The organism is Burkholderia sp. RF2-non_BP3, from assembly GCF_001522185.1.
GTDB classification, from domain to species: Bacteria; Pseudomonadota; Gammaproteobacteria; order Burkholderiales; family Burkholderiaceae; genus Burkholderia; species Burkholderia diffusa.
Genome location: NZ_LOSU01000036.1, coordinates 56978 through 172320, shown reverse-complemented (window position 1 = coordinate 172320; position 115343 = coordinate 56978). Strand labels below are relative to the sequence as shown.

Sequence of the window (115343 nt, the reverse complement as noted above, 5' to 3'; positions counted from 1 at the left end):
GCAGTATCCGGACATCGCGCCACCCGTCGTCAGCATTTATGCGACGTACCCGGGCGCGTCCGCGCAGGTCGTCGAGGAATCGGTGACCGCGCTGATCGAGCGCGAGATGAACGGCGCGCCGGGGCTGCTGTATACGTCCGCGACGAGCAGCGCCGGCGCGGCGTCGCTGTACCTGACGTTCAAGCAGGGCGTCAATGCCGATCTCGCGGCCGTCGAGGTGCAGAACCGGCTGAAGACGGTCGAGGCGCGGCTGCCCGAACCCGTGCGGCGCGACGGCATCCAGGTCGAGAAGGCCGCCGACAACATCCAGCTCGTCGTATCGCTGACGTCGGACGACGGCCGGATGACCGACGTGCAGCTCGGCGAATACGCGTCGGCGAACGTCGTGCAGGCGCTGCGCCGCGTCGACGGCGTCGGCCGCGTGCAGTTCTGGGGCGCCGAATATGCGATGCGGATCTGGCCCGACCCGGTGAAGATGGCCGGGCACGGCCTCACCGCGTCGGATATCTCGTCGGCCGTGCGCGCGCACAACGCGCGCGTGACGATCGGCGACATCGGCCGCAGCGCGGTGCCGAACAGCGCACCGATCGCCGCGACGGTGTTCGCCGACGCGCCGCTGAAGACGCCGGCCGACTTCGGCGCGATCGCGCTGCGCACGCTGCCGGACGGCGCCGCGCTCTACCTGCGCGACGTCGCGCGCATCGAATTCGGCGGCAACGACTACAACTATCCGTCGTACGTGAACGGCAAGGTCGCGACCGGGATGGGCATCAAGCTCGCGCCGGGCTCGAACGCGGTGGCCACCGAGAAGCGCGTGCGCGCGACGATGGACGCGCTGTCCGCGTACTTCCCGCCGGGCGTGAAATACCAGATTCCGTACGAGACGTCGTCGTTCGTGCGCGTGTCGATGAACAAGGTCGTCACGACGCTGATCGAGGCCGGCGTGCTGGTGTTCCTGGTGATGTTCCTGTTCATGCAGAACCTGCGCGCGACGCTGATTCCGACGCTCGTCGTGCCGGTCGCGCTCGCGGGCACGTTCGGCGCGATGTATGCGGCCGGTTTCTCGATCAACGTGCTGACGATGTTCGGGATGGTGCTCGCGATCGGCATTCTCGTCGACGATGCGATCGTCGTCGTCGAGAACGTCGAGCGGCTGATGGTCGAGGAGGGGCTCGGGCCGTACGATGCGACCGTCAAGGCGATGACGCAGATCAGCGGCGCGATCGTCGGCATCACGGTCGTGCTGACGTCGGTGTTCGTGCCGATGGCGTTCTTCGGCGGCGCGGTGGGCAACATCTATCGGCAGTTCGCGCTCGCGCTCGCGGTATCGATCGGCTTCTCGGCGTTCCTCGCGCTGTCGCTGACACCCGCGTTGTGCGCGACGCTGCTCAAGCCGGTGTCCGGCGACCATCACGAGAAGCGCGGCTTCTTCGGCTGGTTCAACCGCTTGGTCGCACGTGCGACGCAGCGTTATGCGGCACGCGTCGGCACGATGCTGAAGAAGCCGGTGCGCTGGCTCGTCGTGTACGGCGCGCTGACGGCGGCCGCCGCGCTGATGCTCACGCAATTGCCGACCGCGTTCCTGCCCGACGAGGACCAGGGCAACTTCATGGTGATGGTGATCCGGCCGCAGGGCACGCCGCTCGCGGAAACCATGCAGAGCGTGCGCGAGGTCGAGTCGTATGTTCGCCACAACGAGCCGGCCGCGTACACGTTCGCGCTCGGCGGCTTCAACCTGTACGGCGAAGGGCCGAACGGCGGGATGATCTTCGTCACGCTGAAGAACTGGAAGGAACGCAAGGCCGGGCGCGATCACGTGCAGGCGATCGTCGCGCGCATCAACGAGCGCTTCGCGGGTGCGGCGAATACCACGGTGTTCGCGATGAACTCGCCGGCGCTGCCCGATCTCGGTTCGACGAGCGGCTTCGACTTCCGGCTGCAGAATCGCAGCGGGCTCGACTACGCGACGTTCAGTGCCGCGCGCGAGCAACTGCTCGCGGCGGGCGGCAAGGATCCGGCGCTCGCCGACCTGATGTTCGCCGGCACGCAGGACGCGCCGCAGCTCAAACTCGACATCGATCGCGCGAAGGCGTCGGCGCTCGGCGTGTCGATGGAAGAGATCAACACGACGCTCGCGGTGATGTTCGGCTCCGACTACATCGGCGACTTCATGCACGGCACGCAGGTGCGCCGCGTGATCGTGCAGGCCGACGGGCTGCACCGGCTCGATCCGGACGACGTGAAGAAGCTGCGCGTGCGCAACGCGCGCGGCGAGATGGTGCCGCTCGCGGCGTTCGCGACGCTGCACTGGACGCTCGGGCCGCCGCAGCTCACGCGCTACAACGGCTATCCGTCGTTCACGATCAACGGTTCGGCCGCGCCGGGGCACAGCAGCGGCGAGGCGATGGCCGCGATCGAACGGCTCGCCGCGAAGCTGCCGGCCGGCATCGGCCACGCGTGGTCGGGGCAGTCGTTCGAGGAGCGGCTGTCGGGCACGCAGGCGCCGATGCTGTTCGCGCTGTCGGTGCTCGTCGTGTTCCTCGCGCTTGCCGCGCTGTACGAAAGCTGGTCGATCCCGTTCGCGGTGATGCTGGTCGTGCCGCTCGGCGTGATCGGCGCGGTGCTCGGCGTCACGCTGCGCGCGATGCCGAACGACATCTATTTCAAGGTGGGACTGATCGCGACGATCGGGTTGTCCGCGAAGAACGCGATCCTGATCGTCGAAGTCGCGAAGGATCTGGTCGCGCAGCGCATGTCGCTCGTCGACGCCGCGCTCGAGGCCGCGCGCCTGCGGCTGCGGCCGATCGTGATGACGTCGCTCGCGTTCGGCGTCGGCGTGCTGCCGCTCGCGTTCGCATCGGGCGCCGCGTCCGGCGCGCAGATGGCGATCGGCACCGGCGTGCTCGGCGGCGTGATCACGGCGACGGTGCTCGCGGTGTTTCTCGTCCCGCTGTTTTTCGTGAGCGTCGGTCGCCTGTTCGACGTCGGCCCGCGCCGGCGCGGCGGATCGCAACCGGCGACGATGGAGGGTTCGCAATGACGTTTTACCTGAAGGCGTGCGCGACGCCGCGGGCTCGGGTCGCGCTGGCCGCGGCACTCGCGTTCGCGCTTGCCGGCTGCTCGCTCGCGCCGCGCTACGAGCGGCCGGCGGCGCCGGTGCCGGCCAGCTATACGCCGGTCGATGGCGACACGCCGCAGGCGGTCGAGGCGGCTGCGTCCGCCGATGCCGCGCTGCTCGACGACTGGCGCGCATATTTCACCGATCCTGCGCTGCAGGCGTGGATCGACGCGGCGCTCGCGAACAACCGCGACCTGCGGATCGCGGCCGGCCGGCTCGACGAAGCGCGCGCGCTGTACGGCGTGCAGCGCGCGGACCTGATGCCGTCGGTCGACGCGAACCTCGGCTACGAACGTACGCGCCAGTACGACCCGGTCGTGCGCGAGAGCGCGGTGAGCGGGCTGTATCGTGCGGGCGTGGGCGTCAGCGCGTACGAGCTCGACCTGTTCGGCCGCGTGCGCAACCTGTCCGACGCGGCGCTCGACGAATATTTCGCGACGGCCGACGCGCAGCGCACGGTGCGTATCGGCGTGATTGCCGAAGTCGCCGGCGCGTATGTTTCCGAACGGTCGTTGCGCGAGCAACTGGCGCTGGCGCAGCGCACGCTCGACGCGCGCGAGCGCATCGCCGCGCTCACGCAGCGCCGCTACGCGGCCGGCACGAGCGACGCGATCGAGTTGCGCTCGGCCGAGATGCTGGTCGCGTCCGCGCGTGCGTCGCAGGCCGCGCTGCAGCGCGAACACGCGCAGTCGGTGCGCGCGCTGCAATTGCTCGCCGGCGATTTTGCACGCACCGTGCCGGCCGACGGCTCCGCGTTCGACACGCTCGCGATCGCGCCGGTGGCGCCCGGCGCGCCGAGCGCGCTGCTCGAACGGCGGCCGGACATCCGGCAGGCCGAGTCGCGGCTCAAGGCCGCGAACGCGCAGATCGGCGCCGCGCGCGCGGCGTTCTTCCCGCGCATCGCGCTGACGACCGATTACGGTTCGGTCAGCGATGCGTTCTCGAGCCTGTTCGCGGGCGGCACGAGCGTGTGGACGTTCGCGCCGCGCATCACGCTGCCGATCTTCGCGGGCGGTCGCAATCGCGCGAATCTCGACGTCGCGAACGCACGCAAGCACATCGCGGTCGCCGAATACGAGAAGACCGTGCAGACCGCATTCCGCGAAGTGGCCGACGCGTTCGCCGCGCGCGACTGGATCGATCGCCAGCTCGCCGCGCAGCAGGACGTCTATGCGGCCGACGGCGCGCGGCTGAAGCTCGCCGAGCGCCGCTACGCGGGCGGCGTCGCGACGTATCTCGAACTGCTCGACGCGCAGCGCAGCACGTACGAGTCGGGGCAGGAGCTGATCCGGCTCAAGGAGCGCAGGCTCGCGAATGCGATCGCGTTGTATCGCGCATTGGGCGGCGGATGGGCGCCGGCATCTGCCGGGGCGGCTGCCGTGTGATGCTCCGCCCGGGCCGGGCGGCGATGGCGCATCGCGAGATGCCGTCGCCCCCGGTTGGCATCGCCTTTGTCGGGGTACCGGCAGAGATCGCCGACGCGTGACATCCGCGCTTCGTCTTCCACGTTTTTCTCCTGGCTGTCGAGCCGAAGGCCCGCCTTCGACTCGACACGCATCCCGGCCCGAGCATGCCGGACTTCCTTCTTTCCGATCCCGACCAATCCGCTGAAACGTCGTCCGCGCATCGTCGCGCACGTGCGCCGAATGTCGTGGCGGCGCACGACACGACACGTGGCTTTTAATCCGGGATTGACGATTCGATTAATTCAGGTATTGCGAATAATGCGGGGCGGCAAAGTGTCGCGGTAAAACGTTTGTGCGAATTGCGCAATCGTTTGCGCGAAAATTGCAGCTGACGAAAATCACTCGTTAATTTCCTGTCAGTTGAAAATCGACGATTGCTATCGTTGCGGTCGAACAACGATGGCGGGATTGGACAGAATTTTGTCTTTCAAGGCTGGTGATATTGGAAAGCCTTGCCCGGAAAGGCGGAGTGGGGCATCCGCATTCGAGAAAAAGAAATGCCGTTAATTTTCAGTAGGTTCTGGGAAATTAAAAAGGACTTCGGACGAAAATATCGGAATTGTGAATTTCAGGGAAAGAGTGCGTTTGAAGATGGGGGAATTGAAGATTGTCATGGGCGATTTGACAATCATTTACAGAATTCTTTCATTCCTATCTCGATAATTCCGCCTCGTGACGGACGGGAGCCAACCACACGCTGCCTTTTGTATCCGCCACGTCGTCCATTCCCTTTGCAATTCACACGGAAAACGTCATGAAAAAATCCCTCCTGACCGCTGTCGCACTCGCAGCCCTGTCCACCTCGGCCTTCGCAGAGGGCACCGGCACGATCAACTTCACGGGCGAGATCGTCGCGGGCGCATGCGGCATCGATTCGGGTTCGGTCAACCAGACCGTGAACCTCGGCAAGGTGCCGACCCACACGTTCAAGCAGGCCGGCGACAAGTCCACGCCGACCAACTTCGACATCAAGCTGACCGACTGCGACACGAGCATCGCGCAGAACGCGTACTTCACGTTCACGGGCACGTCGAGCGCGGGTCAGCCGAAGCTGCTCGCCACGATCGGCTCGGCGACCAACGTCGGCATCCGCCTGCAGTCTGCGTCGGGTGAATACCTCGACAACGGCGCGGAGCAAAAGGCGCCGACCGTGCTGCAGAACGGCACGAACGTCGCACGCTTCGCGGCGATGTACGAAGCGACGGCAGCCGGCGTGACGCCGGGTACCGCCGACGGCGTCGCGAACTTCACGGTTCGCTACCAGTAAGCGTCCGTACCGGAGAAGGGGTGCGCGCACCCTTTCTCCGTCCTCGTTTCCTTCCCGCTTCCTTTTCCTCGGACTTCCGGTAGCGCCGCGTGCGAATCAGACATTCCTTCCTTTGCGTCTCCGTGCTGGTGGTCGGCAGCCAGAGCCATGCGACGGAATTCAATTCGTCGTTCCTCGACATCGACGGCACGAACAATGTCGACCTGTCGCAGTTCTCCCAGGCCGACTTCACGCTGCCGGGCGAATACATGCTCGACGTGCAGGTCAACGACCTGTTCTACGGGTTGCAGGCGATCCAGTTCATCGCGCTCGATGCGTCCGGCGCCGGCAAGCCGTGCCTGCCGCCGGAACTCGTCGCGCAGTTCGGACTGAAGCCGTCGCTCGCGAAGGACCTGCCGCGCTTCCAGGGCGGCCGTTGCGTCGATCTCGGCGCGATCGAGGGAGCAACCGTGCGCTACCTGAAGAGCGACGGACGCCTCAAGATCACGATTCCGCAGGCCGCGCTCGAGTTCACCGATTCGACCTATCTGCCGCCGGAGCGCTGGTCCGAGGGGATTCCTGGCGCGATGCTCGACTATCGCGTGATCGCGAACACGAACCGCAGCTTCGGTGCCGGCGGCGCGCAGACGAATTCGATCCAGGCCTACGGCACAATCGGCGCGAACTGGGATGCATGGCGTTTTCGCGGCGACTACCAGGCGCAGTCGAACGTGGGCAACACGGCGTACGCGGACCGCACGTTCCGCTTCAGCCGGCTTTACGCATTTCGCGCGCTGCCGTCGATCCAGTCGACGGTGACGTTCGGCGACGACTACCTGAGCTCGGACATTTTCGACACGTTCGCGCTGACCGGCGCGTCGATCCGCAGCGACGACCGCATGCTGCCACCTTCGCTGCGCGGCTATGCGCCGCTGATCTCGGGTGTCGCGCGCACCAATGCGACCGTGACCGTGTCGCAGGCGGGGCGCGTGCTGTACGTGACGCGCGTGTCGCCGGGCGCGTTCGCGCTGCAGAACATCAACACGAGCGTGCAGGGCACGCTCGACGTCGCGGTCGAGGAAGAGGACGGCAGCGTGCAGCGCTTCCAGGTGACGACGGCCGCCGTGCCGTTCCTCGCGCGCACCGGACAACTGCGCTACAAGGCCGCCGTCGGCAAGCCGCGGCAGTTCGGCGGCGCAGGCATCACGCCGTTTTTCGGCTTCGGCGAAATCGCATACGGCCTGCCGCTCGACGTCACGGTGTACGGCGGCTTCATCGCGGCATCGGGCTATACGTCGATCGCGCTCGGCGTCGGCCGCGATTTCGGCACGTTCGGTGCGGTATCGGCCGACGTCACGCATGCGCGCGCGCGGCTGTGGTGGAACGGCGCGACACGCAACGGCAACTCGTACCGCATCAACTATTCGAAGCACTTCGACGGGCTCGACGCGGACGTGCGCTTCTTCGGCTATCGCTTTTCCGAACGCGAGTACACCAACTTCGCGCAGTTCTCCGGCGACCCGACCGCGTACGGCCTCGCGAACAGCAAGCAGCGCTACTCGGCGACGATGTCGAAGCGCTTCGGCGACACGTCGACCTATTTCTCGTACGACCAGACGACCTACTGGGCGCGCTCGTCCGAGCAGCGCGTGGGCCTCACGCTGACGCGCGCGTTCTCGATCGGCGCGCTGCGCAACCTGAACGTCAGCGTGTCGGCGTTCCGCACGCAGAGCGCGGGCGCGAGCGGCAATCAGTTTTCGGTGACGGCGACGCTGCCGATCGGTGGCCGCCACACCGTCACGTCGAACCTGACGACGGGCAGCGGCAGCACGAGCGTGAACGCGGGTTACATCTACGACGACCCGGACGGTCGCACCTACCAGGTCAACGCGGGCGCGACCGACGGCCGCGCGGCGGCGAACGCGAGCTTCCGCCAGCGCACGTCGACGTATCAGCTGACCGCGCAGGCGTCGACGCTCGCCAACGCGTATGCGGCCGCGTCGCTCGAAGTCGACGGCTCGTTCGTCGCGACCCAATATGGCGTGTCCGCGCACGCGAACGGCAACGCCGGCGATACGCGCCTCCTGGTCTCGACCGACGGCGTACCCGACGTGCCGCTGTCCGGCACGCTCACGCATACCGACTCGCGCGGCTATGCGGTGCTCGACGGGATCTCGCCGTACAACGTGTACGACGCGACCGTCAACGTCGAGAAGCTTCCGCTCGAAGTGCAGGTGTCGAACCCGATCCAGCGCATGGTGCTGACCGACGGCGCGATCGGCTTTGCGAAGTTCAACGTCGCGCGCGGCAGCAACCTGTACCTGACGCTGACCGACGCGGCCGGCAAGCCGCTGCCGTTCGGCGCGTCGGTGCAGGACGCGGCGAACGGCAAGGAGCTCGGCATCGTCGGCGAGGGCGGTGCGGCGTTCCTGACGCAGGTTCAGCCGAAATCCGCGCTCGCGGTGCGCGCGGGCGAGCGCACGCTGTGCACGGTGGACGCACTGCCCAATCAGCTTCAACTCGAAGGCACGCCGATTCCGGTGACGTGCCAGACGCCCGGCGAGTCGCATGCAGCGGCCGCACGGGCCGAACGATGATTTCACGGATCCAGCGATGAACCCAGCTTTCTCTCTTTCCTTCCTGCGACGCGCGTCGTGCATGCTGGCCGCGGCCGGCGCGCTGGCGGCCGGTGTCGTGCACGCGGCGATCGTGCCGGACCGCACACGCGTGATCTTCAACGAAGGCGAACAGGCCGCGATCGTCACCATCACGAACAAGAGCACGACGTATCCGTATCTCGTGCAGTCGTGGCTGGAGGACGCGAAGGGCAACAAGATCACGTCGCCGCTGATGGTCGTGCCGCCGCTGCAGCGCGTCGAGGCGAACGAGCGCAACGTGCTGCGGATCGCCAGGCTGCCGGGCGCCGCGCTGCCGGCCGATCGCGAATCGGTCTTCTACCTGAACATCCGCGAAGTGCCGCCGAAGTCCGATACGCCGAACACGCTGCAGATCGCGCTGCATACGCAGATGAAGCTGTTCTACCGGCCGAAGGCCGTGCAGCCGGCGCGCGACGAGGACTGGACACTGCCGATGACGCTGCGCGTCGACGCGGGGGCGCACAGGCTCGTGTTCGACAACCCGACGCCGTACCACGTGACGGTGATCGAGGTGACGGCGGGCGCGCAGAAGACGCCGGTGCCGATCGAGCCGGTGATGGTGAGCCCGATGAGCACGGCCGACGTGCCGTTCAAGGCGGCGACGCCGTCGACGCTGTTCGTCACGCACATCGACGATTACGGCGGCCAGGTGGCGGTCGAGTATGCGTGCGACGCGGGTGCGTGCAAGAGCGTGAAGAAATGAGCGGCATGCGACGAAACAGGATCGAGTCGAGAATGCGGGCGTGGCTCAGGTGGTGTGTGATCGGGCTGTTCTTTGCGTTGGCGCAGCCGGCGTGGGCTGTGCGCTGCATCGCAAACAACGGCGGTGTGTCGCTGACGGAAGCGATCGGCAATGTTGCGTCGTATCCGACCGATGCACCGGATGGGTACGTGATCTGGGTGTCGCCGCCGCGCACGACGACGGGATACTGCTACAAGGATCTCGGCGGCAGGGAGAAGACGTACGGTGAATGGATCTATTTCTATGCGAACCCTGAAAAGCAGACCCCGGCTGCGTGGGGTCTCGAAATCGGCATTCGCTATCTTGGTGAAGATTACTTCGGCCGCAGCAGTCAGCCCGGCGATGGCGTACAGACGAAAACCTATGTGGAGGAATGCAAGCTGAGCGACGCGGAGGTCAAGGCAGGGCGTTGCGAAAAGTTTCCGCTGAGCATCACCTATCAGATCGTGGTGCGCAAGCGCGGCAACTGGTCGCAGCCGCCATCCGACATCTATGCGGTGTTCCAGTTCGACGGCAGGGGCGGTCTGAACTACATCAATCCGAGCTTTCGCTACAAGCTGAGCGGCCTGCAGAAACTGAAACCGACGCCTTGTCTCGTCGATGTGAAGGTCACGCCTGAACCCGGCATCGTGAAGTTCGGCCAGGTTCAGGCCACGGGCAACGGCTTCTTGCCAGCGGTGCCGCGCAAGTCGTTCAGTCTCGCGCTGACCAAGCAATGCAACGTGGCGGTGCGCGTGGACGGCTACTTCGAGACATCGCAGACGGTGCAGAACGGGCTGCTCGTGCCGGACCCGAAGAGCAATTTCGGCATCGGCATCGAGGACAGAAACGGCAAGGCGATTGCGTTCAACCAACAGTTCGTGCTCGCCCAGATGCCGGGAAGTGTGAACTACCAGAGCGTGACGCTTGATGCCGTTCTGAAGGCGTTCGGACCGCCGAAGATCGGTCCGTTCAACGGCACGGCGACGATCCGGTTGTTTATCTACTGACGCGATCGGCGCGAGCGCGGCTCGACGCACGGCACCCACATCATGAAAAACGCCGGCATGCCGGCGTTTTTTTTCAGACTCGCGGCGCGCAGCTCGAAGCGTTCGGCGACACATTTCGTGGTGTGCAATGCGCTTCGGCGGCGGCCGGAGCATTCCGGTGGTGTCTTCGCCGAGATCCTGTCGTTCGGCCTGTCCAGTTCGCCAAAACACGGAATCCGCCAATTGATCAGACAAATCCAGATAATCGGAAGGGATATTCGGTAATCGGATTGAGAATGATTTGCGTTTACGTTAAATTGCGCTATCTCGAAATCTGACGGAGCAGATCGATGGCTATGGCGGAAGTGCTCGAACGACCGGCAGCGGCAACGGCGAACCCGTTCCTCGGCAGTTATCCGGACCGGCCGTCGCGCCCCGCGCCGCGTGCGCGCCGCACCGCCGAGCCGCATGCGCAGGGCGCGCTGCTCGACGTGCTGATTTCCCATCGCGCGATGCTCGTCAACGTCGCGCGCGGCTTCGTCGGTTGTGCGAGCCGCGCCGAGGACGTCGTGCACGATGTATTCGTGAAGCTCGTCGAATTCCCGAACCAGGACGCGGTGCGCCAGCCGGTCGCGTACGTGACGCGGATGGTGCGCAACGCATCGATCGACGCGTGCCGCCGGCAGAGCCTCGAGAACGTCTATCACACGGAAGAGGACGACGGCTTCGACGTGCCGTCGCCGGAACCGACGCCCGAAGCCGCGCTGATGACGCGCGACACGCTGCGCCGCGTGTGGGCCGCGCTCGACGACCTGCCGGCGCGCAGCCGCGCGGCGTTCGAGATGGTACGGCTGCGCGAGGAGACGCTGCAGACCGCGGCGCGCGCGCTGAACGTGTCGCAAACGCTCGTGCATTTCATGGTGCGCGACGCGGAGCGGCACTGCGCGGAATGCCTCGACGCATGCCATCGCGGCGACGCGTGCCCGGCGTTCCTCGGCGGCCGCGCGCGGCGGCGGTAAAAAAACGCGCCGGCCAATCGTCTTCAAGACAGGAGCGGCCGATCCGACGATTCGCCGCTTCGCCTCCCTCAACCGCCTCCCGCTTTTTTCGATCATGACGCAAGCCACGACGCCTTCCGCCGACACCGACGACCTCGTCTACACGGTCGTCATCAACGACGAAGAACAGTATTCGATCTGGCCGACGTTCCGGCCCGTGCCGGCCGGCTGGCGCGAGGTCGGCGTGCGCGGCCCGAAGGCCGACTGCCTCGCGCACATCGAGACCGTCTGGGCCGACATGCGCCCCGCGAGCCTGCGCCGCGCGATGGACGGCGATCGCGCGACGCGCGCGTCGTGACCCGCTGCGCCGCGTGCGCGGCGCGCCACCTGAAGAGGACGTTGCATGACCTTGCTTTCGTTGCCGACGCTCGACGACCTGCGTATCGAGCCGGGGCTGCCCACCGTCGTGTCGCCGCGCGGCGCCGACGGCATGTCGATCGACGAGATCGCGCCGCTCGCGCATGCGATCGCGGCCGACACGCTCGAACGGGCGGGCGGTGTGCTGTTCACGGGCTTTCACGTGCCGTCGATCGATGCGTTCCAGCAGTTCGCGGCGTCGTTCGGCGATCCGCTGATCGGCTACGAATACGCGTCGACGCCGCGCAGCCAGGTCGAAGGCGCCGTCTACACGTCGACCGAATACCCGCCGCATCGCGCGATTCCGCTGCACAACGAGCAGTCGTACACGCGCGAGTGGCCGCTGCGGATCTGGTTCCATTGCGCGCTCGCGGCGCCGACGGGCGGTGCGACGCCGATCGCGGACAGCCGCGCCGTCTATCGCGCGCTCGATCCGGCGCTGGTCGCGCGCTTCGAGCAGCGCGAGCTGCTGTACGTGCGCAATTTCGGCCAGGGGCTCGACCTGCCTTGGCAGCAGTCGTTCGGCACGGACGAGCCGGCCGAGGTCGAGCGGATGTGCGCGGCGCGCGGAATCGAATGCGCATGGCGCACCGATGACGACGGCGAACTGCTGTTGCGCACGCGCGAACGCTGCCAGGCCGTCGCGCGCCATCCGCGCACCGGCGAGCGCGTGTGGTTCAACCAGGCGAACCTGTTTCACCTGTCCGCGCTCGACGACGACATGCAGGAAGCGCTCGTCGACGCGGTCGGGCTCGAGAACGTGCCGCGCAACGTGTATTACGGCGACGGCGCGCCGCTCGAGGCCGACGCGCTCGCGGAAATCCGCGACGTGCTCGATCGCCGGCGCATCGTGTTCCCGTGGCGGACGGGCGACGTGCTGATGCTCGACAACATGCTGACCGCGCACGCACGCGACCCGTTCGACGGGCCGCGCAAGGTGGTCGTCGCGATGGCGCAAAGTTACACGGTCCCGCGCGCGGCCGAACGGAGGACCGATGACGCGTAGTCCCGCCGCGCTCGCCGCGCGCGGATTGACGGTGGGTTATCGCGACCATGTCGTGATCGACGGGCTGGACCTGTCGATCGCGGCCGGCCGCGTGACGGCGCTGTGCGGTCCGAACGGCTGCGGCAAGAGCACGCTGCTGCGCACGCTCGCGGGCCTGCAGCCCGCGCGTGCGGGCCACATCGACGTGAACGGCAGGCCGCTCGCGTCGTTCCGCCGTCGCGCGCTCGCGCGCGAGCTGACGATGCTCGCGCAGTTCAACCAGATTCCGTCGGGGCTGACCGTGCGCGAGCTGGTCGCGTACGGCCGCTACGCGTATGGCGGTTTCCTGCGCGGGCTGTCGCGCGCCGACCATGCGGCGATCGACGAGGCGCTCGTCACGAGCGGCCTCGCCCGCGACGCCGAGCGTGACGTCGGCGCGCTGTCGGGCGGCGAGCGGCAACGCGCGTGGATCGCGATGGCGCTCGCGCAGCAGGCGCCGATCGTGCTGCTCGACGAGCCGACGACCTATCTCGACATCCATCACCAGCTCGACATCCTCGACGCGCTGCGCGCGCTGAACCACGCGCGCGGGCTGACGATCGTGTGGGTCCTGCACGACCTCAACCAGGCGGCCGCATACAGCGACGACATCGTGCTGATGCGCGCCGGCCGCCTCGTCGCGCAGGGCTCGCCCGACGCGATGCTGGAACCGGCGCGGCTGCGCGCGGCGTTCGGCGTCGACATGCTGAAGCTCGCGCATCCGCAAACGGGCGCGCCGATGTGCGTGCCGGCCTACGGACCGCCGGCATCCGGCACGGCGGGCGCGTTCGATCGTGCTGTTCAACGGGATATCGCCGTATGACGACGTTCGCGATGCGCAAGCGGCTCGCGGCGAGCGGGCAGGGCGCGGCATCCGGCCGCCGTGCCGGCGCGCTCGCGTTCGGCCTCGTCGCGTTGATCGCGGCGCTGGCCGTGCTGCGCGTTGCACCGGACCTGCGCGTGTGGTGGAACGCGGTACCGGGCAGCGACGCGGCCGCGCTCGCGGGCGTGTTCCTGTTCGACCTCAACCTGCCGCGTGTCGCGGCCGCGCTCGTCGCGGGCGGCTGCCTCGGCATCGCGGGCGCGTTGTTTCAGTCGCTCACGCGCAACCCGCTCGCGTCGCCCGACCTGCTCGGCGTGACGGGCGGCGCCCAGCTCGGCCTGCTCGCGGCGATGCTGGTGCCGGCGCTCGCCGGTGTCGCGTCGGTGCCGCTGCTGTTCGTGTGCGGGCTGATCGCCGCCGCGTGCGCGATCGTCGCGGCGGGCGGCTGGCGCGCGACACCGCTGCGGCTCGTGCTCGCGGGCAGCGTCTGCATGCTGCTGTTCGCGGCGCTGTCGACGCTCGTGCTCGCGTTTTTCGAGCAGAACATCGCGGGCGCGGCGCTGTGGACCAACGGCAGTCTCTATCAACCCGGCGCGACCGGGCTCGCGCTCGCCATGCGCTGGCTCGTCGCGCCGCTGCTGGCGCTGCCGTTCGTGATCCGGCCGCTGAATCCGCTCGCGCTCGGCGACGAGGCGGCGGCCGCGGCCGGCGTGCGCGTCGACGCGGCGCGGCTCGCCGCGACGATCGTCGCGGTCGCGTTCACGAGCGTGGCCGTCAGCATCGCCGGCCCGCTGTCGTACGTCGGGCTCGTCGCGCCGAATCTGCTGCGCCAGGTGCGCGGCGCACGCGCGGCCCGGCTCGGCGTGCTGGCGCCGCTGTCGGCGCTCGCGGGCGGCGCGCTCGTGCTCGTCACCGACAGCGCGGTGCTCGCGTCGGGCCTCGACGCGACGCTGTCGACCGGCGTCGCGATCGCGCTCGTCGGCACGCCGCTGATGCTCGCGATGATCCGGCGCGGCGCCGCATGGTCGGGCGTGCTGCACGCACAAGCCGAACGCGCGGCCGGCAGCGGGTCGACGCGGATGGTCGCCTGGCTCGAGCGGCTCGGCTGGCCGCTGCGCGCCGCGCTGTTCGTCGCGGCCGGCGGGGTCGTCGTGTGCGTCGGCGTGTCGGCCGGTCCCGAATGGCTGTCGCCGGCACGCTGGTCCGCCGCGCTGGCGGGTCACGATGCCGTCGCGCGGATGCTGATCGACCTGCGCCTGCCGCGGCTGCTGTGCGCGCTTCTCGCGGGTGCGTTGCTGGCCGCGAGCGGGGTCGCGATGCAGAGCGTCGTGCGCAACCCGCTCGCGGGGCCCGAAGTGCTCGGCGTCACGCAGGGCGCGGGGCTCGTCACGCTGTTCGCGCTGTCGACGTGGCCGCTGATGGGGCACGTGACGCTCGCCGTGGCCGCGTTGACCGGCGGTGCGGTGTCGCTCGCGATCACGCTCGTGCTGAATCACCGGCATCGTTACGCACCGCTCGCGGTCGCGCTGACCGGCATCGTGATCGGCGCGTTGTGGACCACGCTCGCGCAATGGCTGATCACGCAGGAAAGCGTGCAGCCCGCGCGCTTCGTCGTGTGGCTCGTCGGCGGCACCTATGGCCGCGGGTGGGGCGAGGTGTCGATGCTGCTGCCGTGGTGCGTGCTCGCCGTCCCCGTATTCGCATGGCTCGCGCGGCCGCTCGACATGCTCGCGCTCGGCGACGACCAGGCGGCCGCGCTTGGCCTGCCGGTCGCCGCGTTGCGGCCCCTCGCGCTGACGGTCGCGACGCTCGCCGCGTGCGCGGCCGTCGCTGCGGTCGGGCCGGTCGGCTTCATCGGGCTGATGGCGCCGCACGTCGCGACGATGCTCGGCGCGCGCCGGCACCGCACGCGGCTGTGGCTTGCGGCCGCATGCGGCGCGTTGATCCTCGGGTGCGCCGACCTGGCCGCCCGCATGGTCGTCGCGCCGCGCGAAGTGCCCGCCGGCGTGCTGACCGCGCTGATCGGCGCGCCGTATCTGCTCGGGCTGCTGATCCTCGAGGGGCGCCGCGCCCGGCGCGCGGGGCGATGACGCCGGCGCTCGACGGCGCACGCGCCACGTGCTTTTCCGCGTTCGCGCCCGAACCGTTCGCGGAGCATCTCGACGCGGCGTGGCTCGGGATGCCCGACGACGCGCATGCGCCGGGCCGGATCGTCGTGCCCGTCGGCGCGCTGCCCGATCATCGCGATGCGCTGCTCGACGCGATGGTCCGTCACTACGGCGGCGATCCGGCGCAGCACGCGCGCGCGCTGATGTCGCAATGGAGCAAGTACTACTTCGGCCGCGCGGCGCCTGCCGGCGTGGTCGCCGCGCTGACGCTGGGCCGGCCGCTCGACATGGCGCCGGAGCGCACGTTCGTCGCGCTCGACGACGGGATGCCGGCCGCGCTGTATTTCGCGCCGGACGCGCTCGGCGCGCCGTGCGTCGCGCCCGCGCCGCGCTACGCGGGGCTCGTCGCGCATCTCGGCGCGGTGATCGATCTGCTCGCGGCGATGGGCCGCGTCACGCCGCGCGTGCTGTGGAGCAACGCGGGCAACCTGCTCGACTATCTGCTCGACACGTACCGTTCGCTGCCATGCGCGGCCGATCCCGCTCGCGATGCCGACTGGCTGTTCGGCGCGTCCTGCGTCGACGGCGAGCCGAATCCGCTGCGCCTGCCGGTGCGCGACGCCGTGCCGCGCTCGCCGCTGCTGCCGACGCCGTTTCGCGCGCGCCGCGTGTGCTGCCTGCGCTATGAAATTCCTGGAGAAACGCAACTGTGTGGAAGCTGCCCGCTGCTATTGACGATGGACGACGCGGCGCTGGCCGAGCAGGACGCGATCCGGTGACGCCGGCGCCGCATGCCGGCCGTCGCCATGCGCTCGGCGCACTGGCCGCGCTCGGCGCCGCATGCTGCGGCGCGCTGGCCGCGCCGGCCGCCGCCGCGGTCGCGAACGACGCACGCGGCGGGCAGGGCGGCATGTCTTCTCAACCGGGCCGCTCGCTCGCCGGCAACCCCGTCGTATCGCAGGCGAGCGCGACGATGCCCGTGCGGCCGCAACGCGTGGTCGCGCTCGATTTCATGTTCGCCGAAAGCGTGATCGCGCTCGACATCGTGCCGGTCGGCATGGCCGATACCGCGTTCTATCCGGGTTGGCTCGGCTACGAGAGCGACCGGCTCGCGCACGTGACCGACATCGGCTCGCGTCAGGAGCCGGGGCTCGAGGCGATCGCCGCGGTGAAGCCCGACCTCATCATCGGCGTCGGCTTCCGGCATGCGCCGATCTTCGCCGCGCTCGACCGGATCGCGCCGACGATCCTGTTCCAGTTCAGCCCGAACGTGTCGGAAGACGGCGTGCCCGTCACGCAGCTCGACTGGATGCGCCAGATCTTCCGGACGATCGGCACCGTGACCGGGCGCGATGCGCGCGCGAAGGCGGTCGAAGCACAGCTCGACGCGGGGATCGCGCGCAACGCATTGCGGCTCAGGGCGGCGGGACGCGGCGGCGAACGCATCGCACTGCTGCAGGATCTCGGGTTGCCCGATCGCTACTGGGCGTATACCGGCAACAGCACGTCGGCGGGCCTCGCGCGCGCGCTCGGACTCGACCCGTGGCCGAAGAAGCCGACGCGGGAAGGCACGCTTTACGTGACGTCCGCCGATCTGCTCCGGCAACGCGATCTCGCCGTGCTGTTCGTCACCGCGACGGGGATGGACGTGCCGCTGTCGTCGAAACTCGATTCGCCGGTGTGGCGTTTCGTGCCTGCGCTGCGTGAACGCAGGATCGCGCTCGTCGAACGGAACATCTGGGGGTTCGGCGGCCCGATGTCGGCGCTGAAGCTGGCCGACGTGATGACCAATACGCTGCTGAAGCTGCCGGCCGTGCGCTGAACGCGCGGCTTGTCGTTCGCGGGCAGGGCAGCGCGTGAACGAAAGTCGCGCAGGCATTCGCTTGTCGCGGCATCCCGACGGCGGCAAGCATAGTCCAGTACACCGAACGATAATTCCTTTCGCCTTTTCCGATTTCTTTCGATCCGCCGAGCCGAGCACCAGCCGCCTGCGCGCGCGGCAATTGCGGCACGCAGGAAGCCGGTGCTCACGCATGCTTACGCGCTGAGCGCATCGGCGCCATCCCGTGCGCGCGACCGCGCGGGCGTCGTGTCGCTGACGATCTGTCCGTTGTCGAGCTTCAGCAGGCGGTCGGCGAGATCGAAATAGCGATCGTCGTGCGTGATCACGATCACGGCCTTGCCGCGCGCGCGCAGTTCGGGCAGCAGCTGCTCGTAGAACACCGCCTTGAACGACGGATCCTGGTCCGCCGCCCATTCGTCGAACAGGTAGAACGGCCTGTCTTCCAGATACGCGACGACGAGCGCGAGCCGCTTGCGCTGCCCGGTCGACAGCGCGCGGTTCGAGAACGCGCCGTCGACGACCTTCACCTTGTGATCGAGCGCGAGCTTTGCGACCAGCGCGTTCGCGCGCGCATCGGCCTGCGCACGCGCCGGATCGTCGGGATCGACGATGCCGAGCAGCGCGTCGAACAGGTGGAAGTCGTTGAACACCGCGCTGAAGCGCTGCCGGTACGCGGCGCGCTCGCGCCAGCCGATCGTCCGGCCGTCGACCTCGATCGCGCCTTCCTCCGGCTCGTAGAGCCCCGTCAGGACCTTCGCGAGCGTCGTCTTGCCGCTGCCGTTGCCGCCGACGATGAACACGAGCTCACCCGGCCGGATCGTCAGGTCGATCGGCCCGATCCGGAACATCCGTTCGTCGCGCTCGTGGAAATACGCGTGCGTGACGCCGCGCAGCGTGACGGCGCCGGCCGGCGGCACGTCGGGGGCGTCGCTGGCGGGCGGCACCGTGCGCAGCGCGCCGAATTCGGCCATCACGCTCTCGATGCGCCCGAGCGACACGCGCGCCGCATTGACGGTCGGCAGGTTGTTCAGCAGGCCGTCGAGCGGCACCAGCATGAACAGGAACACGACGACGTAGCCGGCCGCCGTGCCCGCATCGGCATGCACGCCGAGCTGCGGCCAGAACGCGGCCGCGCCGAGGAACACGTAGAACAGGAAGATGATCCAGCCGACGCCGACCGCATACGCGCTGAACGCGCGGCGGCGATGGTCGCGCACCTCGCCGATCGCCGCGCCGAGTTGGCCGTCGACGAACTGGCGCGCGCGCGCGTCGTGCAGCTTCAGTTCCTTCGCGCCGGAGAACAGCGAGCCGAGATAGCCGAACAGGCGATCCTGCGCCTGGCCGGCCGCCTCGAGCGACGCGATCGCGCGGCGGTCGCCGGTGTGATAGCCGAGCGAGCCCGCGACGATCGCGGTCAGCGCGAGCAGGCACACGGGCCACGACAGCCACGCGAGATAGCCGAGGCAGCCGAACACGATCGAGCCGTGCATCACCAGGTTCGGCAGCGCGAAGAACAGCATCGACACGTTGGTCGCGTCGTCGGTCAGCACCGACTGCACGGGCGCCGCGCCGATCCGCTCGATGTCGCGCAGCTCGGCCGCGCCGACGCGCCGCGCGAGATGCACGCGCAGCCGCGCCATCGTGTCCTGCGACAGCCGGGCGAACAGCGTGCCCGACACGATGCGCGTGACGAGCGCGATCACCGCGCACAGCGCGAAACGCCACGCGAGTGACGCGTCGGCCGCGCCGGGCGTCGCGAGCGCACGGTTCAGCGTCGCGACGAGCAGCACGCTCGCGACGCCGTTGAGCACGCAGGCGACGAGCGCCAGCGCGAGCGACGCGCGGCTTTCGCGCAGCAGCGCGAGGATCAGGCGGGCCGCGGGGCGGCCGGGGGAGGCGTCGAGGGACGGCGGGGGAGCGGGCTCGTGGGCGGCGGTCATCGGCAACGTCGGTAAATGAAGGGCAGGCAAATGTGCGGAAACGGCGAGATTGATGCGAAAGCAGCACACCGGACGGGCCCGGTCGCGGCTTTCCTCCCTGATAGACGAACGGGCCGCGCAAATATTTAGCGGTGCCTTCAAAAAATGCATCCGTTCTGGCTTTGCGCGCAAAACGGTAAAAAATCGGCCGCGCCGTTCGTCACACCAGTGAAGCCGCCCCATGCGGCCCCGAGACTTGGCCGAAGCGGCCGGACCGAAGGACTTCACGCACATGACGAGTTTCCCGACTGCGCTGCATCACCGAATTCGCGAACTGGCGCGCCGCGCGCCCGACGCGCCCGCGCTCGCCGCGCCTTTCCAGAACGACCTGCGCCTGTCGCGCGGCGCGCTCGATGCGCGTGCGTCGCACCTTGCACGCCAGTTGCGCGCGGCCGGTGTCGGCGCGGAAGTGCGGGTGGGCGTCTGCGTCGAACGCTCGTGCGAGCTGTTCGTCGCGCTGCTTGCCGTGCTGAAGGCGGGCGGCGTATTCGTGCCGCTCGACCCGCGTCATCCGGCCGCGCGTCTGGACTGGATCGTCCGCGATGCGCAACTGCGCCACGGGATCGTCGACGCGGCCGGCCGCGCGGCGCTCGGCGCGCCGTTCGAATACGCGTTCGACGCGATGTCCGCGGATGCGGCGGCCGCCGCCTTCGTCGACGACGAGGACGTGCCGGTGCATCCGCGCTCGGCGGCCTACATGATCTATACGTCGGGCTCGACCGGTACGCCGAAGGCGGTGGTCGTCGAGCACGGGCCGCTCGCCGCGCATTGCGACGCGCTCGCGGCCGCGCTGCCGATCGAGGGCGGCGACCGCCTGCTGCATTTCGCGTCGGTCAATTTCGATGCCGCGCACGAATGCTGGCTCGCGCCGCTCGCCGTCGGCGCGAGCGTGACGATTGCTCCGCCGCAGCCGTTCGCGCCGGACGCCGCCCATGCGCTGATGGTGAGTGAGTCCATCGGCGTCGCCGCGTTTCCGCCCGCGTATCTGCGCGAATTCGCGGCCGTCGCCGCGCGCGACGGCGTGCCGCCGGCATTGCGCGTGCTCGCGTTCGGCGGCGAGGCGCTGCCGCAACAGGCGTTCGAATTCGTGCGCCGCACGTTCCCGTCGGTTCGCCTGATCAACGGCTACGGGCCGACCGAGGCCGTGATCTCCCCGATGCTGTGGCCGGTCGAGCCGGGCGAAATGCCGGTGCTGGCCGATGACGATGCGTATGCGTCGCTGCCGATCGGTCGCGCGATCGGCCCGCGCGTCGCGCGCATCGATGGCGGCGAGTTCGGCGAACCGGGCGAGGGCGGCGAGCTGCTGCTCGGCGGCGTATGTCTCGCGCGCGGCTATCACGGCCGCCCGGCGCTGACGGCCGAACGCTTCGTTCCCGATGCGCACGGCGAACCGGGTGCGCGCGTGTACCGCACCGGCGACCTCGCACGTCTGCGTGCCGACGGCGCGTTCGATTATCTCGGCCGTCTCGACGACCAGGTCCAGGTGCGCGGCGTGCGTGTGGAGCCCGCGGAAATCGCCGCGTGCCTGCGCGCGCATCCGGCGGTGGCCGACGCGGCCGTGATCGCCGAAACCGGCAACGGGCCGACGCGGCTGATCGCGTGCGTCGCGCTGCGCGCGACCGCCGACGATGCCGCGCTGAAGGCGCACGTGGGCGCGCAGTTGCCCGCCGCGTGGCAGCCGCACCGGTTCGTGCGCTGCGACGCGCTGCCGTACACGCTGAACGGCAAGATCGACCGTGCCGCGCTACGCGAGCGCATCGCCACCGCCCGCGACACCGAACGGCCCGCGGGCGACGCCCCGCGCACGCCGACCGAGCAGCAGATCGCCGGTCTCTGGCAAACGCTGCTCGGCCGCGACGCAACGCCGTCGCGCGACGCTCGCTTCTTCGCGCTGGGCGCCGATTCGCTCGCCGCGATGCAACTGCAGGCCGCGATCCGCGCCGCGTTGCGCGTGAACCTGCGGCTCGACACGCTGTTCGCCGATCCGGCGCTGGCGGAGCTGGCCGCGCACGTCGATCGCGCGGAACGCGAAACGGGCGCGCCGCTGACCGCGATTGCCGCGCGCCGCGCGCCGGCCGATGCCGCCGCATCGGGCGCCCCGTACGTCGATCGCGCCGCATCGCTCGCACAGCAGCGCTTCTGGGTGCTCGCGCAAACGCGCGACGCCAGCGCCGCGTACCACATCGCCGCGCACTGGACGATCGACGGCGTGCTCGACCGCGCCGCATTGCAGCGCGCGCTCGATCACGTGATCGAGCGGCACGACGCATGGCGCACGACCCTCGTCGACAACGACGACGGCATCGTGATGCAGCGCATCCATGCCCGCTTGCCGGTCACGATCGCGACGCTCGACTTGCGCGGCCAGCCGCCGGCCGCGCGCGACGCGCAAGCTGCGCGCCTCGCCGAGCGGGACGCCGGCACGCCGTTCGATCTGTCGAACGGGCCGCTGCTGCGCGCGACGCTCGTCGCGCTCGCCGACGACCGCCACCGGCTGCTGCTGACCGCCCACCATGCGATCACCGACGGCTGGAGCTCGCGCTGCGCATTCGACGAGCTGTCGGCCGCGTACCGCGCGTATGCGCAAGGCCGCGAACCGTCGTTGCCGGCACTGCCGATCCAGTACGCCGACTACGCGGACTGGCAGCGCGACATGCTCGCCGGCGGCGAAGGCGAGCGTCAGCTCGACTACTGGCGCGGCGCGTTGCGCGACGTGCCGGGCCCGCTCGCGCTGCCGGTCGACCGCCAGCCGGGCGCGACGCGCACGCTGCAGGGCGCACGCGTGTCGGTCCGCCTGCCCGACGCGGTCGCTGCCGACGTCCGGCGTCTCGCTCGCGACGCGCAGGCCACGGTCTTCACGGTGCTGCTGGCGGCGCTCGACGCATGGCTGTCGCGCGTGACCGGCGAGACCGACGTGGTCGTCGCGGTGCCGGTCGCGCATCGCCAGCGCCCGGAAACGCGCGCGCTGCTCGGGCTGTTCCTGAATACGGTCGCGCTGCGCGTGCGGGTGGCGCCGACGCTGCCGTTCCGCGCGCTGGTCGACGCGGCACGCGCGGCGGCGCTCGATGCGGTCGCGCACCAGGACGTGCCGTTCGAGCGCGTCGTCGATGCGGTGAAGCCGCCCGTCAAGCGCGGCGACGAATGGCTGCGCGTGAAATTCGCGCAGCAGTTCGATGCGCGGCACGACAGCGTGCTGCCGGGCGCGACCGCGGTTGCGACGCCGGGGCCCGATCTCGCCGCGCGCTTCGACTTCGCGCTGGATTTCACCGACGACGCGCACGGCATCGACCTGGTCGCCGCCTATGCAACCGACTGCATCGATGCCGACACCGCGCGCGCGTGGCTCGACAGCTATGCGGCGCTCGTCGCGTCCGCCGCGCATGAACCGCACCGCACGACGGCCGCGCTGCCGTGCGATGCGTCGCCGGTGTCGCGCCAGCCGCGCGACGGCCGTGCGCTGAACGTCGAACACGCCGACGTCGTCGCCGCCTTCGCGCGGCAGGCTGCCGCGTATCCGCATCGCGTCGCGCTCGCCGATGCGTCGGCGTCGCTGACGTTCGCCGAACTCGACGATGCGTCGAACCGCATCGCGCATGCGCTGACGCTGCGCGGCGCGACGGCCGAAGCCCCCGTCATCGTCTGCATCGAGCGTTCCGTCCGCTTCGTCGTCGGTCTGCTCGGCGCACTGAAGGCCGGCGCGCTGGCCGTGCTGCTCGACCCGGCCCAGCCGGCTGCACGCGTCGCAGCCGCGGCCGCCGATTGCGGTGCACGCTGGGCGCTCGTCGCGCAGGGGCGGGATGTCGCCGCGTGGCCGGCTGGCAACGACGCGCAGCCGCTCGATGTCGACGCGCTCGCACAGGACGCGACGCTCGCGCATGCGGCCGGCGTACGCGTCGCGCCGCATCCCGGGCAGGGCGCCTATCTGATCTATACGTCGGGTTCGACCGGCACGCCGAAGGGCGTCGTCGTGTCGCACGGCGCACTGGCCGACTACGTGCAGGGGATGCTCGACGAACTCGCGTTCGCACCGGACGCGTCGTTCGCGATGGTGTCGACCGTCGCCGCCGACCTCGGCCACACGACGCTGTTCGGCGCGCTGTGCGCGGGCCGCACGCTGCACCTGCTGCCGGCCGCGTGCGCGTTCGATCCGGACCTGTTCGCACACGAGATGCGCCGCCGCGACGTCGGCGTGCTGAAGATCGTGCCGAGCCACCTGCAGGCGCTGCTCGATGCGCGCGTGCCGGCCGACGTGCTGCCGCGCCACGCGCTCGTGACCGGCGGCGAAACGCTGACGTGGGCGCTCGTCGCGCGCCTGGCCGCGCTCGCGCCGGCTTGCCGCGTGATCAACCATTACGGGCCGACCGAAGCGACCGTCGGCGCGATCGCGTGCGACACCGCGTCGATCGGCGCCGAAGCGCGCGATCCCGCAAGCGGCGTGCCGCTGGGCCTGCCGCTGCCGAATGCGCGCGCGCTGGTGCTCGACGCGTTCGGCGCGTGCGTGCCGGCCGGTGCGACGGGCGAGCTGTATCTGGGCGGGCCGGGCGTGGCGCGCGGCTACCTGAACCGACCGGCGCAGACCGCCGAGCGCTTCGTGCCCGATCCGTTCACGCCCGGTGCGCGCCTGTATCGCACCGGCGACCGCGTGCGCCTGCGCGCGGACGGCCGTCTCGCGTTCCTCGGCCGCATCGACGATCAGGTGAAGATTCGCGGTTATCGCGTGGAGCCGGGCGAGGTGAGCGCGGCGGTACGCGCGGCCGGTCCGATCGCGCAGGCCGAGACGCTCGCGATCGAGCACGACGCCCGCCTGCGGCTCGCGACGTTCGTCGTGATGCGCGACGGCGCGGCATTCGACGAGCCCGCCCTGCGCGCGGCACTCGGCGCGACGCTGCCCGATTACATGGTGCCCGCGCAGTTCGTCGCGCTCGCGCGCCTGCCGGTGACGGCGAACGGCAAGATCGATCGCGCGGCACTGCGCGAACTGGCCGCCGCGCCGGTGGCGGTTGCCGCCGGCGACGCGCCGCAGGGCCCGGTCGAAACGGCGCTCGCCGAAGTCTGGCAGGCGGTGCTGAAGGCGCCGCACGTCGGCCGCGACGATAACTTCTTCGAGCTCGGCGGCGATTCGATTCTGGTGCTGCAGGTGATCGCACGCGCCCGCAAACGCGGCGTGCGCTTCACGCCGAAGCAGTTGTTCGACGGCCCGACGGTCGCCGAACTCGCGCGCATCGCGAAAACCGGGGACGTTGCCGCCGCACCGTCGGCATCGACATCGGCGCCGGCTCGGGCCGCAACGGCTGCCGCAGCGGCGATCCTGACGCCGGCACAGCAACGCTTCTTCGCGCTCGGCGTACCGCATCCGGGCCACTGGAACCAGTCGGTCGCCTTCGACGTGCGCGGCCCGTTCGACGCCGATGCGTTCGCACGTGCATTCGACGCGCTGCTGACGCATCACGACGCGTTCCGCCAGCGCTTCGCACGCGGCGCGGACGGCCACTGGCACGCGAGCGATGCGGCGAAACCGTACGACGCGCTTCCGTTCGTCGAGGTCTCCGCGCGCGACGAAGCCGACGCGCTGGCGCGCTTCGACGCCTTGCAGCGCCGCCTCGATCTCGGCCGCGGGCCGCTCGCATGCGCATGTGCGGCGCGGCTGCCGGACGGCGCGACGCGGCTGTATCTGGCGATTCATCACGCGATCGTCGACGGCGTGTCGTGGCGCATCCTGCTCGACGACCTGGACGCCGCGTATCGCGCCGCATGCGAGCGCACGCCGGTTCGCCTGTCCCAGCCGGGCTTGCGTGCGGATGCCTGGGCCGCGCGCCTCTCGCGTGCCGCGACGGATCCGGCATCGCCGTTCGCCGCCGAAACGGCTTACTGGGCCGGCATGGCGGAGGGCGACGATCTCGTGCCGGATCATCCCGACGCACCGGCGACGAACGCCGACGCGGCCGTCGTCGTGCAGACGATCGACGCGGCGTTGACCCGCGCCGCGCTGACCGACGCGCACGCCGCGTATCGCACGCAGACGATCGAACTGCTGGGCGCGGCGCTCGCGCTGGCGCTGGCCGGCGCCAGCGGCGCTGCGTCGTGCCGCGTCGAACTCGAGGGGCATGGCCGCGAGGCGCTGTTCGACGACGCGGACGCGAGCCGCACGATCGGCTGGCTGACGAGCCACTATCCGGTCACGCTGCCCGTCGAAGCCACCGCGCGCGACACGCTGTGCGCCGTCAAGGACACGCTGCGCGCGGTGCCGCACAAGGGGCTCGGCTTCGGCGTGCTCGCGCACTACGGCGACGCGGCGACGCGTGCGGCGCTGGCCGCCGTGCCGCGTCCGCGCGTCACGTTCAACTATCTCGGCCAGTTCGACGCACCGCGCGACGCGACGCTCGTGCCGCGCTTCGGCGGCACCGGTATCGAGCGCGACCCGCAAGGGCCGCTCGGCAACACGCTCGCGATTCACGCCTACCTCGATACCGACCGAGACGGCGCACGCACGCTGAAAGTTCACTGGGTCTACGGTGCGCCGCAGTTCGCGCGCGCGACGATCGATGCATTCGCGGATCGCTTTGCCGCCGCGCTGCGCGAACTCGCCGACGCATGCGCAGCGCGTGTCGCGCATCGCGGCGGCGGTGCGACGCCGGGCGATTTTCCGCTCGCCCGGGCCGCCGGCCTCACGCAGGCCGCGATCGAGCGCGCGCCGCTCGACTGGCGCACGATCGACGACGTGTATCCGCTGTCGCCGATGCAGCAGGGGATCCTGTTCCATGCGCTGTTCGCGCCGGGTCATGCAAGCTACGTGAACCAGCTCGTCGCGACCGCGACGGCGCTCGATGCCGACCGGCTCGCGGCCGCGTTCGCCGCGTCCATCGCACGCCACGACATCCTGCGCACCAGCGTGATGCCCGACGAGGCCGCACCGCTGCAATGCGTGCATCGCCATGCGCGGATGCCGGTCGAACAGCTCGACTGGCGCATGCGCGGCGACACGCTGGACACCGATTTCGACGCGTGGCTCGCGGCCGACCGCGCCCGCGGCTTCGACTGGCGCGAGCCGCCGCTGATGCGGCTCACGTTGATCCGCGTGACGGACGACGCGTGGCGCGTCGTGTGGACGCGCCATCACGTGCTGCTCGACGGATGGAGCACGGCGCGCCTGCTTGCCGACGTGCTGCGCGACTATCGCGCCCCCGACGCGGTGTCGCCGTTCGCGAGCCGCCCGGCGCTGCGCTATCGCGACTTCATCGCGTGGCTCGGCACGCGCGACCGCGAGGCCGACGAGCGCTTCTGGACCGGGCGCCTCGCGCGTCTCGACGCACCGACGCTGATCGCCGAGCGCGTGGCCGACCGCGCGGATGCGCAGATGGTCACGTGGCGCGCGACGATCGACGCGGCTGCGACGACGCGTGTCGCGCAAACGGCGCGTGCGCTGAAGCTGACCGTCAACACGCTGGTGCAGGGCGCCTGGGCGCTCGCGCTGCAACGCATGACGCATCAGCCGGCCGTCGCGTTCGGCGCGACCGTCGCAGGCCGTCCCGATGCGCTCGCGGACGTCGACACGGTGCTCGGTCTCTTCATCAACACGCTGCCCGTCATCACGGCACCCGCGCCGCACCAACGCGCGGCCGACTGGCTGCAGGCGCTGCAGCGCGAAAACGCGGCCGCGGCCGAGCATGCGCACACGCCGCTCGCCGACATCCAGCGCTGGGCACGCGGCGCCGGCGGCGCACTGTTCGACACGCTGGTCGTGTTCGAGAACTATCCCGTCGACGACACGGCGCGCGACGCCGATCCGCGCGCGCTCGCACTGAGCGGCGTGCGCAGCATCGAGTCGACCGACTTCGCGCTGACGCTCGTGATCGAGAGCGGCGCCGAACTGACGATCGACTACGGCTACGACACCGCGCGCGTGGATACGCACCAGGTCGAACGCTGGCACCGCGCGTTCGCGTGCGCGCTCGATGCGCTGGCCCGCTCGCCGGACGCGCTGCTCGGCACGCTGTCGATCGCCGACGACGCGACGCGCGACGCACTGGCGCGCGCGCAGGACACCGCGCGGACGTGGCCGGACGCGCAACGCCAACCGCTGCATCTGCAATTCGCGGCCGCCGCGCGGGCGACGCCCGACGCGATCGCGCTCGAATACGCGGATCCCGACGGTGACGTGCAGCGCGCGACCTATCGCGAGCTCGACCTGAACACGACGCGCGTCGCCGCCGCATTGCGCCGGCGCGGCGTGCGGCCCGACACGCCGGTTGCGCTGTGCGTCGAGCGTTCGTTCGACATGGTGACGGCGCTCGTCGGCGTGCTGAAGGCCGGCGCCGCGTACCTGCCGGTCGATCCCGACTATCCGGCCGAGCGCATCGCGTACCTGCTGCGCGACGCGCGGCCCGCGGTCGCGATCACGCAGGCGCATCTGCGCGAGCAGGTCGAGGCCGCGCTCGGCGACGACGCGACGACCCAACTGCTGACGGTGACCGATCTGCTCGCGGACGAGGCGGGCGAAATGGACGCCGCCGCCGCCGACTGTGCAACCGACATCGACGATGCACAGCTCGCCTACCTGATCTATACGTCCGGCTCGACCGGCAAGCCGAAGGGCGCCGGCAACTCGCACGGCGCGCTCGCGAACCGCATCGCGTGGATGCAGCACGCGTACCGGCTGACGCGCGACGACGTCGTGCTGCACAAGACGCCGTTCGGCTTCGACGTGTCGGTGTGGGAATTCGTGTGGCCGCTCGCGACCGGCGCGAAGCTCGCGATCGCCGCGCCCGGCGACCACCGCGATCCGGCCCGCCTCGCGGCGGCGATCCATGCGCACGGCGTGACGGTGCTGCACTTCGTGCCGTCGATGCTGGCCGCGTTCGCCGCGTATCTCGACGACTTTTCGGCCGCCGCGCAATGCGACAGCGTGCGCCTGATCGTCGCGAGCGGCGAGGCGCTCGCGCCCGAACTCGTCGCGAAGGTCGCGCGCCTCGTGCCGAACGCGACGCTCGTGAACCTGTACGGGCCGACGGAAGCCGCCATCGACGTGTCGCACTGGACCTGCGGCCCCGACGACGCCGGCGCCGTCGCGGTGCCGATCGGCCATCCGATCGCGAACCTGCAGCTGCACGTGCTCGATGCGGCCTGGCAGCCCGTGCCGGCCGGCGCGACCGGCGAACTGTATCTGGCGGGCGCGGGCCTCGCGCGCGGCTATCTCGGCCGCCCGGGGCTGACGGCCGAGCGTTTCGTGCCCGATCCGTTCGTGCCGGGCGCCCGGATGTATCGCACCGGCGACCTCGCACGGCGTCGCGCCGATGGCGCGCTCGATTACCTCGGCCGCGTCGATACGCAGGTGAAGCTGCGCGGCCAGCGGATCGAGCCGGGCGAGATCGAGGCGCTGCTGCGCGCGGCGCCCGGCGTGCACGACGCGGTCGTGATCGTGCGCGACGCGCAGCTGATCGGCTATGTCGCACGTGGCGACGCGGGGCCGCTCGACCGTGCCGCCTTGCTGGATTCGCTGCGCGCACAGTTGCCGGCCTACATGGTGCCGTCGCAGCTGATCGAACTCGACGCGCTGCCGGTCACGCCGAACGGCAAGTGCGACCGCCATGCGCTGCCCGCGCCGGTGCGCGAAGCGGCCGCGGCCGTCGAACTCGCGACCGACACGCAGCGCGCGCTCGCGGCGATCTGGCAGCGCGTGCTGCACGTGGACGCGATCGGCCGCGACGACGATTTCTTCCAGCTCGGCGGCCACTCGCTGCTCGCGACGCAAGCGCATGCGCAGGCGAACCTGCACTGGGGCCTCGCGCTGCCGCTGCGCACGCTGTTCGACACCCGCACGCTCGCGCGCTGCGCGGACGCGATCGACGCGGCCTGCGCGGCACGCGGCGAGACCGACGCGGCGAGCGCGATCGATGCGCTGCTCGGCGAACTGGAAACCCAATAAGGACGACGGATGACGAAGGCTCAACCCGACTGGCTCGCGCTCGCGACGCGCTTCGCGCAATTGCCCGACGCGCAGCGCGCGGTGTTCATCGACAAGCTCGGCGCGGCCGGCATCGATTTCCGCATGCTGCCGATCCCGCCGCGCACGCCGCGCTCCGAGCGCGTGCCGGCATCGTTCGCGCAGACGCGGCTGTGGCTGCACGCGCGCTTGATCGACGCGCCGGACGCCTATCACATCACCGAACGGCTCGCGCTGACGGGCCCGCTCGACGCGCATGCGCTGCGGCTCGCGTGCGATGCGCTGATCGCGCGCCATGAAGCCCTGCGCACGACCTTCGACGAAACGGAGGACGGCGTCGCGCAGACGATCCATCCGCCGCTGCGCTGCCCGTGGCGCGAGACCGATCTCGAAGCGTTGCCCGACGCGCAGCGCGTCGCGCGCGCCGAAAGCGTCGCGATGGCCGATGAAGCCGCCGCGTTCGATCTCGGCGCGGCACCGCTCGTGCGCGCACACCTGATCCGCTTCGACGCGACGCATCACTGGCTCGCGCTGACCGTTCATCACATCGTGTCGGATGGCTGGTCGTCGGACGTGATGCTGTTCGAACTCGCGGCGTTCTATCGCGCGTATACGTCGGGAGAGCCGGTGCCGCTCGGGCCGCTGCCGATCCAGTACGCGGACTATGCGTTGTGGCAGCGCCGCTGGCTCGATGCGGGCGAGCGCGACCGGCAGCTGGCGTTCTGGCGCGAGCGGCTCGACCCGCAGCGCGGCGTGCTGACGCTGCCCGGCGCGGCCGCGCGGCCCGCGCGCCGCAGCGCGCGCGGTGCACGTCACGTGTTTTCGCTCGACGCGCGCATCGGTGCGCGGCTGCGCGCGTTCGCGGCCGCGTCGGGCGCGACGCCGTTCGCGGTGCTGCTCGCGGCGCTCGATGCGCTGCTCGCGCGTGCGACCGGCGATGCGCGGATCTGCGTCGGCGTGCCGGCCGCGAACCGCGAACGCGCGGAAACGACCGGCCTGATCGGCTTCTTCGTCAACACGCTCGCGATCGATGTCGACGTGCCCGCGCACGGCGATTTCTCGTCGCTGGTCGCACGCACGCAGCGCGCGCTCGTCGATGCGCAGATGCACCAGGACGTGCCGTTCGAGCAGGTCGTCGACGCGCTCGGCGTGCCGCGCAGCGCGAGCCACCATCCGCTGTTCCAGGTGATGGCCGCATATGGCGAGCGCCGCGCGCTGCCGGCGCTAGGCGCGGCATCGGCAACGTTGCTGCCGTCCGGCACGCCGTCCGCGAAATTCGACCTGACGCTTTCCGTCGAGGCGACGCCCGACGGCACGTTCGACGCCGCGTTCATCCACGCGCTCGACCTGTTCGACGGCGACGCGATCGCGCGGCTGGCCGCGCGCTTCGTCACGCTGCTCGCCGATGCGCTCGCGCGCCCCGACGTGCCGGTCGGCGATCTCGACTGGCTGCCGGCCGACGAGCGCGCGCAACTGTTCGCGTGGAATGCGCCGGCGGGTGCGGCCGAAGCCGAACCGTTCGTCCCCGTGCACGCGCGCATCGCCGCGCATGCGCGGGCACGGCCCGACGCACGCGGTGTCGCCGACGTCGATCGCGCGCTGACGCGCGGTGAGGTCGACGCGCGCGCGGCACGCATCGCGCGCAACCTCGTCGCGGCCGGCGTGCGGCCTGAAATGCGCGTCGGCGTCGCGCTGCAGCGCTCGGTCGACCTGCTGGTCGCGCTGATCGCGGTGCTGAAGTCGGGCGCCGCGTTCGTGCCGCTCGATCCGGCCCATCCGCGCGAACGCCTCGCGCAGATCGTCGGCGATGCGGGCATCGCGCACGTGCTGACCGACGGCGCGAGCGCCGCATCGCTGCCGGAGCTGCCGGCGCTGCGCGTCTGGCGCGCGGACGAAGTCGACGCGCTCGACGAAGCCGCGGACGTCGCGCTGCCGGACGTGCTGCCCGGCCATGCGGCCTACGCGATCTACACGTCGGGCTCGACCGGCAAGCCGAAGGGCGTGATCGTCGATCACGCGGCGTTCGCGCGGCATTGCGTGGCGATCGCCGAGCGCTACGGCGCGGGCGAGAACGACGTGTTCCTGCTGTTCCAGTCGGTCAACTTCGACGGCGCGCACGAAGGCTGGTTTTCGCAATACCTGTCGGGCGCCGCCGTGTCGGTGACGGCCGATGTGCTGTGGCCGCCCGCGCAGACCTGCGCGATGATGATCCGCGACGGCGTGACGATGACCTACGTGCCGCCCGGCTGCGCCGCGCAGCTCGCCGAATGGGCGCTCGCGCACGGCGCGCCGCCGACGCTGCGCTCGCTGACCGTCGGCGGCGAAGCCACGTCGCGCGAAGCGTTCGCGATGCTGCGCCGCGCGATGCCGAACGTGCGCGTGGTCAACGGCTACGGCCCGACCGAAACCGTGATCACGCCGACGCTGTGGATGTTCCGCCCGGGCGACGATCTCGCGAAGCTGGGCGACGCCGCGTATCTGCCGATCGGCACGCTGGTCGGCGCGCGCACCGCACACGTGCTCGACGCGCGGCTGCATCCGCTGCCGGTCGGCGTGATCGGCGAGCTGTACCTGGGCGGCGAGGGGATCGGCGTCGCGCGCGGCTATCTCGATCGTCCCGCGCTGACGGCCGAGCGCTTCGTGCCCGATCCGTACGGCGCGCCGGGCGCGCGCCTGTACCGCACGGGCGACCTCGTGCGGCGTCGCGCGGACGGCGTGTTCGACTTCATCGGCCGCGTCGATCATCAAGTGAAGCTGCGCGGGCTGCGCATCGAGCTCGGCGAGATCGAGGCGCAGCTGGCCGCACACGATGCGGTGCGCGAAGCGTGCGCGGTCGTGCACGGGCAGGGCGCGCAGGCGCAGCTCGTCGCCTACGTCGAACTGACCGCCGACGCGCAGGCGGCCGCGCAACCGGTCGAGGCCGCGACGCTCGACGCGCATCTGCGCCGCACGCTGCCGGACTACATGGTGCCCGCGCAACTGATCGTGCTCGACGCGCTGCCGCGCAACGCGAACAGCAAGGTCGACCGTGCACGGTTGCCGGCGCCGGTGCGCGTCGAACGCGCATACGAAGCGCCGCACGACGGCGACGAAACCGCGCTCGCGGCGATCTGGCGCGACGTGCTGAACGTCGAGCGCGTCGGTCGCGGCGATCATTTCTTCGAACTCGGCGGCCATTCGCTGGCGGCGGTGCGCGTCGCGACGCGCGTCGCCGAGCGGCTCGGCCGCGACGTGCCGGTGCGCGCGCTGTTCGAAGCGCCGGTGCTCGCGCAATACGCGCGCCAGGTGGCCGACGCGCCGCGCGCCGCGCATGCCGGTGCCGCGGCGCCGGGTGTCGCGGTGGTCAAACCCGATGCGCACGGCGTATGGCCGCTGTCGCCCGCGCAGCTCGGTCTGTGGTTCCTGTGGCGCGCGCAGCCGGACAGCGCCGCGTACAACATTCCGGTCGCGCTGCGCGTGTGCGGTCCGCTCGACGTCGAAGCACTGCACGCGGCGTTCTCGGCCGCGGCGGCCGCGCACCCGGCGCTGCGCACGCGGCTCGTCGCGCGCGACGGCATGCTGCCGGGCCAGCGGATCGAAGCAGACGTTTCCGTCGAAATGCCGGTCATCGATCTGTCGGCGCAATCCGACGCGCTCGCCCGCGCGGCGGCGCTGACCGATGCCGACGCGCTCGCACCGTTCGATCTCGCGGCCGATGCACCGCTGTGGCGCGCACGCGTGCTGCGGCTCGGCGCGGACGATCACGTACTGTCGGTGACGATCCATCACATCGTTTCGGATGGCGAATCGATCGAGCTGTGGCTCGACGCGGTGCGCGCAGGCTATGTCGCGTTCGTGCGCGGCGAAGCGGAATCGGTATCGACACCGCCTCACGACATGTCGCTCGCGCTGCCCGCGCCGTGCCACCCGGCCCGCGTCGCGTACTGGCGCGACGCGCTGGCCGATCTGCCGCCGTCCATACTGCCGCAGCGCGCAAACGCGCCGGCCGTCCCGCAATGGCGTGCGGCGCGCGTCGCGTTCGAATTCGACGCATCGCTGATCCGTGCCGCGCGCGCCGCCGCGTCCGCCGCGCACGCGACGCTGCCGATGCTGCTGCACGCGGCGCTCAACACCGCGCTGTTCCGCGTGACCGGTGCGGCCGATCAGCCGGTCGGCGTGCTGGCGTCGACGCGCGAGCTGACGGGCGACGCCGCGCGCCATGCGCTCGGTCTCTTCATCAATTCCGTGGTCGTGCGCACGCGGCTCGACACGTCAGCCTGCCGCTCGGACGTGCTCGCGCAGGTGCGCGATACGGCGCTCGCCGCGTATGCGCATGCCGACGTGCCGTTCGCCGACGTCGTCGCCGCGCTGCGCGCGCCGCGTGCCGCAAACGCCAATCCGCTGTTCCAGGTGATGTTCAACTACCTGCGTCCGACCGGCACCGCCGCGCGCGACTGGGCCGGCCTGGCGCTCGCCGGGTTCGACGACGTGCGTCATCGCGTCGTGTTCACGCTCGAGCTGGACGTCGTCGAGCATCCGGACGGCCGCGTGAGCGCCGCGTTCTCGTATGCGGACGAACTGCTCGACGGCGCTTTCGTCGATGCGCTCGTCGACCTCTATCACGACGAAGTCGCGCGTTTCGCCGGTGCGCCGGAAGCGGCGCTCGGCGCGCCCGACGCGTTGTTCGCCGCGTCGACGGCGGTTGCTGTCGCACGGGCCGGCAGCGCGGCGACGCGCGTCACGGCGGCATCGCGCGCGCCGGACGCCGCAGCCGCGCTCGCCGCGCTGTGGTCGGACACGTTCGCGACGGCCGCGCCCGCGCCCGATGCCGATCTGTTCGAAGCCGGCGCGACGTCGTTGGACGTCGTGCGCTTCGTCGACGCGGCCGGCCGCGCCGGGCACGCGCTGACGGTGGCCGACGTATTCGCGTCGCCGACGCTCGCGGCGCTCGGCGCGCATCTCGATGCGTCGGCCGGAACGGAGCAGGAGGTGCGCGATGCTGGCTGAAGTGCGTCCGGACGGATTCACGATGCCGGACACGTGCCGCCTCGCGTTCGCGGACGGCCTGTTCGCCGCGCGCGACGACGCGGAGATCCGCGTCGCGCACGGCGACGGCATCGGCGCGCAGTTGCTGCGCGCGCAGCTCGCGGACGACGGCACGCTGCGCCTCGTCGCGTACAACCATCGCGCGGCGCCGGGCGACCAGCGGCGCGCGTTGCTGGCCGCGCTCGCCGCCGCATTTTCCGACGACGCGCGTCGTGCAGCGATCCGGCTCGACCCGGCCGCGTGGCCGGCGGTCGCGCTCGACGCGCTGCGCGCGAGCGGCGTGCTCGCCGACGGCGGCCTGTGCATGCGCGAAGGCTGGGCGCAGCAGGCCGATCTGTGGCGCGTCGGCACGCCGCTGCCATGCGCGACGCTGCCGATGCTGACCGACGGCCGGCGGCATCCGCGCCGGCCGCCCGCGCCGCGCGGCGACGTGTATGCGCGCGACCTGCCTGCACTCGGCGTGCGCTTCACGCTGCGCGGCTGGCAGCCGGGCGAGGACGCCGCGCGCCTGGCGCACTGGTTCGACGAGCCGCGCGTGCGCGACGGCTGGCCGGGCACGCAACCCGGCGTGGACGGCACGGCGCCCGATGCCGATCCGCACGTGAGCCCGCTCGTCTGCTGCTTCGACGGCGAACCGTTCGCGTACGTCGAGGCGTTCTGGCTGAAGGAAGACCCGCTCGCGCCGCACGTCGGCGCGCGCGATTACGACCGCGGGCTGCGGATGCTGGTTGGCGCATCGCGCTGGCGCGGCCCGCATTGCGTGGCGGGCTGGCTGCCGTCGGTCGTGCATTACCTGTTTCTCGACGATCCGCGCACCGAAGCGGTCGGCTGCGCGGTCCCGGCCGGCCGCGCGCGGGTCGTCGACACCCTCGCGCGGCACGGCTTCGCGCGGCAGCGCCGCCTGGCGCTCGCCGACGGGCAGCCGCTGTGGATGCGCACGCTGCGCGAAACGTTCTTCTCCGGCCGTCACGTCTGACGGGCCGGATTCACCGACAAGGGAGCTGAGAGACATGCAGAGAGAAACCGTATTCGACCTGATCGGCGTCGGCTTCGGGCCGTCGAACCTGGCGCTGGCCGTGCGCCTCGCGGAACGCAACGGCACGCGTCCGTTCGCGCATTGCTTCGTCGAACGCCAGCCGGAATTCGGCTGGCATCGCGGCATGCTGCTCGACGACTGCCGGATGCAGATCTCGTTTCTGAAGGATCTCGTCACGATGCGCGATCCGAAAAGCCGCTACACGTTCATCAACTACCTGTTCGAACGCGGCCGGCTGAACGAATTCGTCAACCTGAAGAACTTCTATCCGACCCGCGTCGAATTCCACGACTACCTGAGCTGGGTCGCCGACGCCTTCGACGAGCACGTCCATTACAGCGAAACCGTCACGGCGATCGAGCCCGTGCGCGGCGACGGCGCGCGGATCGACGCGCTGCGCGTGCTGTCGCGCGACGCGGCCGGCCGCGAGCGCCAGCGCGTGACGCGTGCGCTGTCGGTCGGCGTCGGCGGCACGCCGGCGGTGCCGGACGCGTTCGCCGCGCTCGGCCGCGATCGCGTGATCCATTCGTCGTCGTACCTGACCGACATCGACCGGCTGGTTGCCGCGCCGGACGGCGAGCGCCGCCGCGTCGCGGTGATCGGCGCGGGGCAGAGCGCGGCCGAGGTGTTCATCGACCTCGCACGCCGTTTCCCGCACGTCGACGCGAGCCTCGTGATGCGCGCGGGCGCATTGAAACCGGCCGACGACAGCCCGTTCGTCAACGAGATCTTCAGCCCCGAATTCACCGACGTCGTCTACGCGCAGCCGCACGACGCGCGCCGCGCGCTGCTCGAGCGCTATCGCGACACCAACTACGCGGTGGTCGATCGGCCGCTGATCGAGCAGATCTACGAAATGCTGTACCTGCAGCGCATCGACGGCACGCCGCGCCATGCGCTGCTCGCGAACAGCGCGATCGAGGCCGCGGTGCGCGCCGGCGACGGCCGCATCGAGCTGACGCTGCGCGACCGGATGAACGGCGCGACGCGCGTCGAACGGTTCGACGCGCTCGTGCTCGCGACCGGCTACCGGCGCGACACGCATTCGGCGCTGCTCGAAGGGCTCGCACCGCATCTGGGCGATGCGCTCACGCGCGGCGACGTCACGCGCGACTACCTGCTCGCGACGCCCGCGCACTTCGCGCCGCGCATCTACCTGCAAGGCTGCTGCGAAGACAGCCACGGCCTGTCCGACACGCTGCTGTCGGTCCTGGCGCGCCGCGCGGACGAGATCTGCGCGTCGCTCGAGGAAGGGATCGCGCCCGCCCATGACGATGGCGCGGCCCGGGCACTGCATGAACAACGACATCAAGACGGGGCGAGCGCGGGCCGCATGGCTTTCGCTCTTTGACAAAGGCGCGGTCGGAGACCGCATCAAGAAAGTGGAGCAGAGAAAGATGGAGTGGGCAACAGGCACGCGTGTGCGTGCGATCGCAGCCGCGGCGAGCGTGGCGTTCGGGATGGCGGCAGGGCACGCATATGCCCAGACGGCGCCGGCCGTGAACGCAGGCGCCGCGGCGTCGGGCGGCAATGCGCAGAACGGTGCGGCGGTCGGCGCATCGGTCGGCGCGCAGAACGGCTCGACATCCGGCACGCTGCCGGCGATCAACGTCAACGCGGGCTCGGAGGGCGACGGCACGGTCGGGCTCGTCGCGAAGCGCAGCAGGACCGGCACCAAGACCGATACCGCGCTGAACGAGATTCCGCAGACGATCAACGTCGTCACCGCGCAGCAGATCGAGATGACCGGCGCGACCGACGTGAACGCGGCGCTGCGCTACGTGCCGGGCTTCTCGTCATACGGCTCGGACAACCGCTCCGACTGGTACGCGGCGCTGCGCGGCTTCACGCCGACCGCGTACGTGAACGGCCTGCAGGTGCCGAACACGCTGAACCTGTCGAGCTGGCGCGTCGATCCGTACATGATCGACAGCATCACCGTGCTGCGCGGGCCGACGTCGGTGCTGTACGGCGCCGGCGACCCGGGCGCGATCATCGACGTGCAGACCAAGACGGCCGACGGCGAGCGCGTGCGCGAAGCCGGCGTGCAGTTCGGCAACTACGCGCGCAAGCAGTTCATGATCGACGTCGGCGACAAGCTCGACGCGGACGGCAAGTACGCGTACCGGTTCGTCGGCGTCGCCCGCGACGGCAACGCGCTGACCGGCCCGAACAACGACCAGCGCGTCGCGCTCGCGCCGTCGTTCCGCTGGCGCCCGGACGCGGATACGTCGCTGACGCTGTCCGCCACGTACCTGCAGGACTGGGGCGACATCTCGTCGAACTTCCTGCCGGCGCAAGGCACGGTGCTGCCGAACCCGAACGGGCAGCTCGACAAGGACGTCTACGGTGGCGACCCGAATTTCAACTACTACCGCAAGAAGCAGTGGTCGCTCGGCTACCAGTTCGAGCGGAACCTGAATCCGATGTGGACGTTCCGCCAGAACGTGCGCTGGATGCACCTGTCGCTCGACAACGGCTCGGTGTTCGGCGCGGGCTTCGCCGACGGCAGCCTGACCGACATCAACCGCTGGGCCGGCGTGTTCCAGACGAACTACAGCCGCTTCGACATCGACAACAACCTGCAGGGCCGCTTCGGCACGGGGCCGCTCGAGCACACGCTGCTGCTCGGCTTCCAGTACAACCGGCAGACCGCGACCGACAGCGAATGGCTGGCCGCCGCGCCGACGCTGAACATCTACAACCCGGTCTACACGCCGGTGACGCTGTCCGTGTTCTCGCCGCCGAACACCACGTATCGCACCAACACGTACACGACGATGAACACGTTCGGGCTGTACGTGCAGGACCAGGTCAAGTGGAACCGCTGGACGCTGACGCTCGGCGGCCGCGAGGACTGGGTCAACCAGCGGATGGACGACCGCGCGGGCGGCACGCAGTCGAAGGCCGACATCACGGCGTTCACCGGCCGCGTGGGCCTCACGTACCAGGGCGACTACGGGCTGTCGCCGTACGTCAGCTACGCGACGTCGTTCAACCCGCTGATCGGCGTGAACCTGTATGGCGGCGGGCTGCCGCAGCCGACGCGCGGCAAGCAGATCGAGGCCGGCCTGCGCTGGCAGCCGCCCGGCAAGAACCTGATGCTGAGCGCGGCGATCTACCAGATCAACCAGACCAACGTGCTCACGTCGACGCCGCTCAATCTCGATCCGTCCGGCACGACGTCGGTCCAGACCGGTGAAGTGCGTTCGCGCGGGATCGAGCTGAACGCGACCGGCAAGCTCACGCGGAACCTGTCGCTGATCGCGTCCTACGTCTACCAGGACGTGAAGAACGTGAAGGCCAACGACGCGTCGCTGAACAACTGGCCGGTCGACATTCCGCGGCCGCGCCAGATGGCGTCGCTGTGGGCGGACTGGACGTGGCACACGGGGCCGCTCACGGGCTTCGGCCTGGGCGGCGGCGTGCGCTACCAGAGTGCGTCGGCCGGTGCGGCGGACAACTCGCTGACGGTATCGAGCTACACGCTGTTCGACGCGGGCGTGCATTACGACACGCGCAACTGGCGCTTTGCCGTGAACGGGACGAACCTGTTCAACCGCCATTACATCAGCGGTTGCCAGTCGACGAGCGTCTGCGTTTTCGGGACCGACCGCACGGTGATCGCCACCGCGAAATACAACTGGTGACGCCGCGCGCCGTGGCGCGCCGGCCGGCCTTCGGGCCGGCGCGGGCGGGCCGCGGCGCCGTCGTCCGCTTTTTCCACGACGCCTCCATGCCGAAGAAAAATCTCGTCTACATCCAGTCGCTGCGCAACGGCGCGGCCGATCGCGCCGGCCAGCCGGTCGCTTACCAGGGCGGCACGCGCTACATGAAGGCGCCGCTCGAATTCCTCGTCGAGCGTCTGAACGACTCGCCGCTCGGCGAACGCTATGCACTCCAGGGCGTGATCGTCGACGACGACGAGGGCTCGCCGGCCGACCGCGCGAAGGTCGCCGACTACGGCTTCGCACGCACGCCCGGCCGCCCGTGGATCCTGCCCGACGGGCTGACCGTGCAGGGCAGGCCGGTCGACGAACTGTTCTGCACGATTGCGTCGACGTACCGCCGGCTGCCGCGCGATGCGCGCGAGCGCGTGACGGGCAAGCAGGCGTTCGAGCGGCGCCTGCTCGAACGCCTGCTCGAACTCGACGCCGACGTGGTCGTGCTCGACGGGCTGCTCGTGATCCTCGACGAGCTCGTGCGTCCCGGCGCGCGCTTTCATCGCCGCATCGCGAACATCCACCCCGGCATCACGGCCGACGATTCGCCGTACCAGCGGCGCGGCGCGTGGGCGACGCTCGACGCGCTGCACGGCGCGCGCGGCGAACGGGTCGACTGGGCGAGCGGCGCGACCTCGCGCGTCGAACCCGTGACGATGACGGGCGCATCGTTTCACTACGTCGACAACGGCATCGATTCCGGTGAAGTGATCTGCGACGTGCTCGACACGCCGATCGCGCCGGACGACACGATTCTCGAACTGCGCTGGAACAACTTCCAGCGCAGCCTGTTTCCGGCGCTCGAGCGGGGGCTGCACATCCTCGCCGATCGCCACGACGCGGGAGCACTGTGATGGAAGACACGCTGACGAAACCGGCCGACAAGGAAGCGGACGCCGTCGAAGGCGAGGTGGCCGCGGCGCTCGACGGCGCCGCGCACGGGCAGGAGCCGCCCGCCGCCGAGCGCACGCTCGACGCTTGGCGGCCCGACGATGCGCCGGCCGCGCTGCTCGCGGAGTTCGTCGCGCTGTTCAATACGGACACGCGGCACGATGCGGCGACGGTGTCGGTGCCGCACGGCGGCGCCGATCCGGCGGCTATCGCGTCGTACGTCGCGCGCGCGGTGCGCGACGGCGTGATCGACGACGCACGGATCGTGGGCGACCGCCTGCGCCTCACCGCATCGCGCGCGACGTTCTGGCAGAACCCGCGGCCGTGGCTGAAGGCGCCCGCGTCGGGCGGGATGCCGCTGCGCTACACGATCACGAACGGCCACCGGCATCCGGTGCGGCCGCCGTCGCCGGCCGGCGAGATCTATGCGCGCCACATGCCGCAGGTCGGGATGACGTTCAGCCTGCGCACCGTCGACATCGATGCGCATGCGCAGCTGTTCAGCGACTGGATGAACCTCGATCGTGTCGCGCATTTCTGGGACCAGCGCGGCACGCTCGACGAGCACGCCGCCTATCTCGCGGAGCGGCTCGCCGATCCGCACATGCATCCGATGATCGGCTATTTCGACGATACGCCGTTCGGCTATTTCGAGTTCTACTGGGCGAAGGAGGACCGCCTCGCGCCGTTCTACGACGCGCATGACTTCGATCGCGGGCTGCATCTGCTGATCGGCGATTCACGCTTCCAGAGCGCGGGCAAGCTGCATGCGTGGTGGAGCGGGGTGCTGCACTACATGTTCGTCGACGAACCGCGCACGCAGCGGCTCGTCGGCGAGCCGCGCGTCGATCACGTGCGGCATATCGCGTACATGCACCGGCTCGGGTTCTACACGCTGAAGGAGTTCGACTTCCCGCACAAGCGCGCGGCGCTCACCGTGATGGAGCGCGATACATTCTTCGACACGTTCCGGTTGCCGTGACGAAGCATGCGGAACGCGTGACGGCGTTTGTCGCGCGGCCGCACGTCACGTCCGGGGAACGGGCGAATCGGCGAGAAAAGCGTCGCGGAACGCGTCGAGATAGCGGTCGGCGTCATCGTTGAATTCGCCCGGCAGCAGCGCGAACGCGCGGGCCTGCAGATCCTGCCGGAGCGTCGCGTAGATCGCCGCGTCGGATAACAGCGCGCGGATCGCATCGTGCGTGTGCGGCGAAGCAATCCGCCTTGCGTCGCGCGCCAGCAGCGCGGCCGCGGCCAGCTCAGGCTGGAAACCGTGCTGCTCGAGCAGGTCGGGCGCGACGTCCCAGATGCGCTCGCGATTACCCGCGTCGTGAAAATGCGTGAGCAGGAACAGCAGGTCGTACGCGTCGCTGTTCTGGCGTGCGCGCCGGTCCTTCCACGCGAGCAGCTTCAACAGCGCCAGGGCCGGCAGGCTCGCCACCGGCACCGCGATGTCGGCCGCGATCGACACGACCAGCGCCGTATCGACCGCTTCCTGGAAGCCCAGCACGTTCAGCACGAAGTCGCCGCCCGGTGGCCATGCGATTTCGCCGGGGGGCGCCTCGAGCGGCCCGAACGGCACGAGATCGAGCTCCGTGCGAAAGCCTTGCGTCCCGCTGTCGAACAGCAGTTTCTGCTGATGCTTCGGCGCGCGTGCGAATTGCTCCGTCGCGACGAGGGCATCGACGAGCCGTTCGTGAAACGGCCAGCTCACCGCGCACACGGCGACGTCGACGTCCCGCGTCGCACGCACCGGCCGGATGCCGTGGACATGCCACATCAGGATGTCGCGCGCGGTTGCGCCGGCGACGACGAATGCCGCGTCGAGCTGCGCGCAAGCCGTACGGACCGCCTGCAGCAACGCGACCGCCGCCGGTTCGAGCGGTCGGCGCGCGTCGACTTCAAGCGGGCGGGTGGGCGAGGTATCGGTCATGGATGTGTTCGGCGGCGGCAAGATTGCGGCTGTCTCCGGACGAGACGAGATCCGCGTAGATCAGCAGCGGCGGCACGAGCGGCACGTCCTGCTCGCGCCAGTCGAGCGCCGGCGACGGCGGCCAGAATGCTTCGAGCAGCTCGACGTCGCCGCGCTCGTCCGGGCGCAGGCGCGCCTGGAGCAGCAGGCGGTTCGACACCGCGCCGTGCGTATAGACGGTGACGGCGGCCGGCTTCAGGTCGTGCGTCAGCAGGTCGGCCGCGGGTTCGCCGCCGAGCCGCGCGTCGAATGCCGCGAAATCGAAACCGCGCCACCAGTCGGGCGCGAGCGCGGCAAACCGCCGGCTCGGCAATTTCGCGCGCAGGCGGCTCGGGTACAGCGCGACCCATTCCTGCACGAAGCGCGGCCAGTCGGTAAACGCGCGTTCGCCGTTGCGCCGCTGCGCGATGAGGCCGCGTGCGATCAGATCGTCCATCGCGAGATTGACCGTGCCGAGCGCGACGCCCGACGCGGCGGCGATCGCGCGGAGCGGTTGCGTGACGAGGCCCGGCTGCGTCGCGAGCGCGAACATCACGGCGAGCCCCTTGGGCGTCGTCGCGCGCGATGCCTGCCGGCGTGGCGTGCGTGCAGGTTTCGGCCGGCCGGAGATCATCACGGTCGCCTCCGGCTGGATCAGGCATGCGTTGCCGGCGGTATCGATGAACGGGATGTCGTGCTCGATCAGGCGGGCGGCCAGGTCGGCCGAAAAATACGGCGCGACCAGCATCAGCGGCCGCTCGGCGGACGCTGGAGGCGCGCGGCGGCGTAACGCGGCGAGCGCGCCGGGCAGCGATTCGACGCCGACGCTCACCGCCACCGGCATCTCGAATGTTTGCCCGGCAATGCCGAAGCGGATCATCGCGTCGGCATGCGCGTTGTATGTGGCCGGCACGCGCACGGGCCGGGCGTCGAAGCGCCGGGTCGCGCGTCCGAACGCGGCACAGGCTTCATCGAGCACGTGCTGTTCCGAGATCGGCAGGGTGGCGTTCTTGGGCATCGGGGTGGATCGCCTGTTCACTTTTTCACGAGCGTACACAAAAAATGTACGGCCGTCAAAAAATGAACAAAGATGCTCAACCCGTTGATGTGACGGAATTATTCCGGAATGACGAACGGCAACCAACACGCCCTCCCACCTGAAAAATCGAGACGGAACACGCAGTGTCGCGAACCCCGACCGCAGGCGGCAGTCGCCCGAATGGCCGGTTTCCTTCCGCCGTACGATCCGTCGCGCATTCGTCGCGCGCCGCGACGATCGACAGGCAACCCCTGGTTGCCGCCGTGACGACTTTCTGTCTGTCCGGTTGCCGTTCAACCGACTATCCTTGCCTGCACCTTCCCCACGAAACCCAGGAGACGACACCGTGACGCACAGCGTGATCCCCGCAGGCCTCGCCGACGAAATGATCGAGATCCGGCACCGCATTCATGCCCACCCCGAGCTGGGTTTCGAGGAATTCGCGACGAGCGACCTCGTCGCCGGGCAGTTGCAGGCGTGGGGCTATACGGTGCATCGCGGGCTCGGCGGCACGGGCGTCGTCGCGCAGCTGAAGGTCGGCAACGGCACGCAGCGCCTCGGCCTGCGCGCCGACATGGACGCGCTGCCGATCCACGAATCGACCGGCCTGCCGTACCAGAGCACGATCCCCGGCAAGATGCACGCGTGCGGTCACGACGGCCACACGGCGATGCTGCTCGCGGCCGCGAAGCACCTGGCGCGCGAGCGCCGCTTTTCCGGCACGCTGAACCTGATTTTCCAGCCGGCCGAGGAAGGACTCGGCGGCGCGAAGAAAATGCTCGACGACGGGCTGTTCGAGCAGTTTCCGTGCGACGCGATCTTCGCGATGCACAACATGCCGGGCTTCCCGACGGGCAAGTTCGGCTTCCTGCCGGGGCCGTTCATGGCGTCGTCGGATACCGTGATCGTCGACGTGCAGGGGCGCGGCGGCCACGGCGCGGTGCCGCACAGGGCGATCGACCCGGTCGTGGTGTGCGCGCAGATCGTCGTCGCGCTGCAGACGATCGTGTCGCGCAACGTGTCGCCGCTCGACATGGCGATCGTCACGGTGGGCGCGATCCATGCGGGCGAGGCGCCGAACGTGATTCCCGACCGCGCGCAGATGCGCCTGTCCGTGCGCGCGCTGAAGCCGGAAGTGCGCGACCTGCTCGAGGCGCGCATCAAGGAAGTCGTTCATGCGCAGGCTGCGGTGTTCGGCGCGACCGCGACGATCGACTACCAGCGCCGCTACCCGGTGCTCGTCAACGACGCGCAGATGACCGCGTTCGCACGCGGCGTCGCGCGCGAGTGGGTCGGCGAGGCGAACCTGATCGACGGAATGGTGCCGCTCACCGGCAGCGAGGATTTCGCGTTCCTGCTCGAGAAGCGGCCGGGCTGCTACCTGATCATCGGCAACGGCGACGGGGAGGGCGGCTGCATGGTGCACAACCCCGGTTACGACTTCAACGACGCCGCGCTGCCGACCGGCGCATCGTACTGGGTCAAGCTGGCCGAGACGTTCCTGGCGTGACGCCGCGGCGCATCGACGCGGGCGCCACCGCCCGGCACGCGCCAACACGGCCGTGAAACCGGGCGCGCGGGATGCGCGCGAATTTGACGCTCCTTGACATCGACGTGACGGGCCGCGTGCTACGCTGCGCGCGACGCCGGATCGGCTCGATGAATACAGGTGTGGATGACATGCGAAAACAGTTTCTGACCGTGCTGACGGCCTGCGCGGTCGGCGTTCTGGCGGCCGGTTGCGACGACCAGAAGGTGGCTGACGCGGTGAATGCGATCAAGCCCGATCCGATGGCGTTCGGCAATCTGCAGCCGGGCGTCTCGACGACCGAGGACGTGCTGCGCCAGGCCGGCAAGCCCGAGATGGTGAGGCAGGGCGAGGACGGCTCGCAGCGCTTCGAGTATCCGCGCGGCCCGTACGGCACGAGCACGTACATGCTCGATTTCGGGCCGGACGGCCGGCTCGTGTCGATCACGCAGGCCCTGACGGCGGCAAACATCGCGAAGGTCGTGCCGGGGATGTCGAAGGACGACGTACGGCAACTGCTCGGCAAGCCGACCGAGGTCGCGCAATACGCGTTGAGCCATGAAGAAGTGTGGAGCTGGCACTGGGCCGAGGGCGGCGTATCGGGCGACGCGATGTTCAACGCGCATTTCTCGCCCGACGGCACCGTGATCCGTACTTCACGCTCGGAAGCGCCGGGCCGCGAAAAGCACTGACATCGCGACCTTCCACGGTTTGCGTCAGAATGCCGTGCCGCCGAACAGCGCGGCCGCCATTTCCGGATTCGACGGCCAGTACATGTGCATGTACGTCGCGACGATCGGGCCCGCGCGATAAACGGCTTCGCCGCTGCCGGGCGCGCCGTCGGGCCGCGCAGCGGTCGCCACCGGCGCCAGCGGCGTATCGAGCCGCGAATAATGAAACGTATGACCGCGCATCGGCCCGGTGCGCGTGTCCAGCTGCTGCATCCCGAGCGCCGCGAACCGGCGTTGCATCGTCGCATGGCCCGCCAGCAGCCCGAGCATCGGCGTCGTCGCGCCGTCCACGTCGGTCAGCGATTCGCACAGATACACCATCCCGCCGCATTCCGCGACGATCGGCCGGCCGGCCGCCGCGTGCGCGCGAATCGTCCGCGCGGTCACGCCATTCGCCGCAAGCGTCGCCGCATGCAGTTCCGGATAGCCGCCCGGGAGGAACAGCGCATCGCAATCGGCGGGCACGGGTTCGTCGGCCAGCGGCGAAAAGAACCGAAGCTGCGCGCCGAGCGCATCGAGCAGCGCCAGATTCGCCGGATAAATGAACGAGAACGCCGCATCGCGCGCGATCGCGATCCGCGTGCCGGCGAGCGCACGCGGCAGCGGGGCGCGGACGTCCGGCGCCGCGAACGAAACGGCGGGCGGCAATTCGGCGAGCGCCGTCTGCGCGAGCACGTCGGCCGCGCGCTCGAGCCGCGCATCGAGGTCGTCGATGTCGGCCGGCTGGTGCAGGCCGAGATGCCGCTCCGGCAGCGCGATGCCCGCATCGGCCGGCACGTGGCCGAGCCAGCGCAAGTCGTCGGGTAACGCCTGCCGCAGCAGTTCCGCGTGCCGCGGCGACCCGACGCGGTTCGCCAGCACGCCGTGAAACGGCACCTCGGGGCGGAACCGCGCGAGCCCGAACGCGATCGCCGCGAACGTCTGCGCCATCGACTTCGCGGCAATCACCGCGACGACCGGCACGCCGAACGCAACCGCGAGATCGGCGCTGCTCGGCGTGCCGTCGAACAATCCCATCACGCCTTCGATCAGGATCAGGTCCGCGTCGCGTGCGGCATCGGCGAGCAGCGCACGGCAGCCGGCTTCCCCGACCATGCCGAGGTCGAGCGCATGCACGGGGGCGCCGCTCGCGCGTTCGAGCAACATCGGATCGAGAAAATCCGGCCCGGTCTTGAACACGCGCACGCGCCGGCCGAGCCGCCGGTGCAGCCGCGCGAGGCCGGCCGTCACCGACGTCTTGCCCTGGCCGGACGCGGGCGCGCTGACGAACAGCGCGGGGCAGGCCGGCATCGCTCAGAACTCCACGCCGGGCTGCGCCTTCACGCCTTGCTCCTTGTACGGATGCTTGACGAGCCGCATTTCGGTGACGAGGTCGGCCGCATCGATCAGTGCATCGGGCGCATGCCGGCCCGTGACGACGACGTGCACCGAATCCGGCCGCCCGACGAGCGTCGCGAGCACTTCGTCGAGCGGCAGATATTCGTACTTCAGCACGGTGTTCAGCTCGTCGAGGATCACCATCCGGTACTCGCCGCTTTCGATCATCCGGCGCGCCTCGTCCCAGCCCTTGCGCGCGGTCGCGATGTCGGCGTCGCGATTCTGCGTGTTCCACGTATAGCCGTCGCCCATCGTCACGAAGTCGCATTGCGCGACCGCGCCGAGGAAGTCGCGCTCGGACGTGTGCAGCGCGCCCTTGATGAACTGCACGACGCCGAGCCGCATGCCGTGGCCGAGCACGCGCACGGCCATGCCGAACGCGGCCGTGCTCTTGCCCTTGCCGTTGCCGGTGTTGACGATCAGCAGGCCCTTTTCCTGGGTGGCGGCGGCCTGCTTCTTTTCATGGCCGGCGCGGCGGCGTTCGGTCATCCGCTGATGGGATTCGGCATCGGTCTTCATCGGGAATCGTCCTGTCGAAAGCGAAACAAAGGGTTCAGAGCGGGCCGGCGAGCGCGACCGTCACGCCGCCCAGGATGGATTTGGGGCCGAGCAGCCGGCCCCGCGGCGCCGCGAGCCGCGCGCACGGCTCGGCCACGCCCGCGACGCCGAAACGTGCGAGCGCGGCAGCCGACGGGCCGCTCAATGGCGGTTCGGGGCACTGCGCGAGCTGCGCCGCGTCGAACGCGACGAGCGGCCAGCCGCGGCGTGCGCACAGCATGCGCAGCGGCCGAGCGTGCGCCTTGTCGGCGAGCGTCGCGACGACGGCCGGCACGGCATCGGGGTAGTGCTTCAGCGCCGCGCGGATCGCGGCATCGAGTTGCACGGCCGTCACGTCCGCGCGAAACCCGACGCCGAGCGCGACGCGCATCATGCGCGGCCGCCGAGCGCCGCGCGCACGGCCGGATCGTCGGCAAGCGCCGCGACGCGGCCGATCACGACGATCGCGGGCGAACCGATACCGGTCGCGCCCACGCGTTCGACGACGGTGTCGAGCGTCGCGAGCACGTGCCGCTGTCCGTCGCGCGTCGCGTTCTCGATCGCCGCGCACGGCATGTCGCCGGGCACGCCGCTGTCGCGCAGCGCGGCCACGATCGCGTCGAGCCGGCGTATGCCCATGTAGATCACGATCGTCATGCGCGTCGCGGCCAGCGCGCGCCAGTCGGGCTCGTCGGCACCCGCGCCGTGGCCCGTGACGAAGATCACGCCCTGCGCGTCGCCACGATGCGTGACCGGAATGCCGAGCGCGGCCGGGGCCGCGATACCGGCCGTGATGCCGTTCACGACTTCGACCGGGAAACCCGCCGCGCCGAGCGCGAGCAGCTCCTCGCCGCCGCGGCCGAACACGAACGGATCGCCGCCCTTGAGCCGCGCGACGCTGCGGCCTGCGCGCAGGTGCGCGAGCATCGCGGCGACGATCGCCTCCTGCGGCGTCGACGCATGGCCGCCGCGCTTGCCGACGTGCTCGATGCGCGCGTCGGCGCGTGCATGGCGCAATACGTCGGGGTTCACGAGGTCGTCGACGAGCAGCACGTCGGCCGCGGCGATCGCGCGCACGGCCTTCAGCGTCAGCAGATCGGCGTCGCCGGGGCCGGCGCCGACGAGCCAGGCGCGGCTCATCGGACGCGGCACGGCGCACACCGTGTCGTGGCAGTGGAAAGGGGACGGCGAGCGGCACATCGGCGGCCGGCGGACAGGCAAGGCATGATGGATCGGGCGAAGCCCGCGCGAACGCGGGCGGGAAGCGCACCCCATCCGTCCCCCGCGGATCGGGCGTTCGGCGAGCAGCGGGCTCGCCCCTTGCGTCGGCCGGTATCCGGGCTGGCCGCTTGCCAGGCCGCAGCCTTCCCGCCCGCTGAAGGGCAGTGGCATCGCGGGCGGCCTGGGCGCGTGCGGGGGGAACCGCGGCGCGCGGGCGGCGTACCGTTGCGGGGACAGCACAGGCCGGGCGGACTTCCGCCTCCTGTTTCCCGTTTAACTGCGTGCGCGGAATGCGCATGCGAGCACCGAACGCGGCGCATACGATAGCACAGCGGTCGGCCCGCGCGAACCCGCCCCGCGGGCGCCGCGAGCGCCTCCGGCACGATGCCGCGGCCATGCCGAACGCACCGCGGCGGCCCGTTCCGCCTTGACGCTCCCCGCACCGCCGCCTACACTCGCACGCGTTTTGGTGCTCGCGCGCGCTCCTCCGGCGCGCGCAGTTAAACGGGAAACAGGGAGCCTGGCTGCACCGCAGTCGAGCCAACCTGTGCTGCCCCCGCAACGGTAAGCGAACGCATCGCGCCCAGCGCGATGCAGCGCCGCTTCGCCGCATGCCTGCCGCATGCGGACGACCGCCACTGGATGCCGCGCATCCGGGAAGGCGAAGCGGCGTGTTCGTCAGCCCGGATACCGGCCAGAACGTGGGGTTCAGCGCCGCGGGGAGGCGGCGCATCGTCCACGGCCGCAGCACGCCCGACGCCCGAACGCTGCCCGCTTCCTTTGCCGACCCGTCAGCCGCAGCACGCGCGGGCCGGGGCGAAGAACGGCCGGCGGCGCGGGCGGGGCCGACGACGGCCGTGTTGGCATTCATCATGTCGACCGTTCGCAAAGGAGCATCATGCTCGACTCGTTCTTCCGTCTGTTCAACGACAGCTCATCCGGGCTGCGCGGCAAAATCGTCGCGATCTATTCATTGCTCGTCGCCTTCAACGTCGGCGCGTGGATCTGGGCCTTCGTCGCGTTTCGCGACCAGCCCGTGCTGCTGGGCACCGCGCTGCTCGCCTACGTGTTCGGGTTGCGCCACGCGGTCGACGCCGACCATATCGCCGCGATCGACAACGTCACGCGCAAGCTGATGCAGGAGGGCCGCAGCCCGCTCGGCGCGGGCCTGTTCTTCTCGCTCGGCCATTCGACGGTGGTGATCGTGATGTCGGTCGCGGTCGCGCTGACCGCGGCGTCGCTCGCGCGTTTCGAGAGCATGAAGACCTGGGGCGGCGTGATCAGCACGAGCGTGTCGGCGTTCTTCCTGCTGGTGCTCGCGGCCGCCAACCTGCTGATCCTGATCTCCGTCTACCGGACGTTTCGCGCGGCCCGCCGCGGCGAGACGATCGTCGACGCCGACCTCGACATGCTGATGAACCAGCGCGGCGTGCTGGCCCGCCTGTTCCGGCCGCTGTTCCGCCTCGTGTCGCGCAGCTGGCACCTGTATCCGGTCGGCTTCCTGTTCGGCTTCGGCTTCGACACCGCGACCGAAATCGCGCTGTTCGGCATTTCGGCCACGCAGGTGCAGGGCGGCCTGTCGTTCTGGTCGGTGATGGTGCTGCCGGTGCTGTTCACCGCGGGCATGACGCTCGTCGACACGACCGACGGCATCCTGATGATGGGCGCGTACCGCTGGGCGTACGTGCGGCCGATCCGCAAGATCTACTACAACATGACGATCACGTTCGTGTCGGTGCTGGTCGCCGCGCTGATCGGCGGCATCGAGGTGCTCGCGCTGCTCGCGGATAAACTGTCGCTGCAGGGGCCCGTGTGGAATTTCTCGACGATGGTCGCATCGCATTTCGGGATGCTCGGCTACGTCGTGATCGGCCTGTTCCTCGCGTGCTGGATCGTGTCGGCCGCGATCTACCGCCTCAAACGCTACGACGAGATCGACGTGACGCTCTCGGCCTGACTTCCTTTTCCACACAGGATCCACCATGACCTTACGCAAGCTTCCCGTCACGATCGTCACGGGCTTTCTCGGCAGCGGCAAGACCACGCTGATGCGCCACATCCTGCAGCACGCCGAAGGCCGCCGCATCGCGGTGATCGTCAACGAATTCGGCGAGCTCGGCATCGACGGCGAAATCCTCAAGGGCTGCGGCATCGGCTGCGAGGACGCGGACGGCGCGCAGGGCGAAGCGTCGGGCCAGCTGTACGAACTCGCGAACGGCTGCCTGTGCTGCACCGTGCAGGAGGAGTTCTATCCGGTGATGGAAGCGCTCGTCGAGCGCCGCGCCGACATCGATCACGTGCTGATCGAGACGTCGGGCCTCGCGCTGCCGAAGCCGCTCGTGCAGGCCTTCAACTGGCCGACGATCCGCAACAGCTTCACGGTTGACGCGGTCGTGACCGTCGTCGACGGTCCGGCCGCCGCGAGCGGCCAGTTCGCCGAGAACCCGCAGGCCGTCGACGCGCAGCGCCGCGCCGATCCGAACCTCGATCACGAATCGCCGCTGCACGAACTGTTCGCCGATCAGCTGTCGTCCGCCGACCTCGTGATCGTGAACAAGGCCGACCTCGTCGCCGACGCGCGGTTCGCCGAGGTCGAAGCCGCGATCCGCGAGGAAATCCCGCCGCAGGTGAAGATCGTGCGCGCGACGCGTGGCGAACTGGACGTCGCGATGCTGCTCGGGCTCGAATCGGCGTCGGAGGAAACGATCCACCTGCGGCACGACCATCACGGCTCGGCCGACGACGGCGATCACGACCATCATCACGACGATTTCGATTCGGTGGTGGTGTCGGGCGATGCGGGCACGCGCGAGGCGACGATCGCCGCGCTGCAGCGTGTCGTCGAGACGCACACGATCTACCGCGCGAAAGGCTTTGCCGCGCTGCCCGATGCACCGATGCGGCTCGTGATCCAGGGCGTCGGCCGCCGCTTCGACAGCTACTTCGACCGTCGCTGGCAGGACGGCGAAACGCGGGCGAGCCGCTTCGTGCTGATCGGCGAGGATCTCGACGCGGCCGCGCTGCAGCGCGCGTTCGACGCCGCGTGCGCGGCCGACCTGCAACAGGCGTAACGCGCGATGCATCTGCTGCGCACCACGCCGGGCGGCTTCGTCGACGATACGCAGGGCGTCGTCCGGATCGACCAGCAGCCGGCCGACATCGTGATCCTGAGCTCGGCCGACACGACGCTGTCGCTGCTGGCCAGCGTCGTGCCGAAACTGCCCGCCGGCTTTCCGAGCGTGCGGCTCGCGAACGTCACGTTCCTGCGGCAGCCGGCGTCGGTCGATTTCTATGTCGACGACGTGCTGCGTCACGCGAAGACGGTCGTGATCGATCATCTGGGCGGCGAAGCATACTGGCCGTACGGGATCGAGCAGGCCGTGTCGCTCGCGTCGAAACGCAAGCAGCAGCTCGCGATGTTCTCGGGCGACCTGCAGGAAGACCCGAACCTCGTCGCGAAGAGCACGGTCGCGCCCGACCTGTGCCGGATGTGGTGGCGCTATCTGCGCGAAGGCGGCATGCACAACGCCGAAGCGTTGCTGCGCAGCATCGCGTTCCATACGCTCGGTTTCGGCGACGAACCCGAACTGCCGCGCCCGCTGCCGGCCGCCGCGCTGTATCACCCGGCGCGCGACCCGGCGAGCGTCGACGACTGGCGTGCGCGCTGGACGCCCGGCGCGCCCGTCGTCGCGATCCTGTTTTATCGCGCGCACTGGCAGGCCGCGAACACCGCCGTGTTCGACGCGCTGGCCGATGCGCTCGTGCGCGAGGGGCTCAATCCGCTGCCGATCGCGGTCACGTCATTGAAGGATGCGGTGAGCCGCGAGGTCATCACGCAGCTGTGCGACACGCACGGCGTCGCGCTCGTGCTGAACACCACCGCCTTCGCGGCCGGGGCGATCGACAGCCCCGAGCCCGACGTGCTCGCCGGCGATGCGCCGGTGCTGCAGGTGATCCTGTCCGGCGGCAACCGCGACGCGTGGGTGGCCGACAACCAGGGGCTGCATGCGCGCGACATCGCGATGCACATTGCGTTGCCCGAGGTCGACGGGCGCATCGTCACGCGCGCGGTGAGCTTCAAGGGGCTGGCGTATCGTTGTCCGCACACCGAAGTCGACGTCGTGCGCTATCAGCCGGACGCCGAACGCGTCGCGTTCGTCTCGGCGCTCGCGCGGGGCTGGTGCCGGCTGCGCACGCTCGACAACGCCGACAAGCGCATCGCGCTGATCCTCGCGAACTATCCGCAAAGCGAAGGGCGGATCGGCAACGGCGTCGGGCTCGACACGCCGGCGTCCGCACTGCGCGTGCTGGCGGTGCTGCGCGATGCGGGCTATGCCGTGGCCGACCTGCCGGCCGATGGCGACGCGCTGATCGCGCGACTCACCGAAGGCGTGACCAACGACCCGGCCGTGCGCGCCTTGCGCCCCGCGTTCCAGAGCTTCGCGCTGGCCGATTACGTCGCGCATTTCGCGCGGCTGCCGGCCGCGGTGCGCGACGCGCTGAACGCGCGCTGGGGCCCGCCCGAAGCGGACCCGACGCTGCGGCAGGGGCGCTTCACGATCGCCGGCTGGCGCGCGGGCAACGTGTTCGTCGGCATCCAGCCGTCGCGCTCGCGCGGCGAGAACGACTATGCGAGCTACCACGATGCGGACCTCGTGCCGCCGCACGCGTATCTCGCGTTCTATTTCTGGCTGCGCGATGCGTTCGGCATCGACGCGGTCATCCACCTCGGCAAGCACGGCAACCTCGAATGGCTGCCGGGCAAGAGCGTCGCGCTGTCCGACGCGTGCTGGCCCGACTTGACGCTCGGGCCGCTGCCGCATCTGTATCCGTTCATCGTCAACGATCCGGGCGAGGGCAGCCAGGCGAAGCGCCGCGCGCAGGCGGTGATCGTCGATCACCTGATGCCGCCGCTCACGCGCGCGGAAAACTACGGCCCGCTGCAGGATCTCGAACGGCAGGTCGATGAATACTACGAAGCGCTGATGGTCGATGCGCGGCGCGCGAAGCTGCTGCGCAAGACGATTCTCGCGACGATCGCCGAACACCGTCTGCACGACGAACTGAGCGTGTCGCCGCCGCGCGATGCGGGCGACGAGGATGCGCTGCTGACGCGCGTCGACGCGTGGCTGTGCGAATTGAAGGAAGCGCAGATTCGCGACGGGCTGCATGTGTTCGGCGTGTCGCCCGCCGACCGTCAGCGCCGCGACACGCTGCTCGCGCTCGCGCGTTTTCCGGTCGGCGACGGCAAGGGCGAACGCGCGGGGCTGATCGGCGCGCTCGCGCGCGATCTCGCGCTCGGCGACGATTTCGATCCGCTCGCGGCCGACTGGGCCGCGCCGTGGACGGGCCCGCGGCCGGCCGTTCTGCAAGCGCTCGACGCATCGCCGTGGCGCCATGCCGGCGACACGCGCGAGCGGCTCGAACGGCTCGCGCAGCATTGGCTCGACGGGCTGTGCGCGGCCGTTTCCGGCGAGACCGGCGCCGATGCCGCCCCCACGCCGCCCGGCGACTGGCCGAGCACGCTCGCCGTGCTCGAGCGCGTGCGCTCGACGCTGCTGCCCGCCCTCGACGCATGCGGCGGCGAGGAACTGCGCCAGCTGCTGCGCGGGCTCGACGGCCGCTTCGTGCCGCCGGGGCCGAGCGGCTCGCCGTCGCGCGGCCGGCCCGACGTGCTGCCGACGGGCCGCAACTTCTATTCGGTCGATACGCGCGCGGTGCCGACGCAGGCCGCGTGGTCGCTCGGGCTGAAGTCCGCGCAGCAGCTGATCGAACGCCATCTGCAGGACCACGGCGACTATCCGCGCGCGATCGGCCTGTCGGTCTGGGGGACGGCCACGATGCGCACCGGCGGCGACGACGTCGCGCAGGCGTTCGCGCTCCTCGGCGTGCGGCCGAAATGGGCGCACGGCAGCCATCGCGTGACCGACTTCGAGATCCTGCCGATCGAGATCTTCGACCGGCCGCGCATCGACGTGACGCTGCGCGTGTCGGGCTTCTTCCGCGACGCGTTCCCGAACCTGATGCACCTGTTCGACGCGGCCGTGCAGGCCGTTGCCGCGCTCGACGAGCCCGAGGCACTGAACCCGATCCGCGCGCGCGTCGAGCGCGAACGCGCGAAATGGATCGAGCAGGGCGTGGCGCCGGACGAAGCGCGGCGGCGTGCCGGCTGGCGCGTGTTCGGCGCGCGGCCGGGCAGCTACGGCGCGGGCCTGCAGGACCTGATCGACCAGCGCCGCTGGCAGACCGATGCCGATCTCGCCGATGCGTACCGCCAGTGGGGCGGCCATGCATACGCGCAGAACAGCGCCGGCGACGCCGCGCCGGACGTGTTCGGCGAACGGCTCGCGACGATCGACGTCGTCGTGCAGAACCAGGACAGCCGCGAACACGACATCCTCGATTCGAACGACTACTACCAGTTCCAGGGCGGGATGACGGCGGCCGTGCGGCACCTGTCCGGGCGGCAGCCGAGCATCTACCACGGCGACCATGCGAACCCGGTCGCGCCGAAGATGCGCACGCTGCGCGAGGAAATCGCGCGCGTGATCCGTTCGCGCGTCGTCAATCCGAAATGGCTCGACGGCGTGAAGCGCCACGGCTACAAGGGCGCGGCCGAAATGGCCGCGACCGTCGATTACCTGTACGGCTATGACGCGACCGCGCGCGTGCTGTCGGACCACCAGTACGCGCTCGTCGCCGACGCGTACCTGTTCGACGACGACACGCGCGCGTTCCTCGAACGCCACAACCCGAAGGCGCTGCACGGCATTTGCGAACGCTTCGTCGAAGCGATGCAGCGCGGGCTGTGGCAGGAGCCGGGCGATTATCGCGAGCGGATCGAAGCGGTCTGGCTCGACAGCGAACAATGTCAGGAAGGAGGACGGCGATGACCGATTCGACGACGCATCGCGCCCGCGCGGTATTTCCGTTCGCGGCGCTGGTCGCGCAGCAACCGCTGCAGCAGGCGCTGCTGCTCGCGGCGATCGACCCGTCGCTCGGCGGCGTGCTCGTCAGCGGGCCGCGCGGCACCGCGAAATCGACCGCCGCACGCGCGCTCGCCGAACTGCTGCCCGAAGGGGCATTCGTCACGCTGCCGCTGTCGGCGAGCGACGAACAGGTCACGGGCACGCTCGATCTCGCCCATGCGCTCGCCGAAAACGGCGTGCGCTTCCGGCCGGGCCTGCTCGCGCGCGCGCATCGCGGCGTGCTGTACGTCGACGAGGTGAACCTGCTCGCCGACGGGCTCGTCGATACGCTGCTCGACGTCGCCGCGAGCGGCGTGAACGTGGTCGAGCGCGATGGCGTGTCGCATGCGCACGACGCACGCTTCGTGCTGGTCGGCACGATGAATCCCGAAGAAGGCGAACTGCGCCCGCAACTGCTCGACCGCTTCGGGCTGATGGTCGAACTCGAGAACTGCTTCGACGCCGCGCAGCGCGAGCAGATCGTGAAGGCGCGCCTCGCGTTCGATCTCGACCCGGACGCGTTTCGCGCATGTCACGCGGCCGCGCAGCGCGAACTCGGCGACCGGATCCGCGCGGCGCGGGCAAGGTTGCCGGCGCTGGATTTCGACGATGCGGTGCATGCGCGCGTCAGCGCGCTGTGCATCGATGCGGCCGTCGACGGCCTGCGCGCCGACCTCGTGATGCTGCGCGCCGCGCGCGCGCTCGCGGCGCTGGAGCAGGCCGACGCGGTGACGGTGACGCACGTCGAACGCGTGGCCGACGCGGTACTGCGGCATCGACGCCATGCGGGTACGCCGCCGTCGTCGGCCGCGACGCAGTCGCATGCGGAGGCCGGCGGCGACCGCGACGATCCGCCGCCGGACACGCACCGGCAGCCCGGCCATCCATCGGGCGCGGCACGAAACGACGCAACCGCATCGCAAGGCGACTGGGGCTACCTGCCGCCCGAGCCGGCCGGACTGCGTGACGTGAAGAGCGTGGTGCCGCTGCCGCTAAAAAAACGCTGAGCCATCGAGCCGACGCCGCCGCGAATACCGTTCGCGGTCCTCGATGGCAACCAGGCGCTGCCGCGCGCGTGCCGGGTACGGTGCGTGCCGGCACGGCCGTTGCATGGCCGGCGACGCTCGCCGCGAAGCGCGGCGGCCCGCTGCACGCCGAGCATCTGCGTTTCAGCAAGCGGGCCGGCACACCGCGCGCGCTCCATTGCTTCGTGCTCGACTGTTCGGCGTCGATGCTGGCGCACGAGCGGCTCGCGCTCGCGAAAGGCCTGATCGTCGCGTACTTCGATCAGGCCGCGCGCGACCGCGTGGAAACCGCGCTGATCTGCTTCGGCGGCGACGGCGCCGCGCGGCGCTTCGGCCCGGCCGTGCCGCGCTGGTGGAATGCGCGCTGGCTCGAACCGGTCGACGGCGGCGGCGGCACGCCGCTTGCCGACGGCATCGCGGCCGCCGCGCAATTGCTCGCGGGCGCCGCACGACGTACGCCGGACGAACAGCGCTGGCTATGGGTGCTGTCCGACGGCCGCACGCGCGAAACGCCGCCGAGACCAGCGGCCGCCGATCACGTCGTGTTCGTCGACTTCGACGATGCGGCCGTGCGAATCGGGCAGGGCAGGCGGCTCGCCGATGCCTGGGGCGCGCAATGGATGACGGCCGCGTCGCTGTGCGCCGGGCCGGCCGGCTGATCGCGTGGGCAGCCGTGCGTGGCGACGCGCCGGCGCTGCGCTATGATCGCCGTTTCTATCCACCGGAATCCCTGCCATGCAAGTACTCGTCGATGCCGACGCGTGTCCCGCCGTCATCAAGGACATGCTGTTTCGCGCCGCGCGTCGTGCCGAGATCTGCGTGACGCTGGTCGCGAACCAGTTTCTGCGCACGCCGCCGTCGCCGTTCATCAAGGCGCTGCAGGTGCCGGCCGGCTTCGACGTGGCCGATGCGCGGATCGTCGAACTCGCGGAAGCCGGCGATCTCGTGATCACGGCCGACATCCCGCTGGCCGCTGCCGTCCTCGACAAGGGCGCGCATGCGCTCGACCCGCGCGGCAACTGGTTCAGCCGCGAGAACATCGAGGAACGGCTGTCGACTCGCGCGATGATGGAGCAGCTGCGCAGCGCGGGCATCGATACGGGCGGCCCGGCCCCGTTCAGCGTACGTGACGGCAAGGCGTTCGCGTCGCAATTCGATCGCTTCCTGGCGCGCCACGGCAAACCGTGACGCACCGGGCGTCGGTCGTGCGATACGTCACCGGTTTCGCGTCGAAACGTCGGCTACGGCAGAATACGGATTCGCGCCGACATTGATATCGTGGCGCGAACGCCTCATCGGAGAGCATGGATGTCACCGACCCAACTTCTCGTTCCGACCTTCACCCAGATGCTGCGCGCGCAATCCGCGTGGCTCGACAAGGCCGCCGCGCATCGGCAGGCCGAGGGCAACGCGCCCGATGCGTTGCTGACGCTCAAGCTGGCGCCCGACATGTATCCGCTCGCCGCCCAGGTGCGGTTTTCCTGTTTCCAGGCGATGGAGCCGGTCTACCGTCTGCGCGGCGAACCGCTGCCGGACGCGCTGCTGGCGTTGCGGGAAGCCGGCTGGCATGCCGACGCGCAGCCCGGCACGCTCAGCGATGCGCAAGGGATCGTCGCCGGCACGATCTCATTCCTCGGCGAACTCGCGCCGGACGCACTCGACGGCGGCGCCGCTCTGCCGATCGCGCTCGAACTGCCGAACGGCACCGCGTTCGACATGACGGGCGAACAGTACGCGCGCGACTGGGCGCTGCCGCAGTTCTACTTTCACGCGATCGCCGCGTACGCGATCCTGCGCCATCACGGCGTCGAGCTCGGCAAGGCCGACTACGTGCCGCACATGCTGGCCTACGTGCGGCCCGGCACGATTCCGCAGGGTTGACCGGTCGAGCGGACCATCCGGCCGCCGTGCACCGGCATGACACGGGCCCTGTTCATCTGCAGCCGCAACCGGCTGCGCAGCCCGACGGCCGAGGCGGTGTTCGCCGCGTGGCCGGGAGTCGAAACCGACTCCGCGGGCCTCGCGCCCGACGCGCAGACGCGCCTATCCGCCGAGCAACTCGAATGGGCCGAGATCGTGTTCGTGATGGAGCGGGCGCACAAGGCGAAGCTGTCCGCCCGATTCGGCATCCGGCTGAAGCACAAGAAGATCGTCTGCCTCGACATTCCCGACCGCTACGCGTACATGCAGCCCGAACTCGTCGCGCTGCTCGAGCGCAAGGCCGGTCCGTTGCTGCGCGGGTGAGCCGCGCGGGCCGGTTCAGCGCGAGCGGAACGGCCAGTCCGCGTGCGCGTGCGCGGGAAAGCGGTCGAGGTGCAGCAGTTCGATGATCTTGCGGGTCGGCACGCTCGCGCGCAGCGTCTCGAGCCGTTCGACGTCGAACCACTTGCAGCGCGCGATCTCGTTGCTCGCGCGCGGCGTCAGGTGTTTCGGCACGTCGGCCACGAACACGTGATGAAGTTTCGTGAGGCCGCCGAACTGCACCGCATAGTCGAGCGCGAGCCCCTCCAGCCGCGTTTCCTCCGCCAGCTCGCGCTGCGCGGCCTCGAGCGGCGTCTCGCCGCGCCGGATCGTGCCGCCCGGCAGCGACCAGCGCGCCGCGGTACGGGCGACCAGCAACACGCTGCTGCGCTGGCGGCACACGATCGTGGCGCGTTCCTTGATGCTCGCGACGGTATCCGGCCCGGTATTCATGTTCGGCAAAACAGGTGCTGAATCGTGGAGGGAAATGGTCGTCGACCGGCGGTGCCGGCCCGTCGCCCGATCGTCGGGCACGACGACATGCAAGCCGCCGCGCCGATCATACCGGGCGTTCGTGACAGTTCCGTGCGTTGTCGCGCGCGCACCGCGCATCGCGTCACGCGTGCGTGTAGAACCCCGTGCGCGCGGGTTTCCCGGACCGCCCGTGGCGCCGCTTGTGGATGGCGCGCCGGTGCTGATGCGGGGGCGGGTTCACGTGCGGTCGCGTGGGCGCGGGCCGTGCCGTCGGCGCGGCGGCCCGCGGCTGTGATTGTCCTTCGCCAAACTGGTAAGTCTGGGTTTGCGCGCGGGCGACGCCCAGCGTCGACGCCAGCACGATGGCCGCGAGCAGCATGTGTTTCATGAAAGGTCCGCCTGTCTTCAGTGAGCACTCTCCGGCAGCTTAGCGAACCACGGCCCGGCGCCGCAACCGGCCGGCGTTCGGTGTCGTCCCCACTTGCGGGCGACCGCGTTCTCCGCCCGGCTGCCGGAGCATGCCCGGCTTGACAACGAAATTCCCGAGTGTGAATATAAATTCACGTACACGAATTATCATTCAAGTCCGGGAAAGCGTGTCGCCGCCTGTCGGCACGACGGAACCGGCGGTCCGATCAACCGGAAGCAGGAGCGAGACGCATGGCGGAGTTGGAGCAGCAGGGCGCGTTGGCGGGGTTGCGCATCATCGATCTGTCGCGGGTGCTGGGCGGCCCGTACGCGACGCAGATTCTCGCCGACCACGGCGCGGAGGTGATCAAGGTCGAACCGCCGTCGGGCGACGAGACGCGCACCTGGGGGCCGCCGTTCGACGGCGACACGGCGTCGTATTTCCTCGGCGTGAACCGCAACAAGCTCGGCATCGCGCTCGACCTGACGAAGCCAGAGGATCGCGAGCGCCTGCTCGGCCTGCTCGAGCGCGCCGACGCGCTGGTCGAAAACTTCAAGATCGGCACGATGGAGCGCTGGGGCCTCGGCTTCGAGACGCTGCACGCGCGTTTTCCGCGTCTCGTCCATTGCCGCGTGTCGGGCTTCGGCGCGGACGGCCCGCTCGGCGGGCTGCCCGGCTACGACGCGGCCGTCCAGGCGCTGGCCGGGCTGATGAGCGTGAACGGCGAGGCGGGCGGCGCGCCGCTGCGCGTCGGTGTGCCGATCGTCGATCTCGTCACCGGGCTGAACGCGGCGCTCGGCGTGCTGATGGCGCTGCGCGAACGCGATGCGAGCGGGCGCGGCCAATTCGTCGAATCGACGCTGTTCGACTGCGCGCTGTCGATCCTGCATCCGCATACGCCGAACTTCTTCCATTCGGGCAGGGCGCCGGCGCGCACCGGCAACGCGCATCCGAACATCACGCCTTACGACAGCTTTCCGACCGCGAGCGTCGACATCTTTCTCGCGGTCGGCAACAACGGGCAGTTCGCCGCGCTGTGCGACGTGCTCGGCACGCGCGACTGGCCCGACGATCCGCGCTTCGTCGACAACCGCGCGCGCAGCGCGAACCGCGCCGCACTGCGCGCGCTGCTCGAAACGGCGCTGGCCGCACACGACGGCGCGGCACTCGCCGAGCAGCTGATGCGCCGGGGCGTGCCGTGCGCGCCCGTGCTCGGGCTCGATGCGGCGCTCGACCATCCGCACGTCGCGCACCGGCGGATGAAGGTCGAACTGGGCCGGCATCGCGGCATCGCGTCGCCGATCAAGCTCGGCCGCACGCCGGCCACGTACCGGCGGCCGCCGCCCGCGCTGAACGAACACGCGGCGGAGGTGTTCGCCGACGACGCACGCGACGACGACGGCCCGCGTCGAAACTGACCCGCATCGCGGCCGGCGCCGCCCGCCCGCGCCCCCTTCGCACATCACGCCGCGCCGTACCCGACACGCGCCGCTGCAAGAGGAGACACCTCATGCCCGCATGGATCGGCGCGGCCGTTCACGTTTTCCTGGAGGGCAATCCATGCAGTTCGACCTGACCGACGACCAGCGCGCGATCGAAAGCGCAATCGAGAAAATCTGCGAACGCTTCGGCGACGACTACTGGCTCGAACGCGATCGCGCGGGCGGGTTTCCGTCCGACTTTCACGCGGCGCTCGCCGAGGCCGGCTGGCTCGGCATCGCGATGGACCCGGCCCACGGCGGCGCCGGGCTCGGGATGACCGAGGCCGCGCTGATGATGCGCACCATCAGCGCGTCGGGCGCCGGCCTGTCGGGCGCGTCGGCCGTCCACATGAACATCTTCGGGCTGAACCCGGTACAGGTGTTCGGCAACGACGCGCAGAAGGCGCGCTTCCTGCCGCCGCTGATCGCCGGCCGCGACAAGGCCTGCTTCGCGGTGACCGAGCCCGATGCCGGCCTCGACACGACGCATCTCGCCACGCAGGCGCGTCGCGACGGCGACCACTACGTGCTGAGCGGCCGCAAGATCTGGATCTCGACCGCGCAGGTCGCGAACAAGATGCTGATCATCGCGCGCACGACGCCGCTCGACCAGGTCGCGAAGCCGACCGATGGCTTGAGCCTGTTCTACACCGACCTCGACCGTTCGCGCGTCGAGGTGCGCGAGATCGAGAAAATGGGCCGCAAGGCCGTCGATTCGAACATGCTGTTCATCGACGACCTGCGCGTGCCGCGCGACGACCTGATCGGCAACGAGGGCGACGGCTTCCGCTACCTGCTGCACGGGCTGAACCCCGAACGGATCCTGATCGCCGCCGAGGCGATCGGCCTCGGGCAGGCCGCGCTGCGGCGCGCGACGCAGTATGCGTGCGAGCGTGTCGTATTCGGCCGGCCGATCGGGCAGAACCAGTCGATCCAGCATCCGCTCGCGCAGGCCTGGATGCAGCTCGAAGCCGCGTGGCTGATGGTGATGAAGGCCGCGACGCGCTACGACGCGGGGCAGCCGTGCGGCGCGGAGGCGAACGCCGCGAAGTACCTCGGCGCGGAAGCCGCGTTCCAGGCGTGCCAGACGGCGATCGCGACGCACGGCGGGATGGGCTATGCGAAGGAATACCACGTCGAGCGCTATCTGCGCGAGTGTATGATTCCGAGGCTCGCGCCCGTGAGTCCGCAACTGATCCTGTGCTACATCGCGGAGAAGGTGCTCGGGCTGCCGAAGTCGTACTGACGCGCGGCGGCCCGCCCGGCGCGCGGTTTCCCGTTCCGAATCAAGCGCTCGTCATGGACGTCAAACTCGTTGCCCGCACGCTCGACCTGTTCGAGCTGTTCGCCGCCGAACGGCGGCCGCTGCCGCTCACCGAACTCGCGCGCCTGCTCAACGTGCCCGCTTCGAGCTGCCTGGCGATGGCGCGCACGCTCGTGAGCCGCGGCTATCTGTACGAGGTGCGCAAGCGCGGCGGCTACTATCCCACGCGGCGCCTGCAGACGATCGCCGCCGCGATCGACGCGACCGATCCCGTCGTCGACATCGTGCATCCGCATCTCGTCGCGCTGCGCGACGCGTGCCACGAGACGGCCGTGCTCGGCAAGATCCAGGGCGCGTCGATCACGTATCTCGACGTCGTCGAGTCCGAGCAGGCGATCCGCTACACGCGCCAGCCGGGCGAGCTGCGGCCGCTGCATGCGAACTCGATCGGCAAGGCGATCTTCGCGTCGCTCGCGAGCGAAGCGCAGCAGGCGCTCGGCGCGCAGTTGTCGTTCGAACGCTTCACCGATGCGACGGTGGCCGACCTGCCGGCGCTCGTTGCGCAAACCGCGCGGTTTCGCGAACTCGGCTGGGCCGAGAACCTCGGCGAGAGCGCGCCCGAGCTGTCGGCGATCGCGGTCGCGCTGACGCTCGACGGCGATTGGTACGGGCTGTCGATCGTCGGGCCGACCGAGCGGATCCGCCAGCATCGCGACACGCATGCGGCGCTGCTGGTCGACGCCAAGGCGCGGCTGCTGGCCGAGCAGGGGCGCGGCTAGCAAGAAGCGCGAAGCAGGGCGGAGGGCGGCTTCGACGGCCGTTCGCCGCGATGCCGGGCGGCATCCGGGAACGGCCGTGGCGCGTCACGCGCCGGTGCGCCGCGACGTCACGACTTCACCCACACGCCGCCCGCGCTCGGGTTGTCGCCCTGCGTCCACCATTTCGCGCAGTATTTTGCGCCCTGGTACGTGACGCACGTGCCGCCCTGGTACGCGGTCGTTGCCGACCATACGGGCGTGCCACCGCCGACCGGCTTCCATACCGCCGCCTGGCCGGGCACGTCGCCCTGTGTCCACCATTGCGCCTGGTACGTCGTGCCCTGGTAGGTCACCGTCGCGCCGGCCGTATAGACCTGGCCGGCCGACCAGGGCGCGCCGGGCTGCGGCGTTCCGCCGTTCGAGCCGCCGCCGTAGTTCGGATCCTGCGTGACGCCCGTGCCCCACTTGCCGTCGAGTTTGCGGAAGATCGATGCGAACGCATACGGCTGCTGCGCGATACCCGAGCAGGTCGGCGCCACATATGCGCCGTTGTTCGGGCAAGGCTGATCGCGGCCGACCGACCAGTTGCCGAAGAAACCGTAGCCGTTGCCGATCGCCGCATTCAACACGCTCTGCGCATTCGCGAGCGTGAAGGTTTCGCCCTGCACGTCGTTCATCCCGATCATCGGCGTGACGCCCACCATCTGCCACAGCTGCGCGCCCGTTTTCGGCTGGCCCGCCGACTTGAACGCCGTATCGAGCTGCGTATAGAGCGCCTGCGCGGCGCTGATCGCGGCCGCGCCCATGTCGATGTTCGCGGGGCCGTAGTCCATCGTCATCAGGTTCACCGCGTCGAACGCGACCTTGTTCGCGATGGCCGCGGTGACGACGTTCACGCCATCCTGCGTGAGCCCGGTCGGCATCGTCGGCAGCGTCAGCGTGACGTGCAGCGGCTTGCCTTTCGCCGCGTAGTCGGACTGCAGTTGCGCGACGGCCTGGAAGTTGCGGGCGACGGCGGCGCTGTCCTGCTGCGATGCGCCCTCGATGTCGAAGTCGACGTGCGTGAGGCCGTAGGTGTCGATCACGGTCTGATAGGCCGTCTTCAGCGCCGGCACGCTCGAGCATGCCTGCATCAACGGCGTGCCGTTCGCGCCGCCGAACGAGACGGCAATCTCGCCGCCTTTCGCGCGATAGCTCGCGATCGACGTCGACAGCGACGCGAGCAGGTCGCCGCTCGCGCCGTTGCCGATCGGCTGCACGCCGCCCCAGGACGGCGCGCAGCCGCTGCCCGCGACCACGAACGCGAGCGTGAACTGCTGGATGCCTTGCTGGACGCCGATCCGGTCGACGAGCGGCGTCGGGTAGAGCGTCACGTCGACGAAGGGCGCATAGACGCCGGCGCCGTGGGACACGCTCGCCACGGCGAGCAGGCAGCCCGCGGCGAGCGCGCGCGGGTTGAATCGCGGCAACACGTTGTTGTTCATTGTGTTCTCCAAGTGGAAGAGGGATACGCTGGCCCGCGTATCGCCGCCGGGCGGGCGATCGGGTATGCCCGCCCGGCGGCGTGCTCATCTTGGAGGATTCGCGCCGAATCGTGAATACTTAGGTGTTCTTTTCGTTATTCGATTCCCGATACGTAACGATCTTGCCGATTCGATCGCATATCGAAACGCGAAGCGGGCGATTTTTCCGACCGATATCGATCGGATGGTCGGCCGCGCGTGGCGCCGCGACGTTCAACGATACCAGCGCGGCGTGTAGACCCACTCGCGCCCGTCGCCGATCGCGAAACGCCGCGTCGTCGACGAACCGACGATCACCATCGTGCGCATGTCCACCTGATCGCTGCGCAGCGCGCCGAGCGTCGTCGTCGTGAGCGTCGCGCCGGGCCGGCCGATGTCGCGACCGAGCACGACGACCGTATCGGCCGCACGATGCGCGCGCACCGCATCGAGCGCACGGTCGAGCTGCCACGGCCGGGCACGCGAGATCGGGTTGTAGAACGCCATCACGAGATCGGCTTGCGCCGCGTGCCGCAGGCGCGTCTCGATCACGTCCCACGGCTTCAGGTTGTCCGACAGCGAGATCGCGCAGAAATCGTGGCCGAGCGGCGCGCCGGCCTGCGCGGCGGTCGCGAGCGATGCCGATACGCCGGGTTCGACGCGCAGTTCGACCGCGGCCCATCTTGGATCGCGCGCTTCGTCGAGCGCTTCGAGCACGGCCGCGGCCATCGCGAACACACCCGGGTCACCCGACGAGACGACCGCGACGCGCCGGCCTTCGGCCGCCAGTTCGAACGCATGGCGCGCGCGCTGCATTTCCTCGCGATTGTCCGTGCCGTGGACGCGCTGCTCCGCGCGGAACGGGCCGGCCATCGTCACGTAGGTCGTATAGCCGAGGATGTCGGTGGCTTGCGCGAGCGCGGTGCGCGCGGCGGGCGTGAGCCATGCCGCATCGCCCGGGCCGAGGCCGAGCACCGTCAGGCGGCCGCGCGCACGACCGAGCGTCGCGGGATCGACGGGTTGCGTCGCGACCGTGCACGCGAGGCCGTCGGACGTTGCGCGCAGTGCATGCGCCACGCGCAACGTCGAACCCAGCAGGGCAGCCGCATCGGCATCTTCGTCGCGTTCGACATCGGCGAAGCGCAGCGGCACGCCCAGCGTCCGTGCCGCCGCCTCGACCCGCGCATCGCCGAGCAACGACGCCGGCGCGACGAGTGCGGCGAGCGCCAGCCGCGCGAGACCGTACGTATCGAGCAGCGCGTCGATGCGCTCGGCAAGCGACGGCGACGCATCGGCCCGCACGCCGCGCGCCTCGATGGCGACCACCACGCTGCGCGGATGGATCACGAGTTCGTCGCGCGCGCCGCGCCACGCATCGGGCGTCACGCGGATCGCGTGCGCGGCCGCAGCGTCGCGCGGCAGCGCGACGTCGTCGAGCCACGGCGCCGCGCCGTCGACGCGCGTGGCCGCACCCGCGAGCAGGTCGGACACGAAACGCTTGCCTTGCTGGAGATCGGCGAGCGCATAGCCGTCGGGCGGGTTGAGCACGCACGCGCCGAAGCGCAGCTCGCCGCTCGTCGTGATCGCGGGCGCGACGCCGAGGCATTCGGCGATTTCGCGCGCGATCAGGTTGACGCCCGTCAGCCCGCCGAGCAGCGGCACGACGGCCGAACCGTCTTCCGCGACCGCGAGCACCGGCGGCTCGACACCCTTGTCGGCGAGCGCCGGCGCGACGCAACGGATCACGATGCCGGCCGCGCACAGCGCGACGATCGGCAGACCGCGCGCGTAAAGCTCGCGCAGGTGCGCGCCGAGCTCGTCGAACGGCACGTCGGCCTCGACGCGCGACGCGAGCCCGTGCACGACGGCGCCCGGATAACGCGCCTGAATACGCCGCGCGGTATCGAGTGCGCCCGCACCGAGAATCACGATCGCGGGCGGAGTCGTCATCCTTGCCATTTTTCCCCCGGCACGACGAGCAGCGAGAAGTACGGCGACGCCATCGGATCGACTTCATCCAGCGGCACGATGCGCTGCGCCGCCATCGTCGCGCGCTCGACGTACAGCGCGCGCTTCGCGAGCCCCAGTTCGTCGAGTACGCGCCGCACCTTGTCGAAGTTGCGGCCGAGCTTCATCACGACGGCCGCGTCGGCCTGCGCGAGCCGCGTGCGCAATTCGTCTTCCGGCAGCACGCCGGACAGCACCGACAGGCTCTGGTTGCGGTAAACGAGCGGCTGCCCGAGCACGGCCGTGCCGCCGAGCATCGCGCACACGCCCGGGATCACTTCGGTGTCGTAGCGCGGCGCGAGGCGATCGTGCAGATACATGTACGACCCGTAGAAGAACGGATCGCCTTCGCAGATCACCGCGACATCGCGCCCGGCGTCGAGATGCGACGCGACGATCTCGGCGGCCGTGTCGTAGAAATCGGCAATCACGGTCTCGTAGCAGAGCGGCGGCGGCAGCGCCTCGGTCGTCACCGGATAGACGAGCGGCAATTGTGTCTGCGCATCGAGCAGATGCGCCTCGACGATCCCGTAGGCATTGCCCTTCTTGCCCTTCGCGACGAAATACGCGACCACCGGCGCGGCCTGCAGCACGCGCAGCGCCTTGATCGTCATCAGTTCAGGGTCGCCGGGGCCGACGCCGACCCCGAACAGTCGTCCGCGCGGGGCCGTCATTCCGCCTCCGTCGCGAGTGCGTTGACGGCGGCCGCGGCCATCGCGCTGCCGCCGCGCCGGCCGAGCAGCGCGACGTACGGCACGCCGCGGCTGTCGGCGTCGAGCGCCGCCTTGGATTCGGCCGCGCCGATGAAGCCGACCGGAAAGCCGAGGATCAGCGCGGGGCGCGGCGCGCCGGCGTCGATCATGTCGAGCAGGTGGAACAGCGCGGTCGGCGCATTGCCGATCACGACGACGCTGCCGGCCAGATGCGGGCGCCACAGTTCGAGCGCCGCGGCCGAGCGCGTGTTGCCGAGATGCCGCGCGAGGTCAGGTACTTCCGGTTCGCCGAGCGTGCAGATCACGCGATTGCCGGCCGGCAGCCGCGCGCGCGTGATGCCTTCGGCGACCATCCGCGCGTCGCACAGGATCGGCGCGCCGGCCGCGAGCGCCGCGCGGCCCGCCGTGCCGGCGCCGGCCGAGAAGCGCAGGTCGTAGGCGACATCGACCATCCCGCACGCGTGGATCACGCGCACCGCGAGCTTCTCGAGATCGGGCGGAACCTGTGACAGGTCGGCCTCGGCGCGGATCGTCGCGAACGACTGGCGGTAGATTTCCTGCCCGTCGCGAATGTAGTCAAGCATCGGTGGTGTCCTGGCTGTGCCGCGCGTCCGTCAGTCGGTCCGCGGCCTGGTCAATCGTCAGATGGCGCGCGAGCGGGGCGCCGAGGCCCGCGGCGGCGTCGCGCCGGTAAAGGTCGTAGCGTCCGGGCGCGACCGCGACGAGGGTGGACGTCGCGGGGTGCGGCAGCGCGCAGTGGCGCTCGCAGCCGGTCAGGTGCACGTCGACCGGATGGCCGACGCGCGCGGCCAGCGCGAGCGCATCGTGTTTCGTATCGGCGCGCGACTTCGCGCAGCCCGCGCTGCCGGTGCACGCGACCAGCGCCGCCAGCGGGTCGGACATCGTGCACACGAGGCCGAGCGACGCGAGCGCGTCGAGCACGGCCGGCGTGCGTTCGTGCCGCACGCCGTGCACGAACACGCCTTGCCACGGCGTCATCGACAGCGTGCCGTCGCCTTCCGCGTCGGCGAGTGCCGCGAGCCGTTCCAGTTGCGTTGCGTCGAGCCGGCCGAGCGCGAACTGCGCGCCGACGCTGCAGCGATCCGCATCGCGCGACGGCCGTGCACCGAAACGCAGCGCGGCGTCCGCATGCTTGCGCCGCCAGCCGGCCAGTGCCGGATCGGCTTCGAGCGGGAAGGGCGCGTAATGCTGCGCGCGCTCGCGCAACGCGCATGCGCCGCCGGTTGCGAGCAACGCGCGCATCCGCGTGATGTCGGCCGGCGCGAGATCGAGGAACGCGAGCAGCAGTGCGCGAACGAGCGCGACGGTCTGGTCCGGCGCGACGTCGAACCAGGCGGGCGGATCACCGGGCGCGACCGGCGGGCAGCCGGCCATGCCCGCGGCGATGCGGACCGCGCCGTCGCCGCGACGCCACGCGGCGAGCCAGATGTCGTGCGGATGATCGAGCGCCGCGACCGATTCGCCGCCGTCGAGCTGGATCGAGAATTTCGGCGACACCTCGCCGCGGCGCGGCTCGTGCGTCAGCATGTCGAGCAACGGCAGCGCGATCGCGCGGCTGTCGAGCAGTGCGTCGGGATCGCGCCCCGCGAGCGGGCTGAGCATCAGGTTGCGGACGTCGTCGCTCGCGGCGAGCGCGGCCCGGTCGTCGGCGGCATCGCCGGCGCGCGGGCCCAGGCCGGCATCGAGCAACGCGTCGGCCAGCGTATCGGCCGCGCCGTCGCGGATGCCGCGCACCTGGAGATTCGCGCGATTGGTCGCGTCGATCGCGCCGGAGCCGCAGGCGCGCGCGGCCGCGGCGATCGCACGCGCCTGCCGCGCGTCGAGCCGGCCGCCCGGCAGCTTGATCCGGCACAGCCCGCCGTCGGCGGCCGCGACGACGCGCACGAGCCCCGGGCAAGCCGACGGGCGCACGACGGGCGATGCAGGAATGGAATCGGGGGCGGAACTCAACGGGATACCGGGACAGTGTCGCGCCGCGGCCAACGCATCGGTACACCCCGCCCGACGCCGACTGGCACGCACGCACTTTCATGCCGGCAGGTCTCCTGGCTGACAGGTCGGCGCCGGCTCCCAGCCTTCCCGGTGAAACCAGTGGCACGAGGGGGAGATCGGCTCGCTGTCTACAGTTGCGGGGGCAGCCACAGCGGCGCGGTGCGCGCCCTGTGTTCCCTCTTCGGCCCCGAAGGGCACCGGCGAACGAACGGCCGTAGCATACCCGATTTCCCCCGCGCTTCGCGACCGCCGAGCGGGCATCGTGGCCGAAGCGAAATGCGGCCCGGCGTCGGCGGGCCGGCAGATGAAACGCGCGGTGGAACACGGTACCATGCCGACTTTCGCAATGCGGACGGCCGCACCGGCGCCATACCGGCGCCGTGCGGCGACTCGATGGAACCGGACGATGGGGAAGGGTGCATGACGGCGTGGCTGACGGTAGTGGGCATCGGCGACGACGGCTACGCGGGGCTCGGGCGCAGCGCACGGCGCGCGCTGCTCGAGGCGTCGCGGGTCGTCGGCGCGAAGCGGCACCTCGACATGCTGCCCGCGCGGCTGCGGGCCGAACGCGCCGCGTGGCCGTCGCCATTCGACCTGTCGGGCCTGCTCGCGCGACGCGGTTCGCCCGTCTGCGTGCTGGCGAGCGGCGACCCGATGCTGTTCGGCGTCGGCGCGACACTCGCGCGCGAACTGTCCCCCGACGAATGGCGCGTGCTGCCCGCACCGTCGTCGCTGTCGCTGGCGGCCGCGCGGCTCGGCTGGGCATTGCAGGACGTCGGCGCGGTGTCGCTCGTCGGCCGGCCGCTCGCGACGCTCGCGCGCCATCTGCTGCCGGGCCGGCGCCTGTTCGTGCTGAGCGCCGACGGCCGCACGCCGGCCACGGTCGCCGCCGAACTCGCCGCGCGCGGCTTCGGCCCGACACGCATCAGCGTGTTCGAACACCTCGGCGGCCCGCTCGAGCGGCGCATCGACGGTCTCGCGCAAGACTGGAACATCGACGAGACCGCCGCGCTCAATCTCGTCGCGCTCGACTGCCAGGCCGGCCCCGATGCGCCGCGCCGCGCACTCACGCCCGGCCTGCCCGACGACGCGTACCGCCACGACGGCCAGCTCACCAAGCGCGACATGCGCGCGCTGACGCTCGGACGCCTTGCGCCCGCACCCGGCGAATTGCTGTGGGACGTCGGCGCGGGCAGCGGCTCGATCGGCATCGAATGGATGCGCGCGCATCCGTCGTGCCAGGCGATCGCGATCGAGTCGCATGCGGAGCGCCAGCGCTTCATCGAGCACAACCGCGACGCGCTCGGCGTGCCGGGGCTGCAACTCGTCGCGGGGCGCGCGCCCGCCGCGCTCGCGGGGCTCGCCGCGCCCGACGCGATCTTCATCGGCGGCGGCGCGACCGTGCCCGGCGTGCTCGACGCGTGCTGGTCGGCGCTGAAGCCCGGCGGCCGGCTCGTCGCGAACGCGGTCACGCTGCAGGGCGAGCTCGCGCTCGCCGCGTGGCGCGGGATGCACGGCGGCACGCTCACGCGCGTGTCGCTCGCGCACGCCGAGCCGCTCGGCCGCTTCGACACGTGGCGGCAGCCGTTGCCCGTCACGCTGTACGACGTGCGCAAACCCGATGCCACGGCAACGGACCTCACGGACCCCGCGTGATGCGCGACGAAACCCCCGAACAACCGGCGCCGCTGCGCTTCGGCTACACGACCGGCAGCTGCGCGACCGCGACGTCGCTCGCCGCCGCGCGCCTGCTGCTGGCGGGGCACGCGGTCGACGCCGTCGAGATCGTGCTGCCGAAGGGGCAGCACGTGATGATGCGGCTGGCGTTCTGCCGGACGACGGCCGACGGCGCGGAAGCCGGCACGATCAAGGATGCCGGCGACGATCCGGACGTCACGCACGGCGCGCTCGTCTTCGCGCGCGTCGCGCTCGCGGCGGCGCCCGGTGTGCGCTTTCACGCGGGGCCGGGTGTCGGCACCGTCACGCGCGCCGGACTCACGCTGCCGGTCGGCGAACCGGCGATCAATCCGGTGCCGCGCCAGATGATGACCACGCACCTCGACGCGCTCGCGGCCGAATTCGGCTATGCAGGCGGCTTCGACGTGACGATCGGCGTCGAGGGCGGCGAGGCGCTCGCGCTGAAGACGATGAACCCGCGCCTCGGCATCGTCGGCGGATTGTCGATCCTCGGCACGACCGGCATCGTGCGGCCGTTCTCGTGCTCGGCATACATCGCGTCGATCCATCAGGGCATCGACGTCGCCCGCGCGAACGGGATCGCGCACATCGCCGCGTGCACCGGCAACGCGAGCGAGGATGCGATGCGCGCGCACTACGGCCTGCCCGACATGGCGCTGATCGAAATGGGCGATTTCGCCGGCGCGGTGCTCAAGCACCTGCGCCGCGCGCCGGTCGCGCGCCTGTCGATGTGCGGCGGCTTCGGCAAGCTCAGCAAGCTCGCGGCGGGCCATCTGGATCTGCACAGTCGCCATTCGAGCATCGACCTGCCGCTGCTTGCGCAGTGGGCGGCCGAGGCGGGCGCGAACGCGGCGCTGCAGGCCGCGATGCGCGCGGCGAACACGAGCCAGGAAGCGCTCAAGCTCGCGCAGGCCGACGGCGTGCCGCTCGGCGACATCGTCTGCGCGCATGCGCTGCGGGTCGCGCGCGACATCGTGCCGCCATCGGTCGCGGTCGAAATGTTCGCGATCGACCGGCAGGGCCGCTTCGTCGGGAGCGCACGATGAGCGCGCGCATCCTGCTGCTCGGCGGCACCGGCGACGCGTTGAAGATCGCGCGCGCACTCGGCCCGCAACACGTCTACAGCCTCGCGGGCCTCGGCAAGGTGCCCGACGACTTACGCTGCGAAGTGCGCGTCGGCGGCTTCGGCGGAGCGGCGGGGCTCGCCGCGTACCTGCGTGGCGCCGGCATCGGCCTCGTGATCGACGCGACGCATCCGTATGCCGCGCGAATCAGCGCGAACGCGGCGGCCGCCGCGCGCGACGCGGGCGTGCCGCTGTGGGCGCTGCGCCGCGCGCCGTGGGCGCCGCAACCCGGCGACGACTGGCGGATGGTCGACGACTGGGCCGGCATCGAGGCCGCGCTCGCGCCGTTCCGACGGCCGCTGTTCACGCTCGGCCGCGAACCGCTCGCGCATCTCGACGAGATTCCGCCGCAGCAGTTCTGGCTGGTGCGCTGCCTCGATGCGCATCCCGGCAACGCGCGCGCGCAGATCCTCGCCGCGCGCGGGCCGTTCACGCTCGACGGCGAGCGCGCGCTGTTCGCGCTCGCGGGCATCGACGTCGTCGTCAGCAAGAACAGCGGCGGCGCCGCGACCGAGGCCAAGCTCGACGTCGCGCGCGAACGCAGGCTGCCGGTCGTGATGCTGCGCCGGCCGGCGCTGCCCGACGCCGATCGCGCGTTCGACTCGGCCGCCGCGCTGCTCGATGCGCTCGACCCGAGCGCGCGCGTGTGACGCCGCGCGCCGGCTGCCCCATGAATTGACGGAGATTTTTCGATGACGGTGTATTTCATCGGCGCGGGCCCCGGCGACCCGGAGCTGATCACGGTGAAGGGCCAGCGTCTCGTGCGCACGTGCCCGGTGATTCTGTATGCAGGCTCGCTCGTGCCGCCGGCCGTGCTCGACGGCCATCGCGCGGAGCAGGTCGTCAATACGGCCGAGCTCGACCTCGATGCGATCGTCGCGCTGCTCGCCGCCGCGCATTCGAAAGGCCAGGACGTCGCGCGCGTGCATTCGGGCGATCCGTCGCTGTACGGCGCGATCGGCGAACAGATCCGCCGGCTGAAAGCCCTCGGGATTCCGTATGAAATCGTGCCCGGCGTGACGGCCACGGCCGCGTGCGCGGCGACGCTCGGCGTCGAGTTGACGCTGCCCGGTGTCGCCCAGACGGTGATCCTCACGCGCTTCGCGGGCAAGACGACGATGCCGGAAGGCGAAGCGCTCGGCGCGCTCGCCGCGCATCGCGCGACGCTCGCGATCCATCTCGGCGTGCGGCATCTCGCGCGGATCGTCAACGAAGTGCTGCCGCATTACGGGCCCGCCTGCCCGGTCGCGGTGATCTACCGGGCGAGCTGGCCCGACGAGGAACGCGTGACCGGCACGCTGGCCGACATCGTCGGCAAGGTGCAGGACACGCGGATCGAGCGCACCGCGCTGATCCTGATCGGGCGCGTGCTCGATGCGGAGGGGTTCGCGGATTCGACGCTGTATGCGAGCGGCAGTTGATTGCGCGTGCACGGAACGCAACGCACTTCGCGTTTCGAGGCATCGCGGCGACGGGTTTTCTCGCGAGCCGGCCCGCCGATCAATGCCCCTGGCCGAACGGCGGCAACCGTGCCATCCGGCGTGACCGAACAACGACGAACGACCGCGCACCCGCCACGAACCGGCTCAACGCCGTCACGCGCAGCGCCTGACTCGCGCTACGCCCGCGCAACGCGCCGCGCAAACCGCGGTGCGAACCCCGTCGCCAGCGCGAACAGCACGACGCACAGGCAGGCCATCGCGACCCACGCGGGCGACAGATCCGCGAGACGCTGGCGCACGATGCCCGCCGCGAACGGAAACAGCCCGGCGATCAGATAGCCGACGCCCTGCACGAACCCCGTCAACGACGCCGCATCGGCCGGTGTCGCCGCATGATCGACCGTGACGATCAGCGACAACGGAAACAGCGCGCCGATACCGGCACCCATCAGCAGCGCAGCCGGCAGCGCAAGTGCCTGCGGCGCGGCCAGCATCACCAGCAGCCCCGCGAGCAGCGACGCGATCGCCGCGTGCAGCGCGGGCCGGCGATCGGGCAGGCGGTCGATCGTCGCCGAGACCGCGAGCCCCGCGACGACTTCGGCGAGCGTCACGCCGCCGAGCAGGCTGCCGGCCGCGGTCGGCGACCAGCCGAGCCGCATGTAGTACGGCGGCAGCCATGCCAGCACGAGGGTATAGGCGCCCGTCGCGATCCCGAAGAACAGCGCGAGCCGCCACGCGCGCGGCGAGCGCGACGGCCGCGCCTGCACCATCGACGCCGACGTCGGCACGGACACCCACGCGTCGCCGCCCCGGCTGGCCAGCGGCCACGCGAGCGCCGCGACCGCGGCCGGCAGCGCCCAGCCCGCGAGCGCGACCGGCCAGCCCCAGCGGGCCGCGGCGAACGGCGCGACGACGCTCGCGAGCACCGCACCGCCCATGATCGACGTCGAATAGACGCCCATCGCGCCGCCGATCCGCGTCGCGAAATGCGCCTTCACGAATCCCGGCAGCAACGCCTGCACCATCGCGATCCCGAGGCCCGCGCAGCATGCGCTCGCGAGCAGCAGCCATGCGTGCTGCGCGCCGATGCGCGACGCGCAGGCGACGCCGATCAGCGCGACGCCCAGCCATACGCCGCCCACGATTCCCGTCACGCGCTGCAGCCGCCGCGCGCTCAACGCGCCCAGGCCCATCAGCAGGATCGGGATGGTGGTCAGCAGGCTCGCCGCGCCGTCGCCGATGCCGGTCGCGCGCTGGATCATGTCGAGCAGCGGACCGATCGCGGCCAGCGCCGGCCGCAGGTTCAGTCCGACCAGCACGATGGCGGCAAGCCGCCATCCGGGAGAAGTGAAGCGATTCATGGAACGGCCCTCGGTATCGGTGCGCGACACCTCCGTCAGGGGGTGCCGCGCGTTTTCATGTAAAGTGTCTCGACATCAAGATAAATGCCGATTTATCTCGACGTCAAGATAACTGGTGAGCCGAGGAGGGGTAATGGATCGAGCCGCGCATGCGCTCGCGCAATGGCGCGTCGAGCGCCCGGATCTGGACGCGTCGTCGATGCTCGTGATGGGACGGCTGCAGGAGGCCGCGCTGGTGATCGCGCGCGACGGTCTCAATCCGTTGTTCGCGCGCTACGGGATGCAGCCAGGCGAATTCGACGTGCTGGCGACGCTGCGGCGCAGCGGCGCGCCGTTCGCGCTGACGCCGACCGCGCTGTACGACGCGCTGATGATGTCGTCGGGAGGGATGACCGCGCGCATCGACCGGCTGCAGAAGGCCGGATGGGTCGAGCGCCGTCCGAACCCGGCCGACGGCCGCGGTACGCTCGTCGCGCTGACCGACGCCGGCCGCGCGCTGATCGACGATGCGGTGGTCGCGCACGTCGACAATCAGCGCGCGATGCTGGCCGCGCTGTCGAAGGCGGAGCAGGCGCAGCTTTCAGCGCTGCTGGCAAAGCTGCTGGCGGGACTGGGGGAAGCGGCGTCGACGTCCGCCGAAAAATAGCGCCGCCGATTCGTCACGTCGAATGAACGCAGCGAGCGGGAAACGGAAACGCCGGACGGAAGCGGGAGAATCGCCCGCCGCGCGATGCGGCGGGCCAGGCAGAGCGCGGGCCGCGAGGTGCGCCCGCTGCGCGGCTCAGCCGCGTGCGGGGATGTTGAGCCCGCGCGCGACGGCCGGACGCGCGACGAACGCATCGAGCGCCCGCGCGACATGCTTGAATTCGCCGAAGCCGACCAGGTCGCCCGCTTCGTAGAAACCGACGAGGTTACGCACCCACGGGAAGATCGCGATGTCGGCGATCGTGTACGTGTCGCCCATCACCCACTTGCGGTTCGCCAGATGCGCGTCGAGCACGGCGAGCAGGCGCTTCGATTCGGCGACGTAGCGGTCGCGCGGACGCTTGTCTTCGTAATCGCGGCCCGCGAACTTGTGGAAGAAGCCGACCTGCCCGAACATCGGGCCGATGCCGCCCATCTGGAACATCACCCACTGGATCGTCTCGTAGCGGCCCGCGGGATCCTTCGGGATCAGCTGGCCCGTCTTGTCCGCGAGATAGATCAGGATCGCGCCTGATTCGAACAGCGGCAGCGGCCGCCCGTCCGGGCCGTTCGGATCGATGATCGCCGGGATCTTGTTGTTCGGGTTCAGCGACAGGAATTCGGGCGACAGCTGGTCGTCGGTGTCGAAGCGCACGAGGTGCGGCTCGTACGGCAGGCCGGTTTCCTCGAGCATGATCGACACCTTGACGCCGTTCGGCGTCGGCAGCGAGTACAGCTGCAGACGGTCGGGATGCTGGGCAGGCCATTTCTTCGTGATCGGGAAGGCGGACAGATCGGGCATGGAGGTTCGCTCGTCAACGTGGAGGATCCGCGCTCCGCCGTCCTGCCGTGCATCGCCGACCGCCCCTGACACCGCGGCAGGAACGGGACGAACACTTCGACAGACGGGCGGGGCGCGCCGAAAACGCCCACTGTAGCCGATCCCCGCGATCGTTGCAGACGGCGGCCGCGCACCGTGCCCGAGCGCCGCCGCTTCGTCAGAAGTTGTGCCGCAGCCCGAGCATCGCGGCGGTCGTGCCGACCCCGGGCGCGACCGGCTGCCCGTACACGAGCATCTGGTTCATCGTGCCGCGGTTGTTCACGTGGCCGACCTGCGCATACACCATCGTCCGCTTCGACAGGCTGTAGTCGGCCGTAAGCACGACGGCCGTCGACCGGTTCTCGGCGCGGTTGCGGTCCTTCAGGTAGTACACGGCGGAGGCGACCTGCAGCGCGGGCGTGAAGCGATAGCCGACGCCGGCCGACAGCATGTCGAGGTTCACCTTGTCCGCATGCGACGGATTCCGGCCGTTGCCGTACGACGCCGACACCGAGAAATCGCGGAGCGTGTATCTCGCGCCGACGTAGACGAAGCGGTTGTTGTCGACGCCGGTCGGCGCGACACCCGGCGCCGGATTCGTGTCGTGGCCGTTGTAGTAGACGGCCGACGCATTGAGCCCGTAGTTCGAGTACCGCAGCACGACCGACTCGCGCGTGCCGCCCTGGAACTGCCCGGCGACGCCGCCGGGTGCGTATTCGAGCGCGATCGACGCGCCCGCGAACGTCGGCGACTGATAGACCAGCGCATTGCTGTCGTACAGCGCGCCGATCGCGCCGTTGGTGCTCGTTCCCGGCCAGCCGGCCGCGGTGTTCAGGCCGAGCCACGCGGTCAGCACGCTGCCGAAGAACTGCGCGTTGCGCACGTCGGTGTCGGCCATCGCGTAGATCATCGGCACGATCTGGCGGCCGGCCGTGAACGTGCCGAACGGCCCCGACACGCCGAGCGACGCCACCTGGTTGAAGATCGCGACGGCGCCCGGCGTGTCGCTCAACTGCATCTTGCCGGTGCCGCTGTCGAACGAACCCTGCAGCTTGAAGTTGACCTTGTAGCCGCCACCCAGGTCCTCGCTGCCCTTGATACCCCAGAAGCTCGAATAGATGCCGCCGTCCTTCATGCGGAACACCTTGCCGGTGTTCGGCGCTTTCGGGCCGAACGACGCGGCCGACGTGCTCTGGTACAGCAGGCCCGTGTCGACCACGCCGTACAGCGTGACGGAGGATTGCGCATGCGCGAGCGCCGAACAGCCGGCAAGCGCCGCGAGCGCGGCCAGTTTCGTCTTCATCGAAGTCTCCAGGATCGTAATGGACCGCACGGGATCGAGCCCGGTCGGGTAGAGCGGGGGAAGCATCGAGGCAGGCGGGAAGGCGCGTGAGGCGACGCCGGTGCGAGCCGTGCGGAAAGGTTACGCAACGACGCGCGGCCGCTCCCCCCCATGCGCGGGGGGCAGGGTTGCGGAGAATCGAAGGGCAGCCGGCGACGGGGTTGCCGTCAACGGCCGGGCAAGGCCGCTACGGACGTGCGCAGGCGGCGTTCAAGGCGCGCTTTCGAGCAATCCGAGCACCAGCGCGCGGCGCACCGCGTGCTTGCGCGAGCTGGCGTCGAGCTTGCCGAACAGGTTCTTCAGGTGCCACTTCACGGTTTCCTCGCCGACGGCGAGCGCCACCGCGATTTCCTTGTTCGACAGGTTGCGCGCGAGCAGTTCGAGAATCGCGCGTTCCTTGGGCGTCAGCACGACGCTCGGCACCGCGCGCGGGCTCGCCGGGCTGCGCGGTGCGGGCGGCACGATGCGCGGCTGCGGCTGCGCGGGCCGCACGGGGCCGTCGCCCGCGGCCGCTTCGTCGCCGATGCGGCGCGCCCAGTCGGCGACGGCCGGATGCGCGTCGGCGAGCGTGCGCGTGAGGCCGAACATGTCCGCGAGGTTCATCGCCTCGTCGAGCAGCGCGCGGCCGCCGTGTCCGGACTGTTCGAGCGCGAACGCGCTGAGCGCCATGATCTCGATGCGCTCGCGTCCCATGCTCATCTCGCGCGCCAGCACCGCCGCTTCGTCGAGCGCCGCGCACGCATCGTCCCAGCGGCGCGCGGCAAGCGCGGCGCCCGCATGCGCCGTCGCCTGCAGCAGCACGACGGGGCGTCGCCACAGCGGCCCGTGCGACGGAAACTCCGCCGCGGCGATCGCATCGATCCGTTCCACGAGCGCATGGCAGGTCGCCTCTCGATAGCGGGCCGCGTGAATGCGCACCTGTTCGGCGAGACTCGCGACCGACAGGCGCGGCAGCCGGCGCGCGACGCCCATCGCGTCGAGCGCCTCGAGCAGGTCGATCGCGCGGTGCTCGACGCCGTGCAGCAGCGCGATGCGCGCGGCCGTCCGGTAGCCGAGCAGCACGGTGTCGGGCGTGCCCGCGTGCTCGAGCACGTCGAGCCGGTTCGCGAGCAGCGCGGCGGCCTGGTCGACGCGATCGGCCTCGTACGCGATCGCCGCGCACATCGCCGCGAGCATGCAGGTCAGCGGATGGCGGCGCCCGAGGTCGGCTTCCGCGCGCGCGAGTGCCGGCGACAACGCGTCGTCCGCGAGCCGGATCTGGCCTTCGCGCAGGTAGCTCAGGCCGGTGATCAGTTCGCCCCAGCGCGCGACGTAGCCGAATCCGGCCGCCGTCTCGCCGCGCGGCGCGGCCTGCTGGAAGCGGCGTGCCTGCGCCGGTTCGCCGACGATGATCGCGCGCGCCGACAGGCGGTTCGCATGCATCTGCGCGAGCCACGTCGCCGCGGGCGGCGCGAAGTCGGCCCACGGTTCGAACAGCTCGACGAACCGGTCGATTTCATCCGCGTAATAGGCCGCCGCGCTGAGAATCAGCGCGCATTCGTAGCGCATCGCGGCCGGCGTGCCGGCATCGGCCAGGATACCGGCGATCTGGCGCCGCGCCTCGACATGGCGCTCGCCGAGTGCCAGCGCCCAGGCGACCGCGATCCGCAGCGTCGGGCGCTTGTCGAGTTCCGCGTCGGGCAGCAGCGCGAGCCAGTCGAGCACGTCGTTGATGCGGCCCTGCTTGATCGCGTCCTCGAGGCAGCGCTGCGCAAGCGCGTATGCCGTGTCGAACTGGCCGGCCGCGTACGCGTGGCGCGCGGCTTCCTCCGTCATCCCGTGCGCGTCGAGCCACGCTGCCGCGCGCGCGTGCAGCGCGCTGCGCTCGGCGTCGGGGCTCGCCGCGAGGCGGTCGCGCAACGTATCGCGCACGAGCGGATGCAGCCGGCACCAGTCGGAATCGTCGGACGCGATGAACAGCGGCGTGTCGCGTGCGAGCCGCGCGAGCCGGTCGGGGGCGTTTGCGTCGTCGAGCAGCGCGGCGCACAGCGACGGATGCAGGCGATCGGCGACGCTCGTGCGCGTGAGGAACGCGGTGTCGTCGGCCGACAAATTCGCGAGCAGCAGCTCGACGAGCCGGTCGCGGGTGCCGTCCATCCGCGCGGCAAGCGCGTCGACGGCCTGACGCGGATCGGCCGAGCGCGCCATCGCGGCCATCGCGAGCTGCAGCCCGAGCGGCCAGCCGTCGACGCGTTCGAACAGGCGCGCGCACGCATCGGCGTCGACCCGCTGCGCAAAGCGCGCGCCGACCAGCGCGATCGTCTCGTCGAGCGTGAAGCGCAGCCAGTCGGGGCCCGCGAGCGTGCATTGCCCGCCGGCGAGCAGGTCGCCGGCCGCGTGATCGAGCCCGCGCCGGGCCGCGACGACCACCCGCAGGTTCTGCGGCGCATTGTGCAGCACGTAGGTCAGCGCGTCGAGGCCGGCGGGCGGCAGCCGCTCCGCGTCGTCGACGATCAGCAGCGCGTCGATCGACAGTTGCGCGACTTCGGCGAGCCAGGCGGTCAGTCCTTCCAGCGCGCGGGCCGCGCCGTCCGGAATCAGGCGCCCGAAGCCGGGCCGCGCGCAACCGGTGCGCACCGCCTGCACGAGCCCCTGCAGCAGGCGCGGCGCGTCGTCGCGCTCGTCGGCGGACAGCCACACGACCGCGCGGCCGAGCGCGAGGGATTCGCGCCGCCATTGCGCGAGCAGCGAGGTCTTGCCGTAGCCGGCCGGCGCCTGCACGAGCGTGACGGGCCGCGCGTCGAACGCCGGCGCGGCAAGGCTCAGCCGCGCACGCGCGAGCAACTGCGCCGGCACGCGCGGCGCGGTCGTCTTCAGCACGAGTTCGGTGGGGGGCGCGTCGGCGCGATCGGGTGGGTGGGCCATCGGGGCAGGAGTCGGAATCCGGCGATGCCGTGCGGGCCAGCGTCCGGGGTGGGCGTGGGGGGAAGGATCGACCGAACCGCGTTCGCGCGTCAATCCCCCCCGCGACGAGTGGGGCCGCACCGCCGCCCGGTCGATAGCATGGGTTCCGATGCGTGACGAACGCAACCGACGAATGCAACGAGGAGAGACCATGAACATCGTATCGACCGGCGCGCGACGCAGCGCACCGAGCGCCGGATAAGCGGAGCGGCACGATGTATCGCCATCTGCTCGTGACGGTCGACGGCGTGCCCGGCGGCATCGATGCGATCGGCCATGCGCTCGAACTGGCGCGTGCGGTCGGCGCGCGGGTCACGTTCGTGCTGTCCGCCGCCGCGCCGGACTCGCGTTTATCCGGAGCGCGGATGCCGGAACACGGTGCGAAAGTGGAAGCCGCCGCACGGGCGCAGGGCCTGTCCTATGCGATCGCGGGGGCCGGCCATCCGGGGGCCGGCCGTCCGGGGGCAGGCGACACCTCGCCGGCCACGCTCGCCGGCGAGCTCGGCTGCGACCTGATCGCCGTCGCGGCGCTGCCGCACGATGCCGATGCTGCCGCGACCGCGCAACGGCGGGTGCTGCTGGCGACGAGCGGCGTGCCGGTGCTCGTGTGCCCGGCACGGCGTGCGCCGGCCGAGGCGCGCGTGATGGCCCGCTGTCTCGCGGCGCATCGTGCGCTCGGCGAGCAGCTGCGGGCGCTGACGATGGCGAGCGACGCCCCGGACGCGGCAACGCGGCCGGCCGGCGACGCGGGCGGCACGCCGGCGGCGCTGGCATCGCTCGCGGCGCTGCAGAACGCACGCTTCGGCGCGTCCGCCGAAGCACGCTTGTTCGCGGCATTGCGCATGCGGGCGGAGAGCACCGCGGCCGAACTCGACGAGCTCGACCGCCAGCGGCGCCGCGATGCGCACGCGCTCGACGCGCTGGCGCGGCTCGCCGCCGACGGATTGCCGTCGGCCGCGTTCGATGCGGCGCTCGCCGACTATGCGCGCGGCGCGTTCGAGCAGATGGGGCGCATCGAAGGCGTGATTTTCCCGGCCGCGCGGCGCTATCTGGGCGACGCAGACTGGAACGAACTAGACGCGCCCCCGGCGAGCGGCACAGCCGCGACGACGCCGGGCGCGGACGAACCCGACGATGCGTGACGCGCATCCGACTGAATACTTACGGAGAACACGATGGCACATGCAGTGCGATTCCACGAAACCGGCGGCCCCGACGTGCTGCGCTGGGAAGCGGTCGAAGTCGGCGAGCCGGGCCCCGGGCAGGTTCGCCTGCGGCACGAGGCCGTCGGCCTGAATTTCGCCGACACGTACTTCCGCAGCGGCCTGTATCCGGTTCCGCTGCCGGCGGGCATCGGCGTCGAGGCGGCCGGCGTGGTCGAGGCCGTCGGCCCCGGCGTGACGAACGTCGCCGTCGGCGATCGCGTGACCTACACCGGCTTCCTCAACACGCTCGGCGCGTACAGCACCGAACGGCTGATTCCGGCCGCGCCGCTCGTGAAGCTGCCCGCCGGCATCGCATGCGAAACGGCCGCGGCGATGACGATGCGCGGGCTGACCTCGGCCTACCTGCTGCGCCGCATCCACGCGTTCGCGCCGGGCGACACGATCCTGCTGCATGCGGCCGCGGGCGGCGTCGGGCTGATCGTGTCGCAATGGGCGAAGCTGCTCGGGCTCACCGTGATCGGCACCGTGTCGAGCGAACACAAGGCCGCGGTCGCCCGCGCACACGGCTGCGACCACACGATCGACTACAGCCGCGAGGACGTCGCGAAACGCGTGCGCGAACTGACGGACGGCGTCGGCGTCGACGTCGTGTTCGACAGCGTCGGCAAGGACACCTTCGAAGGCTCGCTCGATTCGCTGAAGCGGCGCGGGCTGATAGTCTGCGTCGGCACGGCGTCGGGCCCGATCCCGCCGTTCGACCCGCAGCGCCTCGCGATGAAGGGTTCGCTGTACCTGACGCGCCCGGCGCTGGCCGACTACATCGCCGATCCGGCCGAGAAGAACGACCTGGCCGGCGAACTGTTCGCGCACGTCGCGGCCGGCCGCATCCGGATCGAGATCAACCAGCGTTATGCGCTGCAGGACGCGGCGCAGGCGCACCGCGACCTGGAATCGCGCAAGACGACCGGCTCGTCGGTATTCATCGTCTGAGGAGACGCGCATGCGAGTCGAACCCCTGACCTGTGCGATCGGCGCGGAGTTGCTGGACGTGAGCCTCGCCGACGCCGTGCACGACGACGGCCTGTTCGCCGAGATCCGCGCGCAGCTGCTGCGTCATCGCGTGCTGTTCCTGCGCGACCAGGACATCACGCGCGCCGAGCACGTCGCGTTCGCGCGCCGCTTCGGCGAGCTCGAGGATCATCCGGTCGCCGGCAGCGACCCCGAGCACCCGGGGCTCGTGCGGATCTACAAGTCGCCCGACCAGCCGAACGACCGCTACGAGAATGCGTGGCACAGCGATGCGAGCTGGCGCGTGGCGCCGCCGTTCGGCTGCGTGCTGCGCTGCATCGACGGTCCGCCGGTTGGCGGCGACACGATGTGGGCGAACATGGTGCTCGCGTACGAGCATCTGCCGGAACACGTGAAGCAGCAGATCGCGGACTTGCGCGCGCGTCACAGCATCGAGGCGAGCTTCGGCGCGGCGATGCCGATCGACAAGCGTCTCGCGCTGAAGGCGCAGTATCCGGACGCCGAGCATCCGGTCGTGCGCACGCATCCCGAAACGGGCGAGAAGGTGCTGTACGTGAACGCGTTCACGACGCACTTCACGAACTTCCACACGCCCGGGCGCGTGCGCTACGGGCAGGACGCGAACCCCGGCGCCGGCCAGTTGCTGCAATACCTGATCAGCCAGGCGTATATCCCCGAATACCAGGTGCGCTGGCGCTGGAGGAAGAACAGCGTCGCGATCTGGGACAACCGCGCCACGCAGCATTACGCGGTGATGGACTACCCGCCCTGCGTGCGCAAGATGGAGCGCGCGGGCATCGTCGGCGACGTGCCGTTCTGATCTGAACGCGCCCGCGCCTTAACCGGTTCCTGAAACCCCATGCAACACGCCGGGCCTGCCGCCCGGCGCGACGGGACACGCACGCCCGTACGCCCCGAACACAACGATTCCATCTGGAGGACGACATGCAATTTCTCGACGATTCGCTGCACCCGGAAAACCAGGATAAGGTAGTCATCACGGTCGCGCCGTACGGCCCCGAATGGATGCCCGCGGATTTCCCGGAAGACATTCCGGTGACGATGGATGAGCACGTGCAGAAGGCCGTCGACTGCTACAACGCGGGCGCGACGGTGCTGCACCTGCACGTGCGCGAGCTCGACGGCAAGGGCAGCAAGCGGCTGTCGAAATTCAACGAGCTGCTCGGCCGGTTGCGCGAGGCGGTGCCCGACATGATCCTGCAGGTCGGCGGCTCGATCTCGTTCGCGCCGGAAGGTGACGGCGCGGAAGCGAAATGGCTGTCCGACGACACGCGCCACATGCTCGCCGAGCTGACGCCGAAGCCCGACCAGGTGACGGTCGCGATCAACACCGTGCAGATGAACATCACCGAGCTGATGAACCGCAAGGACATCGCCGGCACGTCGCTGAACGAGGCGGCGCTGTGGGACGCATACCGCGAGATGACCGTGCCGGCCGGCCCCGGCTGGGTCGACGAGCATCTGCGCCGGCTGCAGGCGGCCGGCATCCAGCCGCATTTCCAGCTCACCGGCATGCACGCGCTCGAGACGCTCGAGCGGATCATCCGCCGCGGCGTCTATCGCGGCCCGCTGAACGTCACGTGGGTCGGCATCGGCGGCGGCTTCGACGGCCCGAATCCGTACAACTTCATGGAATTCGTGCGGCGCTGCCCGGACGGCGCGTGCATCACGCTCGAATCGCTGATGAAGAACGTGCTGCCGATCAACACCGTCGCGATGGCGCTCGGGCTGCATCCGCGCTGCGGGATCGAGGACACGATCATCGACCAGAAGGGCAACCGGATGACGTCGGTGCAGCAGGTCGAGCAGTGCGTGCGGATCGCGCGCGAACTCGGCCGCGATATCGCGACCGGCAAGGAGGCGAAGGCGATCTACCGGATCGGCGTGCAGTACGACGGCGTCGACGAGACGCTCGCGCAGCTCGGGATGGTGCCGAACCGCCGGCCCGGCCAGCTGAGCGTGCCGCTGCGCGCGGCCTGACGCACCGCGCATCCGGGCGGCGCGCCCGCGCCGCCCGCCGATCGATGTGGCGCGGCACCCACCCTCGCGCGGTGCGCGAGGCAAGCTCCGACGAACGGAGCGGGGCCGCGCAAGCCGCGCCGGCGCATTGCCGCACCGGCGCCGGAGGAGACACGCATGCTGATTCATCACGTCGAGCCGTCGCTGCAGGACGTGGCGGCCACCGGGCGGCGCGCGCCGGCCTATGCCTGGCTCGTGTTCGGGCTGACCGTCGGCCTGCTGCTGTCGGACTACATGTCGCGGCAGGTGCTCAATGCCGTGTTTCCGCTGCTCAAGCACGCGTGGGGGCTGTCGGACACGCAGCTCGGCTCGCTGTCCGGCGTCGTCGCGCTGCTCGTCGGGCTGCTGACGTTTCCGCTGTCGGTGCTCGCCGACCGCTTCGGCCGCGTGCGCAGCATCGTGCTGATGGCCGCGCTGTGGAGCGTCGCGACGCTCGGCTGCGCGCTGTCGACCAACTACGCCGAAATGCTCGTGGCGCGCGGGCTCGTCGGCCTCGGCGAAGCCGCGTACGGCAGCGTCGGCGTCGCGCTGATCCTCAGCATCTTTCCGGCGCGCCTGCGCGCGACGCTGACCGGCGCGTTCATGGCCGGCGGCGCGTTCGGCTCCGTGTTCGGGATGGCGCTCGGCGGTCTCGTCGGCGCGCATCTCGGCTGGCGCTGGTCGTTCGGCGTGATGGCCGCGCTCGGCATCGTGCTGCTCGTCGCGTACCGCGGCATCGTCACCGAACGGCGGCTCGCGGCATGCCGCGTCGAACCGTGCCGGCCCCATGCCGATGCGCCGCGCGACCTGCGCGGCAGCGTGCGCGCGCTGATGTCGGGGCTGTTCGCATCCCGTTCGGTGATCTGCGCGTATGTCGGCAGCGGGCTGCACCTGTTCGTGCCCGGCGCGCTGTTCGCCTGGCTGCCGAGCTACCTGAACCGCTATTACGCGATGGCGCCGGACCGTGCCGCCGTGCTTGCGGCCGGCTTCGTGCTGCTGTCGGGCGTCGGGATGGTCGGCTGCGGGATCGTCACCGACCGCGTCGGACGCGCCGACGGCTCGCGCAAATGGCTGACCGCGATCGCGTATTGCGTGCTGACGGGCGTGTGCCTCGCGATCGCGTTCCGGCTGCCGCCCGGGCCGCTGCAACTCGCGTTGATCTGCGCGGGCATGCTGGTCGGCGCGGGCGCGTCGGGCGCATCGGGCGCGATGGTCGCGAACCTCACGCCGGCCGCGATCCACGCATCGGCGTTCGCCACGCTCACGCTCGCCAACAACCTGCTCGGCATGGCGCCGGGCCCGCTGCTGACGGGGTGGGTCGCCGATCGCGCCGGCCTCGTCGGCGCACTTCAATGGATTCCCGCCGTGCCGCTCGCGGCCGCCGCGCTGTTCGCGATCGGACGCGCGAGCTACGCGGCCGATCTCGCGCGCGTCGAACGCGAACGACGCGCGTCACATCTTTCCTGAACCGAACCCTCCCGGAGGCAGCATGACCCTGGCGACCGCGCCCACCATCCTGATCGTGCCCGGCTTGCGCGATCACGTCGAAGATCACTGGCAGACGCATCTGCAACGGCGCCTGCCGAACGCTCGCGCCGTCGCGCCGCTCGAAGCCGACAAGCTGAGCCGGGCCGCGCGCGTCGCGGCGCTCGATGCGGCGCTGGCCGCGATCGACGGCCCCGTGATCCTCGTCGCGCACAGCGCGGGTGTGATGATCACCGTGCATTGGGCGCTGCAGGCCACGCGTGCCATCGACGGCGCGCTGCTCGCCGCACCGGCCGATCTCGATACGCCGATGCCCGCAGGCTATCCGACACCGGATGCGCTCGACGCGCACGGCTGGACGCCGGTGCCGACCCGGCCGCTGCCGTTTCCGAGCATCGTGGCCGCGAGCCGCAACGATCCGCTAGCGCGATTCGAACGCACGCAGGCGCTGGCGGCCGGGTGGGGCAGCCGGCTCGTCGATCTCGGCGAAGTCGGACACCTGAACCCGGCTTCGGGTTTCGGCGAATGGCAGGATGCGGAGCGATTGATCGGGGAGGTGATCGCGCTCCGTGCGGCCTGAGCGCCGTCCGCAACGCGCCGCGCACGCTTTTCATGCCGGCGCGTCCGTCCGAACCGATTCCGGTTCGGCGTCCGTTGATATACGACGTCCTAACATGCGACGTATCCGTCGCAATGGCCAAGAAGCACATCCTCGACAAACGGAAGGTTTTTGTTAGGGAAATTCCCGCCCCGCGCGGGTCGGTTTTTTGTTGACCGACATCGTATAACGCCGTCATGATTTCCCGAAAGAACGGTCCCATCCACCGACCGAAGCGAGGAGACATGAACACCACCACGATCGCGCGCCGTGTCCGCCGGATCGCCCTGGCGCTGGGCCTGACGCTGTCGGCCGCGGCCGCCGTCGCGGCTCCCGTGTCGCTGAATGTCGTCGACGTCGCGGGCAACCTGCAGCTCACGCAGAAGGCCATCGAGGCGTTCAAGGAAAAGAACCCGAATCTCGTCTCGAACGTCACGTTCACGAACGCGCCCGCGCCGCAGTTGCCGGGCAAGATCAAGGCGATGCAGGCCGCGGGACGGGCCGACATCGACCTCGTGCTGACGGGCACCGACGCGCTGGCCGCCGGCATCGAGCAGAACCTGTGGCTGAAGCTGCTGCCCGACAGCGCGGGCGCGTTCCCCGGCGTGCTCGACAAATACGCGCCCGGCCCGCGCAAGATGCAGGATCTCGCGCAAGGCTTCGGTCTCGAAGTGACCTACATGCCGGCCGGCCCGCTGCTCGAATACAACCCGGCGAAGGTCAGCGATCCGCCGAAGACGCCCGAGCAGTTGCTCGCGTGGTGCAAGGCGCATCCGAACAAGCTGATCTACGCACGCCCGGCGAACTCGGGCCCCGGCCGCACCTTCCTGATGGGGCTGCCGTACGTGCTCGGCGACAAGAACCCGCAAGACCCGATCAACGGCTGGGACAAGACCTGGGCGTTCCTGAAGCAGCTCAACGACTGCGTGCCGTACTACCCGGGCGGCACGTCGGCCGTGATGAAGGAGCTCGGCGAAGGCACGCGCGACATGACGGTGACCGTGACCGGCTGGGACCTCAATCCGCGCGCGCTCGGCATCGTGCCGGCCGACTTCCGGGTCCAGGCATTCGACAACATGACCTGGGTCAACGACGCGCACTTCATGGTGATTCCGAAGGGCGTCGCGAAGGACAAGCTCGATGTGCTGTTCAAGCTGATGAACTTCCTGCTCGAACCGGCGCAGCAGGCGATGACCTACGACGACGGCTACTTCTATCCGGGCCCGGCGGTGAAGGGCGTGACGCTCGAGATGGCGCCCGCGCACAGCCAGGAGGTGATCAGGAAGTTCGGCCGCCCCGAGTACGCGAAGCTGCTCGCGGATCGTCCGCACGTGCAGCCGCTCAACGCGCAGGCGATGGTTGCCGCGTTCCAAAAGTGGGACCGCGAGATCGGTTCGCAGAAGTCGAAATGACGCATGAACCCGCGGGCGCCGCGGCGCCCGCGCCGACGGAGTTCGCGTAATGAAGCACAGTTTCGAACGGTTGCGGCTCGACGGCGTGTGCCGCAGCTTCACCAATGCGGAGGGCGCGCAGGTCGCCGCACTGAACGGGCTCGATCTCGACATCCGGCGCGGTGAGTTCATCGCGCTGCTCGGCCCGTCGGGCTGCGGCAAGTCGACCGCACTGAACTGCATCGCCGGGCTGCAGCCGCTCACGAGCGGCGGCATCTGGCTCGACGACACGCGCATCGACGTATTGCCGCCCGAGCGCCGCGGCTTCGGCATGGTGTTCCAGAACTACGCGCTGTTTCCGCACATGTCGGTGCTCGAAAACGTCGGCTTCGGGCTGAAGATGCGCGGCGTGCCGAAGCAGGAAACGCGGCGGCGCGCGCAGCAGGCGCTCGAACTCGTGCAGCTCGTCGGCCACGAGGGCAAGCTGCCCGGGCAGCTGTCGGGCGGGCAGCAGCAGCGCGTCGCGATCGCGCGCGCGATCGTCATCGAGCCGCCGCTCGTGCTGATGGACGAGCCGCTGTCGAACCTCGACACGAAACTGCGCATCGAGATGCGTGCCGAGATCCGCCGCATCCACACGCAGCTCGAACGCGCGACGATCTACGTGACGCACGACCAGGACGAGGCGCTGTCGATGGCCGACCGGATCGTCGTGATGAAGGAGGGCGTCGTGCAGCAGGTCGCGTCGCCGAGAGACGTGTACACGCGCCCGCACAACCTGCACGTCGCACGCTTCATGGGCTATCGCAACGTGCTGCCGTTCACGCTCGAAGGGATGGCCGGCGACCACGTGAACGTCGCCGCGGCGGGCGTGCGGATCGCGGGCGTGCCGATGGCCGGTTTCGACGGCAAGGACGTCGTGGTCGCGCTGCGCCCCGACGACATCGAGCGGGCGGAAGAAGGGGCCGACAACGCATTCGATGCGACCGTCGAAACGGTCGAATACGGCGGCCGCGACTCACTCATCCGCGCGATCACGCCGTTCGGCCCGATCTGGGCGCGGGTCGCCGGCGAATTCGCGGAGGGCGAGCGGTTGCGGCTGCGCGTCGCGCCGGCGCGCACGCTCGTCTATGCGGGAGATGCGCAATGAACGGCCGCCGCGCCGCGTGCGCGGCCGCGCGCCGCCCGGAGGCCGCATGAGCACGCTCGCGACCGGCGGCGCGCCGCGCGACGCGAAGGCGTGGCTCGTCACGCCGGCGCTCGCGTTCATCGTCGCGCTGTTCATCTATCCGTTCGCTTACGGCCTGGTCCTGTCGTTCCAGCCAATGAACGGCGGCGGCACGCTCGCGAACTACGTGCAGTTCTTCACCGACACCGCGATGTGGCCGACCGTGCTCGTCACGCTGAAGCTCGCGGTGCCGGCGACGCTGATCAACGTCGGCATCTCGGTGCCCGTCGCGTTCGCGCTGCGCCGCAACTCGCCGTACCAGAAGTTCGTCACGACGCTGCTCGTGATTCCCGTCACGCTCGGCACGGTGCTCGTCGCCGACGGGATGCTCACGTATTTCGGACCGAACGGCTGGTTTCCGCAGGCGCTGCAGGGGCTGCACCTGTACACGGACGAAGTGCGCCTCACGCACAATTATTGGGGCGTGCTGCTGTCGCTGATCGTGTCGGGTTTTCCGTTCGCGTTCCTGCTGATGCTGTCGTACATCAGCGGCATCGACCCGACGCTCGCGCGCGCCGCGGCGACGCTCGGCGCGAACCCGTGGCAGCAGTTCCGGCGGATCTACCTGCCGCTGCTCGTGCCGGGGCTCACGATGGCCGCATGTCTGTCGTTCGTGCAGGCGTTCTCGGTGTTCCCGTCGGCCGTGCTGCTCGGCGCGCCGGCCGGGCCGACGCGCGTGATCTCGATCGCGGCCGCCGAAGCCGCGTTTGAGAGCTACGACTATTCGCTCGCATCGGCGATCGCGATCGTGATGGGCTTCGTGCAGTTGCTGGTGGTCGCGTCGATGCTCGGCGCGCGCCGCTTCTTCTATACCGGTCCGGTTACGGGAGGCAAGGGCTGATGGCGACCGACAATCATGCGGCGCCGGCATGGCCGCCGAAGCACAGCTCGCCCGGCGCGCAGCCCGTCAACGCGATGAAGCCGCGGAAACTGCGCGACAGCCTCGCCGGCCGCGCGTGGAAGGCGCTCGTGTGGGGGCTGATGGCGTTCTTCCTGCTGAACGTGATGCTGCTGATCGCGACCGTCGCGGTGAACTCGGTCGCGACGCGCTGGTTCGGCACGCCGCTGCCGCAGGGCTTCACGCTGCACTGGTATGCGAAGGCGTGGGAGGACTTCCAGCTCGCCAGCGTGCTGTGGGTGACCGTCGAAGTCGTCGGCGCGGTCGTGCTGCTGTCGGTCGCGCTCGGCGTGCCGGCCGCCTACGCGCTCGCGCGCGTGCAGTTCCGCGGCAAGCGCTTCGCGCTGCTGGTGTTCCTGCTGCCGCTGATGGTGCCGCCCGTCACGTACGGAATCCCGATGGCGACCGTGATGTACAAGGTCGGGCTCGCCGGCACGCTGCCCGGCGTGATCCTCGCGAACCTCGTGCCGGCGCTGCCGTTCGTGATCCTCGTGATGACGCCGTTCATCGAGCAGATCGATCCGAATCTCGAAGCCGCCGCGCGCATCTTCGGCGCGAACACGTGGCGCTATTTCCGCTACGTGCTGCTGCCGCTGCTGGTGCCCGGCATGCTCGCGGCCGGGCTGCTCGTGCTGGTGCGCACGATCGGGATGTTCGAGCTGACCTTCTTCACCGCGGGCCCGAGCACGCAGACGCTCGTCGTCGCGCTGTATTACGCGGTGTTCTCGACCGGCGTGCGCGCACCGCAGTCGATCGACGCGATGGCGATGATCTACATGGCCATCACGCTCGTGTGGGTCGTGATCGCGCTGCAGTTCGTGAGCCCGACGCAGCTCGTGAGTCGCGTGAAGCAGGAGCGGCAGTAGCCGCGCACGAAGGCGGCGGGGCAGCGGGGCGCTCGCGCCGTTCCTGCCGTCCGTGCAATTGGTTACAAATGGATACCGCGAACCACGCGCGGACGTTGCAGACTACGCGGCATACCGGCTCGGCGATGCTTAAACGGCCATCGCCGCATGCCGCCCGACGTTCACCCGATTCGCGGAGTTCCATGAAGTTTCCCACGCTGCTGACGCTCGGCTGTGCCGCCACGCTGCTCGCCGCCTGCCACCTGCTCCATGACGGCCCCGGGTCGAGCGACGTCGATGCCGCGGTGCGCCGCGCGCTCGAAGCGGAAAACCACGGCGGCCTGAACGCGCTGTTCGGCCAGCCGCTGCCCGTATCGGCCGACGTGATCTCGGCGAAGCCCGACGGCGACTGCAGGAAGACCGGCGAACGCACCTACGCGTGCGACGTCGTGATCACGTGGCGCAACAGCAATTACACGCCGTCGCGTGCGAACCTGACCTTCGTGCAGGCCGCCGACGGTTCGTGGCAGACCTCGGGCGTCGACGCCGCCATCGCGACCGGCGCCGCCAAGTCGCTGATCGACAAGATCGGCCAGGCATGGCCGGGCAACGCGGCCAGCGGTGCATCGGCACCGCAATGACGCGCCGGCGACGGGCTTCGTCGCCGCTCCCGCCGAAATGCCGTGCGGACGATGCGTGCCGAACCATCGCCTGCCTTCCGTTGAAGGCAACCAGTCCCTTCGTCTTGTCCGATGCTCGAACCCTGTGTCACGGTGAAAAAGGGCGCAAACACCGCCTGCCATCGGTCGAAGCCATCCTCGGTATGCGGGTCGACATATAGGGAAAACCCTTAATTCGAGATATAATCCCGGGCTAGAAGAAAGGTCGAACCATGCCCGAACGTTTCCAATCCCTTGAAAAATTCGTGTTTTCCCTGGTCGTGATGTCCGCGGTCTTCTGCTCCGCATTCCTCGCGTACGAGCGTCACCCCGAGATCAAGATCGCGCTGCACGAAGGCGAGGCGCTGATGCGCGAAAGCGCCAAGTATTCGGTCATCTGCTCGCCGTCCAAGGTCGATCCTTGCGTCGAGATGTCCGCTTACTGAGCCTCGTCCCGCGTTGACGCAGCGCCGCTGATTCCCGCCGACGCGCGGCCGATGGCCGACACGCGTCGGCGGTGCGCATCGCGCACCCGCGCATGCCGGTGCCCGCCGCGCACCGCCTGAAACCCCGCTTCCCCGATTCTCCGATTCCGCCGCGGCGTCCTGTCCGCAACGCGTCGTCACGTCTGTCCCCCGCTCGATCCATCGTCACGACGTGCCGCGGCTCGCCGTCATGCGTGCCTTTCCGTTCGGGAAAGGCTGGTTGAGCATCGACCGATTTTCGCCGAATGCGAACGTCGTCATGATCGCCGTCATCGACAACGCGATTTCTTCGGAGACAGCCATGACGCGCCCCCTGGACGGTATCCGCGTGCTGGAACTCGGCCAACTGATCGCCGGGCCGTTCGCGGGCCGGATGCTCGCCGAATTCGGCGCGGACGTGATCAAGGTGGAGCCGCCCGGCGTCGGCGATCCGCTGCGCAAATGGCGGCTGCTGCACGACGGCACGTCGGTCTGGTGGGCCGCGCAGTCGCGCAACAAGACCTCGCTCGCGCTCGACCTGCGCACGCCGGAAGGGCAGGACGTCGTGCGTCGCCTCGTCGCCGAGACCGACGTGCTGATCGAGAATTTCCGGCCCGGCACGCTCGAAGGCTGGGGGCTCGGCTGGGAGACGCTGTCCGCGATCAACCCGGGGCTCGTGATGCTGCGCGTATCGGGCTTCGGTCAGACCGGCCCGTATCGCGACCGCCCCGGCTTCGGCGTGATCGCCGAGGCGATGGGCGGCCTGCGGCACCTGACCGGCGAGCCCGGCCGCACGCCGGTGCGTGTCGGCGTGTCGCTCGGTGATTCGCTGTCGGCACTGCACGGCGTGATCGGCGTCCTGCTCGCGCTGCGCCATCGCGAGCAGCAGGGCGGCCGAGGGCAGGTCGTCGACGTCGCGCTGTACGAATCGGTGTTCAACATGATGGAAAGCCTGTTGCCCGAATACGCGGCGTTCGGCGCGGTGCGCGAGGCGGCCGGCAGCAGCCTGCCCGGCATCGCACCGACCAACGCGTACCGTTGCCGCGACGGCAAGTACGCGCTGATCGCCGGCAACGGCGACAGCATCTTCCGACGGTTGATGGAACTGATCGGGCGCCCCGATCTCGGCCACGATCCGGCGCTCGCGCACAACGACGGACGCGTCGCGCAGGTCGCGCGCATCGACGCGGCGATCGGCGAATGGAGCGCGCGACACGATCTCGACGACGTGCTCGCCGCGCTGAACGACGCGCGTATCCCGTCCGGGCGCATCTACGACGTCGCGGACATCGCGGCCGATCCGCATTACCGCGCGCGCGACATGATCGTCGACGCCGCGCTGCCCGACGGCACGCCCGTGCTCGTGCCGGGCATCGTGCCGAAGCTCGGCGCGACGCCGGGACGCATCGAGCGTCCGGCGCCCGCCCTCGGCGCCGATACGGACGCGGTACTCGAATCGATCGGCATCGATGCCGCGACGCGCGACGACTGGCGCGCGCGCGGCGTGATCTGAACCGGCCAGCCAGCCTCCGGGACGACGACATGAGCAAGCCTCCCCAACGACTCTACATCCACGAAGTCGCGACACGCGACGGTTTCCAGAATGAAGCGGCGTTCGTCGATACCGACGACAAGATCGCGCTCGTCGACGCGCTGAGCGCATGCGGCTACGCGAAGATCGAGGTCACGTCGTTCACGTCGCCGAAGGCGATCCCCGCGCTGCGCGACGCGGAGGCCGTGATGCACGGCATCGTGCGCGCGCCGGGCGTCGTTTACACGGCGCTCGTGCCGAACGTGCGCGGCGCGGAGCGCGCGCTGTCGTGCGGCGTCGACGAGGTGAACCTCGTGATGTCGATGAGCGAGAGCCACAACCGCGCGAACCTGCGGATGACCCGCGAGCAGTCGTTCGCGCAGCTGCGCGACGTGATCGACGCGGTGCGCGGCACGGGCGTCGCGATCAACGTGTCGCTGTCGACCGCGATGGGCTGCCCGATGGAGGGCGACGTGCGCGCGGAAACCGTGCTCGCGTGGATGCAGCGCTTCGCGGATCTCGGCGTGCACGGCGTCACGCTGTGCGACACGACCGGCATGGCATACCCGTCGCAGGTGCGCGAGCTGGCCGGACGCGCACGCGAGCGCTTCGGCGCGCTGCAGCTCACGCTGCACTTTCACAACACGCGCGGAATGGCGCTCGCCAACACGCTCGCCGCGCTCGACGCCGGTATCGACCGCTTCGACGCGTCGCTCGGCGGGCTCGGCGGATGCCCGTACGCGCCGGGCGCGACCGGCAATGCGTGCACCGAGGAATTGGTCCACATGCTCGCGCTCGACGGCTACGATACGGGCATCGACCTCGCGGCCGTGCTCGCCGCGGCTGCGCGGCTGCCCGCGCTGATCGGGCATGACGTGCCGAGCCAGATCCTGAAGGCCGGCCGCCGCTCGGACCTTCATCCGCCGCCGCGCGCCGAAACCGGCGACATGCCGGCGCAGCGGGCTTTCTCGTGAACGCGTGGAAACAGGAGCGAACCACATGGCACTGATCGATCACCTCGACCACCTCGTGCTGACCTGCGTCGATCCGGAGCGGACCAGGCATTTCTACACGGAAGTGCTGCAGATGCAGCTCGAAACCTTCGGTGCGGGCCGGCTCGCATTCCGCTTCGGCAACCAGAAAATCAACCTGCACGTGCGCGGCGCGGAGTTCGAGCCGAAAGCGCACGTGCCGGTGCCCGGCGCGCTCGACCTGTGCTTCATCGCGTCGGTGCCGCTCGACGACGTGATCGCGCATCTGCGCCGCGTCGACTGGCCGATCGTCGAAGGGCCCGTCGAGCGCACCGGCGCGACGCAGAAGATCCGGTCGGTGTACGTGCGCGACCCGGACCTGAACCTCATCGAGATATCCGAACCGATCTGAGTGCCGATCCGTCGCGCCGGTCCGCCCGTTCGCGCATGCGCCGGCACGACGCGCGCGCTGCTCGACAGTCCTCCGCCGAAAGCGGACAGGCGCATGCCGCCCCCGCCGATTCCGGATAGCCGGCCTGGGTTGCGCTACGCATAATGGTGCAACGGCGTCGGCCCGTCCGGCGCCTTCGTGGCGGGGCACCGCGAACGTCCCGCGCATCCGCAATCCGACCAGGCGCTTCCCGAATGACGATCCTCTATCGCGGCATGGACCGCGCGGCGCTCGACGCCGCCTACCTGAACACGAGAGCCATTCCCGATTTTCCCGCGGTGCTCGCGTCCTGCCAGGCACGCAGCGCGGCGCTTTACGATGCGACGCCCGGGCAGCGCGACCTGCGTTACGGTGCGCGTCCGGCGCAGCGCTTCGACTGGCTGCGGTGCGGCGTGGCCGACGCGCCGCTGTTCGTGTTCATTCACGGCGGCTACTGGCAGCACTGCGCGAAAGAGGATTTCGCGTATGCGGCCGCCGGGCCGCTCGCACGCGGCTTCGACGTCGTGCTCGCCGAATACACGCTCGCACCGGCCGCATCGATGACCGACATCGTCGGCGAGATCGGCGCATTGCTCGACCATCTCGCCGCCGACCCCGACGGCATCGGCACCGCGGGACGACCGATCCATCTGAGCGGTCACTCGGCCGGCGGCCACCTGACGGCAGTGCATCGCGCGCATCCGGCCGTCGTGTCGGCGCTCGCGATCAGCCCGCTCGTCGATCTCGAACCGATCTCGCTGTGCGTGCTCGACGACAAGCTGGAGCTCACCGCGCAGGAAATCGCCGCATACAGCCCGCTGCATCACATCGGGCCGGGCGCACCGACCGTCGTCGCGGTCGGCGCGGCCGAGCTGCCGGAGCTCGTGCGCCAAGCGCACGAATACGCGGACGCCTGCGAAGCGGCCGGCGAACGGATCGCGCGCGCATGGCTGCCCGGTATGCAGCACTTCACGGTGCTCGACGATCTCGCGAAACCGGAGAGCGCGATGCTCGCTGCGTTGCAGGCGATCGCGCCGCACTGACCGCGCCGTGTTGCGTCTCCTTGTGATTTCGCGCCGCGCGTGGCCGGGCGTATGATCGCTTCAGGCCTGCCTGGCGCGGTACGCGCGCCCCGCACGGCGCTTCCCGGGACCTTCATCATGGTGAACCCGCTTCATTTCGATCTGCAGTCGCTGCGCGTGTTCGCGCTCGTCGCCGAGCACGGCAGCCTGACCAAGGCGGCCGAACACGGCCAGCTGACGTTGTCCGCGGTCAGCAAGCGGATCGCCGAACTCGAAAGCGTGACCGGCAGCGCGCTGTTCGTCCGGCATGCGCGCGGCGTCGAGCTGACGCCGGCGGGCCGCGCGCTGCTCGACCATGCGGCGAAGGTGATCGAGCAGGTCAACCGGATGGCGCACGAGATGAGCGACTACGTTGCGGGCGTGCGCGGCCACATTCACGTGTGGACCAATACGTCGGCCATCGTCCAGTTCCTGCCGGCCGATCTCGCCGCGTTTCTCACCGACAACCCGGGCATCAAGGTCAGTCTGGAGGAGCGGCTGAGTCACGAAATCGTCGACGCGCTCGCGGCCGGCAAGGCCGATCTCGGCGTGTTCGCGGACAACGTGCCGGCGCCCGGCATCGAACGCCGCCTGTACCGGCGCGACGAACTGGTACTGCTCGTGCCGCGCGGGCACCGCTTCGCCGCGCACGACAGCATTCGCTTCGCGGATACGCTCGATGAAGACTACGTCGGCCTGAGCGACGGCAGTTCGCTGCTCGCGCGCATGACCGACGCCGCGTTCGCGGCCGAGCGCTCGCTGAAGCTGCGCATCCAGGTGTCGAATTTCGACGGTGTGAGCCGGATGATCGAGGCCGGGCTCGGGATCGGCGTGCTGCCGCGCGATGCGGTGACCGGCGAGCGCGCGGCGCGGCTCGGGGTCGTGAAGCTCGACGACGCGTGGGCGACGCGCACGTTGTGGGTCGGCGTGAAGGCAGGCGCCGTGCTGACCACCGACATCGCGAAGCTGTTCGATTTCATGTCGGCACGCTGAGTCCGCTCAACAGCGCGCCGCACGCGCGATGCACGGGGCACGGATGCGCATGCCCCGTGCCGGTCGCCGTGTCATACCGGGTTGATGTCGTCGTGGCTGCGCCGGGAGGTCAGCGGCCCCAGCACGCGCAGCGTGACGGCAACGATGCCGAGCGCGACCGAGATCACGCCGAACATCGCGCCGGCGCCATGCGCGGCCAGCACCGGCAGCAGCACGAACGGCAGCGCGCCGCTGACGATGCGCGACAGCGCGTACGTGCTGCCGATCGCGGTCGAGCGCGCACGTGCCGGAAAGATCTCCGCCTGGTACACGTGATACGCGTTGCTGAACACGTTCGACGCGCAGGTCGTCAGGAAACCGAAGCAGACGATCAGCACCGTGTTGCCCGAATACGCGAAGCACAGCCCGAACGCGGCGATCGACAGGATCGACCCGATCACGAGCGTGCGGCGCTCGATCCAGTTCAGCAGCGGAATGGACAGCAGCGAGCCGATCGGATAACCGATGAACGACAGGGCAATGAACAGCGTGCTGTCCGTGACGTCGAACCCGCGGCTCTTGACGACCGTGCCCGCGAGCGTGCCGAAACCGTAATAGCCGAAGCCCTGGAACAGGTGGAATACCGCGAGCATCAGGTAGCGCGCGCCGTAAGGCCGGCGGCGCAGCAGCGCGATGCGCTCGCCGAGGCCCAGCGGCCGCTGCGGTTCGGCCGATGCCGCGAACTGCTCGGGCACGCGCACGCCCGCGCTGTCCGCGAAGCGCCGCGCCGCGGCATGCGCATCCGCGACGCGGCCCTGCGCGAGCAGCCAGCGCGGGCTTTCCGGCAGCCGATGCTGGACCAGCAGCACGTAGACCGCGCCGAGGCTGCCGATCGCGAGGATGATGCGCCAGCCGGCCACACCCGAGACATGCAGCGGATTCAGCCACAGCGCGAGGAAGCCGACCAGCGGCACCGCGACGTAGGAAGTCGTATAGCCCCAAGCGGCGAACCGTCCACGCTTGTCCTTCGGCAGGATTTCCGACAGGAAGCTGTCGGCGACCGGGTAGATCGCGCCGACGCCGATGCCCGTCAGGAACCGGCATGCGACCAGCATGTCGGCGTTCACGGAGAACGCGCCGATCAGCGAAAACGCGCTGTACCAGACGAGCGTCAACAGGAACGCCTTGCGCCGGCCGATGCGGTCGGCAAGGCTGCCGAGACACATCGCGCCGACGAACATCCCGATGAATGCCGAGGCCAGCAGCAGCTTGAAATCGGCGCTTTGCCGGCTCAGCCCATATTCGTTCTGCAACGCGGAGCCGATCGTGCTGACGAGGAAGATCTCGTACATGTCGAAGAACAGCCCGACGCCGATCACCCAGACGACGAAGCGGTGAAGCGCACCGACGGGCAGGTCGTCCATGAATTCGCCGAGCGTGACGCCACGGGCGGGCAGGGCCGTCGCACCGGCGCCGGCCCGGGCCGCGGACGGTACGGCGGACGCGGGGTCGCCCGCGGTGCCGCCGAGGTCGAGGGATTGGCTGTTCATCGTGTCTCCTGATTATCGATTTGCCGTGGCGCGACGCCCGGCCGTTCGCGGCCGGCCTTGCGGATCCGGCCGCGCGACGCGGCGCGCGTGCGCGCCAGGCCCGCGAAAGACCGGCTGCACGGGTGGCACCGATCGTCCGAAACATCGTCGGCGAATTTGCGCGACACGATAATTGCGCATGCTTCAAGCATCCTTTCCTGCGCAGAAAGGCTGCGGAGCGCCCGCCGGGCGGGCTTCGGATGAAGGTCAGGCCGCTGCGGAAGTACGAGGGCAGGGAAAACCATGGGTGACGCTGCGTGCGTTCGGCGGGCCGCGATGCCGCGCGGAGCGGTTCGGCATTGGCGGGACCGGCGGCGCTACGCAACGGAGTGGAGCGGCAGGCTCAGCCCTCCGCATTCGTCATGCGTCCACCGCTCGACGTGATGCGCCGTGCGCGCCGCATTGCCGTTCATTGCGACGCGCATGGCTCAGGGCATCCGGCTGTCGCCGTCCGACCGGCATCGACAGCGGGGGCAGAGCCGGCGTCGGCGCGTTCCTGGCGGACCGTATCCGACGCAACTGCCTGCAACCTTGACGCCATGTCCGGCGCGATGCCGAGCTGCGCGGCAGCGTGCTCCTGCGGGCCGAACGTACGGACGTCGACCCCGGCGATCTGCTGAAACAGCACGAGCGCGCTCAGATAAGCGCCCAGCACGCCCGGATGCAGATAATCGGGCCGCGAGATCGGCGGGTCGTTCTGCGCGCGCATGCCGTACCACAGCAGTGGCGCGCCGGACGGCGCATACGGGTCGGGATCGGCGATGCCGGTCGTCCACGCACGCTGCCACGCGCGGCCGACCGGCACGACGGCGGCGATCGACGGATCGGTGCGGCGCGCGCCTTCGTATGCATCGCGATACGCTGCGACGAGGTCGGCGAGACGATCGACGTACCGCGCGTGAAAACCGGCGCTGTCCGGCTCGCCCGCCAGCGCTTTCGCGAGATCGGCGCGTGGCCAGGTTTCATACAGATAGACCCGCGCGTGCGGCGCCGCCGCACGAATGCCGCGTGCCAGCTTCGCGACGCTCGCACGGAAACCGGCCGGATCGCTGGCACGGCTGTGCGTGAGCGCGAACGGCAGCGGCTTCGCGCTCAGTTCCTGCAGGACCACCACATCCCACGTGGGCCGCTCGATCACGTCCGATGCGACGCGGTCATGTTTCGCGAGACTCGTCGCCGACATCGCTTCCAGATGAACCTCGTAGTCGAGTCCGGCTTCGGCGGCGAAGCGCGCGAAAATTCCCGGAATTCCGCCCCACGGGCCCGGCTCGCGTTCGGCGCGGGCCCCGGTCTGCCCGAAGTTTTCATCGACGACCCGCGCGGTGCCGCCCATATCCTCGCGGCCGGACCGCATCGCGCCGTACGAACGCACGGGCGTGTAACGGCCGTGCGTGAGGCTGTCGCCCACGAACAGGATGTGTTGCGGCGTGCGCGCTGCCGGTACGGGCGACCCGCCTGGCAAGTGCGTGGCATCCGTGGCATCCGTGGCCGAGGCGGCCGTCGCCGGCGCGACGACCAGCAACGCCACGACGCACGTCAGTGCGAAACGCACGATCGGGCAACAGAACGAAGGCATGGCGGGCATTTCACTCATCGCGGAGTTCCGGAGGACGCGTGGCCGCAGTATTTCACGAAGCGGCACGACGAGGCCGACCGGGCATCGCCGAAAGCGTACGGTAGACTGCTCGCTGGCGTTCCCGCCGCCAATGACAGGACCACTCGCGCCCACTCACACCCATGGACCGAATCGATGCGATGAAGGTGTTCGTCGCCACGCTGGACGAGGGCAGTCTCGCAGGCGCGAGCCGCCGTCTCGGCCGCTCGCCGGCGGCAGTCAGCCGCGCGATCGCGTTTCTCGAGGAACACACGGGCACCGCGCTGCTGTACCGGACCACCCGGACGATTCGCCTGAGCGAAGCCGGTGAACGCTACGCCGCAGCGTGCCGCCGTATCCTCGCGGATCTCGAGGAAGCGGACATGCTGATCGCCGACGAACGCTCGGCGCCGCGCGGCCTGCTGACGATCACGGCACCGGTCGCCGCGGGCGAGGACGTGCTGCGCGCGCTCATCGACGAGTTCATCGACCGCCATCCGGCCGTGTCGATTCGGCTGCAACTGCTCGACCGCCCCGTCAGCCTGATCGACGAGGGAATCGACGTCGCGCTGCGCATCGCGCATCTGACGGATTCGACGCTTGTCGCGATTCCAGTGGGCGCGGTGCGACGCGTCGTCGTCGCGTCACCCGACTATCTGGCGGAGCATCCGCCGATCACCGCGCCGGCCGATCTCGCACGGCACCGGATCATCTCGATGACGCACTTCGGGCTCGATTCATGGAGCTTCCCGCCGTCCGGCCAGTCGGCGCTGCCACAGGTGGTCCAGTTCGCGCCGCGGTTCATCGTCAACACGATCCGCGGCGCGCTCGCGTCGGCGCTCGCCGGCCATGGCGTCACGCGCCTCTTCTCATATCACGTCGCCGAGCAGGTTCGGGACGGCGCGCTGCGAATCGTGCTGCGCGACAGCGAGCATGCGCCGCTGCCGATCCACCTCGTCACGCCTTACGGACGGCTGTCGGTGCCGAAGGTGCGGACGTTCGTCGATTTCGCCGCGCCGAGATTGCGCGAGCACTTCGCCCGGCTGGCCACCATCACCGACGAAGATTGAACCGGGTTGCGGAAGAATGGCTTCCGCAGCGCATGGATTCTCCCGGTGCCCGGTTCAATCTAGACTTCCTTCAACCGTCGGACGCGCATGCGTCCGCGCAGCGAATGGAGGTCCTTCAATGCAACAAGCGCTTCTCGACCGGCAGCATGCCCCCGCGTTCAACGTGTGGCGCGGCACGGTGTCCGGCGCCAGTGCGAGCCTGATCGGCATCGGTCTGGCGCGATTCGCGTATACGCCGCTGCTGCCCGCGATCATCGGCGCGCACTGGTTTCCCGCGTCGACGGCCGCCTATCTGGGTGCGGCCAACCTCGGTGGCTATCTGGCCGGTGCGCTGGTCGCCGGCGCGCTCGCGCGCCGCGCCGGCTCGACCGCCGTGCTGCGCGCGATGATGCTGCTCGCGACCCTTGCGTTCGTCGCGTGCGCGGCGCCCCTGTCGTTCCTGTGGTTCTTCGTGTGGCGCTTCGCGTCCGGCCTGTCGGGGGGCGCCCTGATGGTGCTCGCCGCGCCGGCGATCCTCACGCACGTGCCGCCGGCGCGCCGCGGTTTCGCGAGCGGCGGCATCTTTACGGGAATCGGTCTCGGCATCGCGGCGTCGGGCACGATCGTGCCGATCCTGCTGCGGCAGGGTCTCACCGCGACGTGGCTCGGGCTCGCGATCGTGTCGCTGCTGCTGACCGCCGTGGCGTGGCGCGGCTGGCCAACGGACGATGCGTCGCCCGCGGCGGTCGCGTCGCCGGCCACGCACGCCCGTAACCTCCCGACCGGCAGCCTGCGCGCGCTGTACGTCGAATACGGGCTCAACGCGGTCGGGCTGGTCCCGCACATGATCTTCCTCGTCGACTACGTTGCGCGCGGACTCGACAAGGGCGTGGACGCGGGCGCGCAGTATTGGGTGCTGTACGGTCTCGGCGCGATCGTCGGGCCGCTCGCGTGCGGGCATCTCGCCGATCGGGCGGGATTCGGTCGCGCACTGCGCATTGCATTCGCGATCGAGGCCGTCGCCGTCGTGCTGCCGCTGCTGGGGATGGGACCCGCCTCGCTGATCGTATCGAGCGTGCTGGTCGGCGCGTTCACACCCGGCATCGTCCCGCTCGCGCTCGGCCGCGTGAATGAACTGCTCGCGCATCATCCGTCGGTTGCGAAACGCGCATGGCGCAGTGCGACGACCAGCTTCGCGATCATGCAGGCGATGGCCGCCTACGGCCTGTCGTACCTGTTCGCATCGAGCGGCGGTCGATACGAAACGTTGTTCGCCGTCGGGGCCGCCGCGCTGATGCTGGCGCTCGCGGTCGACGTCGCCGCCACGGCGAGGGCGCGATGAGCACGACCTTCCCGGCACCCGATACGGTGCGCGCCGGCCGGTCCGCCGCCAGTTATGCCGAACGCAACGCACGCTACTGGCGGCGCAATCTCGCCGTGTGCGTGTTCGGCTCGTTCACGACGCTCGTCAGCCTGAGCATGCTGCTGCCGTTCCTGCCGCTCTACGTGCGGCAGCTCGGCGTCGATGCGCAATCGGCCGTGATCGAATGGTCCGGCGTCGCGTTCGGCGCAACGTTTCTCGGCACCGCAGTCACAGCACCACTGTGGGGCCGTCTCGCGGATCGCTTCGGCCGCAAACCCATGCTCGTGCGCGCTGCGCTCGGAATGGCCGTCGTGATGTCGCTGATCGGTATTGCGCACAACGTCCAGGAGTTCGTCGCACTGAGGCTCGTCGCCGGGCTCGTCGGCGGCTATGCATCGGCATCGACCGTCATGGTGGACACTCAGGCACCGCGCGAGCGTGCGGGCTGGGCGCTCGGCATCCTGTCGACCGGCGCGCTCGCGGGCAACCTCGTCGGGCCGCTCGTCGGCGGCCTGCTGCCGGGCTGGCTCGGCATCCGCGGGACGTTTTTCGCGGGTGGGGCGATGATCGCCGTCGCCGCGCTGCTGACGATCCTGGTCGTGAAGGAGGACTTTCACGCGGACACCGACGCACTGGCGCGACACGCCCGCGCGACGACCGAGGCTACGACACGGCGCACCGATCGTGCGGCGGTCGCCGCGCTCCTGGTGACGGCAATGATGGTGCTGCTCGCGAACATGTCGATCGAGCCGATCATCACGGTCTATATCGGCGGGCTCGGCGTCGACGGCAGTCATCTGGCGCGCGTCGCCGGCGTCGTGATGGCCTGTTCCGCATTAGGCAGCATGCTGACCGCCGCGCGGCTCGGCGCGCTCGCCGACCGTATCGGCAGCTGGAACGTAATCGTCGGCTGCCTGCTGCTGACCGCGCTCGCAATGGTGCCGCAGGCGTTCGTCTCGCACTGGTGGCAACTCGCGGCACTGCGCGTGCTGATGGGGATGACGCTCGCCGGGCTGCTGCCGTCGATCGGCAAGCTGGTCCGGCAGTCCGTCGACGAGCGCGCGACGGGCCAGATGCTCGGCTACCTGCAATCCGCGCAGTTCGGCGGGCAGGTGATCGGCCCCGTGATCGGCGGACAGATCGGCGTCGCGCTCGGCCTGCATTCGGTGTTCTTCGTGACGGCCGCGCTGCTGACGGCCTGCGCGGGGCTCGCCTATCGGGTACGCAATCGATAGCAGCAAGGTTGGGCTGGCCCGCGGGCGGCAGGCTGGCGTAGCATGGGCGCAGTTGCGGGTGGCTGTTCGCGCACCGTTCGGATGCGCGTCGCGCCGTGAACATGCCGCATACCGCGTGCCGGATCCGACCCGGCAGCTTCGGCCGGCACCCGGCCGAAGCATTCCGATCCCGGACGTTGCAGGAGGCAACGACATGACTCGACCGACTGACAACCGGACGCTGTTGCGCACGCTCGGCATCCGCACCCCGATCATCCAGGCGCCGATGGCCGGCGTCAGCACGCCCGCGCTGGCGGCCGCCGTGTCGAATGCGGGCGGGCTCGGCTCGCTCGGCGTCGGCGCGACGAACGCCGAAGGTGCGCGCAAGATGATCCGCGACACGCGTGCGCTCACCGACCGGCCGTTCAACATCAATCTGTTCTGCCACCAGCCGGCCCACGCCGACGCTGCCGTCGAACGCGCGTGGCTCGACTGGCTCGCGCCCGCGTTCCGCGAACACGGCGCGACGCCGCCGGCGTCGTTGTCGGAGATCTACACGAGCTTCGTCGCGGACGATGCGATGCTCGCGATGCTGATCGAAGAAAAACCGGCGGTCGTCAGCTTTCATTTCGGGTTGCCGTCCGATGAGGCCATTGCCGTGCTGAAGCGCGCGGGCATCACGCTGTTCGCGTCCGCGACGAATCCCGACGAAGCCCGGCAGATCGTCGCGGCCGGCATCGACGCGATCGTTGCGCAGGGCATCGAGGCCGGCGGGCACCGTGGCGTATTCGACTCGACGGCGCACGACGACCGGCTCGGCACGTTCGCGCTGACGCGCCTGCTGGTGCGCGAATGCGCGCTGCCGGTGATCGCGGCCGGCGGCATCATGGACGGCGACGGCATCGCCGCCGCGCTGGCGCTCGGCGCGCAGGCCGCGCAGCTCGGCACCGCCTTCGTCGCGTGCCCGGAAACGTCGATCGACGACGGTTATCGCCGTGCGATCCTCGGCGACGCAGCGCGCCGCACGACATTGACGACCGCGGTCTCCGGACGGATCGCGCGCGGCATCGCGAACCGGCTGACCGCGCTCGGCGACGATCCGCACGCGCCGGCCACGCCGGCCTATCCGATCGCATACGACGCCGGCAAGGCACTGCATGCGGCCGCGAAGGCGAACGGCGAGTTCGGCTACGGCGCGCAATGGGCCGGGCAGGCGGCGCCGCTCGCCCGGTCGCTGCCGGCGGCCGAACTGTTCGCGACGCTCGAGCGCGAGACACGGGCGGCCATCGCACGGTTACAGCATGCGCTGGACTGATTTCCCGGTTACATGCGGCGCGCCGGTGCTCGGCGAATGAGCCGCCATGCGCATGGCCGGGGACAAAATTGCAACGTCCTGTATCCGCGCGCGGCGTGGATACAGCGTGATACAACGCATCGGCGAAGGCCCGTTATAAAGCGGACATGACCTCTTGAGGAGCACGACATGTCTGCTACATGGTTCAACGGATCCTGCCATTGCGGCGCCGTGAAATTCGAAGTCCGGACCGCGCTCGCGCCGGCGACCCGCTGCAACTGCAGCCTCTGCCGCCGTCGCGGCGCGCTGATGAGCCCGATGTTCGCCGCGGCCGACCTGAAGATCGTCGAAGGCGAGGGCGCGCTGACGCTCTACCGCTTCAACACGCACACGGCCCGTCACTATTTCTGCAGCCGCTGCGGCATCTATCCGTTTCATCAGACGCGCAAGGATCCCGCGTGCTGGCGCGTCAATCTCGGTTGCCTCGACGGTGTCGATCCCTATGCGCTCGATGCGACCGTCGCCGACGACGCAAGCCTTTCCGTCGTGGAGGACGCATGAAGCGCTGGCTGATGATCCTGCTGTTCGCCGCCGGCGGCCTCGCGACCGAAATCGCCCATCCGGTGCAGTGTTCGCTGCTGTCGGTCAGCCGCCAGCGGACCGGCGACCGACGGGGTCGGAACGACGGCGGACAAGACTGAACCGGAACAGGTGCCGTGGGCGTCGAGTCATGTTGATCGGAAACGATAATCATGCTACCGATAAGATCGCACGCGATATATAATGCGTCCATCTGCGACACGAACCGCCGTCGCTGGAGAACGCCCATGAAACCGACCGAAACACAATCGCCCGCCGCACCGAAGCTGTCCGAGTTCCTGTGTTTTGCGATCTACTCGACGAATCTCGCGTTCGGCAAGGCATACAAACCAATCCTCGAAGAGCTCGGCCTCACGTACACGCAATACATCACGATCATCGCGCTGTGGGAGGAGGGCAACCAGACGGTCGGGCAACTCGGCGAAAAACTGTTCCTCGAATCGAACACGCTGACGCCGATCCTGAAGAAGCTCGAGGCGATGGGCTATCTGGAGCGGCACCGCGATCCGTCGGACGAGCGCCAGGTGCTCGTGAGCCTGACGAAAAGCGGCCGCCGCGTGCGCGAGAAGGGGCTCGACATGAATCTGGTCGAAGCCACCGGGCTGAAACCCGACGAATTCGCGAAGATGCAGAAGGCCATCGTCACGCTGCGCGGCAACCTGATCAATTCGATCGACGAATAGACGATTAAACGCAGGCTCGATGTCGAGCCTGCGGTGCGATTGCCGGCGCGACCCGTCCTTACGGCTGGCGCTCCGGCTGGCCCGTCCCGGTTTCCTCGGGCCCCAGCACAAGCAAATGCATGTCGCGACGCGTCACGAAGCCGAGTGCGCGATAGCGCTCGATCGCGCCATGATTCGACGTGAGCACGTGCAGGAACGGCGTTTCCGCCCGCGCGCGGATGGTCGCGACCAACGACCGGATCAGTCCGGCCGCGAGGCCTTGGCCCCGGAAAGCCGCATCCACGCACACCGCGCTGATCTCCGCATGACCGCCGGCCCTCAGCCGCTGACCGGCCATCGCCACCAGCCGGCCTTGCCGGCGTACACCGATATAGCCGCCGAATTCGACCGTGCGCGGGCCGAACGGGCCCGGTTCCGTCGCCGCGATCAGTTCGAGCATCTCCGGCACATCGGCTTCGGTGAGCCGGACATGCTCCAGAGCAGGCGCGCCGTCGAGCGTTCCCTGCCAGACCATCTGATGAAGCATCGCCCGCCAGACCACGGAAAAACCGGCCGGCGTCGGGATCTCGTCCGGCGTGACGAGTGCCGCCGGTCCATGCGCGTCGATCAGTCCGTGCAACGCGTCGAACGCGGTCGGGCTGCGGTCCGCCATGCCCGCAAACGGTGCGAGCGCAGGAGGAAATCGACGCGCAAGCGCGTCGCCGAGGGCGAAACGATGCTGCTCCCCGGTGAGCGCGCGCCATACGGCATCGTCGAGCGGATGCGATCCGCCTTCTTCCTGCTCCGTCGTCGGTTCCAGCATCGTCTGCTCCTTGATTGAAGGCCGCCCGTCGCACAGCATAGACGCGATCGCCCGCGCCGGTTGCGGACAAACAAAAAGCGCATGCGATTACATCGCATGCGCTTTATTTGACAGACGGTGTCGTCGATTTCGTCGCGACGCTCAACGACCGAAATAGATCGAGCGCTCGGCCGTGCGAATCGCGATGCGACTGCCGGATTGCGTCGCACCGTCGGCGTTGTTGCCGTAACCGGCTGTCCGGGTGTCGGCCGCCGTTGCATCGTTGTCGCGCACCCGCTTCAGCGCGGCCTGCAGGTTGTCCGGATAGTTGGGATCGTTCGGGCGATTCGGCAGATAGCCGGCCTGCTGGAGGGCGGCCAGTTCCGCCCGCACTTGCGCGCGCGTCACGGTGCTTTCGGTCGCGAAGGCCGGTGCGGCAACGGAAGCCGACACGGCGACGAGCAGGGCTGCAATCAGTTGGGTCTTCATCATTTACCTCGACAGAAAAGAGTAATCGGAATGTGAACGCCGCGCGCCGGCAATCGGCGTCGATCGCGACTTCGTTCAATGGCCGAAGTAGATCGAGCGCTCGGCGATGCGCGTGACGGGACGGCTGCCCGATTGCGTGACGGCTGCGGCGTCGGCGCCATAACCGGACGTCGCCGTATCGGCTGCGACGGTGTCGTTCGCGTGGATACGCGTCAGCGCGACCTGCAGGTCGTCCGGGTAGTGCGGATCGTTCGCGCGGCCCGGCACATAGCCGGCCTGCTGCAGCTGGACGAGTTCGGCACGCACTTGTGCACGCGTCACGACGGTGTCACTGGCAAAGACCGGCGCGGCAACGGCGGCGGACACGGCAACGAGAAGGGCAGCGATCAGTTGGGTTTTCATCATTCACCTCGACAAGAAAATGGCAGGACATTCAGGAGGGCAGCACGTGGCCGCCCGGTGCATGGCTCAGACGATGCGGATCTCGACGTCGATGTTGCCGCGCGTCGCCTTCGAATACGGGCAGGTCTGGTGTGCGGTGTCGACGATGTGCTGCGCGACGTCGCGATCGAGTCCCGGCACGCTCACGTTCAGGCGGGCCTGCAGGAAGTACGCGTTGCCGCCCGTGCCCAGATCCACTTCGGCATCGACCGCGAGATCGGCCGGCAGCGTGACCTTCGCCGCGCGCGCCGCGAGCTGCATCGCGCCGATGAAGCAGGCCGACCAGCCGGCCGCGAACAGTTGTTCCGGATTCGTGCCGTTCCCGGCGCTGCCCGGCGACGACAGCTGGATGTCGAGGCGGCCGTCGGAACTGCGAGCCGCGCCGTCGCGGCCGCCGGAAGTCGTATGCGTCTTGCCCGTGTACAGCACTTTTTCGATCTTGCTCATCGTTCACTCCGTCAGGTAGGAAGGTTTTTCTCTGATGCGATTCGATCGCATGCGACGCAGTTTGGTTGAGATGGTCGATCTCGTCAAGCGGATTCGATTAAATCGCATGCGATATTTTGTATTTCAATGTATCGAGATCGTGGCGAGCCTTGCCGGACAAGGCTCGCGGGCGATCAAACCCTTATATTGAAAAGACGACCCGGACCGGAAGATTCAGCGATGGCAGGGCAGATGGCCGCGCCGGAATCGCGGTCGCCCGAGCCTTCGGCAACCCGGTCATGCCGGGCGGACTTCGGCGATCACGACCAGGACCACCGCCGCGTCGGCCGGCAACTGGCGGTGGGAAAAGGCCGAGCGCGCATGTCCGGCCTTGTTGCCCAGCACCTTGGCGAACAGGTCGGAAGCGCCGTCGATCACGGCCGGTTGACCGTGGAAGCCGTCGGCCGACGCGACGTGTCCCTCGACACGCACGATGTGATGCAGGCGGTCGAACCCGCCGAGGTGCTTTCTGATTTGCGCGAGCACGTTCAGCGCCGCGATCTGCGCCGCGCGCCGACCGTCATCGACGCCCAGTTGTTCGCCGACGCGGCCCGTATAGGCCACCTTGCCGTCGACGAGCGGCAATTGCCCGGAAATGAACAACAGGTTGCCGGTCTCACTGACGGCCGTATAGCTGCCGAGCGGTTGCGGCGGTTCGGGTAGCGTGAAGTCGAGTTCGGCCAGCTTCTGTTCGATCGTCATGGCATGCTCCTTCGGGGATCGTTGATGAGTTGGCCGCGGTGTGGACGCGCGACTCGCCACGGCCTCTGTCAGTCACTCTAGTGAGGCGGTCGGGGCCGGTAAATATCGTTCGCGCAATTGACTCGACACGCGGTGTAACGAATCGCCCGCGGTGCAACGCGGCGCGAACGCGTACCACCGGTGTCGCCGATACGCTGGTTTCCCGGCGGGGATTCATGCACACTCGGTGCTTCAGCGTCCCGCCGCGAAACAACGCGCGCTGGCGGGCCGGAAGCGCGGTGCCTCGTTGCGGCCGCACGCCGGATTCGCCGTCTTGCAGCCGCGCCAGGCGGCACGAGGAAGCAGGAGCCGCCCCCATGCAGAGAAAATTCGATGACCTCCTGCTCGGCAGCATCGAGCTGTTCTGCCTGGCAGCCGAACTCGGCAGCTTCACGCTTGCCGCAACGGCCGCGAGCGTCACGCCGGCCGCGGTGAGCCGGTCGGTCGCGCGGCTCGAGGAGCGTCTCGGCGTACGCCTGTTCGTCCGGACGACGCGTCAGATCCGGCTCACCGATTCCGGGCGGCGCTATTTCGAGCAATGCCGTGATGCGTTGTCGCAGCTCGTCGACGCGGAGCGCGAAGCGACGGGGCAGCAGGCAACGCCGGCCGGCGTGCTGCGCATCAGCATGCCGACGCCATACGGACACTATCGCGTGCTGCCGCTGCTGCCCGCGTTTCGCGAGCGATACCCGGACGTACGCGTCGAAACCCATCTCAGCAACCGCAACATCGACTTCGCCGAGGAGGGTTTCGACCTTGCGATCCGCGGCCGCGCGCCAGCGGATTCGAGTCTGGTCGCACGCAAGCTGGAGGACGCCGAACTCGTCGTCGTCGCGACGCCGGGCTATCTGAAGCGCGCCGGCGTGCCGCGCACGGTCGACGATCTGCACGCGCACGAATGCATCCAGTTCGAGCTTCCGAGCAGCGGCCGGCCGATTCCATGGCTGTTCAGCGACGGATCGGCGGAAATCGACGTCGCGACGACGGGCGGCTACGGCACGTCGGGCGACGTCCTCGCCGGCGTCACGCTCGCGCGCAGCGGTGCGGGCCTGTTCCAGACCTATCGCTTCATCGTCGAGCGGGATCTGCGGGAAGGCACGCTCACCGAGGTGCTATCCGCGCAGGGCGGGCGATCGCGGCCGTTCATGCTGCTGTATCCGCATGCACGCTATCTTTCGTCGCGCGTGCGCGTCTTCGTCGACTTTCTCGTCGAACATCTCGAACAGGCACCCGGCAGGCGGGCTCGCTAGCCGCGGCCAGCCATGCCGTCAACCGGGCAGAGCGGGGCGCCGACGCCACGCCTGCGCCGGCATCGGGGCGCCCGCATCTTCCGCGCCGGCACATGTTCACGACGTTGCCGCTCAGTGCCCGGCGCTCTGGCCGCCGTCCACGTGCAGAATCTCGCCGGTGACGAACGGCGCCGAATCGAGATACAGGATCGCGCCGACGATGTCGCTCATCTCGCCCATCCGGCCGACCGGATGCAGCGATGCGAGCGTCGCGTGCGTGTCGGGCGCGTGCATCGGCGACTTGATGATGCCGGGCGACACCGCGTTCACGCGGATGCCGGCCTTCGCATATTCGATTGCGAGCGACTTCGTCGCCGCATTGATCCCGCCTTTCGTCAGCGATGCGAGCACCGACGGCACGTTGCTGTTCGCGTGATCGACGAGGCTCGTCGTGATGCTGACCACGTGACCGCCGCCGTTTCCGTTGCGCTGCATCGCCGCAATCGCGCGCTGCGTGATGTGGAAGAAACCGTCCAGGTTCACGCGGGTGATGGCCGCATAGTCGTCCGCCGTGTATTGCGTGAACGGCTTCGCAATGAAGATGCCCGCGTTGTTGACGAGCGTGTCGACCCGGCCGAAGCGCTCGATGGCGGCGTCGACCACGCGCCGCGCGACGGCCGGGTCGCCGATGTCGCCCGCGACGGTGACGAGATCGGGGTCGTCCGACGTCCCGATCGAACGGGACGTCGCGACCACGCGATGGCCTTGGGCGCGGAATGCGTTGACCGTTTCGGCGCCGATGCCTTGCGATGCGCCGGTGACGATGATGACTTTGGAAGTGCTCATGATATGCCTCGACAGGTGACTGGTTTTCGGCTTCAGCGCCGACCGGATCGATGAATCCGATGGACGCAACTCTAGGCGCGGCGGGCCGGAGTTCGAATACCCACCATGGACCAACAGTCTTGCGTCGCGGGAACAAATGCAGGGCGGCGGCAGCGGCGAGGGTGCTGGAGGAGGTGCGTCGACGCGATCGCCGGTGCGCCGTCTTTCACACACGGCGACACGCGTCGATCGTTGTGAATTCGACGGTTTACGCAGCGGAATGCTGGGAATGTCGTGTACCGGATCGTTCGTCACGCGTCGGGCACTTCTGTTTTTTATCGAAAATATCCGGATAACTTTTCTTATCACAATAGCTTTATTTTTCATGAAAACTCCCGGATACGAAAACGCGCCTGACCGAACGCCTCCCCAAGAGAATCAGGGCAGGGCATGCGGTCGCACGTGGATGTTCGGTGCGCAATCCGACACTCCGATCGCGACCAAAACTGGCACAATCCTGCCCACATCCGTAGATACGGCCCGGAATCGCCCAGGGATTGCCCAGTGGCGGACGACGCCGATTCGCTTGTCCCGGACGCTTGCTTCGGCCGGCGCAGCACCTGCACGAGCGCAGGATCGCGCGAGCGCCCCCGAACAGCCGGCACGGTATGTGAGTCGCGCGGCATGCCGGGTGCCGCGAGACGCGACGAAAGTCGCGAGCGGGGCGGCTCGATACATCCGGTTTGGGGCTGCAGGGGCAACGTTCCGCGCCTGATGGCGCAGTTTCACGCCGCATGCATCGCATCGTGACGCAGGCCGCAATCAATACACTTTCCATGCACGCGTTGAACACACTGCACGAACAGGTCGAAAAATTCAGGGAATGGGCGGCGCTATACCCAGTCCGCCAGCGAAGTGTCGAGTGGGAATGTGAGTACGGCGATTGGGAAGCGCTGTGGGACGCGTCGCTTGCCGTCGTCGACTCGCTTGCGCCGGCCGCCTGGACCGCAACCGCGTGCGCCGATCTGCTTTACGCGATTGCCCGCGACCACGCGCTGGAACACATTTCGAGCATGCTCTGGACGCAACCCGACGCGTTGCTGGCACTCGCGCGCGCCTCGATCGACGCGTCGGAGCCGAACGCCAAATGGCAGCTGGCCGCGCGACTCGGCGGGCTGGGTTCGCATGCCGCCGAGGCCGAGGCACTGCTGTTGCGCCTGGTGGACGACGAGGACGAATACGTGCGCCGACGTGCCTTGCTTGCGTTGGGCGCACTGAAGTCCGCTCATGCCGAGGCGCTCGCGGAGCGTGCGTGGCACACTGGACACGAATATCAGCGGATCGCCGCGTTGTGGGTGCTCAAGAACATCGAATCCGGAAAGCTGGCGCAATACGTGAACCTGGCCGAGGAAGACGGTCGCGAGTACGTCGTACGGAACGCGCGAGACGTGTCATGAATATGGGTTGAACGGCCGCGGCATCGTGCGCAGCCTGCGGCTGGAACCCGGCGGTGGTTGGTCGGCAGATCGGCCTATGATGGGTCGAAAAGCGGACATTTTAACTTGGGACCCACACCTGAATTGCCGATAACTATGATTATGTCAAATATGAAATTCACCCGACAACACCACTGAAATCCCGACCTGACGCCACCAGAATCCCGCCTCACCGGTCGCTCGGCAGCACCGATTCCCAGCGCGAACGCAATTGCGGCAAAACCGGCGACACGCGACGCCCCCGACGGCCGCCCGCCAGACGCCGTCTCCAACTACCGCAAACCGCCCGCAACAGGACGATCAGGACAACCACATCCCCTGCATCTTGTGCGAGAAATGCGCGCGCTCGGCCGTCTCCATCAGCGACAGGAATTCGTCCTGCATCATGTGGATCAGCGCTTCGTGGTCGCCGGCCTCGAAATACACTTCCGGCTGCTGCGCGAGATGTTCCTCGAGGAACGTCTTCATCCCGTACGCCATGCATACCGGCGGCAACGCGCCGAGGTCGCAATCCTTGAACAGTTCGCGCAGTTCGATTTCCCTGGCGAGCACGAGATGACGGCCGGTCTTGACCCAGAGGTCCGACAGGCGCACCGCGTGCGACGTCGGCAGTACGGCGGCGACGTAGCCTTCGTCGTCCTCGAGCAGCACGGTTTTCGCGAGGCGATCGCCGGGGATATGCGCGGCGGCGGCCGTCTCCATGCTGGTGTGGCTATACGGGTGGTACACGACTTCGTACCGCGATGACTTCTGGCGCAGGCAATCCTGCAGGGTGGCTGATACAGGCATGGCACACCTCGTCTTGACGAATCGGGCGAACGAAGTTCGCTCCGGATTCGTTCAGCATAGGTCGCATTGCGGCCAATGGAAACGCCCTCGCTCGACGTCCGCACGGACGGTCCGAAACCTGGCTTCGGCCCTTTTTGCGGTCGACATGACCGCCCTCTCCGGCATGCGAAATTCGTGCCCGGAATGCGCATGGAACATGCCGGTCACACCCGCCTTTCTTGAAGACAAAGCGGGCGACATCCGGTCCGGTGCGATGACCCGAATCCATGCGACGGCGACCCCAAACTAGACCGTTAGTTGCATTTAAAGAAAGGGCGTCCGGGCCTGAAAATCATCTCGTCAGCCGCCCGGGATCAGCCGGCCGCGCAGCGGCGAAGCCGTCGCAAACCACGCCCGACAAAGACCGAAACGCGCCCTATACTGAGCCAACCGCCCGCCATCCTGCGGCGGCCGATTCCGGGAGCGACCATGCATTACCAGTTGATCTACGAACTCGTCGACGATTACCTGTCCCGGCGCGAACAGTACCGTGCCGAGCACCTCGCACTCGCGCAGGCGGCAACCGAGCGCGGCGAGCTCATGCTCGCCGGCGCATTGCAGGATCCAGCCGACCGGGCCGTGCTCGTCTTCGAAGGCGACTCGCCGGAAGCCGCCGAATCGTTCGCCCGCGCCGATCCGTACGTGCAGCACGGCCTCGTCAAATCCTGGTGCGTGCGTCCGTGGCGCGTCGTGGTCGGCAAGCACGCCCCGCGCTAGCGGCGCCCCCGGCTACAGCCACCCCGCCCGCTTGAAGCGCCACCACAACGCGAGATCGGCGGCGACCATCACCGCGATGCAGCCGTAGAAGCCGTACTTGAGGTGCAGTTCGGGCATGTTCGCGAAGTTCATCCCGTAAATGCCGGCGATCATCGTCGGTATCGCGAACAGCGCGGCGAACGAACCGAGCCGCTTGGTCACCTCGTTCTCCGAGAGCGAAATCATCCCGAGGTTGACCTGGATCGCGGTCACGACCATCTCGCGCCGCCCTTCGATCGTCTTCACGATCCGCTGCAGGTGGTCGTACACGTCGCGGAAGTAATTCTGCATCCCGCTGCAGACCTGCGGAATGCGTCCGCCGGTGAGCTTCGCGAGCGGCTCGATCAGCGGCGCCGTGTGCTGGTGCAGCGTCACGAGCCGGCGTTTCAGCGAATAGAGATCCTCGATGATCGCGCGCGACGACGCGGGCGAGGCTTTGGTGAAGATGCGGTCCTCGAGTTCCTCGAGCTCGTTGCCGAGCG

The 115343-nt window shown here is 69.7% G+C and carries 95 protein-coding genes and 3 riboswitches (2 of these 98 running past the window's edge); of the genes, 66 read left to right on the top strand and 29 right to left on the bottom strand.

Annotated features, from left to right (window positions below):
- The 14 genes from WS45_RS19880 to WS45_RS19820 form a co-directional block, all read left to right on the top strand.
- Positions 1–3040 carry the 3' portion of a multidrug efflux RND transporter permease subunit gene (locus WS45_RS19880; RefSeq protein ID WP_059701249.1) on the top strand. 98 nt of this gene lie to the left of the window's left edge, so 3040 of the gene's 3138 nt are visible here — the last part of the coding sequence; its start codon lies beyond the left edge, outside the window; the stop codon is at positions 3038–3040.
- Positions 3037–4503 (top strand): efflux transporter outer membrane subunit, encoded by a 1467-nt coding sequence (locus WS45_RS19875; protein WP_059701247.1) that lies wholly within the window; start codon positions 3037–3039, stop codon positions 4501–4503. Before WS45_RS19880 ends, WS45_RS19875 begins: the two co-directional genes overlap by 4 nt.
- Positions 4504–5338: 835 nt before the next feature.
- The gene (locus tag WS45_RS19870; protein ID WP_059524437.1) at positions 5339–5851 is read left to right on the top strand and encodes a fimbrial protein; all 513 of its coding nucleotides are present in this window, start codon (positions 5339–5341) and stop codon (positions 5849–5851) included.
- Positions 5852–5973: 122 nt separating this feature from the next.
- On the top strand, positions 5974–8427 hold the full coding sequence (locus tag WS45_RS19865; RefSeq protein ID WP_059701245.1) for a fimbria/pilus outer membrane usher protein: 2454 nt from the start codon (positions 5974–5976) through the stop codon (positions 8425–8427).
- Positions 8428–8443: 16 nt separating this feature from the next.
- Positions 8444–9190 carry a fimbrial biogenesis chaperone gene (locus WS45_RS19860; protein ID WP_059691836.1) on the top strand — a complete coding sequence of 249 codons (747 nt, stop codon included), beginning with the start codon at positions 8444–8446 and terminating at the stop codon, positions 9188–9190.
- A complete protein-coding gene (locus tag WS45_RS19855) occupies positions 9187–10218 on the top strand; it encodes a fimbrial protein (protein ID WP_059524434.1) in 1032 nt (343 codons plus the stop codon). The genes WS45_RS19860 and WS45_RS19855 overlap by 4 nt, the downstream gene beginning before the upstream one ends.
- A gap of 42 nt (positions 10219–10260) precedes the next feature.
- Positions 10261–10482 (top strand): hypothetical protein, encoded by a 222-nt coding sequence (locus WS45_RS35150; protein ID WP_156437239.1) that lies wholly within the window; start codon positions 10261–10263, stop codon positions 10480–10482.
- A gap of 65 nt (positions 10483–10547) precedes the next feature.
- Positions 10548–11216 (top strand): RNA polymerase factor sigma-70, encoded by a 669-nt coding sequence (locus WS45_RS19850; RefSeq protein WP_059701243.1) that lies wholly within the window; start codon positions 10548–10550, stop codon positions 11214–11216.
- A gap of 94 nt (positions 11217–11310) precedes the next feature.
- Positions 11311–11553: an MbtH family protein gene (locus WS45_RS19845; protein WP_059701241.1), complete on the top strand. Its 243-nt coding sequence runs from the start codon at positions 11311–11313 to the stop codon at positions 11551–11553.
- Between the two features lie 45 nt (positions 11554–11598).
- Positions 11599–12618: a TauD/TfdA family dioxygenase gene (locus WS45_RS19840; protein WP_059701239.1), complete on the top strand. Its 1020-nt coding sequence runs from the start codon at positions 11599–11601 to the stop codon at positions 12616–12618.
- Positions 12608–13459 (top strand): ABC transporter ATP-binding protein, encoded by an 852-nt coding sequence (locus WS45_RS19835; RefSeq protein WP_059524424.1) that lies wholly within the window; start codon positions 12608–12610, stop codon positions 13457–13459. The genes WS45_RS19840 and WS45_RS19835 overlap by 11 nt, the downstream gene beginning before the upstream one ends.
- Positions 13456–15549: a Fe(3+)-hydroxamate ABC transporter permease FhuB gene (fhuB, locus tag WS45_RS19830; RefSeq protein ID WP_059701237.1), complete on the top strand. Its 2094-nt coding sequence runs from the start codon at positions 13456–13458 to the stop codon at positions 15547–15549. The genes WS45_RS19835 and fhuB overlap by 4 nt, the downstream gene beginning before the upstream one ends.
- Positions 15546–16346: a siderophore-iron reductase FhuF gene (gene fhuF, locus WS45_RS19825; RefSeq protein ID WP_059701235.1), complete on the top strand. Its 801-nt coding sequence runs from the start codon at positions 15546–15548 to the stop codon at positions 16344–16346. The genes fhuB and fhuF overlap by 4 nt, the downstream gene beginning before the upstream one ends.
- Complete coding sequence (locus tag WS45_RS19820) at positions 16343–17389, top strand: ABC transporter substrate-binding protein (protein ID WP_059701233.1); 1047 nt, start codon at positions 16343–16345, stop codon at positions 17387–17389. The genes fhuF and WS45_RS19820 overlap by 4 nt, the downstream gene beginning before the upstream one ends.
- 215 nt (positions 17390–17604) lie before the next feature.
- On the opposite strand, the gene WS45_RS19815 is transcribed toward WS45_RS19820, so the two are convergent.
- Positions 17605–19350, bottom strand: coding sequence for a cyclic peptide export ABC transporter (locus WS45_RS19815; protein ID WP_059701230.1), 1746 nt, complete (start codon positions 19348–19350; stop codon positions 17605–17607).
- Positions 19351–19621: 271 nt separating this feature from the next.
- On the opposite strand from WS45_RS19815, the gene WS45_RS19810 reads away from it, so the two are divergent.
- From WS45_RS19810 to WS45_RS19780, 7 genes are all read left to right on the top strand, one after another.
- Positions 19622–29311, top strand: coding sequence for a non-ribosomal peptide synthetase (locus tag WS45_RS19810; RefSeq protein WP_059701507.1), 9690 nt, complete (start codon positions 19622–19624; stop codon positions 29309–29311).
- Between the two features lie 9 nt (positions 29312–29320).
- Positions 29321–34315 carry a non-ribosomal peptide synthetase gene (locus WS45_RS19805; RefSeq protein WP_059701228.1) on the top strand — a complete coding sequence of 1665 codons (4995 nt, stop codon included), beginning with the start codon at positions 29321–29323 and terminating at the stop codon, positions 34313–34315.
- Entirely contained in the window at positions 34305–35330 is a 1026-nt protein-coding gene (locus tag WS45_RS19800; RefSeq protein WP_059701224.1) for a GNAT family N-acetyltransferase, read from the top strand. Before WS45_RS19805 ends, WS45_RS19800 begins: the two co-directional genes overlap by 11 nt.
- A gap of 34 nt (positions 35331–35364) precedes the next feature.
- Positions 35365–36741 carry a lysine N(6)-hydroxylase/L-ornithine N(5)-oxygenase family protein gene (locus WS45_RS19795; protein ID WP_059691732.1) on the top strand — a complete coding sequence of 459 codons (1377 nt, stop codon included), beginning with the start codon at positions 35365–35367 and terminating at the stop codon, positions 36739–36741.
- Between the two features lie 46 nt (positions 36742–36787).
- Positions 36788–39040: a TonB-dependent siderophore receptor gene (locus WS45_RS19790; RefSeq protein ID WP_059701222.1), complete on the top strand. Its 2253-nt coding sequence runs from the start codon at positions 36788–36790 to the stop codon at positions 39038–39040.
- An 86-nt stretch (positions 39041–39126) separates the two neighbouring features.
- Complete coding sequence (locus tag WS45_RS19785) at positions 39127–39966, top strand: formyltransferase family protein (RefSeq protein ID WP_059524550.1); 840 nt, start codon at positions 39127–39129, stop codon at positions 39964–39966.
- Positions 39966–40985, top strand: a complete 1020-nt coding sequence (locus tag WS45_RS19780) for a GNAT family N-acetyltransferase (protein WP_059701220.1) — start codon at positions 39966–39968, stop codon at positions 40983–40985. The genes WS45_RS19785 and WS45_RS19780 overlap by 1 nt, the downstream gene beginning before the upstream one ends.
- Before the next feature lie 45 nt (positions 40986–41030).
- Here the strand turns inward: WS45_RS19780 and WS45_RS19775 are convergent, their stop codons facing one another.
- Together WS45_RS19775 and WS45_RS19770 are read right to left on the bottom strand one after the other, a co-directional pair.
- Positions 41031–41936, bottom strand: a complete 906-nt coding sequence (locus WS45_RS19775) for a nucleotidyl transferase AbiEii/AbiGii toxin family protein (protein ID WP_059701218.1) — start codon at positions 41934–41936, stop codon at positions 41031–41033.
- Positions 41905–42972, bottom strand: a complete 1068-nt coding sequence (locus tag WS45_RS19770; RefSeq protein WP_059701216.1) for a type IV toxin-antitoxin system AbiEi family antitoxin — start codon at positions 42970–42972, stop codon at positions 41905–41907. The genes WS45_RS19775 and WS45_RS19770 overlap by 32 nt, the downstream gene beginning before the upstream one ends.
- A gap of 367 nt (positions 42973–43339) precedes the next feature.
- Here WS45_RS19770 and WS45_RS19765 point away from each other — a divergent pair, with 367 nt between their 5' ends.
- Together WS45_RS19765 and bamE are read left to right on the top strand one after the other, a co-directional pair.
- Positions 43340–44503: a M20 aminoacylase family protein gene (locus WS45_RS19765; RefSeq protein WP_059701214.1), complete on the top strand. Its 1164-nt coding sequence runs from the start codon at positions 43340–43342 to the stop codon at positions 44501–44503.
- A 170-nt stretch (positions 44504–44673) separates the two neighbouring features.
- Complete coding sequence (gene bamE, locus WS45_RS19760) at positions 44674–45213, top strand: outer membrane protein assembly factor BamE domain-containing protein (protein WP_059701505.1); 540 nt, start codon at positions 44674–44676, stop codon at positions 45211–45213.
- A gap of 24 nt (positions 45214–45237) precedes the next feature.
- Here the strand turns inward: bamE and WS45_RS19755 are convergent, their stop codons facing one another.
- Genes WS45_RS19755 through cobA form a run of 4 tightly spaced genes read right to left on the bottom strand, consistent with a single transcriptional unit; the run spans position 45238 to position 48306 of the window.
- Positions 45238–46542: a cobyrinate a,c-diamide synthase gene (locus WS45_RS19755; protein ID WP_059701213.1), complete on the bottom strand. Its 1305-nt coding sequence runs from the start codon at positions 46540–46542 to the stop codon at positions 45238–45240.
- A gap of 3 nt (positions 46543–46545) precedes the next feature.
- Entirely contained in the window at positions 46546–47148 is a 603-nt protein-coding gene (gene cobO / locus WS45_RS19750; protein WP_059524395.1) for a cob(I)yrinic acid a,c-diamide adenosyltransferase, read from the bottom strand.
- 34 nt (positions 47149–47182) lie between these two features.
- Positions 47183–47560 (bottom strand): cobalamin biosynthesis protein, encoded by a 378-nt coding sequence (locus WS45_RS19745; RefSeq protein WP_059701211.1) that lies wholly within the window; start codon positions 47558–47560, stop codon positions 47183–47185.
- Complete coding sequence (gene cobA / locus WS45_RS19740) at positions 47557–48306, bottom strand: uroporphyrinogen-III C-methyltransferase (protein ID WP_059701209.1); 750 nt, start codon at positions 48304–48306, stop codon at positions 47557–47559. The genes WS45_RS19745 and cobA overlap by 4 nt, the downstream gene beginning before the upstream one ends.
- A gap of 170 nt (positions 48307–48476) precedes the next feature.
- A riboswitch (cobalamin riboswitch) is annotated at positions 48477–48713 on the bottom strand.
- Between the two features lie 124 nt (positions 48714–48837).
- Positions 48838–49100, top strand: a riboswitch (cobalamin riboswitch).
- A 185-nt stretch (positions 49101–49285) separates the two neighbouring features.
- Here cobA and WS45_RS19735 point away from each other — a divergent pair.
- The 8 genes from WS45_RS19735 (at position 49286) to WS45_RS19700 (ending at position 58624) form a co-directional block, all read left to right on the top strand.
- Complete coding sequence (locus WS45_RS19735; protein ID WP_059691722.1) at positions 49286–50344, top strand: HoxN/HupN/NixA family nickel/cobalt transporter; 1059 nt, start codon at positions 49286–49288, stop codon at positions 50342–50344.
- Positions 50345–50369: 25 nt separating this feature from the next.
- A complete protein-coding gene (gene cobW, locus WS45_RS19730; protein ID WP_059691721.1) occupies positions 50370–51458 on the top strand; it encodes a cobalamin biosynthesis protein CobW in 1089 nt (362 codons plus the stop codon).
- A 6-nt stretch (positions 51459–51464) separates the two neighbouring features.
- Positions 51465–55280 (top strand): cobaltochelatase subunit CobN, encoded by a 3816-nt coding sequence (cobN, locus tag WS45_RS19725; RefSeq protein ID WP_059701205.1) that lies wholly within the window; start codon positions 51465–51467, stop codon positions 55278–55280.
- Positions 55277–56362: an ATP-binding protein gene (locus tag WS45_RS19720; protein ID WP_059701204.1), complete on the top strand. Its 1086-nt coding sequence runs from the start codon at positions 55277–55279 to the stop codon at positions 56360–56362. Before cobN ends, WS45_RS19720 begins: the two co-directional genes overlap by 4 nt.
- Before the next feature lie 68 nt (positions 56363–56430).
- A complete protein-coding gene (locus WS45_RS19715) occupies positions 56431–57039 on the top strand; it encodes a vWA domain-containing protein (protein WP_059691718.1) in 609 nt (202 codons plus the stop codon).
- Between the two features lie 76 nt (positions 57040–57115).
- Positions 57116–57568: a YaiI/YqxD family protein gene (locus WS45_RS19710; RefSeq protein ID WP_059524379.1), complete on the top strand. Its 453-nt coding sequence runs from the start codon at positions 57116–57118 to the stop codon at positions 57566–57568.
- A gap of 120 nt (positions 57569–57688) precedes the next feature.
- On the top strand, positions 57689–58261 hold the full coding sequence (locus tag WS45_RS19705; RefSeq protein WP_059691717.1) for a DUF1993 domain-containing protein: 573 nt from the start codon (positions 57689–57691) through the stop codon (positions 58259–58261).
- Between the two features lie 36 nt (positions 58262–58297).
- Entirely contained in the window at positions 58298–58624 is a 327-nt protein-coding gene (locus WS45_RS19700) for a low molecular weight protein tyrosine phosphatase family protein (protein WP_059524375.1), read from the top strand.
- A 15-nt stretch (positions 58625–58639) separates the two neighbouring features.
- Here WS45_RS19700 and WS45_RS19695 read toward each other — a convergent pair whose 3' ends face one another.
- Both WS45_RS19695 and WS45_RS19690 read right to left on the bottom strand, forming a co-directional pair.
- Positions 58640–59074 (bottom strand): NUDIX hydrolase, encoded by a 435-nt coding sequence (locus WS45_RS19695; RefSeq protein WP_059691716.1) that lies wholly within the window; start codon positions 59072–59074, stop codon positions 58640–58642.
- Positions 59075–59237: 163 nt separating this feature from the next.
- A complete protein-coding gene (locus WS45_RS19690) occupies positions 59238–59483 on the bottom strand; it encodes a hypothetical protein (RefSeq protein WP_059524371.1) in 246 nt (81 codons plus the stop codon).
- Between the two features lie 272 nt (positions 59484–59755).
- Between WS45_RS19690 and WS45_RS19685 the strand changes: the two genes are divergently transcribed.
- The 3 genes from WS45_RS19685 (at position 59756) to WS45_RS19675 (ending at position 63028) form a co-directional block, all read left to right on the top strand.
- A complete protein-coding gene (locus tag WS45_RS19685) occupies positions 59756–60922 on the top strand; it encodes a CaiB/BaiF CoA transferase family protein (protein WP_059701202.1) in 1167 nt (388 codons plus the stop codon).
- A 142-nt stretch (positions 60923–61064) separates the two neighbouring features.
- Positions 61065–62231 carry an acyl-CoA dehydrogenase family protein gene (locus WS45_RS19680; protein ID WP_059524367.1) on the top strand — a complete coding sequence of 389 codons (1167 nt, stop codon included), beginning with the start codon at positions 61065–61067 and terminating at the stop codon, positions 62229–62231.
- Positions 62232–62284: 53 nt separating this feature from the next.
- The gene (locus WS45_RS19675) at positions 62285–63028 is read left to right on the top strand and encodes an IclR family transcriptional regulator (RefSeq protein WP_059701200.1); all 744 of its coding nucleotides are present in this window, start codon (positions 62285–62287) and stop codon (positions 63026–63028) included.
- Positions 63029–63135: 107 nt separating this feature from the next.
- On the opposite strand, the gene WS45_RS19670 is transcribed toward WS45_RS19675, so the two are convergent.
- The 5 genes from WS45_RS19670 to cobG all read right to left on the bottom strand — a co-directional run bounded on the left by WS45_RS19670 (position 63136) and on the right by cobG (position 69161).
- Positions 63136–64491, bottom strand: a complete 1356-nt coding sequence (locus WS45_RS19670; RefSeq protein WP_059701198.1) for a chitinase — start codon at positions 64489–64491, stop codon at positions 63136–63138.
- Positions 64492–64743: 252 nt separating this feature from the next.
- The gene (cobJ, locus tag WS45_RS19665) at positions 64744–66459 is read right to left on the bottom strand and encodes a precorrin-3B C(17)-methyltransferase (RefSeq protein ID WP_059701196.1); all 1716 of its coding nucleotides are present in this window, start codon (positions 66457–66459) and stop codon (positions 64744–64746) included.
- Positions 66456–67190, bottom strand: a complete 735-nt coding sequence (locus WS45_RS19660; RefSeq protein WP_059502040.1) for a precorrin-2 C(20)-methyltransferase — start codon at positions 67188–67190, stop codon at positions 66456–66458. The genes cobJ and WS45_RS19660 overlap by 4 nt, the downstream gene beginning before the upstream one ends.
- Positions 67187–67813 (bottom strand): precorrin-8X methylmutase, encoded by a 627-nt coding sequence (locus WS45_RS19655; protein WP_059537435.1) that lies wholly within the window; start codon positions 67811–67813, stop codon positions 67187–67189. Before WS45_RS19655 ends, WS45_RS19660 begins: the two co-directional genes overlap by 4 nt.
- A complete protein-coding gene (cobG, locus tag WS45_RS19650; RefSeq protein WP_059701194.1) occupies positions 67806–69161 on the bottom strand; it encodes a precorrin-3B synthase in 1356 nt (451 codons plus the stop codon). The genes WS45_RS19655 and cobG overlap by 8 nt, the downstream gene beginning before the upstream one ends.
- A gap of 107 nt (positions 69162–69268) precedes the next feature.
- Positions 69269–69459, bottom strand: a riboswitch (cobalamin riboswitch).
- A 203-nt stretch (positions 69460–69662) separates the two neighbouring features.
- On the opposite strand from cobG, the gene WS45_RS19645 reads away from it, so the two are divergent.
- Genes WS45_RS19645 through cobM form a run of 4 tightly spaced genes read left to right on the top strand, consistent with a single transcriptional unit; the run spans position 69663 to position 73485 of the window.
- Positions 69663–70898 carry a bifunctional cobalt-precorrin-7 (C(5))-methyltransferase/cobalt-precorrin-6B (C(15))-methyltransferase gene (locus WS45_RS19645; RefSeq protein ID WP_059701503.1) on the top strand — a complete coding sequence of 412 codons (1236 nt, stop codon included), beginning with the start codon at positions 69663–69665 and terminating at the stop codon, positions 70896–70898.
- Positions 70898–71986, top strand: coding sequence for a cobalt-precorrin-5B (C(1))-methyltransferase (locus WS45_RS19640; protein ID WP_059691711.1), 1089 nt, complete (start codon positions 70898–70900; stop codon positions 71984–71986). Before WS45_RS19645 ends, WS45_RS19640 begins: the two co-directional genes overlap by 1 nt.
- Positions 71983–72714, top strand: coding sequence for a cobalt-precorrin-6A reductase (locus tag WS45_RS19635; protein ID WP_059701192.1), 732 nt, complete (start codon positions 71983–71985; stop codon positions 72712–72714). Before WS45_RS19640 ends, WS45_RS19635 begins: the two co-directional genes overlap by 4 nt.
- A 42-nt stretch (positions 72715–72756) precedes the next feature.
- Entirely contained in the window at positions 72757–73485 is a 729-nt protein-coding gene (gene cobM, locus WS45_RS19630; RefSeq protein ID WP_059701190.1) for a precorrin-4 C(11)-methyltransferase, read from the top strand.
- A gap of 197 nt (positions 73486–73682) precedes the next feature.
- On the opposite strand, the gene WS45_RS19620 is transcribed toward cobM, so the two are convergent.
- Positions 73683–74867, bottom strand: coding sequence for an MFS transporter (locus WS45_RS19620; RefSeq protein ID WP_059701501.1), 1185 nt, complete (start codon positions 74865–74867; stop codon positions 73683–73685).
- A gap of 133 nt (positions 74868–75000) precedes the next feature.
- On the opposite strand from WS45_RS19620, the gene WS45_RS19615 reads away from it, so the two are divergent.
- Positions 75001–75513, top strand: a complete 513-nt coding sequence (locus WS45_RS19615) for a MarR family winged helix-turn-helix transcriptional regulator (RefSeq protein WP_059691707.1) — start codon at positions 75001–75003, stop codon at positions 75511–75513.
- Between the two features lie 135 nt (positions 75514–75648).
- On the opposite strand, the gene WS45_RS19610 is transcribed toward WS45_RS19615, so the two are convergent.
- The 3 genes from WS45_RS19610 to WS45_RS19600 form a co-directional block, all read right to left on the bottom strand.
- The gene (locus WS45_RS19610; RefSeq protein ID WP_059449704.1) at positions 75649–76353 is read right to left on the bottom strand and encodes a glutathione S-transferase N-terminal domain-containing protein; all 705 of its coding nucleotides are present in this window, start codon (positions 76351–76353) and stop codon (positions 75649–75651) included.
- A gap of 196 nt (positions 76354–76549) precedes the next feature.
- Positions 76550–77674 carry a porin gene (locus WS45_RS19605; protein WP_059701499.1) on the bottom strand — a complete coding sequence of 375 codons (1125 nt, stop codon included), beginning with the start codon at positions 77672–77674 and terminating at the stop codon, positions 76550–76552.
- Between the two features lie 249 nt (positions 77675–77923).
- Positions 77924–80617: a LuxR C-terminal-related transcriptional regulator gene (locus WS45_RS19600; protein WP_059701188.1), complete on the bottom strand. Its 2694-nt coding sequence runs from the start codon at positions 80615–80617 to the stop codon at positions 77924–77926.
- 254 nt (positions 80618–80871) lie between these two features.
- Between WS45_RS19600 and WS45_RS19595 the strand changes: the two genes are divergently transcribed.
- The 12 genes from WS45_RS19595 to WS45_RS19540 all read left to right on the top strand — a co-directional run bounded on the left by WS45_RS19595 (position 80872) and on the right by WS45_RS19540 (position 92420).
- Positions 80872–81798, top strand: coding sequence for a universal stress protein (locus WS45_RS19595; RefSeq protein WP_059701187.1), 927 nt, complete (start codon positions 80872–80874; stop codon positions 81796–81798).
- 33 nt (positions 81799–81831) lie between these two features.
- On the top strand, positions 81832–82812 hold the full coding sequence (locus WS45_RS19590) for a quinone oxidoreductase family protein (RefSeq protein ID WP_059701185.1): 981 nt from the start codon (positions 81832–81834) through the stop codon (positions 82810–82812).
- 10 nt (positions 82813–82822) lie between these two features.
- Positions 82823–83671 (top strand): TauD/TfdA dioxygenase family protein, encoded by an 849-nt coding sequence (locus tag WS45_RS19585; RefSeq protein ID WP_059691703.1) that lies wholly within the window; start codon positions 82823–82825, stop codon positions 83669–83671.
- 125 nt (positions 83672–83796) lie between these two features.
- Positions 83797–84852 carry a 3-keto-5-aminohexanoate cleavage protein gene (locus WS45_RS19580; RefSeq protein WP_059701183.1) on the top strand — a complete coding sequence of 352 codons (1056 nt, stop codon included), beginning with the start codon at positions 83797–83799 and terminating at the stop codon, positions 84850–84852.
- A gap of 156 nt (positions 84853–85008) precedes the next feature.
- Positions 85009–86337 carry an MFS transporter gene (locus WS45_RS19575; RefSeq protein ID WP_059691702.1) on the top strand — a complete coding sequence of 443 codons (1329 nt, stop codon included), beginning with the start codon at positions 85009–85011 and terminating at the stop codon, positions 86335–86337.
- A 22-nt stretch (positions 86338–86359) separates the two neighbouring features.
- Complete coding sequence (locus WS45_RS19570) at positions 86360–86935, top strand: RBBP9/YdeN family alpha/beta hydrolase (protein WP_059524332.1); 576 nt, start codon at positions 86360–86362, stop codon at positions 86933–86935.
- Positions 86936–87198: 263 nt separating this feature from the next.
- Complete coding sequence (locus WS45_RS19565) at positions 87199–88365, top strand: ABC transporter substrate-binding protein (protein ID WP_059691701.1); 1167 nt, start codon at positions 87199–87201, stop codon at positions 88363–88365.
- 49 nt (positions 88366–88414) lie between these two features.
- Positions 88415–89494: an ABC transporter ATP-binding protein gene (locus WS45_RS19560; RefSeq protein WP_059701181.1), complete on the top strand. Its 1080-nt coding sequence runs from the start codon at positions 88415–88417 to the stop codon at positions 89492–89494.
- Positions 89495–89540: 46 nt separating this feature from the next.
- Positions 89541–90413, top strand: a complete 873-nt coding sequence (locus tag WS45_RS19555) for an ABC transporter permease (RefSeq protein ID WP_059701497.1) — start codon at positions 89541–89543, stop codon at positions 90411–90413.
- Complete coding sequence (locus WS45_RS19550; protein ID WP_059701179.1) at positions 90413–91336, top strand: ABC transporter permease; 924 nt, start codon at positions 90413–90415, stop codon at positions 91334–91336. The genes WS45_RS19555 and WS45_RS19550 overlap by 1 nt, the downstream gene beginning before the upstream one ends.
- A 182-nt stretch (positions 91337–91518) precedes the next feature.
- The gene (locus tag WS45_RS19545) at positions 91519–91956 is read left to right on the top strand and encodes a hypothetical protein (protein WP_059701172.1); all 438 of its coding nucleotides are present in this window, start codon (positions 91519–91521) and stop codon (positions 91954–91956) included.
- Between the two features lie 251 nt (positions 91957–92207).
- Positions 92208–92420 (top strand): hypothetical protein, encoded by a 213-nt coding sequence (locus WS45_RS19540; protein ID WP_059467484.1) that lies wholly within the window; start codon positions 92208–92210, stop codon positions 92418–92420.
- Between the two features lie 204 nt (positions 92421–92624).
- Here WS45_RS19540 and WS45_RS35145 read toward each other — a convergent pair whose 3' ends face one another.
- Entirely contained in the window at positions 92625–92762 is a 138-nt protein-coding gene (locus WS45_RS35145) for a hypothetical protein (protein WP_156437235.1), read from the bottom strand.
- Here WS45_RS35145 and WS45_RS19535 point away from each other — a divergent pair.
- From WS45_RS19535 to WS45_RS19515, 5 genes are all read left to right on the top strand, one after another.
- Complete coding sequence (locus WS45_RS19535) at positions 92761–93951, top strand: CaiB/BaiF CoA transferase family protein (protein WP_059449730.1); 1191 nt, start codon at positions 92761–92763, stop codon at positions 93949–93951. The genes WS45_RS35145 and WS45_RS19535 overlap by 2 nt on opposite strands.
- 29 nt (positions 93952–93980) lie before the next feature.
- A complete protein-coding gene (locus WS45_RS19530) occupies positions 93981–94943 on the top strand; it encodes a hydroxymethylglutaryl-CoA lyase (RefSeq protein WP_059701170.1) in 963 nt (320 codons plus the stop codon).
- Positions 94944–94968: 25 nt separating this feature from the next.
- Entirely contained in the window at positions 94969–95352 is a 384-nt protein-coding gene (locus tag WS45_RS19525; protein WP_059701168.1) for a VOC family protein, read from the top strand.
- A 233-nt stretch (positions 95353–95585) separates the two neighbouring features.
- On the top strand, positions 95586–96413 hold the full coding sequence (locus WS45_RS19520; RefSeq protein ID WP_059701165.1) for an alpha/beta hydrolase: 828 nt from the start codon (positions 95586–95588) through the stop codon (positions 96411–96413).
- Positions 96414–96530: 117 nt separating this feature from the next.
- The gene (locus WS45_RS19515; protein ID WP_059691694.1) at positions 96531–97424 is read left to right on the top strand and encodes a LysR family transcriptional regulator; all 894 of its coding nucleotides are present in this window, start codon (positions 96531–96533) and stop codon (positions 97422–97424) included.
- Positions 97425–97495: 71 nt separating this feature from the next.
- On the opposite strand, the gene WS45_RS19510 is transcribed toward WS45_RS19515, so the two are convergent.
- Both WS45_RS19510 and WS45_RS19500 read right to left on the bottom strand, forming a co-directional pair.
- Positions 97496–98953, bottom strand: a complete 1458-nt coding sequence (locus WS45_RS19510) for an MFS transporter (protein ID WP_059701163.1) — start codon at positions 98951–98953, stop codon at positions 97496–97498.
- A gap of 448 nt (positions 98954–99401) precedes the next feature.
- Positions 99402–100586 (bottom strand): hypothetical protein, encoded by a 1185-nt coding sequence (locus tag WS45_RS19500; protein WP_059691692.1) that lies wholly within the window; start codon positions 100584–100586, stop codon positions 99402–99404.
- Positions 100587–100729: 143 nt separating this feature from the next.
- On the opposite strand from WS45_RS19500, the gene WS45_RS19495 reads away from it, so the two are divergent.
- The 7 genes from WS45_RS19495 to WS45_RS19470 all read left to right on the top strand — a co-directional run bounded on the left by WS45_RS19495 (position 100730) and on the right by WS45_RS19470 (position 106789).
- Positions 100730–101656, top strand: a complete 927-nt coding sequence (locus WS45_RS19495) for a LysR family transcriptional regulator (protein ID WP_059691691.1) — start codon at positions 100730–100732, stop codon at positions 101654–101656.
- Positions 101657–101774: 118 nt separating this feature from the next.
- A complete protein-coding gene (locus WS45_RS19490; RefSeq protein ID WP_059701159.1) occupies positions 101775–102977 on the top strand; it encodes a YbfB/YjiJ family MFS transporter in 1203 nt (400 codons plus the stop codon).
- Positions 102974–104233, top strand: coding sequence for an MFS transporter (locus tag WS45_RS19485; protein WP_059701157.1), 1260 nt, complete (start codon positions 102974–102976; stop codon positions 104231–104233). The genes WS45_RS19490 and WS45_RS19485 overlap by 4 nt, the downstream gene beginning before the upstream one ends.
- A 193-nt stretch (positions 104234–104426) precedes the next feature.
- Positions 104427–105527, top strand: a complete 1101-nt coding sequence (locus WS45_RS19480; protein WP_059701155.1) for an NAD(P)H-dependent flavin oxidoreductase — start codon at positions 104427–104429, stop codon at positions 105525–105527.
- 168 nt (positions 105528–105695) lie between these two features.
- Positions 105696–106067 carry a GFA family protein gene (locus WS45_RS19475; RefSeq protein WP_059701153.1) on the top strand — a complete coding sequence of 124 codons (372 nt, stop codon included), beginning with the start codon at positions 105696–105698 and terminating at the stop codon, positions 106065–106067.
- Positions 106064–106207 carry a hypothetical protein gene (locus tag WS45_RS35695; protein WP_175911009.1) on the top strand — a complete coding sequence of 48 codons (144 nt, stop codon included), beginning with the start codon at positions 106064–106066 and terminating at the stop codon, positions 106205–106207. The genes WS45_RS19475 and WS45_RS35695 overlap by 4 nt, the downstream gene beginning before the upstream one ends.
- A gap of 126 nt (positions 106208–106333) precedes the next feature.
- Complete coding sequence (locus WS45_RS19470; protein ID WP_059524298.1) at positions 106334–106789, top strand: MarR family winged helix-turn-helix transcriptional regulator; 456 nt, start codon at positions 106334–106336, stop codon at positions 106787–106789.
- Positions 106790–106847: 58 nt separating this feature from the next.
- On the opposite strand, the gene WS45_RS19465 is transcribed toward WS45_RS19470, so the two are convergent.
- The 5 genes from WS45_RS19465 to WS45_RS19445 all read right to left on the bottom strand — a co-directional run bounded on the left by WS45_RS19465 (position 106848) and on the right by WS45_RS19445 (position 109688).
- Positions 106848–107591: a GNAT family N-acetyltransferase gene (locus WS45_RS19465; RefSeq protein WP_059701150.1), complete on the bottom strand. Its 744-nt coding sequence runs from the start codon at positions 107589–107591 to the stop codon at positions 106848–106850.
- Between the two features lie 141 nt (positions 107592–107732).
- Positions 107733–108062, bottom strand: coding sequence for a DUF4148 domain-containing protein (locus WS45_RS19460; protein WP_059691685.1), 330 nt, complete (start codon positions 108060–108062; stop codon positions 107733–107735).
- 72 nt (positions 108063–108134) lie between these two features.
- On the bottom strand, positions 108135–108461 hold the full coding sequence (locus tag WS45_RS19455) for a DUF4148 domain-containing protein (protein ID WP_059701495.1): 327 nt from the start codon (positions 108459–108461) through the stop codon (positions 108135–108137).
- Between the two features lie 66 nt (positions 108462–108527).
- On the bottom strand, positions 108528–108947 hold the full coding sequence (locus tag WS45_RS19450) for an organic hydroperoxide resistance protein (protein ID WP_059451383.1): 420 nt from the start codon (positions 108945–108947) through the stop codon (positions 108528–108530).
- Between the two features lie 276 nt (positions 108948–109223).
- Positions 109224–109688 (bottom strand): RidA family protein, encoded by a 465-nt coding sequence (locus WS45_RS19445; protein ID WP_059701148.1) that lies wholly within the window; start codon positions 109686–109688, stop codon positions 109224–109226.
- A 356-nt stretch (positions 109689–110044) separates the two neighbouring features.
- On the opposite strand from WS45_RS19445, the gene WS45_RS19440 reads away from it, so the two are divergent.
- Complete coding sequence (locus WS45_RS19440; RefSeq protein WP_059701146.1) at positions 110045–110977, top strand: LysR family transcriptional regulator; 933 nt, start codon at positions 110045–110047, stop codon at positions 110975–110977.
- A 111-nt stretch (positions 110978–111088) separates the two neighbouring features.
- Here the strand turns inward: WS45_RS19440 and WS45_RS19435 are convergent, their stop codons facing one another.
- The gene (locus WS45_RS19435) at positions 111089–111802 is read right to left on the bottom strand and encodes an SDR family NAD(P)-dependent oxidoreductase (protein ID WP_059701143.1); all 714 of its coding nucleotides are present in this window, start codon (positions 111800–111802) and stop codon (positions 111089–111091) included.
- A 773-nt stretch (positions 111803–112575) separates the two neighbouring features.
- On the opposite strand from WS45_RS19435, the gene WS45_RS19430 reads away from it, so the two are divergent.
- On the top strand, positions 112576–113238 hold the full coding sequence (locus tag WS45_RS19430; RefSeq protein ID WP_059701141.1) for a HEAT repeat domain-containing protein: 663 nt from the start codon (positions 112576–112578) through the stop codon (positions 113236–113238).
- A 339-nt stretch (positions 113239–113577) separates the two neighbouring features.
- Here the strand turns inward: WS45_RS19430 and WS45_RS19425 are convergent, their stop codons facing one another.
- Positions 113578–114066 carry an aminoacyl-tRNA deacylase gene (locus tag WS45_RS19425; RefSeq protein WP_044848239.1) on the bottom strand — a complete coding sequence of 163 codons (489 nt, stop codon included), beginning with the start codon at positions 114064–114066 and terminating at the stop codon, positions 113578–113580.
- A 468-nt stretch (positions 114067–114534) separates the two neighbouring features.
- Between WS45_RS19425 and WS45_RS19420 the strand changes: the two genes are divergently transcribed.
- The gene (locus tag WS45_RS19420) at positions 114535–114822 is read left to right on the top strand and encodes a YciI-like protein (protein WP_059451388.1); all 288 of its coding nucleotides are present in this window, start codon (positions 114535–114537) and stop codon (positions 114820–114822) included.
- A 12-nt stretch (positions 114823–114834) separates the two neighbouring features.
- Here WS45_RS19420 and corA read toward each other — a convergent pair whose 3' ends face one another.
- Positions 114835–115343, bottom strand: the 3' portion of a protein-coding gene (corA, locus tag WS45_RS19415; protein ID WP_059701493.1) for a magnesium/cobalt transporter CorA. Its footprint extends 469 nt past the window's final position; only the last 509 of its 978 coding nucleotides appear in the window; the start codon falls outside the window, past its right edge; its stop codon occupies positions 114835–114837.

Coding starts and splice junctions, on each gene's coding strand:
- WS45_RS19875 (WP_059701247.1), top strand. CDS start 3,037: ATGACGTTTTACCTGAAGGCGTGCGCGACGCCGCGGGCTCGGGTCGCG.
- WS45_RS19870 (WP_059524437.1), top strand. CDS start 5,339: ATGAAAAAATCCCTCCTGACCGCTGTCGCACTCGCAGCCCTGTCCACC.
- WS45_RS19860 (WP_059691836.1), top strand. CDS start 8,444: ATGAACCCAGCTTTCTCTCTTTCCTTCCTGCGACGCGCGTCGTGCATG.
- WS45_RS19855 (WP_059524434.1), top strand. CDS start 9,187: ATGAGCGGCATGCGACGAAACAGGATCGAGTCGAGAATGCGGGCGTGG.
- WS45_RS35150 (WP_156437239.1), top strand. CDS start 10,261: ATGAAAAACGCCGGCATGCCGGCGTTTTTTTTCAGACTCGCGGCGCGC.
- WS45_RS19850 (WP_059701243.1), top strand. CDS start 10,548: ATGGCTATGGCGGAAGTGCTCGAACGACCGGCAGCGGCAACGGCGAAC.
- WS45_RS19845 (WP_059701241.1), top strand. CDS start 11,311: ATGACGCAAGCCACGACGCCTTCCGCCGACACCGACGACCTCGTCTAC.
- WS45_RS19840 (WP_059701239.1), top strand. CDS start 11,599: ATGACCTTGCTTTCGTTGCCGACGCTCGACGACCTGCGTATCGAGCCG.
- WS45_RS19835 (WP_059524424.1), top strand. CDS start 12,608: ATGACGCGTAGTCCCGCCGCGCTCGCCGCGCGCGGATTGACGGTGGGT.
- fhuB (WP_059701237.1), top strand. CDS start 13,456: ATGACGACGTTCGCGATGCGCAAGCGGCTCGCGGCGAGCGGGCAGGGC.
- fhuF (WP_059701235.1), top strand. CDS start 15,546: ATGACGCCGGCGCTCGACGGCGCACGCGCCACGTGCTTTTCCGCGTTC.
- WS45_RS19815 (WP_059701230.1), bottom strand. CDS start 19,350: ATGACCGCCGCCCACGAGCCCGCTCCCCCGCCGTCCCTCGACGCCTCC.
- WS45_RS19810 (WP_059701507.1), top strand. CDS start 19,622: ATGACGAGTTTCCCGACTGCGCTGCATCACCGAATTCGCGAACTGGCG.
- WS45_RS19805 (WP_059701228.1), top strand. CDS start 29,321: ATGACGAAGGCTCAACCCGACTGGCTCGCGCTCGCGACGCGCTTCGCG.
- WS45_RS19800 (WP_059701224.1), top strand. CDS start 34,305: ATGCTGGCTGAAGTGCGTCCGGACGGATTCACGATGCCGGACACGTGC.
- WS45_RS19795 (WP_059691732.1), top strand. CDS start 35,365: ATGCAGAGAGAAACCGTATTCGACCTGATCGGCGTCGGCTTCGGGCCG.
- WS45_RS19790 (WP_059701222.1), top strand. CDS start 36,788: ATGGAGTGGGCAACAGGCACGCGTGTGCGTGCGATCGCAGCCGCGGCG.
- WS45_RS19785 (WP_059524550.1), top strand. CDS start 39,127: ATGCCGAAGAAAAATCTCGTCTACATCCAGTCGCTGCGCAACGGCGCG.
- WS45_RS19780 (WP_059701220.1), top strand. CDS start 39,966: ATGGAAGACACGCTGACGAAACCGGCCGACAAGGAAGCGGACGCCGTC.
- WS45_RS19775 (WP_059701218.1), bottom strand. CDS start 41,936: ATGACCGATACCTCGCCCACCCGCCCGCTTGAAGTCGACGCGCGCCGA.
- WS45_RS19770 (WP_059701216.1), bottom strand. CDS start 42,972: ATGCCCAAGAACGCCACCCTGCCGATCTCGGAACAGCACGTGCTCGAT.
- bamE (WP_059701505.1), top strand. CDS start 44,674: ATGCGAAAACAGTTTCTGACCGTGCTGACGGCCTGCGCGGTCGGCGTT.
- WS45_RS19755 (WP_059701213.1), bottom strand. CDS start 46,542: ATGCCGGCCTGCCCCGCGCTGTTCGTCAGCGCGCCCGCGTCCGGCCAG.
- cobO (WP_059524395.1), bottom strand. CDS start 47,148: ATGAAGACCGATGCCGAATCCCATCAGCGGATGACCGAACGCCGCCGC.
- WS45_RS19745 (WP_059701211.1), bottom strand. CDS start 47,560: ATGATGCGCGTCGCGCTCGGCGTCGGGTTTCGCGCGGACGTGACGGCC.
- cobA (WP_059701209.1), bottom strand. CDS start 48,306: ATGAGCCGCGCCTGGCTCGTCGGCGCCGGCCCCGGCGACGCCGATCTG.
- WS45_RS19735 (WP_059691722.1), top strand. CDS start 49,286: ATGCTCGACTCGTTCTTCCGTCTGTTCAACGACAGCTCATCCGGGCTG.
- cobW (WP_059691721.1), top strand. CDS start 50,370: ATGACCTTACGCAAGCTTCCCGTCACGATCGTCACGGGCTTTCTCGGC.
- cobN (WP_059701205.1), top strand. CDS start 51,465: ATGCATCTGCTGCGCACCACGCCGGGCGGCTTCGTCGACGATACGCAG.
- WS45_RS19720 (WP_059701204.1), top strand. CDS start 55,277: ATGACCGATTCGACGACGCATCGCGCCCGCGCGGTATTTCCGTTCGCG.
- WS45_RS19710 (WP_059524379.1), top strand. CDS start 57,116: ATGCAAGTACTCGTCGATGCCGACGCGTGTCCCGCCGTCATCAAGGAC.
- WS45_RS19705 (WP_059691717.1), top strand. CDS start 57,689: ATGTCACCGACCCAACTTCTCGTTCCGACCTTCACCCAGATGCTGCGC.
- WS45_RS19700 (WP_059524375.1), top strand. CDS start 58,298: ATGACACGGGCCCTGTTCATCTGCAGCCGCAACCGGCTGCGCAGCCCG.
- WS45_RS19695 (WP_059691716.1), bottom strand. CDS start 59,074: ATGAATACCGGGCCGGATACCGTCGCGAGCATCAAGGAACGCGCCACG.
- WS45_RS19690 (WP_059524371.1), bottom strand. CDS start 59,483: ATGAAACACATGCTGCTCGCGGCCATCGTGCTGGCGTCGACGCTGGGC.
- WS45_RS19685 (WP_059701202.1), top strand. CDS start 59,756: ATGGCGGAGTTGGAGCAGCAGGGCGCGTTGGCGGGGTTGCGCATCATC.
- WS45_RS19680 (WP_059524367.1), top strand. CDS start 61,065: ATGCAGTTCGACCTGACCGACGACCAGCGCGCGATCGAAAGCGCAATC.
- WS45_RS19675 (WP_059701200.1), top strand. CDS start 62,285: ATGGACGTCAAACTCGTTGCCCGCACGCTCGACCTGTTCGAGCTGTTC.
- WS45_RS19670 (WP_059701198.1), bottom strand. CDS start 64,491: ATGAACAACAACGTGTTGCCGCGATTCAACCCGCGCGCGCTCGCCGCG.
- cobJ (WP_059701196.1), bottom strand. CDS start 66,459: ATGACGACTCCGCCCGCGATCGTGATTCTCGGTGCGGGCGCACTCGAT.
- WS45_RS19660 (WP_059502040.1), bottom strand. CDS start 67,190: ATGACGGCCCCGCGCGGACGACTGTTCGGGGTCGGCGTCGGCCCCGGC.
- WS45_RS19655 (WP_059537435.1), bottom strand. CDS start 67,813: ATGCTTGACTACATTCGCGACGGGCAGGAAATCTACCGCCAGTCGTTC.
- WS45_RS19645 (WP_059701503.1), top strand. CDS start 69,663: ATGACGGCGTGGCTGACGGTAGTGGGCATCGGCGACGACGGCTACGCG.
- WS45_RS19640 (WP_059691711.1), top strand. CDS start 70,898: ATGCGCGACGAAACCCCCGAACAACCGGCGCCGCTGCGCTTCGGCTAC.
- WS45_RS19635 (WP_059701192.1), top strand. CDS start 71,983: ATGAGCGCGCGCATCCTGCTGCTCGGCGGCACCGGCGACGCGTTGAAG.
- cobM (WP_059701190.1), top strand. CDS start 72,757: ATGACGGTGTATTTCATCGGCGCGGGCCCCGGCGACCCGGAGCTGATC.
- WS45_RS19620 (WP_059701501.1), bottom strand. CDS start 74,867: ATGAATCGCTTCACTTCTCCCGGATGGCGGCTTGCCGCCATCGTGCTG.
- WS45_RS19615 (WP_059691707.1), top strand. CDS start 75,001: ATGGATCGAGCCGCGCATGCGCTCGCGCAATGGCGCGTCGAGCGCCCG.
- WS45_RS19610 (WP_059449704.1), bottom strand. CDS start 76,353: ATGCCCGATCTGTCCGCCTTCCCGATCACGAAGAAATGGCCTGCCCAG.
- WS45_RS19605 (WP_059701499.1), bottom strand. CDS start 77,674: ATGAAGACGAAACTGGCCGCGCTCGCGGCGCTTGCCGGCTGTTCGGCG.
- WS45_RS19600 (WP_059701188.1), bottom strand. CDS start 80,617: ATGGCCCACCCACCCGATCGCGCCGACGCGCCCCCCACCGAACTCGTG.
- WS45_RS19595 (WP_059701187.1), top strand. CDS start 80,872: ATGTATCGCCATCTGCTCGTGACGGTCGACGGCGTGCCCGGCGGCATC.
- WS45_RS19590 (WP_059701185.1), top strand. CDS start 81,832: ATGGCACATGCAGTGCGATTCCACGAAACCGGCGGCCCCGACGTGCTG.
- WS45_RS19585 (WP_059691703.1), top strand. CDS start 82,823: ATGCGAGTCGAACCCCTGACCTGTGCGATCGGCGCGGAGTTGCTGGAC.
- WS45_RS19580 (WP_059701183.1), top strand. CDS start 83,797: ATGCAATTTCTCGACGATTCGCTGCACCCGGAAAACCAGGATAAGGTA.
- WS45_RS19575 (WP_059691702.1), top strand. CDS start 85,009: ATGCTGATTCATCACGTCGAGCCGTCGCTGCAGGACGTGGCGGCCACC.
- WS45_RS19570 (WP_059524332.1), top strand. CDS start 86,360: ATGACCCTGGCGACCGCGCCCACCATCCTGATCGTGCCCGGCTTGCGC.
- WS45_RS19565 (WP_059691701.1), top strand. CDS start 87,199: ATGAACACCACCACGATCGCGCGCCGTGTCCGCCGGATCGCCCTGGCG.
- WS45_RS19560 (WP_059701181.1), top strand. CDS start 88,415: ATGAAGCACAGTTTCGAACGGTTGCGGCTCGACGGCGTGTGCCGCAGC.
- WS45_RS19555 (WP_059701497.1), top strand. CDS start 89,541: ATGAGCACGCTCGCGACCGGCGGCGCGCCGCGCGACGCGAAGGCGTGG.
- WS45_RS19550 (WP_059701179.1), top strand. CDS start 90,413: ATGGCGACCGACAATCATGCGGCGCCGGCATGGCCGCCGAAGCACAGC.
- WS45_RS19545 (WP_059701172.1), top strand. CDS start 91,519: ATGAAGTTTCCCACGCTGCTGACGCTCGGCTGTGCCGCCACGCTGCTC.
- WS45_RS19540 (WP_059467484.1), top strand. CDS start 92,208: ATGCCCGAACGTTTCCAATCCCTTGAAAAATTCGTGTTTTCCCTGGTC.
- WS45_RS19535 (WP_059449730.1), top strand. CDS start 92,761: ATGACGCGCCCCCTGGACGGTATCCGCGTGCTGGAACTCGGCCAACTG.
- WS45_RS35145 (WP_156437235.1), bottom strand. CDS start 92,762: ATGGCTGTCTCCGAAGAAATCGCGTTGTCGATGACGGCGATCATGACG.
- WS45_RS19530 (WP_059701170.1), top strand. CDS start 93,981: ATGAGCAAGCCTCCCCAACGACTCTACATCCACGAAGTCGCGACACGC.
- WS45_RS19525 (WP_059701168.1), top strand. CDS start 94,969: ATGGCACTGATCGATCACCTCGACCACCTCGTGCTGACCTGCGTCGAT.
- WS45_RS19520 (WP_059701165.1), top strand. CDS start 95,586: ATGACGATCCTCTATCGCGGCATGGACCGCGCGGCGCTCGACGCCGCC.
- WS45_RS19515 (WP_059691694.1), top strand. CDS start 96,531: ATGGTGAACCCGCTTCATTTCGATCTGCAGTCGCTGCGCGTGTTCGCG.
- WS45_RS19510 (WP_059701163.1), bottom strand. CDS start 98,953: ATGAACAGCCAATCCCTCGACCTCGGCGGCACCGCGGGCGACCCCGCG.
- WS45_RS19500 (WP_059691692.1), bottom strand. CDS start 100,586: ATGAGTGAAATGCCCGCCATGCCTTCGTTCTGTTGCCCGATCGTGCGT.
- WS45_RS19495 (WP_059691691.1), top strand. CDS start 100,730: ATGGACCGAATCGATGCGATGAAGGTGTTCGTCGCCACGCTGGACGAG.
- WS45_RS19490 (WP_059701159.1), top strand. CDS start 101,775: ATGCAACAAGCGCTTCTCGACCGGCAGCATGCCCCCGCGTTCAACGTG.
- WS45_RS19485 (WP_059701157.1), top strand. CDS start 102,974: ATGAGCACGACCTTCCCGGCACCCGATACGGTGCGCGCCGGCCGGTCC.
- WS45_RS19480 (WP_059701155.1), top strand. CDS start 104,427: ATGACTCGACCGACTGACAACCGGACGCTGTTGCGCACGCTCGGCATC.
- WS45_RS19475 (WP_059701153.1), top strand. CDS start 105,696: ATGTCTGCTACATGGTTCAACGGATCCTGCCATTGCGGCGCCGTGAAA.
- WS45_RS35695 (WP_175911009.1), top strand. CDS start 106,064: ATGAAGCGCTGGCTGATGATCCTGCTGTTCGCCGCCGGCGGCCTCGCG.
- WS45_RS19470 (WP_059524298.1), top strand. CDS start 106,334: ATGAAACCGACCGAAACACAATCGCCCGCCGCACCGAAGCTGTCCGAG.
- WS45_RS19465 (WP_059701150.1), bottom strand. CDS start 107,591: ATGCTGGAACCGACGACGGAGCAGGAAGAAGGCGGATCGCATCCGCTC.
- WS45_RS19460 (WP_059691685.1), bottom strand. CDS start 108,062: ATGATGAAGACCCAACTGATTGCAGCCCTGCTCGTCGCCGTGTCGGCT.
- WS45_RS19455 (WP_059701495.1), bottom strand. CDS start 108,461: ATGAAAACCCAACTGATCGCTGCCCTTCTCGTTGCCGTGTCCGCCGCC.
- WS45_RS19450 (WP_059451383.1), bottom strand. CDS start 108,947: ATGAGCAAGATCGAAAAAGTGCTGTACACGGGCAAGACGCATACGACT.
- WS45_RS19445 (WP_059701148.1), bottom strand. CDS start 109,688: ATGACGATCGAACAGAAGCTGGCCGAACTCGACTTCACGCTACCCGAA.
- WS45_RS19440 (WP_059701146.1), top strand. CDS start 110,045: ATGCAGAGAAAATTCGATGACCTCCTGCTCGGCAGCATCGAGCTGTTC.
- WS45_RS19435 (WP_059701143.1), bottom strand. CDS start 111,802: ATGAGCACTTCCAAAGTCATCATCGTCACCGGCGCATCGCAAGGCATC.
- WS45_RS19430 (WP_059701141.1), top strand. CDS start 112,576: ATGCATCGCATCGTGACGCAGGCCGCAATCAATACACTTTCCATGCAC.
- WS45_RS19425 (WP_044848239.1), bottom strand. CDS start 114,066: ATGCCTGTATCAGCCACCCTGCAGGATTGCCTGCGCCAGAAGTCATCG.
- WS45_RS19420 (WP_059451388.1), top strand. CDS start 114,535: ATGCATTACCAGTTGATCTACGAACTCGTCGACGATTACCTGTCCCGG.